Source organism: Pseudomonas sp. D(2018), assembly GCF_005502555.1.
Taxonomy (GTDB): domain Bacteria; phylum Pseudomonadota; class Gammaproteobacteria; order Pseudomonadales; family Pseudomonadaceae; genus Metapseudomonas; species Metapseudomonas resinovorans.
In genome coordinates, this window is the sequence record NZ_SCOK01000004.1 from 1 (window position 1) to 110,521 (window position 110,521).

112 protein-coding genes and 1 tRNA gene (1 of these 113 cut by a window edge) are annotated in these 110,521 nt (G+C 64.0%); 50 read left to right on the forward strand and 63 right to left on the reverse strand.

The features are described 5' to 3' along the window. The first annotated feature begins 713 nt into the window (after positions 1 to 713). From algD to FFS60_RS04400, 14 genes are all read left to right on the forward strand, one after another. Positions 714 to 2,024, forward strand: a complete 1,311-nt coding sequence (gene algD, locus FFS60_RS04335) for a GDP-mannose 6-dehydrogenase (protein WP_028628605.1) — start codon at positions 714 to 716, stop codon at positions 2,022 to 2,024. 57 nt (positions 2,025 to 2,081) lie between these two features. Continuing rightward, positions 2,082 to 3,563: a mannuronan synthase gene (alg8, locus tag FFS60_RS04340; protein ID WP_028628606.1), complete on the forward strand. Its 1,482-nt coding sequence runs from the start codon at positions 2,082 to 2,084 to the stop codon at positions 3,561 to 3,563. A 29-nt stretch (positions 3,564 to 3,592) separates the two neighbouring features. After that, a complete protein-coding gene (locus FFS60_RS04345; RefSeq protein ID WP_137821249.1) occupies positions 3,593 to 4,753 on the forward strand; it encodes an alginate biosynthesis protein Alg44 in 1,161 nt (386 codons plus the stop codon). A 13-nt stretch (positions 4,754 to 4,766) separates the two neighbouring features. Next, positions 4,767 to 6,140 carry an alginate biosynthesis TPR repeat lipoprotein AlgK gene (gene algK, locus FFS60_RS04350; protein ID WP_028628608.1) on the forward strand — a complete coding sequence of 458 codons (1,374 nt, stop codon included), beginning with the start codon at positions 4,767 to 4,769 and terminating at the stop codon, positions 6,138 to 6,140. A 15-nt stretch (positions 6,141 to 6,155) separates the two neighbouring features. Continuing rightward, positions 6,156 to 7,601, forward strand: a complete 1,446-nt coding sequence (locus FFS60_RS04355; RefSeq protein WP_028628609.1) for an alginate export family protein — start codon at positions 6,156 to 6,158, stop codon at positions 7,599 to 7,601. Between the two features lie 71 nt (positions 7,602 to 7,672). Beyond that, on the forward strand, positions 7,673 to 9,190 hold the full coding sequence (gene algG / locus FFS60_RS04360; protein ID WP_371926369.1) for a mannuronan 5-epimerase AlgG: 1,518 nt from the start codon (positions 7,673 to 7,675) through the stop codon (positions 9,188 to 9,190). Positions 9,191 to 9,201: 11 nt separating this feature from the next. Beyond that, a complete protein-coding gene (locus FFS60_RS04365; RefSeq protein ID WP_137821251.1) occupies positions 9,202 to 10,626 on the forward strand; it encodes an alginate biosynthesis protein AlgX in 1,425 nt (474 codons plus the stop codon). Between the two features lie 14 nt (positions 10,627 to 10,640). Beyond that, positions 10,641 to 11,735, forward strand: a complete 1,095-nt coding sequence (locus FFS60_RS04370) for a mannuronate-specific alginate lyase (RefSeq protein WP_137821252.1) — start codon at positions 10,641 to 10,643, stop codon at positions 11,733 to 11,735. Between the two features lie 157 nt (positions 11,736 to 11,892). Further along, positions 11,893 to 13,386, forward strand: coding sequence for an MBOAT family protein (locus FFS60_RS04375; RefSeq protein WP_137821253.1), 1,494 nt, complete (start codon positions 11,893 to 11,895; stop codon positions 13,384 to 13,386). 12 nt (positions 13,387 to 13,398) lie between these two features. Then, positions 13,399 to 14,547: an alginate O-acetyltransferase gene (locus FFS60_RS04380; protein WP_137821254.1), complete on the forward strand. Its 1,149-nt coding sequence runs from the start codon at positions 13,399 to 13,401 to the stop codon at positions 14,545 to 14,547. Between the two features lie 69 nt (positions 14,548 to 14,616). Beyond that, positions 14,617 to 15,261 (forward strand): alginate O-acetyltransferase AlgF, encoded by a 645-nt coding sequence (locus tag FFS60_RS04385; protein WP_137821255.1) that lies wholly within the window; start codon positions 14,617 to 14,619, stop codon positions 15,259 to 15,261. A gap of 219 nt (positions 15,262 to 15,480) precedes the next feature. Then, positions 15,481 to 16,923 carry a mannose-1-phosphate guanylyltransferase/mannose-6-phosphate isomerase gene (locus FFS60_RS04390; RefSeq protein ID WP_137821256.1) on the forward strand — a complete coding sequence of 481 codons (1,443 nt, stop codon included), beginning with the start codon at positions 15,481 to 15,483 and terminating at the stop codon, positions 16,921 to 16,923. A 108-nt stretch (positions 16,924 to 17,031) separates the two neighbouring features. Further along, positions 17,032 to 17,493 (forward strand): hypothetical protein, encoded by a 462-nt coding sequence (locus tag FFS60_RS04395; RefSeq protein ID WP_028628617.1) that lies wholly within the window; start codon positions 17,032 to 17,034, stop codon positions 17,491 to 17,493. A gap of 94 nt (positions 17,494 to 17,587) precedes the next feature. After that, positions 17,588 to 18,418 (forward strand): SDR family oxidoreductase, encoded by an 831-nt coding sequence (locus tag FFS60_RS04400; protein ID WP_028628618.1) that lies wholly within the window; start codon positions 17,588 to 17,590, stop codon positions 18,416 to 18,418. A 26-nt stretch (positions 18,419 to 18,444) separates the two neighbouring features. On the opposite strand, the gene FFS60_RS04405 is transcribed toward FFS60_RS04400, so the two are convergent. From FFS60_RS04405 to FFS60_RS04415, 3 genes are read right to left on the reverse strand one after another with little or no spacing between them, the layout of a single operon-like run. Next, on the reverse strand, positions 18,445 to 19,212 hold the full coding sequence (locus tag FFS60_RS04405) for a DUF2063 domain-containing protein (RefSeq protein ID WP_137821257.1): 768 nt from the start codon (positions 19,210 to 19,212) through the stop codon (positions 18,445 to 18,447). Next, complete coding sequence (locus FFS60_RS04410; RefSeq protein ID WP_028628620.1) at positions 19,203 to 20,048, reverse strand: DUF692 domain-containing protein; 846 nt, start codon at positions 20,046 to 20,048, stop codon at positions 19,203 to 19,205. The genes FFS60_RS04405 and FFS60_RS04410 overlap by 10 nt, the downstream gene beginning before the upstream one ends. Positions 20,049 to 20,095: 47 nt before the next feature. Continuing rightward, complete coding sequence (locus FFS60_RS04415) at positions 20,096 to 20,356, reverse strand: membrane protein (protein WP_028628621.1); 261 nt, start codon at positions 20,354 to 20,356, stop codon at positions 20,096 to 20,098. Positions 20,357 to 20,554: 198 nt separating this feature from the next. Between FFS60_RS04415 and FFS60_RS04420 the strand changes: the two genes are divergently transcribed. The 3 genes from FFS60_RS04420 to FFS60_RS04430 all read left to right on the forward strand — a co-directional run bounded on the left by FFS60_RS04420 (position 20,555) and on the right by FFS60_RS04430 (position 22,014). Then, the gene (locus FFS60_RS04420) at positions 20,555 to 20,923 is read left to right on the forward strand and encodes a hypothetical protein (protein ID WP_137821258.1); all 369 of its coding nucleotides are present in this window, start codon (positions 20,555 to 20,557) and stop codon (positions 20,921 to 20,923) included. A gap of 256 nt (positions 20,924 to 21,179) precedes the next feature. After that, positions 21,180 to 21,752: a GNAT family N-acetyltransferase gene (locus tag FFS60_RS04425; RefSeq protein ID WP_051246653.1), complete on the forward strand. Its 573-nt coding sequence runs from the start codon at positions 21,180 to 21,182 to the stop codon at positions 21,750 to 21,752. A gap of 46 nt (positions 21,753 to 21,798) precedes the next feature. Continuing rightward, complete coding sequence (locus FFS60_RS04430; RefSeq protein ID WP_371926364.1) at positions 21,799 to 22,014, forward strand: hypothetical protein; 216 nt, start codon at positions 21,799 to 21,801, stop codon at positions 22,012 to 22,014. Here FFS60_RS04430 and FFS60_RS04435 read toward each other — a convergent pair. Beyond that, positions 22,011 to 22,886, reverse strand: a complete 876-nt coding sequence (locus FFS60_RS04435) for a DMT family transporter (RefSeq protein ID WP_028628624.1) — start codon at positions 22,884 to 22,886, stop codon at positions 22,011 to 22,013. The two genes, FFS60_RS04430 and FFS60_RS04435, sit on opposite strands and share 4 nt — an antisense overlap. A 144-nt stretch (positions 22,887 to 23,030) precedes the next feature. On the opposite strand from FFS60_RS04435, the gene FFS60_RS04440 reads away from it, so the two are divergent. After that, positions 23,031 to 23,849, forward strand: coding sequence for an AraC family transcriptional regulator (locus FFS60_RS04440; protein ID WP_137821259.1), 819 nt, complete (start codon positions 23,031 to 23,033; stop codon positions 23,847 to 23,849). A 7-nt stretch (positions 23,850 to 23,856) separates the two neighbouring features. Here the strand turns inward: FFS60_RS04440 and FFS60_RS04445 are convergent, their stop codons facing one another. Together FFS60_RS04445 and FFS60_RS04450 are read right to left on the reverse strand one after the other, a co-directional pair. Continuing rightward, positions 23,857 to 24,174 carry a cupin domain-containing protein gene (locus tag FFS60_RS04445; protein ID WP_028628626.1) on the reverse strand — a complete coding sequence of 106 codons (318 nt, stop codon included), beginning with the start codon at positions 24,172 to 24,174 and terminating at the stop codon, positions 23,857 to 23,859. Then, positions 24,171 to 25,076 carry a DMT family transporter gene (locus FFS60_RS04450; RefSeq protein WP_028628627.1) on the reverse strand — a complete coding sequence of 302 codons (906 nt, stop codon included), beginning with the start codon at positions 25,074 to 25,076 and terminating at the stop codon, positions 24,171 to 24,173. The genes FFS60_RS04445 and FFS60_RS04450 overlap by 4 nt, the downstream gene beginning before the upstream one ends. A gap of 147 nt (positions 25,077 to 25,223) precedes the next feature. Here FFS60_RS04450 and FFS60_RS04455 point away from each other — a divergent pair, with 147 nt between their 5' ends. Next, the gene (locus FFS60_RS04455; protein WP_137821260.1) at positions 25,224 to 26,096 is read left to right on the forward strand and encodes a helix-turn-helix domain-containing protein; all 873 of its coding nucleotides are present in this window, start codon (positions 25,224 to 25,226) and stop codon (positions 26,094 to 26,096) included. Here the strand turns inward: FFS60_RS04455 and FFS60_RS04460 are convergent, their stop codons facing one another. From FFS60_RS04460 to purL, 3 genes are all read right to left on the reverse strand, one after another. Beyond that, positions 26,097 to 26,414, reverse strand: a complete 318-nt coding sequence (locus tag FFS60_RS04460; protein ID WP_028628629.1) for a YqfO family protein — start codon at positions 26,412 to 26,414, stop codon at positions 26,097 to 26,099. Positions 26,415 to 26,582: 168 nt separating this feature from the next. Next, positions 26,583 to 26,843 carry a CDGSH iron-sulfur domain-containing protein gene (locus tag FFS60_RS29380; RefSeq protein ID WP_081668060.1) on the reverse strand — a complete coding sequence of 87 codons (261 nt, stop codon included), beginning with the start codon at positions 26,841 to 26,843 and terminating at the stop codon, positions 26,583 to 26,585. Between the two features lie 106 nt (positions 26,844 to 26,949). Then, positions 26,950 to 30,846: a phosphoribosylformylglycinamidine synthase gene (gene purL / locus FFS60_RS04470; RefSeq protein WP_028628630.1), complete on the reverse strand. Its 3,897-nt coding sequence runs from the start codon at positions 30,844 to 30,846 to the stop codon at positions 26,950 to 26,952. Between the two features lie 166 nt (positions 30,847 to 31,012). Here purL and mltF point away from each other — a divergent pair, with 166 nt between their 5' ends. After that, positions 31,013 to 32,476 carry a membrane-bound lytic murein transglycosylase MltF gene (gene mltF / locus FFS60_RS04475; RefSeq protein WP_218570587.1) on the forward strand — a complete coding sequence of 488 codons (1,464 nt, stop codon included), beginning with the start codon at positions 31,013 to 31,015 and terminating at the stop codon, positions 32,474 to 32,476. A gap of 90 nt (positions 32,477 to 32,566) precedes the next feature. On the opposite strand, the gene tadA is transcribed toward mltF, so the two are convergent. Next, the gene (gene tadA, locus FFS60_RS04480; protein ID WP_028628632.1) at positions 32,567 to 33,070 is read right to left on the reverse strand and encodes a tRNA adenosine(34) deaminase TadA; all 504 of its coding nucleotides are present in this window, start codon (positions 33,068 to 33,070) and stop codon (positions 32,567 to 32,569) included. A 7-nt stretch (positions 33,071 to 33,077) separates the two neighbouring features. Next, a complete protein-coding gene (locus FFS60_RS04485; protein ID WP_137821262.1) occupies positions 33,078 to 34,442 on the reverse strand; it encodes a multicopper oxidase family protein in 1,365 nt (454 codons plus the stop codon). Between the two features lie 215 nt (positions 34,443 to 34,657). Here FFS60_RS04485 and FFS60_RS04490 point away from each other — a divergent pair, with 215 nt between their 5' ends. Beyond that, entirely contained in the window at positions 34,658 to 35,311 is a 654-nt protein-coding gene (locus tag FFS60_RS04490) for an intradiol ring-cleavage dioxygenase (protein ID WP_137821263.1), read from the forward strand. Positions 35,312 to 35,429: 118 nt separating this feature from the next. Here the strand turns inward: FFS60_RS04490 and guaA are convergent, their stop codons facing one another. The 3 genes from guaA to FFS60_RS04505 form a co-directional block, all read right to left on the reverse strand. Beyond that, entirely contained in the window at positions 35,430 to 37,007 is a 1,578-nt protein-coding gene (gene guaA, locus FFS60_RS04495; protein WP_137821264.1) for a glutamine-hydrolyzing GMP synthase, read from the reverse strand. 80 nt (positions 37,008 to 37,087) lie between these two features. Beyond that, positions 37,088 to 38,557 (reverse strand): IMP dehydrogenase, encoded by a 1,470-nt coding sequence (gene guaB, locus FFS60_RS04500; protein ID WP_028628636.1) that lies wholly within the window; start codon positions 38,555 to 38,557, stop codon positions 37,088 to 37,090. Between the two features lie 127 nt (positions 38,558 to 38,684). Next, the gene (locus FFS60_RS04505) at positions 38,685 to 39,236 is read right to left on the reverse strand and encodes a sugar ABC transporter ATPase (RefSeq protein WP_137821265.1); all 552 of its coding nucleotides are present in this window, start codon (positions 39,234 to 39,236) and stop codon (positions 38,685 to 38,687) included. Between the two features lie 99 nt (positions 39,237 to 39,335). Here FFS60_RS04505 and xseA point away from each other — a divergent pair, with 99 nt between their 5' ends. The 4 genes from xseA to leuA all read left to right on the forward strand — a co-directional run bounded on the left by xseA (position 39,336) and on the right by leuA (position 44,896). Further along, positions 39,336 to 40,715 carry an exodeoxyribonuclease VII large subunit gene (gene xseA / locus FFS60_RS04510; RefSeq protein WP_137821266.1) on the forward strand — a complete coding sequence of 460 codons (1,380 nt, stop codon included), beginning with the start codon at positions 39,336 to 39,338 and terminating at the stop codon, positions 40,713 to 40,715. Positions 40,716 to 40,717: 2 nt separating this feature from the next. Beyond that, a complete protein-coding gene (locus FFS60_RS04515; RefSeq protein WP_137821267.1) occupies positions 40,718 to 41,539 on the forward strand; it encodes a peptidoglycan DD-metalloendopeptidase family protein in 822 nt (273 codons plus the stop codon). A 107-nt stretch (positions 41,540 to 41,646) separates the two neighbouring features. Continuing rightward, on the forward strand, positions 41,647 to 42,870 hold the full coding sequence (locus tag FFS60_RS04520) for a mechanosensitive ion channel family protein (protein WP_137821268.1): 1,224 nt from the start codon (positions 41,647 to 41,649) through the stop codon (positions 42,868 to 42,870). A 355-nt stretch (positions 42,871 to 43,225) separates the two neighbouring features. Further along, on the forward strand, positions 43,226 to 44,896 hold the full coding sequence (leuA, locus tag FFS60_RS04525) for a 2-isopropylmalate synthase (RefSeq protein WP_137821269.1): 1,671 nt from the start codon (positions 43,226 to 43,228) through the stop codon (positions 44,894 to 44,896). A gap of 70 nt (positions 44,897 to 44,966) precedes the next feature. On the opposite strand, the gene FFS60_RS04530 is transcribed toward leuA, so the two are convergent. The 22 genes from FFS60_RS04530 to trmJ all read right to left on the reverse strand — a co-directional run bounded on the left by FFS60_RS04530 (position 44,967) and on the right by trmJ (position 64,097). Then, positions 44,967 to 45,332, reverse strand: a complete 366-nt coding sequence (locus FFS60_RS04530; protein ID WP_137821270.1) for a helix-turn-helix domain-containing protein — start codon at positions 45,330 to 45,332, stop codon at positions 44,967 to 44,969. Between the two features lie 14 nt (positions 45,333 to 45,346). Beyond that, entirely contained in the window at positions 45,347 to 46,141 is a 795-nt protein-coding gene (locus tag FFS60_RS04535) for an amidohydrolase (RefSeq protein WP_137821271.1), read from the reverse strand. Continuing rightward, positions 46,129 to 47,277: a pyridoxal phosphate-dependent aminotransferase gene (locus FFS60_RS04540; RefSeq protein ID WP_137821272.1), complete on the reverse strand. Its 1,149-nt coding sequence runs from the start codon at positions 47,275 to 47,277 to the stop codon at positions 46,129 to 46,131. Before FFS60_RS04540 ends, FFS60_RS04535 begins: the two co-directional genes overlap by 13 nt. A gap of 221 nt (positions 47,278 to 47,498) precedes the next feature. Further along, on the reverse strand, positions 47,499 to 48,977 hold the full coding sequence (gene der / locus FFS60_RS04545) for a ribosome biogenesis GTPase Der (protein WP_028628645.1): 1,479 nt from the start codon (positions 48,975 to 48,977) through the stop codon (positions 47,499 to 47,501). Between the two features lie 78 nt (positions 48,978 to 49,055). Further along, a complete protein-coding gene (gene bamB, locus FFS60_RS04550; RefSeq protein ID WP_028628646.1) occupies positions 49,056 to 50,198 on the reverse strand; it encodes an outer membrane protein assembly factor BamB in 1,143 nt (380 codons plus the stop codon). A 1-nt stretch (position 50,199) separates the two neighbouring features. Further along, positions 50,200 to 50,838 carry a YfgM family protein gene (locus FFS60_RS04555; RefSeq protein WP_028628647.1) on the reverse strand — a complete coding sequence of 213 codons (639 nt, stop codon included), beginning with the start codon at positions 50,836 to 50,838 and terminating at the stop codon, positions 50,200 to 50,202. Positions 50,839 to 50,869: 31 nt separating this feature from the next. Beyond that, positions 50,870 to 52,159: a histidine--tRNA ligase gene (gene hisS / locus FFS60_RS04560; protein ID WP_137821273.1), complete on the reverse strand. Its 1,290-nt coding sequence runs from the start codon at positions 52,157 to 52,159 to the stop codon at positions 50,870 to 50,872. A 14-nt stretch (positions 52,160 to 52,173) separates the two neighbouring features. Continuing rightward, positions 52,174 to 53,286, reverse strand: coding sequence for a flavodoxin-dependent (E)-4-hydroxy-3-methylbut-2-enyl-diphosphate synthase (ispG, locus tag FFS60_RS04565; RefSeq protein WP_028628649.1), 1,113 nt, complete (start codon positions 53,284 to 53,286; stop codon positions 52,174 to 52,176). A gap of 3 nt (positions 53,287 to 53,289) precedes the next feature. Then, positions 53,290 to 54,375 (reverse strand): RodZ family helix-turn-helix domain-containing protein, encoded by a 1,086-nt coding sequence (locus FFS60_RS04570; protein WP_028628650.1) that lies wholly within the window; start codon positions 54,373 to 54,375, stop codon positions 53,290 to 53,292. After that, on the reverse strand, positions 54,372 to 55,127 hold the full coding sequence (gene pilW, locus FFS60_RS04575; protein WP_028628651.1) for a type IV pilus biogenesis/stability protein PilW: 756 nt from the start codon (positions 55,125 to 55,127) through the stop codon (positions 54,372 to 54,374). Before pilW ends, FFS60_RS04570 begins: the two co-directional genes overlap by 4 nt. A 13-nt stretch (positions 55,128 to 55,140) precedes the next feature. Further along, the gene (gene rlmN / locus FFS60_RS04580; protein ID WP_028628652.1) at positions 55,141 to 56,289 is read right to left on the reverse strand and encodes a 23S rRNA (adenine(2503)-C(2))-methyltransferase RlmN; all 1,149 of its coding nucleotides are present in this window, start codon (positions 56,287 to 56,289) and stop codon (positions 55,141 to 55,143) included. A 24-nt stretch (positions 56,290 to 56,313) separates the two neighbouring features. Beyond that, complete coding sequence (gene ndk / locus FFS60_RS04585) at positions 56,314 to 56,745, reverse strand: nucleoside-diphosphate kinase (RefSeq protein ID WP_028628653.1); 432 nt, start codon at positions 56,743 to 56,745, stop codon at positions 56,314 to 56,316. A 103-nt stretch (positions 56,746 to 56,848) separates the two neighbouring features. Continuing rightward, positions 56,849 to 57,049 (reverse strand): Fe-S cluster assembly protein IscX, encoded by a 201-nt coding sequence (iscX, locus tag FFS60_RS04590; RefSeq protein WP_028628654.1) that lies wholly within the window; start codon positions 57,047 to 57,049, stop codon positions 56,849 to 56,851. A gap of 2 nt (positions 57,050 to 57,051) precedes the next feature. Further along, the gene (fdx, locus tag FFS60_RS04595) at positions 57,052 to 57,390 is read right to left on the reverse strand and encodes an ISC system 2Fe-2S type ferredoxin (protein WP_028628655.1); all 339 of its coding nucleotides are present in this window, start codon (positions 57,388 to 57,390) and stop codon (positions 57,052 to 57,054) included. Positions 57,391 to 57,397: 7 nt separating this feature from the next. Beyond that, entirely contained in the window at positions 57,398 to 59,257 is a 1,860-nt protein-coding gene (hscA, locus tag FFS60_RS04600; RefSeq protein WP_028628656.1) for a Fe-S protein assembly chaperone HscA, read from the reverse strand. A 47-nt stretch (positions 59,258 to 59,304) separates the two neighbouring features. Further along, entirely contained in the window at positions 59,305 to 59,826 is a 522-nt protein-coding gene (hscB, locus tag FFS60_RS04605) for a co-chaperone HscB (protein WP_028628657.1), read from the reverse strand. Positions 59,827 to 59,833: 7 nt separating this feature from the next. Further along, entirely contained in the window at positions 59,834 to 60,157 is a 324-nt protein-coding gene (gene iscA / locus FFS60_RS04610) for an iron-sulfur cluster assembly protein IscA (protein WP_028628658.1), read from the reverse strand. A 25-nt stretch (positions 60,158 to 60,182) separates the two neighbouring features. After that, a complete protein-coding gene (gene iscU, locus FFS60_RS04615) occupies positions 60,183 to 60,569 on the reverse strand; it encodes a Fe-S cluster assembly scaffold IscU (protein WP_028628659.1) in 387 nt (128 codons plus the stop codon). 30 nt (positions 60,570 to 60,599) lie between these two features. Continuing rightward, on the reverse strand, positions 60,600 to 61,814 hold the full coding sequence (locus tag FFS60_RS04620) for an IscS subfamily cysteine desulfurase (RefSeq protein ID WP_028628660.1): 1,215 nt from the start codon (positions 61,812 to 61,814) through the stop codon (positions 60,600 to 60,602). Positions 61,815 to 61,863: 49 nt separating this feature from the next. Continuing rightward, positions 61,864 to 62,361, reverse strand: a complete 498-nt coding sequence (iscR, locus tag FFS60_RS04625) for a Fe-S cluster assembly transcriptional regulator IscR (RefSeq protein ID WP_016491067.1) — start codon at positions 62,359 to 62,361, stop codon at positions 61,864 to 61,866. Between the two features lie 186 nt (positions 62,362 to 62,547). Beyond that, on the reverse strand, positions 62,548 to 63,324 hold the full coding sequence (cysE, locus tag FFS60_RS04630; RefSeq protein WP_028628661.1) for a serine O-acetyltransferase: 777 nt from the start codon (positions 63,322 to 63,324) through the stop codon (positions 62,548 to 62,550). Further along, a complete protein-coding gene (gene trmJ, locus FFS60_RS04635; protein WP_028628662.1) occupies positions 63,324 to 64,097 on the reverse strand; it encodes a tRNA (cytosine(32)/uridine(32)-2'-O)-methyltransferase TrmJ in 774 nt (257 codons plus the stop codon). Before trmJ ends, cysE begins: the two co-directional genes overlap by 1 nt. Before the next feature lie 153 nt (positions 64,098 to 64,250). Between trmJ and suhB the strand changes: the two genes are divergently transcribed. Then, positions 64,251 to 65,066, forward strand: coding sequence for an inositol-phosphate phosphatase (gene suhB / locus FFS60_RS04640; RefSeq protein WP_028628663.1), 816 nt, complete (start codon positions 64,251 to 64,253; stop codon positions 65,064 to 65,066). A gap of 62 nt (positions 65,067 to 65,128) precedes the next feature. Here suhB and FFS60_RS04645 read toward each other — a convergent pair whose 3' ends face one another. The 6 genes from FFS60_RS04645 to queA form a co-directional block, all read right to left on the reverse strand. Further along, positions 65,129 to 65,713 (reverse strand): glycine zipper 2TM domain-containing protein, encoded by a 585-nt coding sequence (locus FFS60_RS04645; protein WP_028628664.1) that lies wholly within the window; start codon positions 65,711 to 65,713, stop codon positions 65,129 to 65,131. 179 nt (positions 65,714 to 65,892) lie between these two features. Next, positions 65,893 to 66,807, reverse strand: coding sequence for a protein translocase subunit SecF (gene secF, locus FFS60_RS04650; RefSeq protein WP_137821274.1), 915 nt, complete (start codon positions 66,805 to 66,807; stop codon positions 65,893 to 65,895). A gap of 8 nt (positions 66,808 to 66,815) precedes the next feature. Beyond that, the gene (secD, locus tag FFS60_RS04655; RefSeq protein ID WP_137821275.1) at positions 66,816 to 68,678 is read right to left on the reverse strand and encodes a protein translocase subunit SecD; all 1,863 of its coding nucleotides are present in this window, start codon (positions 68,676 to 68,678) and stop codon (positions 66,816 to 66,818) included. Positions 68,679 to 68,741: 63 nt separating this feature from the next. Then, entirely contained in the window at positions 68,742 to 69,083 is a 342-nt protein-coding gene (yajC, locus tag FFS60_RS04660) for a preprotein translocase subunit YajC (protein WP_028628667.1), read from the reverse strand. A 57-nt stretch (positions 69,084 to 69,140) separates the two neighbouring features. Further along, on the reverse strand, positions 69,141 to 70,256 hold the full coding sequence (tgt, locus tag FFS60_RS04665) for a tRNA guanosine(34) transglycosylase Tgt (RefSeq protein ID WP_162144819.1): 1,116 nt from the start codon (positions 70,254 to 70,256) through the stop codon (positions 69,141 to 69,143). Between the two features lie 14 nt (positions 70,257 to 70,270). After that, entirely contained in the window at positions 70,271 to 71,320 is a 1,050-nt protein-coding gene (gene queA / locus FFS60_RS04670; protein ID WP_028628669.1) for a tRNA preQ1(34) S-adenosylmethionine ribosyltransferase-isomerase QueA, read from the reverse strand. 109 nt (positions 71,321 to 71,429) lie between these two features. Here queA and FFS60_RS04675 point away from each other — a divergent pair. From FFS60_RS04675 to FFS60_RS04685, 3 genes are all read left to right on the forward strand, one after another. Beyond that, positions 71,430 to 71,515 (forward strand) — tRNA-Leu (locus tag FFS60_RS04675). Between the two features lie 301 nt (positions 71,516 to 71,816). After that, a complete protein-coding gene (locus tag FFS60_RS04680) occupies positions 71,817 to 72,029 on the forward strand; it encodes a cold-shock protein (RefSeq protein ID WP_016491057.1) in 213 nt (70 codons plus the stop codon). Positions 72,030 to 72,134: 105 nt separating this feature from the next. Then, entirely contained in the window at positions 72,135 to 72,629 is a 495-nt protein-coding gene (locus FFS60_RS04685; protein ID WP_137821276.1) for an RDD family protein, read from the forward strand. A 58-nt stretch (positions 72,630 to 72,687) separates the two neighbouring features. Here the strand turns inward: FFS60_RS04685 and FFS60_RS04690 are convergent, their stop codons facing one another. The 3 genes from FFS60_RS04690 to FFS60_RS04700 all read right to left on the reverse strand — a co-directional run bounded on the left by FFS60_RS04690 (position 72,688) and on the right by FFS60_RS04700 (position 73,980). Next, positions 72,688 to 73,047 (reverse strand): PilZ domain-containing protein, encoded by a 360-nt coding sequence (locus FFS60_RS04690; protein WP_028628671.1) that lies wholly within the window; start codon positions 73,045 to 73,047, stop codon positions 72,688 to 72,690. A 60-nt stretch (positions 73,048 to 73,107) separates the two neighbouring features. After that, a complete protein-coding gene (locus tag FFS60_RS04695; protein WP_028628672.1) occupies positions 73,108 to 73,530 on the reverse strand; it encodes a DUF4124 domain-containing protein in 423 nt (140 codons plus the stop codon). A gap of 84 nt (positions 73,531 to 73,614) precedes the next feature. Next, complete coding sequence (locus tag FFS60_RS04700) at positions 73,615 to 73,980, reverse strand: tol-pal system YbgF family protein (RefSeq protein ID WP_028628673.1); 366 nt, start codon at positions 73,978 to 73,980, stop codon at positions 73,615 to 73,617. A gap of 167 nt (positions 73,981 to 74,147) precedes the next feature. Between FFS60_RS04700 and FFS60_RS04705 the strand changes: the two genes are divergently transcribed. Continuing rightward, entirely contained in the window at positions 74,148 to 74,951 is an 804-nt protein-coding gene (locus FFS60_RS04705) for a tetratricopeptide repeat protein (protein WP_028628674.1), read from the forward strand. A 110-nt stretch (positions 74,952 to 75,061) separates the two neighbouring features. Next, complete coding sequence (gene pyk / locus FFS60_RS04710) at positions 75,062 to 76,513, forward strand: pyruvate kinase (RefSeq protein ID WP_028628675.1); 1,452 nt, start codon at positions 75,062 to 75,064, stop codon at positions 76,511 to 76,513. A 152-nt stretch (positions 76,514 to 76,665) separates the two neighbouring features. Here pyk and FFS60_RS04715 read toward each other — a convergent pair whose 3' ends face one another. From FFS60_RS04715 to FFS60_RS04725, 3 genes are read right to left on the reverse strand one after another with little or no spacing between them, the layout of a single operon-like run. Next, the gene (locus FFS60_RS04715; protein WP_137821277.1) at positions 76,666 to 77,439 is read right to left on the reverse strand and encodes an enoyl-CoA hydratase; all 774 of its coding nucleotides are present in this window, start codon (positions 77,437 to 77,439) and stop codon (positions 76,666 to 76,668) included. Positions 77,440 to 77,468: 29 nt separating this feature from the next. Beyond that, a complete protein-coding gene (locus FFS60_RS04720; RefSeq protein WP_137821278.1) occupies positions 77,469 to 78,410 on the reverse strand; it encodes an iron-sulfur-binding ferredoxin reductase in 942 nt (313 codons plus the stop codon). Then, positions 78,403 to 79,530 (reverse strand): diguanylate cyclase, encoded by a 1,128-nt coding sequence (locus FFS60_RS04725; RefSeq protein ID WP_028628678.1) that lies wholly within the window; start codon positions 79,528 to 79,530, stop codon positions 78,403 to 78,405. The genes FFS60_RS04720 and FFS60_RS04725 overlap by 8 nt, the downstream gene beginning before the upstream one ends. A gap of 216 nt (positions 79,531 to 79,746) precedes the next feature. On the opposite strand from FFS60_RS04725, the gene FFS60_RS04730 reads away from it, so the two are divergent. Then, positions 79,747 to 81,270 (forward strand): fumarate hydratase, encoded by a 1,524-nt coding sequence (locus FFS60_RS04730; RefSeq protein ID WP_137821279.1) that lies wholly within the window; start codon positions 79,747 to 79,749, stop codon positions 81,268 to 81,270. 152 nt (positions 81,271 to 81,422) lie between these two features. Here the strand turns inward: FFS60_RS04730 and FFS60_RS04735 are convergent, their stop codons facing one another. Beyond that, positions 81,423 to 82,301: a carbon-nitrogen hydrolase family protein gene (locus FFS60_RS04735; RefSeq protein ID WP_028628680.1), complete on the reverse strand. Its 879-nt coding sequence runs from the start codon at positions 82,299 to 82,301 to the stop codon at positions 81,423 to 81,425. Further along, positions 82,298 to 82,888 (reverse strand): GNAT family N-acetyltransferase, encoded by a 591-nt coding sequence (locus FFS60_RS04740; RefSeq protein WP_028628681.1) that lies wholly within the window; start codon positions 82,886 to 82,888, stop codon positions 82,298 to 82,300. The genes FFS60_RS04735 and FFS60_RS04740 overlap by 4 nt, the downstream gene beginning before the upstream one ends. 113 nt (positions 82,889 to 83,001) lie before the next feature. Here FFS60_RS04740 and FFS60_RS04745 point away from each other — a divergent pair, with 113 nt between their 5' ends. Next, positions 83,002 to 83,400: a nuclear transport factor 2 family protein gene (locus FFS60_RS04745; RefSeq protein WP_137821280.1), complete on the forward strand. Its 399-nt coding sequence runs from the start codon at positions 83,002 to 83,004 to the stop codon at positions 83,398 to 83,400. A gap of 132 nt (positions 83,401 to 83,532) precedes the next feature. Here FFS60_RS04745 and FFS60_RS04750 read toward each other — a convergent pair whose 3' ends face one another. The 8 genes from FFS60_RS04750 to FFS60_RS04785 form a co-directional block, all read right to left on the reverse strand. Continuing rightward, positions 83,533 to 83,835: a ribbon-helix-helix domain-containing protein gene (locus FFS60_RS04750; RefSeq protein WP_137821281.1), complete on the reverse strand. Its 303-nt coding sequence runs from the start codon at positions 83,833 to 83,835 to the stop codon at positions 83,533 to 83,535. A gap of 124 nt (positions 83,836 to 83,959) precedes the next feature. Then, positions 83,960 to 84,541, reverse strand: coding sequence for a DJ-1/PfpI family protein (locus tag FFS60_RS04755; RefSeq protein WP_028628684.1), 582 nt, complete (start codon positions 84,539 to 84,541; stop codon positions 83,960 to 83,962). A 110-nt stretch (positions 84,542 to 84,651) separates the two neighbouring features. Continuing rightward, positions 84,652 to 85,263: a DUF2846 domain-containing protein gene (locus FFS60_RS04760; RefSeq protein WP_028628685.1), complete on the reverse strand. Its 612-nt coding sequence runs from the start codon at positions 85,261 to 85,263 to the stop codon at positions 84,652 to 84,654. Between the two features lie 90 nt (positions 85,264 to 85,353). Next, positions 85,354 to 86,511 carry a phosphatidylserine/phosphatidylglycerophosphate/cardiolipin synthase family protein gene (locus FFS60_RS04765; protein WP_137821282.1) on the reverse strand — a complete coding sequence of 386 codons (1,158 nt, stop codon included), beginning with the start codon at positions 86,509 to 86,511 and terminating at the stop codon, positions 85,354 to 85,356. Beyond that, a complete protein-coding gene (locus tag FFS60_RS04770) occupies positions 86,508 to 87,089 on the reverse strand; it encodes a YceI family protein (protein WP_028628687.1) in 582 nt (193 codons plus the stop codon). Before FFS60_RS04770 ends, FFS60_RS04765 begins: the two co-directional genes overlap by 4 nt. Positions 87,090 to 87,420: 331 nt before the next feature. Beyond that, positions 87,421 to 88,470, reverse strand: a complete 1,050-nt coding sequence (locus tag FFS60_RS04775; protein WP_028628688.1) for an alkene reductase — start codon at positions 88,468 to 88,470, stop codon at positions 87,421 to 87,423. Between the two features lie 15 nt (positions 88,471 to 88,485). Then, positions 88,486 to 89,649: an MFS transporter gene (locus FFS60_RS04780; protein WP_028628689.1), complete on the reverse strand. Its 1,164-nt coding sequence runs from the start codon at positions 89,647 to 89,649 to the stop codon at positions 88,486 to 88,488. A gap of 44 nt (positions 89,650 to 89,693) precedes the next feature. Further along, positions 89,694 to 90,005 (reverse strand): helix-turn-helix transcriptional regulator, encoded by a 312-nt coding sequence (locus tag FFS60_RS04785; protein WP_028628690.1) that lies wholly within the window; start codon positions 90,003 to 90,005, stop codon positions 89,694 to 89,696. Between the two features lie 123 nt (positions 90,006 to 90,128). Between FFS60_RS04785 and FFS60_RS04790 the strand changes: the two genes are divergently transcribed. Together FFS60_RS04790 and FFS60_RS04795 are read left to right on the forward strand one after the other, a co-directional pair. Further along, a complete protein-coding gene (locus FFS60_RS04790; protein WP_137821283.1) occupies positions 90,129 to 90,710 on the forward strand; it encodes an ACP phosphodiesterase in 582 nt (193 codons plus the stop codon). A gap of 68 nt (positions 90,711 to 90,778) precedes the next feature. After that, positions 90,779 to 91,660 (forward strand): universal stress protein, encoded by an 882-nt coding sequence (locus tag FFS60_RS04795; protein ID WP_137821284.1) that lies wholly within the window; start codon positions 90,779 to 90,781, stop codon positions 91,658 to 91,660. A 7-nt stretch (positions 91,661 to 91,667) separates the two neighbouring features. Here the strand turns inward: FFS60_RS04795 and FFS60_RS04800 are convergent, their stop codons facing one another. Both FFS60_RS04800 and olsB read right to left on the reverse strand, forming a co-directional pair. Then, on the reverse strand, positions 91,668 to 92,441 hold the full coding sequence (locus FFS60_RS04800; RefSeq protein ID WP_171016486.1) for a lysophospholipid acyltransferase family protein: 774 nt from the start codon (positions 92,439 to 92,441) through the stop codon (positions 91,668 to 91,670). Positions 92,442 to 92,449: 8 nt separating this feature from the next. Further along, positions 92,450 to 93,220 (reverse strand): L-ornithine N(alpha)-acyltransferase, encoded by a 771-nt coding sequence (olsB, locus tag FFS60_RS04805; RefSeq protein ID WP_028628694.1) that lies wholly within the window; start codon positions 93,218 to 93,220, stop codon positions 92,450 to 92,452. A 137-nt stretch (positions 93,221 to 93,357) separates the two neighbouring features. Here olsB and FFS60_RS04810 point away from each other — a divergent pair, with 137 nt between their 5' ends. The 9 genes from FFS60_RS04810 (at position 93,358) to FFS60_RS04850 (ending at position 103,365) form a co-directional block, all read left to right on the forward strand. Further along, positions 93,358 to 94,242 (forward strand): acyl-CoA dehydrogenase family protein, encoded by an 885-nt coding sequence (locus FFS60_RS04810; protein WP_137821285.1) that lies wholly within the window; start codon positions 93,358 to 93,360, stop codon positions 94,240 to 94,242. Between the two features lie 131 nt (positions 94,243 to 94,373). Further along, entirely contained in the window at positions 94,374 to 95,159 is a 786-nt protein-coding gene (locus tag FFS60_RS04815; protein WP_137821286.1) for an MBL fold metallo-hydrolase, read from the forward strand. A gap of 108 nt (positions 95,160 to 95,267) precedes the next feature. Continuing rightward, positions 95,268 to 96,380, forward strand: coding sequence for a serine hydrolase (locus tag FFS60_RS04820; protein WP_137821287.1), 1,113 nt, complete (start codon positions 95,268 to 95,270; stop codon positions 96,378 to 96,380). Continuing rightward, the gene (locus tag FFS60_RS04825) at positions 96,377 to 96,709 is read left to right on the forward strand and encodes an amidase (protein WP_137821288.1); all 333 of its coding nucleotides are present in this window, start codon (positions 96,377 to 96,379) and stop codon (positions 96,707 to 96,709) included. The genes FFS60_RS04820 and FFS60_RS04825 overlap by 4 nt, the downstream gene beginning before the upstream one ends. A gap of 254 nt (positions 96,710 to 96,963) precedes the next feature. Next, positions 96,964 to 98,175 (forward strand): M20 aminoacylase family protein, encoded by a 1,212-nt coding sequence (locus FFS60_RS04830; protein ID WP_137821289.1) that lies wholly within the window; start codon positions 96,964 to 96,966, stop codon positions 98,173 to 98,175. A 27-nt stretch (positions 98,176 to 98,202) separates the two neighbouring features. Then, positions 98,203 to 99,528, forward strand: coding sequence for a citrate-proton symporter (locus FFS60_RS04835; RefSeq protein ID WP_137821290.1), 1,326 nt, complete (start codon positions 98,203 to 98,205; stop codon positions 99,526 to 99,528). After that, complete coding sequence (locus FFS60_RS04840; protein WP_137821291.1) at positions 99,529 to 101,010, forward strand: amidase; 1,482 nt, start codon at positions 99,529 to 99,531, stop codon at positions 101,008 to 101,010. Between the two features lie 79 nt (positions 101,011 to 101,089). After that, complete coding sequence (locus FFS60_RS04845; protein ID WP_028628702.1) at positions 101,090 to 101,869, forward strand: IclR family transcriptional regulator; 780 nt, start codon at positions 101,090 to 101,092, stop codon at positions 101,867 to 101,869. Positions 101,870 to 102,057: 188 nt separating this feature from the next. Then, entirely contained in the window at positions 102,058 to 103,365 is a 1,308-nt protein-coding gene (locus tag FFS60_RS04850; protein WP_137821292.1) for an OprD family outer membrane porin, read from the forward strand. Between the two features lie 159 nt (positions 103,366 to 103,524). Here FFS60_RS04850 and FFS60_RS04855 read toward each other — a convergent pair whose 3' ends face one another. Beyond that, the gene (locus FFS60_RS04855; protein WP_028628704.1) at positions 103,525 to 104,376 is read right to left on the reverse strand and encodes an ATPase; all 852 of its coding nucleotides are present in this window, start codon (positions 104,374 to 104,376) and stop codon (positions 103,525 to 103,527) included. A gap of 305 nt (positions 104,377 to 104,681) precedes the next feature. Between FFS60_RS04855 and FFS60_RS04860 the strand changes: the two genes are divergently transcribed. After that, complete coding sequence (locus FFS60_RS04860) at positions 104,682 to 104,945, forward strand: hypothetical protein (RefSeq protein WP_028628705.1); 264 nt, start codon at positions 104,682 to 104,684, stop codon at positions 104,943 to 104,945. Here FFS60_RS04860 and FFS60_RS04865 read toward each other — a convergent pair. Then, complete coding sequence (locus tag FFS60_RS04865; RefSeq protein ID WP_028628706.1) at positions 104,942 to 105,931, reverse strand: NAD(P)-dependent oxidoreductase; 990 nt, start codon at positions 105,929 to 105,931, stop codon at positions 104,942 to 104,944. The genes FFS60_RS04860 and FFS60_RS04865 overlap by 4 nt on opposite strands. Positions 105,932 to 106,125: 194 nt before the next feature. On the opposite strand from FFS60_RS04865, the gene FFS60_RS04870 reads away from it, so the two are divergent. Further along, positions 106,126 to 107,166 carry a trans-acting enoyl reductase family protein gene (locus FFS60_RS04870; protein ID WP_137821338.1) on the forward strand — a complete coding sequence of 347 codons (1,041 nt, stop codon included), beginning with the start codon at positions 106,126 to 106,128 and terminating at the stop codon, positions 107,164 to 107,166. Positions 107,167 to 107,203: 37 nt separating this feature from the next. Here the strand turns inward: FFS60_RS04870 and FFS60_RS04875 are convergent, their stop codons facing one another. Continuing rightward, entirely contained in the window at positions 107,204 to 108,100 is an 897-nt protein-coding gene (locus tag FFS60_RS04875; RefSeq protein ID WP_137821293.1) for a LysR family transcriptional regulator ArgP, read from the reverse strand. A gap of 100 nt (positions 108,101 to 108,200) precedes the next feature. On the opposite strand from FFS60_RS04875, the gene FFS60_RS04880 reads away from it, so the two are divergent. From FFS60_RS04880 to FFS60_RS04895, 4 genes are all read left to right on the forward strand, one after another. Continuing rightward, entirely contained in the window at positions 108,201 to 108,608 is a 408-nt protein-coding gene (locus FFS60_RS04880) for an ACT domain-containing protein (RefSeq protein WP_028628709.1), read from the forward strand. 5 nt (positions 108,609 to 108,613) lie between these two features. Beyond that, a complete protein-coding gene (locus FFS60_RS04885; RefSeq protein ID WP_137821294.1) occupies positions 108,614 to 109,216 on the forward strand; it encodes a LysE/ArgO family amino acid transporter in 603 nt (200 codons plus the stop codon). A 205-nt stretch (positions 109,217 to 109,421) separates the two neighbouring features. After that, positions 109,422 to 110,003 (forward strand): superoxide dismutase [Fe], encoded by a 582-nt coding sequence (gene sodB / locus FFS60_RS04890; RefSeq protein WP_028628711.1) that lies wholly within the window; start codon positions 109,422 to 109,424, stop codon positions 110,001 to 110,003. A 287-nt stretch (positions 110,004 to 110,290) separates the two neighbouring features. Continuing rightward, positions 110,291 to 110,521 carry the beginning of a bifunctional diguanylate cyclase/phosphodiesterase gene (locus FFS60_RS04895; RefSeq protein ID WP_028628712.1) on the forward strand. Its footprint extends 1,836 nt past the window's final position, so the window shows 231 of its 2,067 coding nt (coding positions 1-231); its start codon is at positions 110,291 to 110,293; its stop codon lies beyond the right edge, outside the window.

The window sequence follows — 110,521 nt, forward strand, 5'->3', positions numbered from 1 at the left end:
GCCCCGCCCCGCCTGCCGCCTCCGCCGTTGGACTTCGCTGCGCTCTGCCCAACCTGCGAGCGCACGCCAATCAACTCCTGCGTGCCACGTAATTGCCACTGCAGTTTCCAATATCACTTCAAGATCATATGGCCGGCACACATACCATTTTAATACTGGCCAACATGCTGACTTATAGTGGCCAACTTGCAAAATGCAATCACTGAAATCCTGCAATTTGCACTATCTGGAACTTTTCCCAAGCAAGCCAACTCTGAGAATGCCACCGAGCAGACATAGGGCGTAGTCAAAAAACTGCAATAAGCAAATTCAGGGACGAACGGTAGGAACTATCCGAAAAGACGGACACTCATACCCCCGTGACTTAATTCTTCACACCATATTTCGGTGTGATCTCAAACTGCCTTGATAACTATCGGCGCACAGCCGAGGGGTAGTTTTTATCTGGTGAAAACCAAATAAGTTGATTAAGGAGAAGCGCAACAAACTCGACCTACTGGACAAAACCAACGAGCCAGAGCCCTTGCGGCAATCAGCTCAGGACTCTACCCGGGCAAGCGTAACGACATGCCCAGTTCAGGCGCCCTAACTTTGGCGTCCGGTATTAATCATGCCTGTGCACTGGAAAGTTGCAGTTGCGACATAACAGTGCAAACGGAAGTGACACTAACGTCACATATTAAACAGCGTGCTGAAAGGACGAGGTGAATACGATGCGAATCAGCATCTTCGGTTTGGGCTATGTTGGTGCAGTGTGCGCCGGCTGCCTCTCTGCTCGTGGTCATGAAGTTGTCGGCGTCGACGTTTCTCAGACCAAGATCGACCTGATCAACAATGGCAAATCGCCCATTGTCGAACCGGGTCTGGAAGAACTTCTTCAACAAGGCGTAAAAACCGGCCGCCTGCGCGGCACCACCGATGTTGCCGGTGCGGTGCGTGAAACCCAGGTGTCTTTCATCTGCGTCGGTACCCCGAGCAAGAAGAACGGTGACCTGTCCCTGGATTACATCGAAGGCGTTTGCCGCGAGATCGGCTTCGCCCTGCGCGACAAGGCCGAGCGCCACACCGTCGTGGTGCGCAGCACTGTGCTGCCGGGCACCGTGAAGAATGTGGTGATCCCGATCATCGAAGACTGCTCCGGCAAGAAGGCCGGCGTCGACTTCGGCGTGGCGGTGAACCCCGAGTTCCTCCGCGAAAGCACCGCGATCAAGGACTACGACTACCCGCCCATGACCGTCATCGGTGAGCTGGACAAGGCTGCTGGCGACGTACTCGAGACCCTGTACCGCGAACTCGACGCGCCGATCATCCGCAAGGACATCGAAGTGGCCGAGATGATCAAGTACACCTGCAACGTCTGGCACGCGGCCAAGGTCACCTTCGCCAACGAGATCGGCAATATCGCCAAGGCCGTTGGCGTCGATGGCCGCGAAGTGATGGACGTGGTCTGCCAGGACAACAAGCTCAACCTGTCCAAGTACTACATGCGCCCCGGCTTCGCCTTCGGCGGTTCCTGCCTGCCCAAGGACGTGCGTGCGCTGAACTACCGCGCCACCTCGCTGGACGTGGACTCCCCGCTGATCGGCTCGCTGATGCGCAGCAACGCCGGCCAGGTGCAGAAGGCGTTCGACATCATCTCCGGCCATGACAAGCGCAAGGTCGCCCTGCTCGGCCTGTCCTTCAAGGCGGGTACCGATGACCTGCGTGAAAGCCCGCTGGTGGAGCTGGCCGAGATGCTGATCGGCAAGGGTTTCGACCTCAGCATCTACGACCGCAACGTCGAGTACGCCCGCGTCCATGGCGCCAACAAGGACTACATCGAGTCGAAGATCCCCCACGTGTCGTCGCTGCTGGACAGCAACTTCGACTCGGTGGTCGACAAGGCCGACATCATCGTCCTGGGCAACCGTGACGAACTGTTCGCCCCGCTGGCCCAGAAGGCGCCGGCCGGCAAGCAGGTGATCGACCTGGTGGGCTTCATGCCAAAGGGCACCCAAGGCAACGCCGAGGGGATCTGCTGGTAAGCGCCCTGCCCCCTCCCACCCGGGAGGGGGCATCCGCAACGAGCCCGGGACGATTCTATGGACAAGATCAAGCATGGCCTGCTCGAAGCCTCGGGCTGGCTGTTCTACCTCATCGCGCTGATGCTGCTGGCACTGGCTTTGCCCAAGTCGGTGTTCGACCCCGACTCCAAGCACTTCCTGCTGCTGATCGGGGCTGTGGGCATTTGGCGCTACTCCATGGGCGCCCTGCACTTCGTGCGCGGCACGCTGTTCCTCTACGTCGTCTACCCCTGGTACAAGCGGCGCCTGGCCAAGCTCGGCAACGCGGCCGACCCGTCCCACGTATTCCTGCTGGTGACCAGCTTCCGCATCGAGGCCCTGACCACTGCAATGGTCTACCGCTCGGTGATCCAGGAAGCCATCGACTGCGGCTATCCGACCACCGTGGTCTGCTCCATCGTCGAACTCTCCGATGAACTGCTGGTGAAGAACCTCTGGGCCAAGCTGGCACCGCCTTCGCGGGTCAAGCTGGACTTCGTACGCATTCCCGGCACCGGCAAGCGCGACGGCCTGGCCTACGGCTTCCGCGCCATTTCCCGGCAGTTGCCGGACGAGAACGCGGTGGTGGCGGTGGTCGACGGCGACACGGTGCTGGCCGAAGGCGTGGTGAAGAAGACCGTGCCCTGGTTCAAGCTCTTCCCGAATGTCGGCGGCCTGACCACCAATGAGTTCTGCGAGGTGCGCGGCAGCTACATCATGAGCGAGTGGCATAAGCTGCGCTTCGCCCAGCGCCACCTCAACATGTGCTCGATGGCGCTCTCCAAGCGCGTGCTGACCATGACCGGCCGTATGTCGGTGTTCCGCGCCCAGGTAGTGACCGACCCGGACTTCATCGCCGACGTGGAAAGCGACCACCTCGACCACTGGCGCCTGGGGCGTTTCCAGTTCCTCACCGGTGACGACAAGTCCAGCTGGTACAGCCTGATGCGCCTGGGCTACGACACCTTCTATGTGCCGGACGCCGCGATCAACACGGTCGAGCACCCGCCGGAGAAGAGCTTCATCAAGGCCAGCCGCAAATTGATGTTCCGCTGGTACGGCAACAACCTGAGGCAGAACTCCCGCGCCCTGGCGCTCGGTCCGCGTCGCCTCGGCTGGTTCACCACCGTGGTACTGGCCGACCAGCGCGCGTCGATGTGGACCTGCCTGCTGGGCCTGGCCGTGGCCATCATCGCCAGCCTGAAGTACAGCATCGCCTACCTGCTGGTGTACCTGCTGTGGATCGGCCTCACCCGCTTCGTCCTGACCCTGTTGCTCAGCATCACCGGGCACCGGATCGGGCCGGCCTATCCGCTGATCCTCTATTACAACCAGATCGTCGGAGCGCTGGTGAAGATCTACGTCTTCTTCCGCCTCGACCAGCAGTCCTGGACCCGCCAGAACACCAAGCTCAACCGTGACCTCGCCAGCTTCTCGCGCTGGTTCAACACCTGGTCCTCACGCGCCATGACCTTCTCCGCAACCAGCGTATTCATCGCCACGCTGCTGGCGATCGTGTGAGCACAAGGAACCTGACAGGAATCGAAGCCATGAATACAGCCGTCAATCTCAATGTGGTGCATGAATCCGAAGCCCAGCGCCAGCATGCGCGGGTGAAGATCCCGGGCAAAGTCCGCTACATCGCCCGTGGCGAACGCTTCGAGGCGTCGCTGCTGGACGTTTCCGCCGGCGGCTTCGCCTTTACCGCTGGCCGAGCGGGCGCCAATGTCGGCGACCACCACAAAGGCCGCCTGATGTTCCAGATCGACGGCCTCAGCCTGGGCCTGGACGTGGAGTTCCAGGTACGCGCCGTGGACACCCGCAACGAGCGTATCGGCTGCGTCTTCCACAACCTGCAACCGCGCGACATCGCCACCCTGCGCTACCTGATCAGCTCGCACCTTTCCGGCGAACTGGTCAGCGCCGGCGACCTGCTCAACACCCTGCAGCGCGAGAACTTCACCAAGCCGCGCAAAGCCGGGGCCGGCGGCGGCATGGGCGCCCTGGGCCGCCTGAAGGCCGTCAGCTTCAGCCTCGGCATCTTCGTCATCGGCGTCGGCGCCTTTGCGTACATCACCAAGTCCCTCTACGGCCTCTACTTTGTCACCCATGCCGACTCGGCCATGGTCGCGGTGCCCTCCATGCAGGTCACCATGCCCCGCGAAGGTACCGTGCAGAGCCTGGTGGGCCCGGATGCCAGCGTCGAGAAAGGCGCCCCTATCGCGTCCTTCAGCGCCACCATGCTGGAAATGCTCAAGGGTCACCTGACAGACGCTCAACTGTCGCCGCGCAATGTCGAAGAACTCTTCGGCAAGCAGATGAAGGGCACGCTCACCAGCCCCTGCAACTGCAAGATCGCCCGCCAACTCGTCGCCGATGGCCAGTTCGCCAGCAAGGGCGACGTGATATTCGAACTGGTGCCGCAGGACACCCAGGCCACCGTGCAGGCGCGCTTCCCCTTCCGCAACATCGCCCAGGCCAAGCCAGGTGCTCGCGTCACCTTTCAGGTGGCCGGCGAAGACCAGGTGCGCCACGGCAAGATCCTCAGCAGCAACCTGCATGACGGCAGCATGTCCGCCGACATCCGCGCCACCGTCCAGCCCGACGAGCCGCTGCCCAGCAGCCTCGCCGGCCAGCCGGTGGAAGTCAGCATCGATCGCGGCCCGTCCCTTGACTGGCTGATCGACCGTGCCCTGGCGGCCGGCTTCTGAGGAGGGCACCGCCATGGCCCATCACACCCCCCCTGTCCTGCTGCTGGCTGCGGCTATCGCCCTGGCCGGCTGCGCCGGGCTGCCCGACGAACGCCTCGCCCGCGAAGCCCTGAAGCGCGGTGACAGCGCCACCGCCGAGCAGAACTTCCGCCAGTTGGCCGAGCTCGGTTATGCCGATGCCGCGGTCGGCCTGGCCGACCTGCAGGTGGCCAGCGGCGACCCCGAGCAACTCGCCAAGGCCGAGCAAACCTACCGCCAGGCCATGGACCAGTCACCGCGCGCCAAAGCCCGCCTGGGCAAGCTGCTGGCGCGCAAGACCGAGCTGAGCCAGGCGGAGCGCCGCGAAACGGCGCAACTGCTGGAGGAGTCCTTCGCTGCGGGTGAGGAGACCAGCCTGCTGCCGCTGGTGATGCTCTACCTGCAGTACCCGCAGGACTTCCCCTCCGTGAACGTGCCCGCACGCATCGCCCAATGGCGCGCCGAAGGACACACCCAGGCCGAGCTGGCGCAGATTCTCTTCTATCGCACCCAGGGCACCTACGATCAGCACCTGGGCGAGATCGAGCAGATCTGCACCCGCAGCCTGGCCCTGGCCGACGTCTGCTACGTCGAGCTGGCCACGGTCTACCAGAAGCAAGGCAAGGCTGACGCCCAGCAGAAACTGCTGGATGGCCTGATGTCCGGCTACCACGCCGGGCGCATCCCCGCCCAGCGCGTGGAGTCGGTGGCCCAGGTGCTCGCCGATGCCGAACTCGGCAAGCCCGACGAAGGCAAGGCCCAGGCCATGCTCGAGGAACTGGCCCCGGCCTACCCCGCCGCCTGGGTCAGCCTGGCCAAGTTGCTCTACGAGTATCCGGCGCTCGGTGATACCGAGCAGATGCTGGGTTACCTGGAAAAGGGCCGTGCCGCGTCCCTGCCCCGCGCCGAACTGCTGCTGGGTCGCCTCCACTACGAGGGCAAGCTGGTCCCCCTGGACCCGCGCAAGGCCGAGGAGCACCTGCTCAAGGCCGCACCCACCGAGCCCAGCGCCAACTACCTGCTGGGCCAGATCTACCTGCGCGGCTACCTGGGCGACATCGCCCCGGACAAGGCCCTGGAGCACCTGCTCAGCGCCGCCCGCAACGGCCAGATCAATGCCGACTTCGCCCTCGGCCAGATGTACACCCAAGGCAAGGGCATCCAACCCAACCTGGTCAACGCCTACGTCTTCAGCCAACTCGCCCTGCCCAAGAACACGCCGCAGGCCCTGGAGCTGGCGCAACGCGTGGAACAGCAACTGCCGCAGGCCGAGCGTGCCCGCGCCGAGCAACTGCTGCGCGAAGAGCGCCAGGTGCGCGGTGCAACGGCACCGGACGCCGCCCAGATGCAAGCCATGCAGACCCAATAAGGACACGTACTGACGATGAACACCAAACCCTGGATTCGCGCCGGCCTGGGCCTGTCCCTGCTGGCCGCGGGCATCGCCCACGCCGCCCAGCCCGAGGGCAGGAATTTCGGCCTGGACGTGAAGATCACCGCCCAGTCGGAAGACGACCGTGACCTCGGCACCCGCGACGGGGGCGATGTCAACGGCATCGGTCTCGACCTGCGTCCCTGGGTCTATGGCGAACGTGGCGACTGGAGCGCCTTCGCCATGGGCCAGGCGGTCACCGCCACCGATATCGTCGAAACGGACACCCTGGAGTCCGGCGACATCGAAGCCGACGCCGGCCAGCGCAACAATGGCCGCGAGCCGGACAAGAGCTACCTGGCGATGCGCGAGTTCTGGGTCGACTACGGCGGCCTCACCGCTTACCCGGGCGAGCACCTGCGCTTCGGCCGCCAGCGCGTGCGCAGCGAGGAAGGCACCTGGTGGGACACCAACATCGAAGCCTTGCGCTGGAGCTTCGACACCACCCTGCTGCGCGCCCATGCCGGCGTCGCCGAGCGCTTCAGCGAGTACCGCACCGACATCGACGAACTGGCCCCGGAAGACGAAGATCGCCAACACTTCTTCGGCGACATTTCCACCCAATGGCGCCCAGGCCACTGGGTCGGCGCCAAGCTGCACCACAGCCGCGACAACGGCGACTTGCCCAACGTGGGCGAAGAAGTCGATGAACTGGATAAACGCACCACCGGCGACCTGACCTGGCTGGGCCTGGAAGCCGATGGCGGCTTCTTCGATCGCCGCTCCACGCAACCCCTGAACTACTGGGCGCAGGCCACCTGGCTGACCGGCGATGTGGACGAACTGCAGCAGTCAGCCGTGGGCGACCAGACCCTCGCCGCCGGCTCACGCAATGTCGATGTGGACGCCTGGGCGATCGACCTCGGCCTGCGCTGGAACATCGATGACCAGTGGAAGGTCGGCGGTGCCTATGCCCGCGGCAGCGGTGGTGGCGATGACGACAGCTCCGAGCAATTCCGCCAGACCGGGCTGGAGAGCAACCGCTCCAACTTCACCGGTACCGAAGCCCGCATGCACCGCTTCGGCGAAGCCTTCCGTGGCGAATTGAGCAACCTGCAAGTGGCGACCGCCTTCACCTCCTGGCAGTTGGGCGAGGACTACGACGCGAGCGTCGTCTACCACCGTTTCTGGCGCGTGGACGACAACCAGGACGTCGGCCAGAGCGGAATCATCGCGCCGCTGGAAGACGGCGAGAAAGACATCGGCCAGGAGATGGACCTGGTGGTCACCAAGTACTTCAAACAGGGCCTGCTGCCCGCCTCCATGGCCGAACACCTGGACGAGCGCTCGGCCCTGGTGCGTTTGCGTGGCGGCGTGTTCAAGCCGGGCGATGCCTATGGCAGCGGCACCGACTCGCTGATGCACCGCGCCTTCGTCGATTTCATCTGGCGCTTCTGATGGACATCCGGCGCAACGGAGGAACAGCCATGAAACGTGGCATGGGAACCACATTGCTGGTGGGCGGCGTCATGCTCGGCGCCCTGCAGATGGCCGCGCCCTGGGTCCAGGGCGCGGAGCTGACCCAGGAACTGAAGCCGATCAAGAACTACACGGTGTCCACCGCGCCGGTGGAGCAGCTGCATCTGGAGACGCCGAAACTGCCGGATTTGTCCGGCTACACCCTGGCGGCGGTGGAAGCGAAGATCGATCGCAACACCCGCGGCCGCGTGGTGGTCAGGCGCATGCTCCAGCAAGACGCACTGAAGGACTTCATCGGCGGCGACGAGCGTCTGCGTGAATGGGTCAAGCGCCAGCAAGGCATGCCCCAGGCGATCTTCGTCGAGGGCGGTTACGTGACCCCGGCGGACCTGGCGAAAGCCCTGCCGGACAGCCAGTTCAGCGAGACCGAGCCGGGCGTCTACATCGCCCGCCTGCCCGTCGTGGTGGCCCAGGGTGCGAGCCTGCAGATCGGCAAGGAAACCAAGGACTTCCGCCTCTCGCAGGAACGCGGCGCCTTCCTGGTCAACGACGGCAAGCTGTTCATCACCGGCAGCCAGCTCACCGCCTGGCGTGAAAAGGACAAATCCCCCGCCTGGTTCCGCAAGCCCGAGGAGTTCCGCCCGTTCCTGGTGTCCTGGGGTGGCAGCGAGCTGTATATCGTCGGCAGCAAGGTCACCAGCCTGGGCTACGACAACTCCAAGTCCTACGGCGTCTCCATCACCCAGTACACCCCGGGCCAGGCCGCGCGCCTGAAGCGCCCGGCCCCCACCGGCTGGCTGCTGGACTCGGAGTTCGTCGACCACTGGTACGGCTTCTACTGCTTCGAAGCGGCGGATGTGGTCATCAAGGGCAACACCTACCGCGACAACATCGTCTACGGCATCGACCCGCACGACCGATCCCACGGTCTGATCATCGCGCACAACACCGTGCACGGGACCAGGAAGAAGCACGGCATCATCATTTCCCGTGAGGTGGACGACAGCTGGATCGTCCACAACAAGAGCTACGACAACAAGCTCTCGGGCATCGTGATCGACCGTAACTCGGTGAACAATCTCGTGGCCTGGAACGAGGTGTACCAGAACCACGCCGACGGCATCACGATCTACGAAAGCTCGAACAACCTGCTCTGGGGCAACAAGATCCTCAGCAACCAGCGCCACGGCATCCGCGTGCGCAACAGCGTGAACATCCGCCTGTACGAAAACCTCTCGGCAGCCAACGGCCTGACCGGCGTGTACGGCCACATCAAGGACCTCTCCGACACCGACCGGAACATCGAACTCGACCCCTTCGATACCAAGGTCTCGATGATCCTGGTGGGCGGCAAACTCGCCGGCAACGGTTCCAGCCCCCTCTCCATCGACTCGCCCCTGTCGGTCGAGCTGTACCGCGTGGAGCTGCTCGCCCCGAGCAAATCCACCGGCATCAGCTTCGCCGGCATCCTCGGCGAAAAGCAGGACGAAATCCTCGACCTGATGGTGCGCCGCAAGCAGGCGGTGCTGATCGACCCCGTCGAAAGCCAGGCCGAACTCCAGGATTGAGGTACGAGATCATGCAAAGACTTTCCCGCTACTGGTTCACCCCCTCCGCCCTGGCCGCCGCCCTGCTGGCCGCCGCCCAGGGTGCTCAAGCGGCACCCGAATACAGCGTGCAACGCACCGGTCCGCTCTGCGCCGTGGCGCAGAACCCGGCCACCTACAACACCAAGTACCTGAGCTTCTTCACCACCCTGGTGCAGGGTCAGGACGACTGGTTGTTCCGGACCCAGTACGACCTGCGTACCGACTTCGGCACCACGCCTTATGGCTGGAGCCAGTTCCGCCGCCTGCGCGATGCGCTGAAGGCCAAGGGCGTCGAGCTGATGGTGGTCTACCAGCCCACCCGTGGCCTGATCAATCGCGAGAAACTCACACCGGAAGAGAAGCGCCACTTCAACTACGACCTGGCGAAGAAGAACTATCTCGCCGCCGTGGAGCAGTTCCGCAAGGCCGGTATCTGGGCCACCGACCTCTCGCCACTGTTCGATGAGCAGGGCGTGGGCACCGACTACTACTTCAAGGCGGACCACCACTGGACGCCGGCCGGCGCCGAGCGAACCGCCAAGCTGGTGGCCGAAACCCTGAAGCAGATCCCCGGCTTCAACGACATCCCGAAGAAGGACTTCCAGAGCAAGGTGGTCGGCCTGCTGCCCAAGGCCGGCACCCTGCACAAGACCGCCGGCCAGCTCTGCGGCACCAGCTACGCCACCCAATACGTCGACCGCTTCGAGACCGAAGCGGCAGGCGACGGCGGCGACAGCCTGTTCGGCGATGAGTCCAATCCGCAGGTCACCCTGGTAGGCACCAGTAACAGCGGCCCGGCCTACAACTTTGCCGGCTTCCTGCAGCAGCACAGCGGCGCCGAAGTACTCAACATGGCGGTCAGCGGCGGCGGCTTCGACAGTGCCCTGCTGCAGTACATGAGCAGCAAGGAGTTCCACGAGAACCCGCCCAAGGTGCTGATCTGGGAGTTCGCCACCCACTACGACATGGCGCAGAAGAGTTTCTACCGACAGGCGGTGCCCCTGGTGAACAACGGCTGCGAGGGCCGTCCGGTGGCGCTTAAGAACAGGATGAAGCTGCGCCCGGGCGCCAACGAAGTGCTGGTCAACGGCAAGGGCTCGGCCCTGCTTGACCTGCGCGGGCGCGACTACCAGGTGGACCTGACCTTCAGCGACCCGTCGGTGCACGAGTCCAAGGCCACCATCTGGTACCTCAACGGCCGCCGCGAGAACTTCAAGCTGGAACAGAGCGACCGCGTCGACACCGGCGGCCGCTACGTCTTCGAGCTGCGCAACGACCCGGACTGGGCCGACCTGAACCTGCTCGCCCTGGAAATCCACAGCCCCGAACAGATGCCCCAGGACCTCAGCGTCGAGGTGAGCGTCTGCGCACGTCCCGGCAAGGGCGGGGACAACCTCACGGCCACGGCCGAATGAGGAAGGAGGAATCCATGAAACGACCCTGGCTGATCGCTCCCCTCTTCGCCGGCATCCTGCTCGCAGGGCAAAGCCACGCCGCCGACCTGGTGCCGCCCAAGGGCTACTACGCCCCTGTAGATATCGACGCCAAATCCGCTGGCAGCTGCAAGTCGCCACCCGCGCCCTACACCGCCAAACTGGAGTTCCGCAGCAAGTACGAGGGCTCCGACAAGGCCCGCGCCACGCTCAATCCGACGGCGGAGAAAGCCTTCCGCGAGAAGACCGCCGCCATCACCGAGATGGAGCGCGGCGTCAGCAAGATGGTCATGGAATACATGCGCAAGGGTCAGCGCACCCAGCTCGAATGCACCCTGCAGTGGCTGGGCAACTGGGCCCAGGCCAACGCCCTGCTGAGCACGGAGTACAACCACACCGGCAAGTCGATGCGCAAATGGGCGCTGGGCAGCATGGCCTCGGCTTACCTGCACCTGAAGTTCTCCGAATCGCAGCCGCTGGCGCCCTACCGCGCCCAGACCCAGGTGATCGAGTCCTGGTTCTCGCGCCTGGCCGATCAGGTGGTGCATGACTGGAGCGGCCTGCCACTGAAGAAGATCAACAACCACTCCTACTGGGCCGCCTGGTCGGTGATGGCCTCCGCCGTGGCGACCAACCGCCAGGATCTCTTCGACTGGTCGGTGGCGCAGTTCCGCGTGGCAGCCGGCCAAGTGGACCAGGACGGTTTCCTGCCCAACGAACTCAAGCGCAAGCAACGCGCGCTGGCCTATCACAACTACAGCCTGCCGCCGCTCGCCATGGTCGCCAGCTTCGCCCAGGCCAACGGCGTGGACCTGCGCGAAGAGAACGACGGTGCCCTGCGCCGCCTTGGCGAGAACGTCATCGCCGGCGTGAATGACCAGGAAGCCTTCATTGATAAAACCGGCGACGACCAGGACATGAGCGAGCTGAAAAAGCACGCCAAGTTCTCCTGGCTCGAACCCTGGTGCTCGCTCTACGCCTGCTCAGCCAAAACCCTCGCGTGGAAGGTCGAGATGGGCCCCTACAAGACCTTCCGCCTCGGCGGGGATGTGACCCAGGTGTTCCATCCGAAGAAGGAGGGTGGGAGTTAGCGACAACTCCCTCTCCCAAAGGGAGAGGGGAGAAGTGCAGCAAGCGCGAGTGTTCGGCTTGGCACGGATAACCCCCTCTCACCCTGGGAGAGGGGAGAAATGACGCCCCCGCCCAACGTGGCGGGACTGAAATCAAACGTTCACTGGAGAGACTCGGATGGTCTTTTCTTCCAACGTGTTCCTGTTCCTGTTCCTGCCGATTTTCCTCGGCTTGTACTACCTGGTCGGGACACGCTATCGAAACCTGCTGTTGCTGGTCGCCAGCTACATCTTCTACGCCTGGTGGCGCATCGACTTCCTGGCACTGTTCGCTGCGGTGACGGTGTTCAACTACTGGATCGGCCTGCGCATCGGCGCGGCCGGCGTGCGCACGAAAACAGCGCAGAAATGGCTGCTCCTCGGCGTGGCGGTGGACCTCTGCGTCCTCGGCTACTTCAAGTACGCCAACTTCGGCGTCGACAGCCTCAACGCCATCATCGCCTCCTTCGGCATGGAGCCCTTCGTGCTCACGCACATCCTGCTGCCGATCGGGATCTCCTTCTACGTCTTCGAGTCGATCAGCTACATCATCGACGTGTACCGCGGCGATACGCCGGCCACCCGCAACCTGGTGGACTTCGCGGCCTTCGTGGCGATCTTCCCGCACCTGATCGCCGGCCCGGTGCTGCGCTTCAAGGACCTGGTGGACCAGTTCAACCACCGTACCCACACGGTGGACAAGTTCGCCGAGGGCTGCACGCGCTTCATGCAGGGCTTCATCAAGAAGGTCTTCATCGCCGACAGCATCGCGCCCATCGCCGACCACTGCTTCGCCCTGTCCGACCCGACCACGGGGGACGCCTGGCTCGGCGCGCTGGCCTACACCGCGCAGTTGTACTTCGACTTCTCCGGCTACAGCGACATGGCCATTGGCCTGGGCCTGATGATGGGCTTCCGCTTCATGGAGAACTTCAACCAGCCCTACATCAGCCAGTCCATCACCGAGTTCTGGCGGCGCTGGCACATCAGCCTCTCCACCTGGCTGCGCGACTACCTGTACATCAGCCTGGGCGGCAACCGTGGAAGCACCTTCCAGACCTACCGCAACCTGTTCCTGACCATGCTGCTGGGTGGCCTGTGGCACGGCGCCAACTTCACCTACATCATCTGGGGCGCCTGGCACGGTGCCTGGCTGGCCATCGAGCGCGCCCTGGGCGTGAACGCCGCGCCACGGGCGATCAACCCGCTGAAGTGGGCCTTCACCTTCCTGCTGGTGGTGATCGGCTGGGTGATCTTCCGCGCCGAAAACCTGGACGTCGCCTGGCGCATGTACGCCGCTATGTTCAGCTTCGGTGACTGGCAGCTTTCCGAGCTCAACCGCGCCCAGCTCACCAGCCTGCAAATCGCCACCCTGGTGCTGGCCTATGGGGTGCTGGCCATCTGCGGTATCCGCCAGTTCTACGCCCAGCCGCTGGCCGGCGCGCCCAAGGCCCGTGCCCGCGAAGACGACGACGGCATCGCCATCAATGCCGACGATAGCGCCGCCCTGCCCCGCGCTCGCCTGCAGGTTGGCGCCCTGGCCTTCCATGCTGCCGTGCTCCTGCTGTTCGCCGCCTCGGTGCTGAAGCTCTCGGCGCAGAGTTTCTCGCCCTTCCTGTACTTCCAGTTCTGAGTGGAGCCGACCATGAACAGAACCCTGAACCTGCTCTACATCCTGTTGTTCTGCGGCCTGCTGTTGGCCCTCTGCCTGTGGTCCATGCGCGTGGTTTTCGGCTTTTCCGTAGCCAAGGAAACCAGCGTGCTGGACGGCAAGCTGGCCCTGGCCTTCGAGAAGCGCTACGACGAGGAATTCCCGGTCAAGCAGCTGGGCACCAACCTCTGGGCCCTGGCGGACTACAAGCTGTTCGGCGAAGGCCGCCAGGGCGTGGTCATTGGCCAGGACGGCTGGCTCTTCTCGGATGAAGAGTTCGACCCGGTCGCCGATGGCAGCCGCCACATGCGCGATAACCTGGCGCTGATCCAGGGCGTTCGCGACGAGCTGGCGCGACACAACGTGGAGCTGATGCTGGCCATCGTCCCGGCTAAGTCGCGCCTCTATCCCGAGTATGTCGGCGAAGCCACCCCCTCCGCCCTGCGTCAGGACCTCTACGAGCGCTTCCGCGGCGCAGCGCGCAAGGCCGGAATCATCGCCCCCGACCTGCTTGCCACCCTCGAAGACGCCAAGAATCAGGGCCAGGTCTTCCTGCGCACCGACACCCACTGGACGCCGCTGGGCGCCGAAGTGGTCGCCGGCCGCCTGGGACAAGCCGTTGGCCAGGCCATGACCCTGCGCGGCACGCCGCAGCAGTACGTGACCGAAGCCGAGGGCGTGGATACCTACAAGGGCGACCTGACGCGCTTCCTGCCGCTGGACCCGCTGTTCGAAAACCTGATGCCGGCGCCGGACCAGTTGCAGAAGCGCGCCACTCGCAACGACGACGCGGGCGACGCCGGCGCTGATGCCCTGTTCGCCGAAAGCGAAGTGCCCGTGGTGCTGGTGGGCACCAGCTACAGCGCCAACGACAAGTGGAACTTCGCCGGCGCCCTGCGCCAGGCCCTGCAGCGCGACCTGGTCAACCACGCCGAGGACGGCCATGGGCCGATCCTGCCAATGCTCAAGTACCTCAAGAGTGACGAGCTGAAGGATGCCCCGCCGCAGTTGGTGATCTGGGAGTTCCCGGAACGCTACCTGCCGATGCTGAGCGACCTGTCCGAATTCGACCCCGAATGGGTCGCCGGCCTGCGCAAGGGCACAGGCACCGATGAACGCCTGGCCTCGCGCTCGAGCAACTGAGAAATCCCCCGCAAGGGGAACGCAGGGCCGTCAGCGGCCCGATCAAGAGAGAAGATGGAGGTACACCTCATGAACCGACAGAACAACCGCAGCTGGACGTCTTATGCCTGCGCCCTGGTGCTGGGTCTCGGCGCGCTGCAGGCCCAGGCCGATGAAGGCGGCCTGTACGGCCCGCAGGCGCCCAAGGGGTCCGCCTTCGTCCGCGCTTACAACGCCGGCAGCAGCGAGCTCAGCGTCAACGTCGGCAATACCGCGCTGACCGACGTCCCGCCACTGGGCTCCAGCGACTTCAAGTTCCTCCCGGCCGGCAACTACAGCGCCCAGGTGGGCGGCAGCAGCCTCTCGGTGAAGCTGGAGGCCGACCGCTACTACACCCTGGTCAACCAGACTGGCCAGAACCCGCAACTGGTCGAAGAGCCCCCCTTCAGGAACAAGCAGAAAGCCCTGCTGCGCGTGCAGAACCTGTCCGACGCCAAGCTCACCCTGAAGACCGCCGACGGCAAGACCCCGGTGGTCGAGAACGTCGCCCCGCAAGGCCGCGGCGAGCGCGAGATCAACCCGGTGAAAGTCGGCCTCGCCCTGTTCGACGGCGACAAGAAAGTCAGCGACCTCAAGCCCGTCTCCCTGCAGCGCGGCGAGGTGGTCTGCCTCTACATCACCGGCAACGGCGGCAAGCTCTCTCCGGTCTGGGTCAAGCGCCCGGTGGAGTCCTGAGCCGCAACGAAGTGACAACCGGCGCGGGTTGAACCACGCCGGTACCTACCTGCCCCGCAGAGGGCGGGAAAGAAATGGCCAAGTCGATCCGAAGGGATCGCTCCGCGCAGGGTGGGCTTCAGCCCACCACCAGCCGACACGGTGGACACGCGGCCAGGCCAACGAAATGTGATCGATGGAAGCAGCGCCTCAACCCATGACAGTTCTAGGAGAAACACCATGATTCCCGTGATCCTCTCTGGCGGTAGCGGCTCTCGCCTCTGGCCTCTTTCGCGCAAGCAGTATCCCAAGCAGTTCCTCGCCCTCACCGGCGAACAGACCCTGTTCCAGCAAACCCTGCAGCGCCTGGACTTCGAAGGCATGCAACCGGCCGTGCTGGTGGCCAACCAGGATCACCGCTTCATCGTGCAGGAGCAGCTCGATGCCATCGGCCTGCAGCCGCAAGCCATGCTGCTGGAGCCCTTCGGCCGTAACACCGCGCCAGCCGTGGCCATCGCCGCCATGCAACTGGTCGCCGAGGGCCGCGACGAGCTGATGCTGGTGCTCCCGGCTGACCATGTGCTGCGCGACCCGCTTGCCTTCCAGAAGGCCCTGGCACTGGCCGCCAGCGCCGCCGACAAGGGCGAGATGGTGCTCTTCGGCGTACCCGCCGAGCGCCCGGAAACCGGCTACGGCTACATCCGCAGCAAGTCCGACAACGTGCTGCCGGAAGGCATCAGCCGCGTCGCCGAATTCGTCGAGAAACCGAACGAAGAACTGGCGCGCCAATACGTCGCGTCCGGCGACTACTTCTGGAACAGCGGCATGTTCCTGTTCCGCGCCAGCCGCTTCCTGGAGGAGCTCAAGCACCACGAGGTGGATATCTACGACACCTGCCTGCTGGCCCTGGAACGCAGCAAGCGTGACGGCATAGCGGTGAGCATCGACTCGGCCACCTTCGCCTGCTGCCCGGACAACTCCATCGACTACGCGGTGATGGAGAAGACCGCCCGCGCCTGCGTGGTGCCGCTCGATGCCGGCTGGAACGACGTGGGCAGCTGGAGCTCGATCTGGGACGTGCATGAGAAGGATGCCGACGGCAACGTCACCAAGGGCGATGTGGTGGTGCAGGACAGCCACAACTGCCTGGTGCATGGCAACGGCAAGCTGGTGTCGGTGATCGGCCTGGACGACGTGGTCGTGGTCGAGACCAAGGACGCCATGATGATCGCCCACAAGGACCGCGTGCAGGACGTGAAGAAACTGGTGAACAAGCTGGACGCCGACGGCCGCAGCGAAACCCAGAATCACTGCGCCGTATACCGCCCCTGGGGCTCGTACGATTCGGTGGACATGGGTGGCCGCTTCCAGGTCAAGCACATCACCGTCAAACCCGGCGCGCAGCTTTCGCTGCAGATGCACCACCACCGCGCCGAGCACTGGATCGTGGTATCCGGCACCGCCCAGGTGACCTGCGACGACAAGGTGTTCCTGCTCACCGAAAACCAGTCGACCTACATCCCGATCGCCTCGGTGCACCGCCTGGCCAATCCGGGCAAGATCCCGCTGGAGATCATCGAAGTGCAGTCGGGCAGCTACCTCGGCGAGGACGATATCGAGCGTCTGGATGACGTCTACGGCCGCGCCCCGCAGTCGGCCACCTTGCACGGCATCGCCCGCTGACCCCTGGGAGCCTGCTTGCTGGCGAAGGGGCAACCTTTCGCCAGCAAGCTGGCGCCTACATCGCCCCCGGACTCTTGTTAGCATGGTAGGCCTCAAGGAGGTCTTCCCATGCTGATTGGCATCGTTCTGATACTGACCTGGCTCATCCTGCTGCTGCGTTACCCGGCCAAGGCACTGCCGATCTCAATGGCCGCTGTGGCCGGCCTGGGCCTGGTGGCCGCCTGGGTGCTGTGGCAGGAGCGCGCGGAAGAGCGGCGCTTCGCCCGCCTGGAAATCCAGCTCCGCCTCGACGACCGCTGCCCAGCCGATCGGCCCCTGGCCATCTCCGTGCGCAATGGAGCCGATGCCGTACTGCGTGACTTTGCCTGGCAGCTGCAGGCCTTCCGCCCCGGTGACGCCATCAACCTCGCCCAGCCCAGCTACGACCATCCACGCTACCTCGGCCCCACCGAGCTGCAACCCGGCGCCCAATGGCAGGACTGCCTCGCCCTGCCGCCCATTCGCCAGGGTTATCGCGCCCAATCGCTGGAGTTTCGCGCCACCAATCTGCGTGGCACATTTGTCGACTGAGTAATGCTCCCCTCTCCCTCCGGGAGAGGGGCCGGGGGTGAGGGAGATCACGCCCGCCCCCGTTTCCCCAACATTCCGCGCACAAGGACTCGCCATGCCCACTCCCACCGCCCTGATCACCGGCTGCTCCAGCGGCATCGGCCGCGCCCTGGCCGACGCTTTCAAGGCGGCTGGCTACAGCGTCTGGGCCACCGCCCGCAAACCACGGGATCTTGCCGAACTGGAAGCCGCCGGCTTCATCGCCATTGAACTGGACGTGAATGATCAGGCTGCCGTGGCGGCCCTGGCCGAACGACTGCAACGGGAGGACGGCGGCCTCGATGTGCTGGTGAACAATGCCGGCTATGGCGCCATGGGGCCGCTGCTGGACGGTGGCGTCGAAGCCCTGCGCAAGCAGTTCGACACCAACGTCTTCGCCCTGGTGGATGTGACCCGCGCCTGTTTCCCGCTGCTGCGTAAGCGCCGCGGCCTGGTGGTGAACATCGGCAGCGTCTCCGGCGTTCTGATTACCCCCTTTGCCGGCGCTTACTGCGCTTCGAAGGCAGCGGTGCACGCCCTTTCCGATGCCCTGCGCCTGGAGCTGTCACCCTTCGGCATCGAACTGATGGAAGTGCAGCCCGGCGCCATCGCCTCCAGCTTCGGCGCCAACGCCACCCGCGAAGCCGAAGCCCTGATCGCCGAGGACTCCCCCTGGTGGCCGGTGCGCGAAGGCATTCGCGCCCGCGCCCGCGCGTCCCAGGACAACCCCACTTCAGCCACGGACTTCGCCCGTACCTTGCTCGCTGCCGTTCAACGCAAGCCGCGTCCGACGCTGGTGCGCATCGGCAACGGCAGCCGCGCCCTGCCGCTGCTGGCGCGCTGGGTGCCAAGAGGCGTGCTGGAGCGGGTGCTGAAGAAGCGCTTCGGACTGGGCGTCGAACTCTAGGAAAAGCCGGTCGGACGGCGCCAGACTCAGCCTGCGCGCCTGACCACCCCCTCACTTATCCACAATTTCAGCCAGCCAGCCGCCAGCATCGGATCGCCGAGTTCCGCGCACAGGCCGGCAAAGCTCCAGCCCTGCGCCACCATGCCCAGCAATGCATGGCCCTCTTCCTCGGCAAGGCTGCGGTATTGCCCCACCAGCCCCTGGCGCCAGACCAGGCACAGTTCGGGTCGCTCCAGCAGCTCGATGACAGGGAATTCGCGGCCATCCTTCACCGCCCGCCACAGGGCCAGGCTGTTATGCCGACAAGGCACCCGCTGCACACTGGGCACCAAAGCCAGTTGCAGCTCGGGCCAGTCTTCAGCAGGCAAATGCGCCATCTGCTCCAGGGTCAGCGGCTCATCCGCCGGGGCATCGAAGGCCAGGGTGAAGGCCCATTCCAGCCGCGCCAGCTCGGCCAGGGGCGCGGACTGATCCGGCACCAGCCAGGACTCGATGAAATCGGCGAGACTCGCCCCCAGCCAGCGCAGGCTGAAATGCCGCGACGGATGGGCACGCAGGTAAGCGTGGACCAGGGCTTCGAACTCACCGTCGCCGAGCCAGTGATGCAGTGTCGGGTAGTCGCCACGCAGGGCGTCTACCAGTCGTGCACGGTAGGCGTGGTGGTAGATCTTCAGCCCTTCCAGCGCCCCCAGTTCCGGGCCGCCTCGAATGGCGCCAAGCAGTTCGGGGTCGGCTGTGTCGCATTCATCCAGCAGGTAGGCCTCGAAGCGCTGCTGAAATTCGCTCAGGCGCATACCACCTCCTTTCCCAGGGTGACGTCAGCCAGTTCCCGCGCTTTTCCCAACTCGGCCAGCAGCTCGTCCAGGGGCGGCAGGTGGTCGTCACGCTCCAGCAGGGTGGCCACCGGCCCCAGGTGTTCAAGGGTGCGCTGGTAGAGCTGCCAGACCGGATCACAGATCGGTGCATCGTGGGTATCGATCAGGTAGTGGCCGTAGTCGCTATGACCGGCCAGGTGCAACTGGCGGATGGCGGTTTTCGGCAGTGCGCGGATGAAGTCCCAGGGTTCGAATCCCTGGTTACGCGCGCTGACGTACACGTTGTTCACATCCAACAGCAGTTCGCAGCCGCTGAGATCCACCAGGGCGGCGAGGAATTCCCATTCGCTCATCTCGCTGTCGGTACAGCGCAGGTAACTGGAAACGTTCTCCAGCACCAGCGGCCGGCCCAGCATGTCCTGCACCTGCCGGACCCGTTCGGCCACATGGGCCAGGCTCTCCTCGGTGAAGGGCAGCGGCAGCAAGTCATGGAGTTGGTGGGCGTTGCCACGGCTCCAGCAAAGATGATCAGAGACCCAGCGGGGCCCGATGCGCTGGGCAAGTGCCTTCAACTGCAGCAGATGATCGCGGTCCAGCGGGTGCGGGCCGCCAATGGACAGCGACACCCCGTGCATCACCAGCGGATAGCGCTCGGCAATGGCATCCAGGTAGTAGAGCGGCTTGCCACCGCCTACCAGGTAGTTCTCAGAGATCACCTCGAACCAGTCGACCGTCGGCTGTCGTTCGAGAACCTCCTGGTGGTACTGGCTGCGTAAGCCCAGGCCAAAACCCAGGCTGGATGGGTGTTCATGCATGGCAGTTCTCCCTGGATCGGGGTGGCCCGCAGGCCACCCCAGCCTCATCAGGGACCGACCTTGCCGCCGGCGGAATTGCACTCAGCCAGCGTGGTGCTCTTGAAGCCCTGGCCTTTACAGGCACCCTGTCCCTTGCACGAGTTGTTAGCGGTCTTGCAGTCGTTCTGACCTTTGCAGGCATTGATGCCGTAGCAGTGCACCATCGCTTCTTCGGCCATGACCTGGGTCGGCAGGCTGGCGAACAGACCGGCAGCGGCGAGGGCCAGGGCGACGCCAGCAGCGGTGGTGGTGGAAGTCTTGGTAGTCATTTTGTGCATCCTCGGGATGGTTGTCTTTGGCCGGCTTGCTGCGCCGGACATAGAGGTAGAGAACGCTCGTCCGCTGGCGTTACAGGTGGACGCGGAATTTTTTCTTGTAGCCCGGATGAAATCCGCGAAACTGCGCAGGTCGCCACTTCCGGATCGCATCCGGCTACAGTTTCCCCACCTCCGCAACGAGAAACGACCATGTCACTCCCCTTGCGCTACGCCGTCGGCGGCGTGGCCCTGGCCATCGTCCTGAACCTGTTGCTGCGCAGTTTCGCGAAGATCGGCGGGATCTTCGCCACCCTGCTGATCGCCACTGCAACGGCCACGCTGCTGGCCCTGGCCTTCCGCTTCATCCAGCAACGCGCACCGGCGCCGGGCGAACGCTGGCGCATCGTGCTCGGCTACGGCGGCATCCTCGGCGTGCTCTACCTCGGTCTGCTGGCCATGATGGCATTGCAGGATACGCCCAGCCCGATGGGCGTCCTGCTGTTCCTGGTCCATTACCTGTGCTATCCGGTGTTAGCCGCATTGCTGCTGTCGGAGCGGATATTCGCCCGGCTACGCTAGCGACCCGCCGTTGCAGCCACCGGTACGACCGGCTCGGGCTTGCGGAACACCAGTACGTTACCGGCCATCACCAGGGCCATACCGATATTGGCTACTGCGATGCTCACCGGGTGCCATGCCTACATGACCGTAGAAGGCACCATCGAGCCCCAGTTGTTCGAACTGGTCTCATTGCGAGTTCTTCATGCGGAACTCGACAGGGTTGAAGTCCTCGTCGGAGATCACGCACCCCGTATTCGAGGACGGAATGTTCACCATGCACCTACGCCCCCTTGAACTGCCCCGCGACGCCGAGGCCCTGAGCGCCTTCGATGCCGGCTATGACACCCACCTGCTCTACCGCGTGGAGCGGCAAGGACTCGGCTTCGTACTGGTGGAGGAACGCCACGCGGAGCCCTTCCGCAAGCGCTACGACGCCGAAGGGTTCGCCGAGGATGTGGAGGACGCCGACTTCGCCCTGGCCGCCGAGACCGATGACGGCAGCCTGGCAGGGTTCGCCTGCGTGCGGCTGGAAGGCTGGAACCGCAGCGCCGAACTCAGCGCGCTGTTCGTCGCACCGGCCCACAAGGGCCAGGGGCTGGGCCGGCGGCTGCTGGAGCAGGCCGTGGACTTCGCCCGTGCTAGCGGCGCGCGCTGCCTGTGGCTGGAGACCCAGAGCAGCAATCACCCGGCCATCGGCTTCTACCTGAAGTCCGGCTTCGCCTTCAGCGGGCTGAACACCGTGCTCTACGACCCGCGCGACACCCCGCCCGAGGAAGTCGCGCTGTTCTTCAGCCGCCCCCTGGAGCCCCAAAAAACGTTGGAACCGTCGCCCTCCCCGCCTCACTAAAAAGGGAGAACAAGGGGGATTCGATGGACGACCTCGACCTGCTGCAATGCCGGCCATGCTGGTCACCATGGCCGCCGTCTGGCTGATCGGCTCGCAGACACCAGCCCGGCGGCACATCGGCTTCTGGGTGTTTCTGGCCAGCAATGCCCTGTGGATCGCCTTGGGCCTGCACGCCCATGCCTGGGCGCTGATCATCCTGCAGCTGTGCCTGACGGCAATGAACCTGCGCGGGGCGAAGAAGGCCGACGAGGCCAGCGGCTAGCCCCGGCGCCACCCGACCGGCAGCGCCAGCACCAGGATCGCCAGGATCACCGCCGCCACGCCCAGCCCCTGGGACAGCCCCAGCGGCTCGCCCAGCAACACGGCAGCCAGCGCCACCGCCGTGAGCGGGGCCACTGCCGTGAAGGTGGCCGCCTCGCCGCCGCTGACCCGCGACGAGCCGGCGTACCAAAGCAGGAAGCCCGCCGCCGTCGGCACCCAGGCGTACCACGCCAGCGCGGCCAGCGACGCGGGCAAAGGCCAGGCCAGCGGTCCCTCGAACAGGGCCAGCGGCGCCGACACCAGCAACCCCAGGGCGACCATGGCGGTAGCCTGCTGCACCGCCCCCAGCGGCTGGCGCATCCGCTTGTTGAGCAGGATGAATGCGCTCTCGCACAGCACTGCCCCGAACACGCAGAGCATCCCGAACCCGCTGCTCGGCCCATTGGCCTTCCAGGCCACCGCCACCACCCCGAGGGTGGCCAGCGCTACGCTGGCCACCTGCCGCAGCCCCGGTCGCTCCCCCAGCACCAGCACCGAGAACAGCGCGGAAACCGCCGGCAGCGTGCCGATGATCACCCCGGCGTCTGCCGCCGGCAGGTGGGCCAGACCGATCACCAGCAGCACCGTGTAGCCCACGCTGCCGGCCGCAGCCTGGAGCACCAGCAAGGCCCGGTCTCCCGCCCCCAGGCGCGGCCATAACCCACCCTGGCGCCACAGCAGCCACAGCAGCACCGGCAGGGCCAGGGCGAAGCGCAGGGCGGTCGCCTGGAACGGCGGCACGCTGCCGGCCAGGACCTTGGACGCGATGACCGTGGTGCCCACCGTCATCATCGCCAGTGAAAGCAGCAGATAGCCTTGCGCACGTCTCGACACCCCGACCTCCCGAATACCGTCTCGCTGGATTGCGAGGGCCTATTCAGGGGCATCCGCCGCGCGGGTTCTTGAACGAAATTGATCTGTCGAGGCACCTGCCCTCCCTGGCTATACTGCGGCCTCGCACACGACCGGGAGGCGCACATGACCGGCAGCACGCTCACCGAAGCATTCGACATCCAACCCAGCCATCTGGCCGGCGTGCTGGCGGTGGAGGCCACCTCGCAGCGTGCCTTCGGCCGCCACACCCACGACGGATTCGGCATCGGCGTCATCCTCCACGGCGCCCAGGATTCGGCCAGCGGACGCGGCAATGTGCGCGCCGAACCGGGCTGCCTGATCTCGGTGAACCCCAACGAAGTGCACGACGGTCGCCCCGTGGCGGACGGCCCGCGCAGTTGGCGCATGCTCTATTTCGACAGCGCCCTGATCGCCCGCGTGGCGGGGCTGCTCGAGCAGAGCCCGGGCTGCGAACTGGCCCACCCGGTGCTGCCCTGCAGCGCCGCGCGGCAGTCCTTCCTCGCCTTGCACGCTGCCCTCACCGGGCCGGCCGAAGAACCCTGGTGGGACGTGGCCGAGCAGGAGCTGCTGCAGGTGCTGGGTGCGCTACTGGAGGACCGGCGCAGCTACCGCCCGCGCCTGCCCACGGGCGCCGTGGCCCGCGCCATCCAGCGCCTGGACGAAGCGCCGGAGGTGGCTGCCAGCCTCACCGAGCTGGCGCGGGAAGCCGGCGTCAGCCCTCATCACTTCCTGCGGGCCTTCAAGGCGGTCACCGCCCTGCCGCCTCACGCCTACCGCCTGCAACGCCAGTTGCAGAAGGCCCACCGCCAGTTGCTGGCGGGCGAGGCCCCGGTACAGGCCGCCCTGGCCTGTGGCTTCGCCGACCAGAGCCACCTCAACCGCCATTTCACCCGCGCCTACGGCTACACGCCGGGGCGACTGGCGCGGGCAGTGCGCGGCTGAGCCCGCGTCAGATGCTGCCCTCGCGCTCCACCACCAGGATGCGCGCCGCCCCACGCGGGTGGGCCACGTGCTCGCAGCCGGGGCCGGCATGGAACAGGTCACCGACGCCCAGCAGCACCGCATGCTCCTCGCCGCCTTCGCGGTAGCGCATCTCCACCTCGCCATCGAGCACCACGAAGACTTCGCTGCCGTCATTGACGTGCCAGATGTACGGCTGGTCGGTCCAGTGCAGGCGCACCGTGGTGCCGTCGAGGTTGGTGATGTCCAACGCACCCCAGGCACGCTCGGCGGTGAACTCGCGGCTGCGCACCACGCGCTGGCTCATGCGCGGCTCCCCAGGGGCGGAGCGGCCACCGAAGCCTTGGACTTGCGGAACACCAGCACGTTGCCGGCCATCACCAGGGCCAGGCCGAACAGGGCTGGAGGGGTCCACTGATAGCCTTCGACGAAGGCCGAGATGTTCAGCGCCACCACCGGGAACAGCACGGTGCAGTAGGCAGCGCGCTCGGGCCCCATGCGCCCCACGAGAGTCAGGTAGGCGGTGAAACCAATGACCGAGCCGGGAATCGCCAGGTAAAGCAGCGAGCCGACGTAGCGGGTGTTCCACTCCATGTCGAAGGGCGTGCCGCTGACCAGGCACCAGGCACTGAGCAAGAGGGCGCCATAGAGCATGCCCCAGGCGTTGGTGGTGAGCGGCTTGAGCCCGGACTTCTGCTGCAGGCTGGAGAGCATGTTGCCGGCGGAGAAGCACAGGGTGCCGAGCAGGGCCAGCCCAAGGCCGATCAGGGTCTCGCGGCTGGCGGTATGGTGCGAAAGCTCGGGCCAGAACAGCAGTCCCAGGCCCAGCAGGCCGAGGCCGCCACCGGCGAGTACGTTGGGGGCGATGCGTTGGCCGAAGAAGATTCGCGCATTGAGTGCGTTCCACAACGTTGCCGTGGAGAACACCACCGCGATCAGCCCGCTGGGTATCCACTGGCTGGCGGTGTAGAAGCACATGAAGTTGATGCAGAACAGGCACAGGCCCTGGGCCAGGCAGATCATCTGGGCGCGGCCGTCGAGCTTCTGCAGCCTGCGACTGAGCAACAGGACGGCGAAGAGCACGGCGGCTGCCAGGGCGAAGCGATAGGCGATGGAGGCGGGAATGGCGACGCTGCCCATCTGCAGTTTGATGGCGATCCAGGTGGTGCCCCAGATCAGGACAGTGAGCAGGTAAAGGGACAGGTTCATCTCGGCGACTCCGGTTTCGATGCGGCCAGTCTCCGCCCGCCCCCTTCGACCCGCTTGCACAAACTTGCGCTTATCTCGTCGGAGAGCTGCCCGCCCCCACGCCCGCGCGCTAGGATGAACCCCATTCGCACACCGACCGTTCTTCCCATGTCGCTACTCGAACAGAACCAGGTCTTCCAGTCCCTCAGCAGTTCGCCCCATGCTCGCCTCGAGCACAGTGCGGAGCTGGGCGATGGCCTGGGCGCAGCCTTGTGGAGCAACCATCACGACGCGAGGGACTACCAGGGGCCGAAGGTCCATACCCTGTCCTGTTACCTGGCCGGCGGCACCGGCACCTTCCGCCGCGAGCGCCCGGACACCAAAGGCGCGCCAGACAAGCTGTGCATCCTGCCCGCCGGCCATGAATCCTCCTGGGTGATCAATGGCGAAATCCGCCTGGCGCACCTCTACTTCAGTGCCGAGCATTTCGCCGAGACGGCGGTGACCCTGCTGGATCGCGAACCCCGAGAGCTGCAGTTGCGCGAGCGGACCTTTCTCGACGACCCGCAGCAGGCGCGAAACTTCCATCAGTTGATCAACCTGGACTGGAACGAGCCCGGCGAACGCCTGCGGGCCACCAGCCTGGCCCACGAAATGATCCACCACAGCCTGCTGACCCAGGCCGGGATGCGTGAGGGTTTACGCCTGAAGGGCGGGCTGGCGCCGACGCTGCGCAGACGCCTGGTGGACTGCATCGAGAACCGCCTGGCCGAACCCATCAGCCTGGGCGAGCTGGCGACCTTCTCGGCGCTGTCGGAGTATCACTTCGCGCGGATGTTCCGCGAGAGCTTCGGTATGCCGCCGCACCAGTACGTGCTGGCGCGCCGCCTGGAGCGGGCGCGCAAGCTGCTGCGGGATACCGAGCTGCCGCTGGGGGAAATCGCCCTGGCCTGCGGCTTCGCCAGCGCCAGCCACTTCAGCAATCGCTTCCGCGCCGCGATTGGCGGCACGCCAGGGGCGTTCAGGGCGGCGTTTCGCTGATCAGAACACCAGGTCGGACAGTCGCCAGACTTCGAAGGCCGGCGTCTCGTAGGGGTGTGCCTTCTTCAACGCTTTGACCGCATCGTGGATCTGCTCGTCGGCGACCACCATCTCCACCTTCCATTCGGCGACCTGTTCGACGATTCCGGCCTGCCCCAGGTAGGGATTGCTGCCCTCCAGGGGACGGAACTGGCCCTGGCCAAGTGCCTGCCAGCAGCAGCTGTCATAGGCGCCGATACGCCCACCGCCGGCTGCGAAAACGGCTTTTTTAACCGGTTCCAGATGGCTCTCTGGAACGTAGAAGCACAGCTTGTACATCAAGTTCTCCGCGTGGGTCCGACAACGGTTCATGCCCGGAAACATTGCCATAAATGATGGCACTTTGACCTCATTTTACCGAGGCACCGTTCACATACGCCACGTTGGACATATCGCGCGGAAAAGTGTTCTGCAGGAGATAGTGCGTCTGGCGATAAAGGTGACGCCCTACTCACCTTTCCAGAAGCGCCGCCAGCGTTTAGCCAAGCCGGATGTGGGCGGGCTGTGGCTGCCATCGCACCAGGGCAGGCGCGCGGACTGGCCGCAACGGCACAACAGCAGGCGCTGCTCGCGGGGTGCAATCAGGATGAGGCCATCGGGGCAGTCGGAGGGACAATCGGGTAGCTGTACCGAGTGGCCACAGCGGCAGAGGCGGCATCGATCGCCGGGTTGCAGCAAGCGGACTTCGGGAAGTATCGGGTCCGGCATGGGCTGGGCTCGGAAACGAAAAGGCGGGAGAAGATTGCCTTCTCCCGCCTTTCGCTGTCGATGTCCGAGTGGGCCAAAAAGCACCCACTCCGGCCTTCGGCCGCTGTTAATCCACCCAGACGCGGGCGTTGCGGAACATGCGCATCCAGCCGCCGTCTTCCTGCCACTCGTCCGGGCGCCAGGAGTTCTGCACGGCACGGAACACGCGCTCCGGGTGCGGCATCATGATGGTCACCCGACCGTCGCGGCTGGTAAGGCCAGTGATGCCACGCGGCGAGCCGTTGGGGTTGGCTGGGTAGGTTTCGGTGACCTTGCCGTGGGTGTCGACGAAGCGCAGGGATACGCAACCGGACAGGTCGGCTTCCAACAGGGCTTCTTCGCTCTCGAACTCGGCATGGCCTTCGCCGTGGGCGATAGCGATGGGCAAGCGCGAACCGGCCATGCCGCGCAGGAAGATCGAGGACGACTCCTGCACCTGAACCATGGCCACACGGGCTTCGAACTGCTCCGAGCGGTTGCGCACGAAGTGCGGCCAGAACTCGGTGCCGGGGATCAGCTCGTGCAGGTTGGACATCATCTGGCAACCGTTGCACACACCGAGGGCGAAGCTGTCCTTGCGCTCGAAGAAGGCCTGGAAGCCATCACGTGCGCGGCTGTTGAAGAGGATCGACTTGGCCCAGCCCTCGCCAGCGCCGAGCACGTCGCCGTAGGAGAAACCACCGCAGGCCACCAGGCCCTTGAAGTCTTCCAGGCTGACGCGGCCGGCCAGGATGTCGCTCATGTGCACGTCGATGGCAGCGAAGCCGGCGCGATCGAACGCGGCAGCCATTTCCACCTGGCCGTTGACGCCCTGCTCGCGGAGGATCGCCACTTGCGGACGTGCGCCCTTCTTGATGTAGGGCGCGGCGATGTCCTGGTTGACGTCGAAGCTGAGCTTAACGCTCAGGCCCGGGTTGTCTTCTTCCAGCAGCGCGTCGAATTCCTGGTCGGCGCAGTCGGCGTTATCGCGCAGACGCTGGATGTTGTAGCTGGTCTCCGACCACTGACGCTGAAGCATGCGGCGCTCGCCGCCGAACACGGCCTCGCCATTGAAGCTGATGGCAACGTTGGCGCCATTGACCGGCTGGCCAATCACCGCGACGCAGTCTCCGAGGCCGGCGGCGCTGAACTGGGCCAGCACTTCCGGCGTGGCGTCCTGGCGAACCTGGATGACCGCGCCCAGTTCTTCGTTGAACAGCACGGCGGCCACGCCCTCACGGTTGTCGGCCAGGGCGTCGAGGTAGAGGTCCAGGCCGCAGTGACCGGCAAAGGCCATTTCCAGCACGGTGGCCAGCAGGCCGCCGTCGGAGCGGTCGTGGTAGGCCAGCAGGTGGCCATCAGCGTTCAGGCCCTGGATCACGGCGAAGAAGGCTTTCAGGTCTTCGGCGTCGTCGACGTCCGGCACCTGCTGGCCGAGCTTGCTGTAGACCTGGGCGAGGATGGAGCCACCCATGCGGTCCTGGCCACGGCCGAGGTCAACCAGGATCAGGTCGGTCTCGCCCTTGTCCAGGCGCAGTTGCGGGGTCAGGGTCTTGCGCACATCGCTGACCGGGGCGAAGCCGGTGACGATCAGCGACAGCGGCGAGGTGACGGACTTGTCCGCACCTTCATCCTGCCAGCGGGTCTTCATGGACATGGAGTCCTTGCCCACCGGGATGGTGATGCCCAGCGCCGGGCACAGTTCCATGCCCACAGCCTTGACGGTGTCGTACAAGCGAGCGTCTTCACCCGGGTGACCAGCGGCGGCCATCCAGTTGGCGGAAAGCTTGATGTCGCCCAGCTTCTCGATCTTCGAGGCAGCCAGGTTGGTGACGGTCTCGCCGATGGCCATGCGGCCGGATGCGGGGGCGTTCAACAGGGCCAGCGGGGTGCGCTCGCCCATGGCCATGGCTTCGCCGGTGTAGACGTCGAAGCTGGTGGCGGTAACGGCGCAGTCGGCTACCGGAACCTGCCAGGGGCCGACCATCTGGTCGCGCGCCACCAGACCGGTGATGGTGCGGTCGCCAATGGTGATCAGGAAGTTCTTGCTGGCCACGGCCGGGTGACGCAGCACGCGGCTGACGGCTTCGTCGATGTCCAGTTCGGCAGCGGCGAAGTCATCGCCCAGCTCCGCTTCACGGCTGACCGAGCGGTGCATGCGCGGCGGCTTGCCGAGCAGGACCTCGAGCGGCATGTCCACCGGATTGTTGCCGAAGTGGCTATCGGCCACGGTCAGGTGAGGCTCCTCGATGGCCTCGCCGACCACGGCGAAGGGGCAACGCTCACGTTCGCAGATGGCCTTGAAGCGCTCGAAGTCCGCTGCGTCCACGGAGAGCACGTAACGCTCCTGGGACTCGTTGCACCAGATTTCCAGCGGGCTCATGCCCGGCTCGTCGTTCGGTACGGCGCGCAGTTCGAAGCGGCCGCCACGGCCACCGTCGTTGATCAGTTCCGGCAGGGCGTTGGAGATGCCGCCGGCACCCACGTCGTGGATGAACTTGATGGGGTTTTCCGAACCCAGCTGCCAGCAGCGGTCGATCACTTCCTGGCAACGACGCTCCATTTCCGGGTTGTCGCGCTGCACCGAGGCGAAGTCCAGGTCGGCGGAGCTGGAACCCGTAGCCATGGAGGAAGCGGCACCACCGCCAAGGCCGATGAGCATGGCCGGGCCGCCGAGGACGATCAGCTTGGCACCGACGGAGATTTCGCCTTTCTGCACGTGCTCGGCGCGGATATTGCCCATGCCGCCAGCGAGCATGATCGGCTTGTGGTAGCCGCGGACTTCTTCACCGTGAGGGGTGTCGATGGCCTGCTCGAAGGTACGGAAATAGCCGGTCAGGGCCGGACGGCCGAACTCGTTGTTGAACGCGGCGCCGCCCAGCGGGCCTTCGATCATGATGTCCAGCGGGGTGACGATGCGCTCGGGTTTGCCGTAGGGCTTCTCCCAAGGCTGCTCGAAACCGGGGATCTGCAGGTTGGAAACGGTGAACCCGGTCAGGCCGGCCTTCGGCTTGGCGCCGCGACCGGTGGCACCTTCGTCGCGGATCTCGCCGCCGGAGCCGGTGGAGGCGCCGGGGAAGGGCGCGATGGCCGTCGGGTGGTTGTGGGTTTCCACCTTCATCAGGATGTGCACGGGCTCCTGGGTCGCGCCGTACTGGCGGGTCGCCGGGTCCGGGAAGAAGCGGCCGGCGGTGGAGCCCACGATCACCGAAGCGTTGTCCTTGTACGCGGACAGCACGCCTTCACGGTGCATCTCGTAGGTGTTCTTGATCATGCCGAACAGGCTCTTCTCTTGCGCCTGGCCGTCGATGTCCCAGCTGGCATTGAAGATCTTGTGGCGGCAGTGCTCGGAGTTCGCCTGGGCGAACATCATCAGCTCGACGTCGTGGGGGTTGCGACCCAGATCGTTGAAGCTCTTCACCAGGTAGTCGATTTCGTCTTCGGCAAGCGCCAGGCCCAGTTCGACGTTGGCCTTCTCCAGCGCGGCGCGGCCGCCGCCAAGGATGTCGACCACGGTCAGCGGCTTGGGCTGGGCATGGCTGAACAGGCTGGCGGCCTCTTCCTGGCCGGCCAGCACCAGTTGGGTCATGCGGTCATGCAGGCTGCTGGCGATCAGTTGCGCGTCGGCGTCGCTGAACTCACCGGCCACGTAGTAGGCGATACCGCGCTCCAGGCGCTCGATCTTGGCCAGGCCGCAGTTGCGGGCAATGTCAGTGGCCTTGCTCGACCAGGGCGAGATGGTGCCGAAGCGCGGCACGACCAGGAACAGGCGGCCGCGAGGCTCCTGCACCGGAACGCTGGGGCCGTACTTGAGCAGGCGAGCCAGGACTTGCTCTTCCTCCCCGCTGAGTACGCCAATCACTTCGGCGAAGTGGGTGAACTCGGCGTAGAGTCCGCTGACGGCGGGGACCTTCTGGGTCAGTTGCTCGAGCAGTTTGCCGTGGCGAAAAGCGGAAAGGGCGGGAGCACCGCGCAGGATCAACATCTTCGGGACAGCCTCTGGGGAAGGGGTGTGCTTGGAGGCCGTGCATTCTAGCGCAAAGCGCCGCTTTCCGGCACCTCTGAAGGTGCCTCGCGTCGCCCGAGAGCTAGCAGAGAAGATGCCCTCTGTCGAGATATGGCGTCCGCCAGCCTTTGCGTATACTCCGTGGATGCTAAATCAACACGTGTTCGGCACACGTCGGGCTTTCTGGGCCCTGGCTACCGGATTCCTCCTGATGCTCGTCGGCTGCAAACAGCCCACCACCCTCGAGCGCGTTCAGGAGGAGGGTGTTCTACGCGTGATCACCCGCAACAGCCCGGCCACCTACTTCCAAGATCGCAATGGCGAAACCGGCTTCGAGTACGAGCTGGTCAAGCGCTTCGCCGACGACCTGGGCGTCGAACTCAAGATCGAGACCGCCGACAAGCTGGACGACGTCTTCTCCCGGCTGGGCCAGGCCAATGGTCCTGTGCTGGCAGCCGCCGGCCTGGTGGCCAGCGAGGCGCGCAAGAACGAAGTGCGCTTCTCCCATTCCTACCTGGACGTCACCCCCCAGGTCATCTACCGCAACGGCGAACGCCGCCCTACCCGCCCCGACGACCTGGTCGGCCGGCGCATCCTGGTGCTCAAGGGCAGCAGCCACGCCGAGCAGCTTGCCAAGCTGAAAGCCACCTTGCCCGGACTGAAATACGAGGAATCGGACGAGGTGGAAATGGTCGACCTGCTGCGCATGGTCGACGAAGGTCAGATCGACCTGACCCTGGTGGACTCCAACGAACTGGCGATGAACCAGGTCTATTTTCCCAATGTGCGCGTCGCCTTCGACCTGGGCGACACCACCAGCCTGGCCTGGGCCATGCCGCCGGGCGAGGACGACAGCCTCTACAACGAGGTCAACGCCTTCCTCGACAAGGCCCGCAAGGACGGCACCCTGCAGCGGTTAAAGGATCGCTACTACGGCCACGTCGACGTACTCGGCTATGTGGGTGCCTACACCTTCGCCAAGCACCTGCAGCAGCGCCTGCCCAAGTACGAGCAGCACTTCCGCCTGGCCTCGCAGAAGAATGATGTGGACTGGCGCCTGCTGGCCGCCATCGGCTACCAGGAATCCCTCTGGCAGCCCACCGCCACCTCCAAGACCGGCGTGCGCGGCCTGATGATGCTGACCGAGAACACCGCCAAGGCCATGGGCGTGTCCAACCGCCTGAGTGCCCAGCAGAGCATCCACGGCGGCGGCAAGTACTTCACCCTGATCAAGAACGGTCTCTCCGAGGACCTCAAGGAACCGGACCGTACCTGGTTCGCCCTGGCCGCCTACAACATCGGCATCGCCCACCTGGGTGACGCGCGCAAGCTGGCCGCGGCCGAGGGCCTGAACCCGAACAAGTGGCTCGACGTAAAGAAAATGCTGCCGCGCCTGTCGCAGAAGCAGTGGTACCGCAAGACTCGCTACGGCTATGCCCGCGGTGGCGAGACGGTGCACTTCGTACAGAACATCCGCCGCTACTACGACATCCTCACCTGGGTGACCCAGCCGCAGTTGGAAGGCAGCCAACTGGCTGAAAACGCCAGCCACCTGCCAGGCATCAACAAGACCCGCCCGCCGGAAAACCAGCAGGACGAGAAACTCTGAGCCCCCCCGCAGGTTGGTGCGGGCGGCGTTCCGCGAGAGCGAAGCGAACCCCAACGACACCCCGCAACGACTCGGCATGACTGGCTTCAGCTACACCTGGGAGCCGCCGTCCTTGCGTGCCGCTCGGCGCGCCTGGAAGAACGCCGAGAGCATCTCGCTGCATTCCTGCGCCAGCACGCCCCCCTCCACCAGTACCCGGTGGTTGAGGAATTCCTGATTGAAGAACTGGCCGCGGCTGGCCACTACGCCGGCCTTGGGCTCGGTGGCGCCGTAGACGACGCGGGTGATCCGCGAGTGGACGATGAGCCCCGCGCACATGCTGCACGGCTCCAGGGTGACGTAGAGGGTACTGCCGACCAGGCGGTAGTTCTCAAGACGGCTAGCAGCGTCACGTACTGCCACCATCTCGGCATGGGCACTGGGGTCATGGCCGGAAATCGGGCAGTTGAAGCCGCGCCCGACGATCTCGCCATCCTTGACCAGCACCGCCCCCACCGGCACCTCGCCCAGCGCCGCACCCTGCTGGGCCAGGGCAAGGGCCTCACGCATGAAGTGTTCGTCGCGGCTGCGGTCGATGATCTGGGGCTGGCGCATGGTCAGTTCAGACAACCTCGATGGCGGCCATCAGGCCGGTTTCCATATGGTCGATGACGTGGCAGTGGAACATCCACACCCCCGGGTTCTCCGCGACCAGCGCGATGCGCGCGGTCTCGTTCTTGCCCAGCAGGTAGGTGTCGGTGAAGTACGGAATGATGGTCTTGCGGTCCGAGTCCAGCACCTTGAAGGCCATGCCATGGAGATGGATGGGGTGCAGGTACTGAGCCATGTTGCGCAGCTCGAAGATGTAGTGGCCGTCTTTCTTCAGCTTGGCGATCGGGCGGTCGGCGCAGGTCTTGTCGTCGATGTCCCAGGCCTTGCCGTTGATTTGCCAGTAGTTGCTCGGCCTTCCGGCCGCGCTGGCCAGGGTGGCAGCCCACTCGAAGTTGAAACGCAGCACCTGGGCCTTTTCCAGGTCGGGCTCGGGTACCGGGTTGGCCGGTAGCGGTGCCGGCCAGTCGCCGGGCGCCTCGTTGCTGGCCACGCTCTTTAGCGTCGCCAGACGCAGCGGGCCATTGCGCAACGGCAGTTCGGTGCCTTCTGCCGGCACCTTGATGGCGAGTTCGATACGCATGCCAGGCCCAAGCCAGTATTCCTTGCCCAGGTCGCGGGGCTCCACGGGGTGACCATCCAGGGAATAGATACGCACCTCGGCCCCCGGCAGGTTGAGCCGGTAGGTAACGGTGTTGTCCAGGTTCAGCAAGCGAAGACGCACCACCTGGCCGGCTGGCAGCTCCACGGTTGGAAGCGGCTTGCCGTTGATGGTGGTCAGACGGCCACGAGTGCCTTCACGGGCGGCCTCGCGGGGGACGCTGAAGGCGGTGAAGGCGCCTTCCTGGTCGACATGCCAGGTCTTCAGGCTAAGCACCTTCTCGTGCTTGAAGCCACTGGGCTCACGCTCCTCGACGATCAGCGGACCAACCAGGCCGCGCCCCAATTGGTGCGCGCTGGACAGGTGCGGGTGATACCAGAAGCTGCCGGCGTCGTCGGTCTTGAAGCGGTAGTCGAAGTACTCGCCGGGCAGGACCGGCAACTGCGACACATAGGGGACGCCGTCCATCTCGAGCGGCAGGCGAATGCCATGCCAGTGGATGGTGGTGGGCTCATCGAGCTTGTTGATGAAGCGCACTCGCAGCCAGTCGCCCTGGCGCGAGCGCAGTTCGACGCCCGGCGCCTGGCCGCCGTAGGCCCAGACCGGAGTGGAATGACCGGCGACCAGCTCTAGATCGAGCGGTGCGGCGATCAGCTCATAGTCGTGGGTCTTGGCATCCAGCGTGCGGCCGAGCCAATAGCGGGCGCCGCCGGCACCGAGGCTGACCACACCGAGGCCAACCAGGCCACCGAGAATCTGTCTGCGGGTGAACGACATGGGGTCAGGCTCCTCAGGGGAAGAACGGGGCTGTCCCATCGGCTAATCGAACCGGCCTCTGTCGGGCCGGACTACGGGGCGCCAAAGATACACCCAGCAATCGAGAAAGATAAGGGAAAGCATCCGCATTGACCGCGACCGATGGGCGCGGCATGCGTTTCGTGCCAGGTCTAGGCTGAAAGAGATGTCCCGACTCTCTGCAGAGGATCGTCTCCGTGCATCCCACCCGCCGCCAACTGATGCAATTCGGTCTCGGCGGCCTGGTATTGCTGAGCTGGCCGCGATTCAGCCAGTCCGACAGCACCAGGGCCTGCCGTCTCAGCCCGGTACAGACCGCCGGGCCCTTCTATCTGGAAGATGCGCTGTTGCGCCAGGACGTCACGGACGGCAAACCAGGCACCGCCTTGCGGCTTCAGTTCGAGGTGCTGCAACTGGACGGGTGCCGCCCCTTGGGCGACGCCGCCCTGGAGATCTGGCATTGCGATGCACAAGGCGCCTATTCGGGCGTCGGGAGCGACTCGAGAAGCCGCTACTTGCGTGGTGTACAGATCACCGACGACGACGGCCGAGCGGAATTTCGCAGCATCCTCCCGGGTTATTACCCCGGCCGGACCAACCATGTGCACCTGAAGGTGCATCTTAGTGAGCGGGATATCCACACCGGCCAGCTGTACTTCCCCGAAGCGGTGATCCGCCCGGCGATGGCGAAACCGCCCTACTCCCACCCCGGCCAGGACTGGACACCGCTGGAGCAGGACTACGTCTTCCGCCGCCAGCAGGGCGAACAGTCAATTGCCGAACTGGTCGAGGACGACGACGGATTCATAGCGCGACTGACGCTGGTGGTCGATACCCACGCCAACGTGTGATCTTGTTGGGGCGAATAAATTCGCCCCAACAAAAAGGACAAGCGCCCCCTACAAAACGAAACCGGCCAGGCTTTGAGAGCCTGGCCGGTCGGTTGTCGCTAGCGCTTTCGCACTGGCATCATTCCCACTCGATGGTCGCTGGCGGCTTGCTCGACACGTCGTAGGTGACGCGGGAGATGCCTTCGATCTCGTTGATGATGCGATTGGAGACGGTCTCCAGCAGCTCGTAAGGCAGGTGCGCCCAGCGAGCGGTCATGAAGTCGATGGTTTCCACCGCGCGCAGGGCCACGACCCAGGCGTAACGGCGGCCGTCACCGACCACGCCCACGGATTTCACCGGCTGGAACACCACGAAGGCCTGGCTGGTCTTCTGGTACCAGTCCGCCTTGTGCAGCTCTTCGATGAAGATGTGGTCCGCGCGACGCAGCAAGTCGGCGTACTCCTTCTTCACTTCGCCGAGGATACGCACGCCCAGGCCCGGGCCGGGGAACGGGTGGCGGTAGACCATGCTGTAGGGCAGGCCCAGCTCCAGGCCGATCTTGCGCACTTCGTCCTTGAACAGTTCGCGCAGCGGCTCGACCAGTTCGAACTGCATGTCTTCCGGCAGGCCGCCGACGTTGTGGTGGGACTTGATCACGTGGGCCTTGCCGGTCTTGGCGCCGGCCGACTCGATCACGTCGGGGTAGATGGTGCCCTGGGCGAGGAACTTGATGCCCTGCAGACGGGTAGCTTCCTCATCGAACACTTCGATGAAGGTGCGGCCGATGATCTTGCGCTTCTCTTCCGGGTCGGCAACGCCGGCCAGGCGGGAGAGGAACTTCTCTTCGGCGTTGGCGCGGATCACGCGTACGCCCATGTTCTCGGCGAACATGGCCATCACGTGGTCGCCTTCGTGCAGGCGCAGCAGGCCGTTGTCGACGAAAACGCAGGTCAGCTGGTCGCCGATGGCACGGTGCAGCAGGGCCGCCACGACCGAGGAGTCCACGCCGCCGGACAGGCCCAGCAGCACCTTGGACGAGCCCACCTGGGCGCGCACGGTGGCGATGGCGTCTTCGACGATGTTGGACGGGGTCCAGAGGGCGGCACAGCCGCAGATGTCCAGCACGAAGCGGGAGAGGATACGACCGCCCTGCTTGGTGTGGGTCACCTCCGGGTGGAACTGCACGCCGTAGTAGGCGCGATGATCGTCAGCCATGGCGGCGATCGGGCAGCTCGGGGTGCTGGCCAGGATGTGGAAGCCGACCGGCATGTCGGTGACCTTGTCGCCGTGGCTCATCCACACGTCGAGGCCGAGAACGCCGTCGTCGTCGATATGGTCTTCGATGCCATCCAGCAGGCGGGCCTTGCCTACCACGTCGACGCGGGCATAACCGAACTCGCGCAGGTCGGAACCCTGCACCTTGCCGCCCAGTTGCTCGGCCATGGTCTGCATGCCGTAGCAGATGCCGAACAACGGCACATTGAGGTCGAACACGGCCTGCGGCGCACGCGGGCTATCGGCTTCATGCACCGACTCGGGGCCACCGGCGAGGATGATGCCGCGCGGGGCAAAGGCGCGGATCGCCTCATTGCTCATGTCGAAGGGGTGGATCTCGCAGTACACGCCAATCTCGCGCACGCGGCGGGCGATCAGCTGGGTGTACTGGGAGCCGAAGTCGAGGATCAGGATCCGGTGGGCGTGAATGTCTTGGGACATGGCCATCTCTCGTTACGGAATTCACAAACGACACGGGGCTGAATCAGACAGCCCCGTGACGCGTTAGATTTCAGTCAGCCTCAACCGACGCGGTAGTTCGGGGCTTCCTTGGTGATCTGCACATCATGGACGTGGGACTCGGCCATGCCGGCGCCGGTGATGCGCACGAACTGCGGCCTGGTGCGCATTTCCTCGACCGTGGAGCAACCGGTATAGCCCATGGAGGCACGCAGGCCGCCCATCAGCTGGTGAACGATGGCGGTCAGGGTTCCCTTGTAGGGGACGCGGCCTTCGATACCTTCCGGAACCAGCTTCTCGGCACCGGCCGAGGAGTCCTGGAAGTAACGATCGGAAGAGCCCTGCGACTGCGCCATGGCGCCCAGCGAGCCCATGCCACGGTAGGCCTTGTAGGAACGGCCCTGGAACAGCTCGACCTCGCCCGGTGCCTCTTCGGTACCGGCGAACATGGAGCCCATCATCACGCAGGACGCGCCAGCCACGATGGCCTTGGACAGGTCGCCGGAGAAGCGGATGCCACCGTCGGCGATCAGCGGGATGCCGGAGCCAGCCAGGGCGGCAGCCACGTTGGCGATGGCGGAGATCTGCGGTACGCCGACGCCAGCGACGATACGGGTGGTGCAGATGGAGCCCGGGCCGATACCGACCTTGACCGCGTCCGCGCCAGCCTCGGCCAGGGCCTTGGCAGCTTCGCCAGTGGCGATGTTGCCACCGATCACCTGGACGTGCGGGTAGGTGTCCTTGACCCAGCGTACGCGCTCGATCACACCTTTGGAGTGGCCGTGGGCGGTGTCCACCACCACCACGTCGACGCCAGCTGCGACCAGTGCGGCAACGCGTTCGCCGGTGTCAGCGCCGGTCCCCACTGCAGCGCCTACGCGCAGGCTGCCTTGCGCATCCTTGGACGCCAGCGGGTAGGTCTTGGCCTTCTCGATATCACGGAAGGTCACCAGGCCGCGCAGGTAGAAGTTCTCGTCGACCACCAGCATCTTCTCGATGCGGTTCTCGTAGAGCTTGACCTTCATCTCTTCAAGCGGGGTGCCTTCGCGGGCGGTGACCAGCTTGTCCTTCGGCGTCATGATCGCCGCCACGGTATCGCCGACGTTCGGCTTGAAGCGCAGGTCGCGGCCGGTCACGATGCCGACCAGCTCGCCCTCTTCCACTACCGGGAAGCCAGAGAAGCCATATTCACGGGCGATCTGCAGCAGTTCGATGATCTTGGTGGAGGGCGTGACGGTGACCGGGTCACGGACGATGGCCGTCTCGTGGCGCTTGACCTTGCGCACCTCGGCAGCCTGCTGCTCGATGGTCATGTTCTTGTGAATGATGCCGATGCCACCTTCCTGGGCCATGGCAATGGCCAGGCGGGCTTCGGTCACGGTATCCATCGCTGCGGAAACCAGCGGGATGTTCAGTTCGATGCCGCGGGTCAGGCGGGTCTTGAGGCTGACATCCTTGGGCAGAATCTCGGAATAACCCGGGATCAGGAGAACGTCGTCGAAGGTCAGGGCTTCTTGGCTGATGCGCAGCATGGCGGGGGCTCCCAGGCGGGAAAATTGGAAGCGCGCCATTATAACGAGGCTACGGCCTCTGCTCAACGCGGCCGATGGCCTGCAGTGCCATTCCCGCGAAAAAACATGCCAAGCCGATCAGCGGTCATCAGCCGTCCGTCCGCACCTGGCGCACTTTGAACCCCAGGCGCTCACCGAACGCATCGAGAAATGCCTGGGTAAAGGCGGTTTCGCCCCAACCATTGAAGATGAACCCCAGGTTGGAGAACCCGCAGGGCTGCAGGAAGAGAAAGCCGTTGATGTCGTCTTCGTGACCGCACTCCGGGCAACTGAAGTTGTCCGTGATCCCCGGCCACCAATCCTCCAGGCTCTCGAACAGCGGCTCGCCGACTTCCCGGCGGCATTCCGGGCAGCCCGCTTCTTTGAGGAAGTTACGGGTGGGCGTATAGATGCAGCGTTTATCCACCACCTCCAGGCCATTCACGGGTTGGCCGAACGGCAAGCGATCAGGATGTTCGACCACCTGCCGCGCGCTGGGGGCGATGGCATAGGCCATGCGATTGCCGCGCACGCCACAGGTGCTTGGCAGCGCCTCGACCACCCCGCGCTGGGCGAGCCAGCGCTGCATGCGTCCAGCCAGGGCCTGGTGCCCGGGCACGCTGGAAATCTGCGGCACGATGATCAGTTGGCTCGTCTCCATTTCAGGCTCCTATGGCAGAAGAAAGGGCACGCAGCTTAATCAGTGCCCTTCAACCGTCAACTATGGCGCAAGATGCCAAAGCCATTATCATTCCGGCCCATGATCAACGATCCCTTCCAACGGCTTGGCCTCGATCGCGAGGTACTGACCGTCAGCCAGCTCAACCAACGTGCCCGCCATCTATTGGAGGACGTGTTTCCGCAGGTTTGGGTGGAGGGTGAAATCTCCAACCTGGCCAAGCCTGCCTCCGGCCACCTGTACTTCACCCTCAAGGACAGCCAGGCGCAGGTTCGCTGCGCCCTGTTCCGGCAGAACGCCCTGCGCGTACGGCAGGCGCTGCGCGATGGCCTGGCGGTGCGGGTGCGTGGCAAGGTCTCGCTGTTCGAGGGTCGTGGCGATTACCAACTGATCGCCGATGCCGTCGAGCCGGCTGGCGATGGTGCCCTGCGCCTGGCATTCGAGGCCCTTAAGGAAAAACTCGCCGCCGAAGGGCTGTTCGCCGCGGAACGCAAACGCCCGCTTCCGGCACACCCGCAGCGTATCGGCATCGTCAGTTCACCCACCGGCGCGGTGATCCGCGACATCATCAGCGTCTTTCGCCGTCGTGCACCCCAGGTACAGCTGACCCTCATTCCCACCGCCGTGCAGGGCCGCGAAGCCTCCGCGCAGATCGTCCGCGCCCTGGGATTGGCGGATGCGCAAGGCTTCGATGCGTTGATCCTCGCCCGTGGTGGCGGCTCCCTGGAGGACCTCTGGTGCTTCAACGAAGAGGCAGTGGCCCGCGCCGTGGCCGCGTGCCAGACCCCCATCGTCAGTGCCGTCGGCCATGAAACGGATGTTTCCATCAGCGATTTCGTCGCCGATGTGCGCGCACCGACGCCCTCCGCCGCCGCCGAACTCCTGGCCCCAGATGCCAGAGACCTGCAGCAGCGCCTCGACAGCCTGCATCGCCGCCTGATCCTGCGTCTGCGGGACCAACTGACCCGCGAGCGCCTGCGCCTGGATGGGCTGTTCCGACGCCTGCGTCACCCCGGCGAGCGCCTGCGCCAGCAAGCGCAACGGCTGGATGACCTGGACATGCGCCTACGGCGCGCGTTCGAGCGCCAGCAGCAGGTACGACACGAACGCCTGGCACGCCTGGACACCCGCCTCGCCGCACAGCATCCCGGACGCACCCTGGCCCTGCTGCGGCAGAAGCTCGACAACCTTGCCGAACGCCTGCCCCGCGCCGCTCGCGACGCCCTCAAGGATCGTCGTCAGCGCCTTGACGCCCTGGCCCAGACACTGCACGTCGTCAGCCCCCTGGCCACCCTCGGGCGCGGCTACAGCATCCTGCTAGACGAACGTGGACAAGCCGTCCGCACCGCTAGCCAGACCCACCCCGGCCAGCGCCTGAAGGCCCGCCTCGGAGAAGGCGAACTGGACGTGCGCGTCGAAGACAACCACCTCACGCCCGTGAACCTCTCCCTGCTGGACTGACCATGCGCCTGCTTGCCGCCCTGCTCCTCTGCCTCGCCCTCCCCGTCCATGCCGAAGGTTTCATCAGCCGGCTGCTGAACAAGCCGGTTCCAGGCGGCGTAGCCGTCGTCCAGCTCGGCAACGGCCCCCAGGCGCCCACCGCGCGCTACCAGGGCAAACCGGTGCTGGTGGTCAAGGAAGACGGCCGCAACTGGATCGCCATCGTCGGCATCCCGCTGGGTACCAAGGTCGGGCAGCAACTGATCGAGGTCAGCGATGGGCGCCGGCTGGGCTTCAGCGTCGGCAGCCGCACCTATCGCGAGCAACACATCAAGCTGGCCAATACCCGCCAGGTGAACCCGCTGCCGGAAGACCTGAAACGCATCGACCGCGAACTGGCCGAGCAGACCACTGCCTACCGCCGCTTCAGCCCCGGGACACCGAGCAACCTGCTGTTCGACAAGCCGGTCAACGGCCCCCTCTCCAGCCCCTTCGGACTGCGCCGCTTCTTCAATGGCGAAGAACGCAACCCGCACTCCGGCCTGGACTTCGCGGTCGGTGCGGGCACGCCAATCAAGGCGCCCGCGGCCGGCAAGGTGGTTCTCATCGGCAACTACTTCTTCAACGGCAAGACAGTGTTCGTCGACCATGGCCAAGGCCTGATTAGCATGTTCTGTCACATGTCGAAGGTAGAGGTGAAACTCGGCCAGCAACTGCCCCGCGGCGGCGTGATCGGCCGCGTCGGCGCCACCGGCCGCGCGACCGGCCCGCACATGCACTGGAACGTCAGCCTCAACGATGTGCGAGTTGACCCGGCCATCTTCATCGGTGCCTACAAGCCCTGAGGACATTTGCGCATACACCCGGGGCTTGGGCTGCGCGGCTCTGATTTGCTAAGGTCCGGCGGCTTCGGGGCCCACCCCGCCAAACGGATATCTGAAGGGAGCAGCCCATGAGTAGCGAAGTCACCCACTGGCTGGAATGGTTGCGGCAGCATCAGGAATTGCACACCGTCGTCGCCACTTCCGCCCTTATCCTCCTGGCCTGGCTGTCGAACTGGATAGTCCGCCGCATCCTGCTGCGCGGCCTGTTCCACGTCACCGGCGCGCAGATTCAGGACCACGGCCTGATCAAGCGCCTGGCCAATGTGGTGCCCGCCCTGGTGCTGGCCGGCGGCGTAAGGGTGGTGCCGAACCTGCCAAACGCGTTGGTGGAGGTGATCACCAACGTCTGCGCCGCCTTCATCATCCTCACCGTCGCTCTGGCCCTGAGCGCCGCGCTGAACATCGTCAGCAGCCTCTATCAGCGCCGCAAGGATGCCCACCTGCGGCCCATCAAGGGCTATGTGCAAGTGCTGAAGATCGCGATCTTCGCCATCGCCACGATCCTGATGATCGCCAGCCTGATCGACCGCTCGCCGCTGATCCTGCTGTCGGGTCTCGGCGCCATGGCCGCAGTTCTGCTGCTGATTTTCCAGGACACTCTGCTGTCGCTGGTGGCCAGCGTACAGATCACCTCCAGCGACATCATTCGCGTCGGTGACTGGGTGGAGATGCCCCAGCTCAACGCCGACGGCGACGTGATCGACATCGCCCTGCATACGGTGAAGGTGCAGAACTGGGACAAGACCATCACCACCATTCCCACCAAGCGCTTCATCACTGACTCGTTCAAGAACTGGCGCGGCATGCAGGAATCCGGTGGCCGTCGGATCAAGCGCTGTCTCTATCTGGATCAGAACAGCGTGCACTTCCTCCGCGAGGACGACATCGCCCGATTGCACCGCTTCCGACTGCTGGACGGCTACCTGAAAGCCAAGGAAAGCGAGCTGCTCAGCTGGAACAGCCAACTGGATGAGGCTGCCCGCCTGCCGATCAACAGCCGCCAGTTGACCAACCTCGGCACCTTCCGCGCCTACGTGGAGCACTACTTGCGGGAGAACCTGGACATCCGCAAGGACATGACCCTGCTGGTGCGTCAGATGGCCCCTACCGCTGATGGCCTGCCGCTGGAGCTGTACTGTTTCACCAACACCACGGCCTGGGCCCGCTACGAGGCTATACAGTCCGACATCTTCGACCACCTGCTGGCGATACTTCCGGAGTTCGGCCTGCGAGTGTTCCAGCACCCCAGCGGTGCGGACATGCGAGCGCTGCGTCTAGCGCCGCAGGAATGACCTCAAGGCTGACCGCGAATTGCCCGGCAAGGGGCGATTCGCGGGCTGGCTGTCTCGCCCCCAAAAGAGCAACGCAATTACTTCTAGTAAATCGCAACAACTACGCAATAAATCTCCTCCTTGCAAATTCTTGCGCTCTTTTTCACCATTTTTCCCGCAATGCTTGCCATATTCACTCACGATGAATAGGGTTAGCCCTTATGAAAACCGCACACACCCTCATCCTTCTGCGTCAACACGCCTGCCTGCGACTGGTCAGCCCCCGACTGCGTGGCTGAATCTCACCTTCGTCGCACCCGCTGAATTCAATGCCTGGCCGACCACCACACGGCCCGCAGTAAAAAGGATTTGCCCCATGAGCATGCTGAAAGACCCATCCCGCAAGTACCGCGCCTTCCCCGCAATCAACCTGCCGGACCGTACCTGGCCGTCCAGGACCATCACTGAAGTACCGATCTGGTGCAGCTCCGATCTGCGCGACGGTAACCAGTCGCTGATCGAGCCAATGGATGCGCAGAAGAAGATGCGCTTCTTCAAGACCCTGGTGCAGGTGGGCCTGAAGGAAATCGAGGTGGCCTTCCCCTCCGCTTCGGATACCGACTTCAACTTCGTTCGCGAGCTGATCGAAGGCGGCCACATCCCCGACGACGTCACCATCCAGGTACTGACCCAAGCGCGCGAGGACCTGATCACCCGCACTTTCGAGTCCCTGCGTGGGGCGAAAAAAGCCATCGTCCACGTCTACAACGCCACCGCCCCCTCGTTCCGCCGCATCGTCTTCAACCAGGACAAGGCCGGCGTGATTGAAATCGCCACCAGCGCAGCCAGGCTGATCAAGACGCTGGCCGCCGAGCAGCCGGGAACCGACTGGACCTTCCAGTACTCGCCGGAAATCTTCAGCTCCACCGAGCTGGACTTCGCCGTCGAGGTCTGCGATGCGGTGATCGATGTCTGGCAGCCGACCCCCGAGAAGAAGATCATCCTCAACCTGCCGGCCACCGTTGAGTGCGCAACGCCGAACGTGTACGCGGACCAGATCGAATGGTTCGGCCGCCACGTCAGCCGCCGCGACTCGGTGATCATCAGCCTGCACACCCACAATGACCGTGGCACCGGCGTGGCCGCCACCGAACTGGGCCTGATGGCCGGCGCCGACCGAGTCGAAGGCTGCCTGTTCGGCAACGGCGAGCGCACCGGCAACGTCGACCTGGTGACCCTTGCACTGAACATGTACACCCAGGGCCTGCACCCGCAGCTGGACTTCTCCGACATCGATGCCGTGCGCAAAGTGGTCGAAGAGTGCAACCAGTTGCCGGTTCACCCGCGGCACCCCTACGTGGGCGACCTGGTCCACACGGCCTTCTCCGGCTCCCACCAGGACGCCATCCGCAAGGGCTTCACCCAACAGCAGGAAGACGCCCTCTGGGAAGTGCCCTACCTGCCAATCGACCCGGCCGACATTGGCCGCAGCTACGAAGCGGTGATTCGCGTGAACAGCCAGTCCGGCAAGGGTGGCATCACCTTCCTGCTGGAACAGGAGTACGGCATCAGCCTGCCGCGCCGCATGCAGATCGAATTCAGCCAGGTGGTGCAGAAGGAAACCGATCGCCTGGGACTGGAAATGACTGCCCAGCAGATCTACCAACTGCTGGACAGCGAGTACCTGCAGGCCAGCACGCCCTTCACCCTGAAAGGCCATCGCCTGCAGGAAGAGAACGGTACCAGTGCCGTGGATATCGAAGTCCAGGTCAAGGGCGAAACCCAGCACCTGCGCGGCATGGGCAAGGGCCCGCTGGAAGCCCTGGTGGCCAGCCTGCCGGTGAAGGTCGAGATCATGGACTACTCGGAGCACGCCATCGGTGCCGGCACAAACGCCAAGGCTGCGGCCTACATCGAACTGCGCGTCAACGGTGGCCGTGCCCTGCACGGTATCGGCATTGACGAAAACCTCACCACAGCCAGCTTCCGCGCGCTGTTCAGCGCCCTCAACCGCGCCCTGAGCCAGGCCGAGGCCGAAGCGGCCTGAGGCTGATACCGCAAAGCAAAACCCCGCCAGCAGGCGGGGTTTTGTTTTGCAGGCAACCTACCGGGAGTATTCAGCCCTGCTGCTGCCAGTGGCACTTGCCCCAGGCGCACATGGAATCCAGCACCGGCTTCAGGCTGCTGCCATGCTCGGTCAAGCGGTACTCAACCCGAGGCGGTACTTCGGCGTAGACCGTGCGCGAGACGATACCGTCGCGTTCCAGCTCACGCAGCTGCTGGGCCAGCATCTTCTCGGTGATACCCGGCACCAGCCGCTTGAGTTCGGAAAAGCGCCGTGCCTCCGGCATCAGGTGATAGACCAGCAGCGACTTCCACTTGCCACCGATCACTGCCAGGGTGACTTCCACCGGCGTGTTGTAGACCTTTTCTCCCGCCACAAGCAGGCTTCCCCCGGCAGGTAGTGGCTTGTGTTCGCTCATGATTGCCTCGGTACTCAGAGGTGCAGGTCGAATGCGTCTGCGTCGCGCATGGCCGGGAAGCGCTCGCGATACGCAGCCAGTTGTGCGGCGGACAGGTTGGCGAAGAACACGCCATCGGCATCGCCGGCATCCAGCAGGCTCTCACCCTGGAAATCCAACACCTGGCTGTCGCCACTGTAGCCGTGGCCCTTGCCATCGGTACCGACGCGATTCACCGCGGCGACGTAACAGAGGTTTTCGATGGCACGCGCAGGTAGCAGTCGGTTCCAATGATGGCGACGCGCGGCCGGCCAATTGGCCGTGTAGAGCAGCAAGTCGGTGTCGTGCGGATCGCGGCTCCACACCGGGAAACGCAGGTCGTAGCAGATCAACGGCCGCACGCGCCAGCCCTTGAGCTCGAACAACGCCTGGGTCTCGCCCGGCGTGTAGTGCTTGTGCTCACCGGCCATGCGGAACAAATGACGCTTGTCGTAATGCAGGACCTCACCGTCCGGACGCGCCCAGAGCAGGCGATTGCGGTGGCTGCCATCAGCGACCTGGATGATGACGCTACCGGTGATCACCGCATCCAGGCGCTTGGCCTGCTCCCTCAGCCAGGCGTGGGTCGGCCCTTGCTCGGGCTCGGCAAGCGCCGAGGAGTCCATGGAGAAACCGGTGGTGAACATCTCTGGCAGGACGATCAGGTCAGCGCCCTTCGCCTGTTCCAGCAAGGTTTCGAAATGCGCGTGGTTGGCTTCGCAGTCGTGCCAGGCCAGGGTGGTCTGCACCAGGGCCAGCTTGAGATCAGGCAAGGCGGTCAGATCGCGCATAGTTTTTCCGCCGCCTGACGCAGCGTCTCCTCACGTTTGGCGAAGCAGAACCGCACCAGTCGCAAATCCTTGGGCGCTTGCTGGTAAAACACCGAAACCGGAATGGCGGCCACGCCGTGTTCACGAGTAAGCCATTCGGACATGGCCACATCGTCCAGGTCGTCGCGGATGGCGCTGTAGTCCACCAACTGGAAGTAGGTACCGGCGGCACGGCTGAAACGCAAGCGCGAGCCGGCCAGCAGATCGCAGAACAGGTCGCGCTTGGCCTGGTAGAAGGTCGGCAGCTCGGCCAGGTGCTCCGGGTGCGCCGCCATGAAATCGGCAAGCGCCCATTGCAGCGGGGTCACACCGCAGAAGTTGACGTACTGGTGGACCTTGCGCAGCTCGGCGGACAGCACGGGCGGCGCCACCACATAGCCGGTCTTCCAGCCGGTGACGTGGTAGGTCTTGCCGAAGGAACTGACCACGAAGGCACGCGCGTACAACTCGTCATGGGCCAGCACGCTGACATGGCTGACACCATCGAACACCAGGTGCTCGTAGACTTCGTCCGACACCAGGTAGATGTCGCGATCACGAATCAGCTCGGCCAACTGGTCCAGTTCGGCGCGGGAAATCAGCGCACCGCTGGGGTTGTGCGGGCTGTTGAGGATGATCATGCGGGTGCGCGGGCTCAGTGCGTCGCGCATGCGTTGCCAGTCGATGGCAAACCCCGGCAGTGCCAGAGGTACGTGCACGCAGCGGCCACCAGCCAGTTCAACCGAGGGTTCGTAGCTGTCGTAGCAAGGGTCGAGGACGATCACCTCATCGCCAGCACGGACCACGGCCTGGATGGCACAGAAGATGGCTTCAGTGGCCCCCGGGGTGATGGTCACCTCGGTATCGGCGCTGACCGGGCGCCCGTAAAAGGCCGCAACCTTGGCCGCCACCTGCTCGCGCAGCGCCGGCAGACCGGTCATGGGTGCGTACTGGTTGTGCCCGGCCGCAATATGCCGGCCGACCGCATCGCACAGGGCAGTCGGCGCGGAGAAATCCGGGAAGCCCTGGGACAGATTGATGGCGCCGACTTCAGCGGCGAGTTGGGACATGCGGGTGAAGATGGTGGTGCCGACGTTGGGCAACTTGCTGGCGATCATTTCATCAGGCTGCTGGCGACTGGGAAGTGGGTCATAGCTTAAGGCCTGAGGGGGTTCGCGACCACAGGAATGCCCCTGCAGGAGCGAGCTATGCTCGCGAAACATTGTGCCGGCCCAGTTCGCGAGCAGAGCTCGCTCCTACGAAAGCCGAATTCCACCCAAAGTGCGACCCTGGAAAGAAAAAGAGCGCCCCAGGGCGCCCTCTTCCAGTCCAGCCGGTATCAGCGCTTCTTGTCGCGGCGCTTCTTGTCGGCCTTCTTGTGGTGCGACATGAGACGGCGTTTCTTGTTCACCTGACGCTCGGTCAAGGTGTTCTTCTTGCCCTCGAAGGGGTTCTCGCCGCCCTTGTACTCGATGCGGATCGGCGTACCGACCAGCTTGAGCACGCGCCGGTAGGTGTTTTCCAGGTAACGCGAGTAGGACTTGGGCACCGACTCGGTCTGGTTGCCGTGGATCACGATCAGCGGCGGGTTGGCTCCACCGAGGTGGGCGTAGCGCAGCTTGATGCGGCGGCCGTTGACCAGCGGCGGCTGGTGCTCCTGCACCGCGTCTTCGAGGATCTGGGTCAGACGGCTGGTGGGCCAGCGGGTGATGGCGGAACGGAAGGAATCCTGCACTGACTTGTACAGGTGGCCGACGCCGGTGCCATGCAGGGCGGAGATGAAGTGGATGTCGGCGAAATCGACGAAGAACAGCCGGCGCTCCAACTCAGTCTTCACATAGTCGCGCTCACCCGGTTCCATGCCATCCCACTTGTTCAGGGCAATGACCAGCGCACGGCCGGTCTCGAGCACGAAACCCAGCAAGTTGAGGTCGTGCTCGACTACCCCTTCACGGGCGTCCATCACGAAGATCACCACGTTGGCATCCTGGATGGCCTGCAGGGTTTTCACCACCGAGAACTTTTCCACTGCCTCGAAGATCTTGCCGCGACGACGCACGCCAGCGGTGTCGATCAGGGTGTACTTCTCTTCGTTACGCTCGAAGGGGATGTAGATGCTGTCACGGGTAGTACCGGCCTGGTCGTACACGATCACCCGCTCTTCACCGAGCATGCGGTTGACCAGGGTGGACTTGCCAACATTGGGGCGACCGATGATGGCGATCTTGATGCCATCCTTTTCACTCGGCCCGGGCACGCGCGTCGGCTCAGTGCCTTCGGCAACCACTTCGGCCTCGGCGGCCTCAGTTTCGTCGGCACCATCATCACGGGGGAACTCACCCAGAGCAGCCTGGAGCATCTGACTGATGCCACGGCCATGGGCGGCAGCGATCGGCAAGGCGTCGCCCAGGCCCAGGGGGCTGAACTCGGCGCGCGCGATGTCCGGGTCAACGGTGTCGACCTTATTGGCCACCAGGAAGCTGCGCTTGTTCCGCTTGCGCAGGTGCTCAGCGATCATCTGGTCGGAGGCCGTCATGCCAGCGCGGGAGTCGACCATGAAGAGCACTGCATCAGCCTCTTCGATCGCCTGCAGGGACTGCTCGGCCATTTTTGCGTCGATGCCTTCCTCATCGCCGGAGATACCCCCGGTGTCGATGACGATATAGGTGCGACCCTGCCACTTCGCCTCGCCGTACTGGCGATCACGGGTCAGACCCGCGTACTCCGCGACGATCGCGTCTCGGGTTTTGGTCAGGCGGTTGAACAGGGTGGACTTGCCGACGTTGGGCCTACCCACCAGGGCAATTACGGGAACCATGAGGCTCTCCACTCGTTATTTCAGAAAACACAAAGGCCGCTACCGTTTGACGGCAGCGGCCGGATATCAGACTTCAGCTTAGCGGATGGTCAGGCCAACCAGCTTGCCACCGTTGCCATAGGCGTACATCCACTCACCCACCACCAGCGGACGGGCACGCAGACCATCGCCGTCGATCTTCTCGCGGCCGACAAAGTGGCCGTCCACCTGGCTCAACAGGTGCAAGTAACCTTCGAAGTCACCGACAGCCACATAGCTGGAGAAGACCTCAGGAGCGGACAGCTGGCGGCGAGCCAGGGCGTCGTTGCTCCACAAGGCGGAGGCGGAGCGCTCGTCCACACCTTCCACGGTTCCGCTGGCCAGGCTTACGTAAACGTTACCGAAGCCCTGGGCGACGCCGGCGTAGCTGGACGCCTCGCGCTGCCAGAGTACGCGACCGCTTTCCAGGTCCAGGGCGGCAACGCGACCCTGGTAGGTGGCGACGTAAACGGTACCGCCGGACAGCAGCAGGCCGCCGTCGATGTCCACTACGCGATCCAGCTCGGAACGGCCCTGAGGCACGGCCACGCGCTGTTCCCAGACCGGAATGCCGCGCTTGATATCCAGGGCGAGCACCTTGCCGGTGGAAAGACCGGCGACGGCCAGATTGTTAGTCACGATGGGCGCGCCAGTACCCCGCAGGGTCAGCACGGCCGGAGTGTTCTCGTAGATCCAGAGCTGATTGCCGGTGGCCGCGTCGAAGCCGAACAGGCTGTCGTTCTGAGTCTGCACAACGACCACGTCACCGTTGTTGGCCGGCGGGGCCAGTACTTCGCCGTTTACACGGGCGCGCCACTTCTCTTCGCCGTTGGTGGCATCGAGGGCGACGATTTCCCCTTTCAGGGTACCCAGCATCACCAGGCCATAGCCGACGCCAACCGCGCCGGAGACCGGCAGTTCGAGGTCTTGCTTCCAGATCACGTCGCCATTGAAGCGATTGAGCGCCATGACCTCGCCGTTGACGTCCGAGGCATAGATGGTGTCGCCATCGACGGCGGGCACCAGCAGGTTGTAGGTCTCGCCCTGGCCGTCACCAATGGAGCGGCTCCAGCCCTTGTCCAGTTTCACTTCCTCAGTGATATCGGGCAGTTCGGCCGGCGGCAGTTCCTTCTTGCTATTGCTGCTGCAGCCCACGGCCAGTAGGGCCAGGGCCAGCACTGCGGCATTCTTCCAGCGCATCACGTCACGCGTCCCCTTTTGCCAGGTCGTCAAGCTTCATCTGCAGACCGCCTACGGCGGCATCTTCGGGCAGCGCAGCCTTGGCTTTCTGGTAGGCAGCATGCGCGTCGTCGGTACGACCCAGCTGAACCAGCAGATCGCCCTTGAGTTCTTCTCGGCTGGCGAGGAAGGCCTTATCGGCATCGCCATCCAGCAGTTTGAGGGCATCTTCAGCCTTGTCCTGCGCTGCCAGGACACGGGCCAGGCGCTGGCGGGCCAGCTCACTCAGGGTCGCATCGGCAGGTTTGTCCAGCACGGCCTTGAGCTCTGCGGCAGCATCATCCAACTTGCCGGACTCGACCGCGACCTTGGCCACGAACAGGCTGCCGTACTGTGCGTAATGGGTCCCACCGAAATCGCTCTTCAGCTTGCCAGCCAGCTCGGCGACCTTGGCCGAGTCCGGAGCGCCGCTGGGAGTCAGAGCGGTTTCCAGCAATTGCTGGTAAACGATCGAAGCGCCCTGTGCCTGATTGGCGTCGTACTTCTGCCAGGCCTGCCAACCGAAGACCACTGCCAGCGCAAGTGCGCCGCCAGTGAGCATGGGTTTGCCGTTGCGCTGCCACCAGTCCCTGAACTGCGCAATCTGTTCTTCTTCAGTCTGCATGCTTAACCCCGTACTCCTGATCTTTGGATGCTCAAGCCTGCTTCAGGCAGGCGGCGAGATGCTCGGCCAGAGCATCCCAGGCAATGCTTTGTTGTTCGCTGTCGTCGCGCAGCGGCTTGCAACCTACCACGCGCTTGGCCAATTCGTCGTCCCCCAGGATCAGCGCGTAGCGGGCCCCGCTCTTGTCGGCCTTCTTGAACTGGCTCTTGAAGCTGCCGGCCCCGGCATTGACCACCAGGCGCAGGTCCGGCAGGGCGTCACGCAGCTGCTCGGAAAGGCCTAGAGCTGCCAATTCGGCAGCTTCGCCAAAGGCACAGATATAGACATCGGCCGGGCTGTTCAGCTCGTCCGGTACCAGGCCAAGGGTCTCCAGGAGCAGCACCAGACGTTCGACACCCATGGCGTATCCCACGCCCGGAGTCGGCTTGCCGCCGAACTGGGTCACCAGACCGTCATAACGGCCGCCAGCACAAACGGTGCCCTGGGAACCGAGCTTGTCAGTCACCCACTCGAAAACGGTGCGGCTGTAGTAGTCCAGGCCACGCACCAGCTTCTGGTTGATCTCGTAGCGGATACCCACTGCATCAAGGCGCGCCTTGAGCCCCTCGAAGTGGGCGACGGACTCTTCGTCCAGGTAATCGTGCAGGGTCGGCGCATCCACCAGCAGCGCCTGGGTACCACCATTCTTGCTGTCGAGTATGCGCAGCGGGTTGGTGGTCAGGCGGCGCTGGCTGTCTTCGTCCAGCAGGTCATAGCGCTCTTGCAGGTAGGCCACCAAGGCGTCACGGTAGCGGGCGCGGGCCTCGCTGGAGCCCAGGCTGTTCAGCTGCAGGGTGACGGCGTCGGCAAGGCCGAGCTTCTTCCACAGGCGCCAGGTAAGCACGATCAACTCGGCGTCGATGTCCGGCCCCGGCAGGTTGAAAACTTCCACACCCATTTGGTGGAACTGACGGTAGCGACCCTTCTGCGGCTTCTCGTAGCGGAACATCGGGCCGGCGTACCAGAGCTTCTGCACCTGGCCACCGCCGGTAAGGCCATGCTCGAGCATGGCGCGCACGCAACCCGCAGTACCTTCGGGGCGAAGGGTCAGGGACTCTTCGTTGCGATCGAGGAAGGTGTACATCTCCTTGTCGACAACGTCCGTGCCTTCGCCGATACCGCGGGCGAACAGCTCGGTGAACTCGAGGATCGGCAGGCGGATTTCCTTGTATCCGTAACCATCCAACAGCGCTGCCAGGGTATTTTCCAGATAGCGCCAGGTAGGCGTCTGCTCCGGCAGGATGTCGTTCATGCCACGAATGGCTTGCAGGGTCTTGCTCACGAAGGTTCCTTATTTCAGCTGCGGGCGATGAGCGCCGCGTCAGCTTCGGCCTTTTCGGCCGCCTTTTCGCGAATGAGCCGTTCCAGCTCATCCACCAGGTTGTCGTTATTCAGCTTCTGCGCGGGCTTGCCATCGATGTAGATCAGGTTGTTTGGCGTGCCGCCGGTGAGGCCGATATGCGCCTCCTTGGCTTCGCCCGGGCCGTTGACCACACAACCGATCACGGCCACATCCAGCGGAACCAACAGGTCCTCGAGGCGGCCTTCCAGCTCGTTCATGGTCTTGACCACATCGAAGTTCTGACGCGAGCAACTCGGGCACGCGATGAAGTTGATGCCGCGGGAGCGCAGGTGCAGGGACTTGAGGATGTCGAAGCCGACCTTCACCTCTTCCACCGGGTCCGCCGCCAGGGAGATGCGGATGGTGTCGCCGATGCCGTCAGCCAACAGCATGCCCAGGCCAACCGCGGATTTGACGGTGCCGGAACGCAAGCCACCAGCTTCGGTAATGCCCAGGTGCAGGGGCTGCACGATCTGTTTGGCCAGCAAGCGATAGGCTTCGACGGCCATGAAAACGTCGGAGGCTTTCACGCTGACCTTGAAGTCCTGGAAGTCCAGCTTGTCGAGATGCTCGACGTGACGCAGAGCGGACTCCACCAGGGCCTGTGGGGTGGGCTCGCCGTACTTTTTCTGCAGGTCCTTCTCCAGCGAACCGGCGTTGACGCCGATGCGGATCGGAATGCCTTTGTCACGGGCAGCGTCGACCACGGCCCTGACTCGGTCTTCACGGCCGATGTTGCCGGGGTTGATGCGCAGGCAATCAACGCCCAGTTCGGCTACGCGAAGGGCGATCTTGTAGTCGAAGTGGATGTCCGCCACGAGCGGCACCTGAACCTGCTGCTTGATGCGGCCGAAGGCTTCGGCGGCGTCCATGTCCGGCACTGAGACGCGAACGATGTCGACACCGGCATCCACCAGGCGCTGGATCTGGCCCACGGTGGCTGCGACGTCGCAGGTATCGGTGTTGGTCATGCTCTGCACGGCGATAGGTGCATCACCACCCACCGGCACCGAGCCGACCCAGATTTTCCGCGATACGCGGCGTTTGATCGGGGATTCGCAATGCATGGCTTATTGCCCCAACTTCAGGCGTGCGGTCTCGCCGCGGACGTGAGGCGATACATCGACCGACTGGCCGTTGTAGCTGAGCTGAGCGCCACGGGCAAAACCCAGGCGAACTTCCAGCGGCGCCTTCCCGGCCAGTTCCAGGCTGTCGCCAGTACGCTTGAGGGCACTGACCAGCACCTTGCCGTCAGCGTCAGTGACCTGGGTCCAGCAGTTGGCGGTGAACTGGATGCGCACCACTCCCTGCCCCTGTTGGGCTACCACGGGTGCCGCGGGCTGGGCAGTGGGCGCCGGGGTTGCAGCGGGTGCTACCGGAGCGACAGGAGTAGTCGTTGGCGCGACAGCAGACGCACTGGGTTCGATGGCGGTCGGCGCGGGGGGTTGTGCAACCGGAACGCTCGGCGCTGCGACAACGACCGGAGCCTGAGGCGAAGCAGTGGTAGCCGGCGCGGTCTCGCCTACCGGAGCAGTCGGGGCAGTGCCTTCGGCGGCCGGTTGCTCGGGTTGGGCGGCCATTTCCGGCGAGACTTCGGCGGGGGTCGGTGCCTGACCATCCTGAGCTTCAGCTACAGCCTGATCTTCCGGCTCGTCGAGGGGGTGGATCTGGGTAGTGCCGTCGGCACTTTCCACTTCCACATGCTCCATGCTCACGCTGGACGCTTCCTCGTTGTTGCGGCTGGAATGCTCCTGCCACCAGAAGAAGCCGACCGCGCCGAGGGCGACCAGGATAATGAAGCTGACGATACGCAACACACTCTGGGACAGGCGCACCGGCTCTTCGATGCGGCCCAGGCTGTGCACGCTGCTGCCGTTGGCATCGGTGCCGGTGTAATGGTCGAACTCGGCAACGAGGGCGGCCTGGTCGATACCCAGCAGTTTGGCGTAGGCACGCACGTAGCCACGGGCAAACGTGTGCCCCGGCAGTTGTTCGAAGTCGCCCGCTTCTAGCTGGCGCAGGGACTGTTCGGTCAGGTTGAGGTTACGGGCGACCTCGCCCAAGCTCCAATCCTTGCCTTCACGGGCCTGACGCAGGGTCTCACCGGGGTTGGCGCGGGTCGCCGCTACTGCTTCGGGATGCGACGCTTTCATCATTGCTCCGACAGGTATTGCTGATATTCCGGCGTGCCGGGATAAAGGCGCTTGAGTTGCAGACCGAGGCTTGCAGCCTGGTCGCGATCTTCGAATATGGTCGCCAGGCGCGATCCGAGCAGCAGGCTGCTAGCCGTCTGCGGAGCGATCTGGGAGTAGCGCTGGTAGTAGTCGCGGGCCGGCACGTACTGTTTCTCGCTGAAGGACAGTTGGGCCATCTCCAGCAGCGCCATGGGCTGCTGGCGGTTCAGGCGCAGCGCCTTGTCGAAATGCTGCTTGGCCAGGGCCGGGTTGTTCATCTTCATGGCGGTCAGGCCCAGGTTCTCGAACACCCGAGAACGCTCGGGGTAGAGGTTGTCCTCGGTGGCCTGCTGGAATCGCTCGTAGGCGTCTTTGTAGCGCCCCTGCTCGAACAGGAACGTCCCGTAGTTGTTGAGGATGCGCGAATCGCTTCGCGATGACAGGGCCTTGCGGTAGTGCTGGTCAGCCAGCTCCGGCTCCATCTCGGTCTGGAACACGAGGGCGAGGGCCGCATTGGCATCGGCGTTGGACGGGTCCATTTCCAGGGCCTTCTTCAGCGGCACCTTGGCGCGCTCGGTGGCGCCTTGCTTGAGATAGCCGATGCCCAGGTCGATATAGGCATCGCGTGCTGCGTCACGGCCCTTGTCGGTCTTCATCGGATCGACCTGTCCGGTCGACACGCAGGCCGCGAGCAATGCGGAGGAAACGAGGAGCAGCGCAGCGCGCAGGGTCATGGGGTGTCCTTCTCTAGTTCCGGTTCACGGCGTTGCTGGACGCCTCCGCTTCGGCATTCAGCTGGCGCACGGCAATGTAGCGTTCGCTGCGACGGGTACGGTCCATGACCTGGCCGACCAGTTGGCCGCAGGCGGCATCGATATCGTCGCCGCGAGTGGTGCGGACGGTGACATTGTGCCCAGCCTTGTGCAACAGGTCCTGGAAGCGGCGAATCGCATTATTGCTGGGCCGCTCGTAGCCTGAGTGCGGGAAGGGGTTGAACGGAATCAGGTTGATCTTGCAAGGGAAGTCCTTGAGCAACTCGATCATCTGTACGGCATGTTCGGGCTGGTCGTTGACGTCCTTGAGCAGGGTGTACTCGATGGTCAGCACGCGCTTCTCGCCGAGGCGGGAGATGTAGCGACGGCAGGAATCGAGCACCACAGCCAGGGGATACTTCTTGTTGATCGGCACCAACTGGTTGCGCAGCGGGTCGTTCGGCGCGTGCAGCGACAGCGCGAGGGAAACGTCGATCACCTCGCCCAGCTTGTCGATCATCGGCGCCACGCCCGAGGTGGACAAGGTCACCTTGCGCTTGGAAATGCCATAACCGAGGTCGTCCATCATGATGTTCATGGCGGCGACCACGTTGTCGAAATTCAGCAGCGGTTCGCCCATGCCCATCATCACCACATTGGTGATGGCACGGTCGATCTTCGCGGGGATGGTCCCGAAGGACTTGTTGGCGATCCACACCTGGCCGATCACTTCGGCGGCGGTGAGGTCGCTGTTGAAACCTTGCTTGCCCGTGGAGCAGAAGCTGCAATCCAACGCGCAGCCGGCCTGGGACGAGACACACAGGGTGCCACGGCCGCCCTGCGGGATATAGACGGTTTCGACGCAGCTACCGGAGGCCACGCGGACCACCCACTTGCGGGTGCCATCGCTGGAGATGTCCTGGCTGACCACTTCCGGACCGCGAATCTCGGCAGAGGCCTTGAGCTTGTCGCGCAAGGCCTTGCCGATATTGCTCATGGCGTCGAAATCATCGACGCCAAAGTGGTGAATCCACTTCATCACCTGGCCGGCACGGAAGCGTTTCTCCCCGATGGACTCGAAGAAGCTTTCCAGTTGCGGCTGGGTCAGGCCCAGCAGGTTCACTTTACCGGTCGATTCAGTCATGGCTTCACCCTCTCCCAATCGCGATTAGCGAATGCGAGCGCACACCTCGGTGGCGGCGAAGAAGTAAGAGATTTCGCGAGCAGCAGAAGCCTCGGAATCCGAACCATGTACGGCGTTTTCGTCGATGGAAACGGCGTAGTCAGCGCGGATGGTACCGGCGTCAGCTTTCTTCGGATCGGTAGCGCCCATCAGTTCACGGTTCTTGGCAACGGCGTTCTCGCCTTCCAGGACCTGAACGACAACCGGACCGGAGGTCATGAAAGCAACCAGATCCTTGAAGAAGCCGCGCTCTTTGTGCTCGGCGTAGAAGCCACCGGCTTCGCGCTCGGACAGTTGCACCATCTTGGCGGCAACGACGCGCAGACCGGCTTTTTCGAAGCGGGTGATGATCTCACCGACCACGTTCTTGGCAACGGCGTCCGGCTTGATGATGGAGAGAGTACGTTCGACAGCCATGGAAAACTCCAGAAACAAGGATTAAAGCGAAAAATTAAACCCGCGAATTATACGCGGGTTAGGGGGAAATGCGTAGGGCCGGAACCCGGAGGTGGAGAGCCGGTCAGTCGGCTTCCTCGATCCAGGCAGCCTGGATGGCCTCGAGCACCTTCTCGCCGCCACGGTGCGGGTCGTCGGAAAACTCCGGCAGGGCCAGGACCCAGTTGTGCAAGTCGACGAAATTGACATAGCGCGGGTCGACATCCGGCTTGGCTTCAGCGAGCTGGATGGCGATTTCCAGCACGTCGGTCCACTTCAAGCTCATGCTCAATGCCCCTCGGAAACCTGGTTGATGGTGTATTTCGGGATCTCCACCACCAAGTCCGCTTCGGCGACGAGCGCCTGGCAGGACAGACGGGAATTTGGCTCCAGGCCCCAGGCCTTGTCCAGCATGTCGTCTTCCAGTTCGTCGGAAGCCTCCATGGAGTTGAAGCCCTCGCGCACCACTACGTGGCACGTGGTGCAAGCGCAGGACTTCTCGCAGGCGTGCTCGATATCGATGCCACTACGCAGCGCGGCATCCAGGATACTTTCACCCGGCTGCGCCTCGATCACGGCACCCTCTGGGCAATGCTCGGCGTGAGGCAGGAAGATGATCTGCGGCATTTCTGGGTCAATCCTCGATTTCATTGAGTCGGCGGCCGGCCAGCGCGGTCTTGACGGCGGCATCCATACGACGCGCGGCGAAGGCATCAGTCACCTGGGACAGGCGCTTGACCTGTGCTTCGATGGCGACGACATCAGTGCCGATCGCCAACTCGCGCAGGGTTTGCATGCTATCCAGGATCGCGGCCCGCTCGGCATCATCCAGCAGGCGCTCGCCATCGGCATCCAGGGCGGCCTGAACGGCCTCCAACAGGCGCTCGGCCTCGACCTGCTGCTCGCGCAGGGCTCGCGCATTCTTGTCCTCGCCAGCGTACTGGAAGGAGTCCTGCAACATGCGCGAGATCTCGCCATCGGTCAGGCCGTACGACGGCTTGACCTGGATGCTCGCCTCGACGCCCGAGGCAAGCTCGCGGGCGGTAACACCCAACAGGCCATCGGCATCCACCTGGAACGTCACGCGAATCTTCGCCGCCCCCGCCACCATGGGCGGAATGCCACGCAGCTCGAAGCGCGCCAGAGAACGGCAGTCCTTGATCAGCTCGCGCTCACCCTGGAGCACGTGAATCATCATGGCCGTCTGGCCATCCTTATAAGTAGTGAAGTCCTGGGCACGCGCCACCGGAATGGTGGTGTTGCGCGGGATCACTTTCTCCATCAGCCCACCCATGGTTTCCAGGCCGAGCGACAGGGGAATCACATCCAGCAGCAGCAGCTCTTCGCCGCGCTTGTTGCCCGCCAGGGTATCGGCCTGTACGGCAGCGCCGATAGCCACGACCTGATCAGGATCGATGTCAGTCAACGGCTGGCGACCAAACATCTCGGCCACAGCCTCACGCACTCGCGGCACGCGGGTAGAACCACCCACCATGACCACGGCCTCGACTTCGTCTTGCTCGATACCGGCGTCACGCACGGCGCGGCGGCAGGCTTTGAGACTGCGAGCCACCATGGGCTCGATCAGGGTGTCGAAGCACTCACGAGTCAAGATACCGCGCCAGTCGCCGTAGGCGAGCTCGACACTGTCCGAATCGGTCAGGGCCTCTTTGGCATCGCAGGCGGCCCGCAGCAGGCTGCGCTGGGCACCCGGATCAAGATCAGAGGAAAGGCCGGCCTGCTGGACCATCCAGCCGGCAATGGCATGATCGAAATCATCGCCGCCCAAGGCGCTGTCGCCACCGGTGGCCATGACCTCAAACACGCCGCGGGTCAGGCGCAGGATGGAAATATCGAAAGTGCCGCCACCCAGGTCATAGATGGCAATCACGCCTTCGGCCTGCTTATCCAGGCCATAGGCCACCGCAGCGGCAGTCGGCTCATTGAGTAGGCGCAGCACATTGAGACCCGCAAGGCGCGCGGCGTCCTTGGTGGCCTGGCGCTGGGCCTCGTCAAAGTAGGCGGGCACGGTGATCACGGCACCTACCAATTCGCCCCCGAGGGTCTGCTCGGCGCGCTGCCGCAGGGTTTTGAGAATGTCAGCCGAAACTTCCACCGGGCTCTTGGCACCCTGGACAGTCTCGATGAAAGGCATGTGCGATTCGCCACCAACGAAGCGGTACGGCAATTGTTCGCCGAGTTGCTTCACGTCTTCCAGGCCACGCCCCATGAAGCGCTTGACCGAAATGATGGTATTCAGCGGATCACTGGACGCAGCCTGCTTGGCACTGCGACCGACTTCGACGCGGTCTGCGTGATAGCGGACCGCGGATGGCAGGATGACCTGCCCGTCGGAATCCGGCAGGGGCTCGGCAACACCGCTGCGCACAGCAGCGACCAGCGAGTTGGTAGTACCCAGGTCGATTCCCACCGCCAGGCGGCGCTGGTGCGGCTGGGGGCTCAGTCCGGGTTCGGCGATCTGCAGTAGGGCCATGCTTGTCTATTTATCAGGCGTACCGGCAACCAAGACGGCATCGCGGGTTAATCGTCGAGGCGCTCTTCCAGTTGGCGCACTTCGTGGGTCAGCTTGTCGAGGAACTGCATGCGACGCACCAGGCGCTCGGCATCTTCGCGGCGAGCAGGGTCATCCCAACACTCAGCGAAATCACCATCCAACTCGGCCTGGGCAACCTTTAGCCGGCGCTTGAAGGCGCCAACGCCCTCCAAGTCAGCACTGTCGTGCAAGTCCTCCAGCTCTTCGCGCCACTGCATCTGCTGTAGCAGGAACTGTGGATCCTGCACCGTCACCTCAAGCGGAAGCTCTCGCCCTTTCAGCGCCAGCAGGTATAACGCCCGCCGCGGCGCACTCTTGAGCGTCTGGTAAGCATCGTTGAGCTGGGCTGCACGCTCCAGCGCCAAGCGCTGTTCGCGCTCGGAAGCATCAGCGAAACGATCAGGATGGACGGTACGAGCCAGCTCACGGTAACGCGCCGCAAGCTGGTCCAGATCCAGTCGATGACCCGGCTTCAGGTCGAACAGAGCGAAATGACAGGGAGTTCCCACACACGCCTCAGACGTTGAAGCTCTCGCCGCAGCCGCATTCGCCACGTACGTTCGGGTTATTGAACTTGAAGCCCTCGTTGAGCCCTTCGCGAACGAAGTCCAGCTCGGTCCCATCAAGGTAGGTCAGACTCTTGGGATCGATGATCACCTTGACGCCGTGACTCTCGAAGACCATGTCATCCGCAGTCAGCTCGTCGACGAACTCCAGCACATAGGCGAGACCGGAGCAGCCAGTCGTACGCACCCCCAGACGGATACCTTCACCCTTGCCGCGCCCCTCAATGGAACGCTGCACGTGACGGGCGGCAGACTCAGTCATGCTGATGGCCATTGCAACTCCTTACTCGTTCGAGCGCTTAGAGCAGACCCTTCTTCTGCTTGTAGTCGTGGACGGCCGCCTTGATAGCGTCCTCAGCCAACACCGAGCAGTGAATCTTCACTGGAGGAAGAGCCAGTTCTTCGGCGATGGTGGTGTTCTTGATGGCCGCTGCCTCGTCCAGGGTCTTGCCCTTCATCCACTCGGTAGCGAGGGAGCTGGAAGCGATGGCGGAACCGCAGCCGTAGGTCTTGAACTTGGCGTCTTCGATCACGCCTTGCTCGTTGACCTTGATCTGCAGACGCATCACGTCGCCGCAGGCCGGCGCGCCGACCATGCCAGTGCCCACATCGGGGTCCTGGGCGTCGAGCTTGCCGACGTTACGCGGGTTTTCGTAGTGATCGATGACCTTGTCGCTGTATGCCATGGTAACTATTCCTCACTCATCAGGGTGGCGTCAGTGCGCCTGCCATTCGACCTGGGACAGGTCGACGCCCTCTTTATACATATCCCACAGCGGGGACAGTTCACGGAGCTTGCTGACCGCTTCGCGCACCTTGGCAGCGGCATAGTCCACTTCCTCTGCGGTGGTGAAACGACCGAAAGTGAAGCGAATGGAGCTGTGCGCCAGCTCGTCATTGCGACCCAGGGCGCGCAGCACGTAGGACGGCTCCAGGGAAGCCGAGGTGCAAGCGGAGCCGGAGGAGACCGCAAGGTCCTTGAGCGCCATGATCAACGACTCGCCTTCGACGTAGTTGAAGCTGACGTTCATGTTGTGCGGCACGCGAGCAGTGGCACTACCGTTCAGGTAGAGCTCTTCCATGCCGTCGATCTGAGCCCAGAAACGATCTGCCAAAGCCTTGATGCGCACGCGCTCGGCGGCCATCTCCTGCTTGGCGATATGGAAGGCTTCACCCATGCCGACGATCTGGTGGGTTGCCAGGGTGCCAGAACGCATGCCGCGCTCATGGCCACCACCGTGCATCATGGCTTCCAGACGCACACGTGGCTTACGGCGTACGTAGAGCGCGCCGATGCCTTTCGGGCCATAGGTCTTGTGCGCGGAGAAAGACATCAGATCAACCTTGAGCTTCTCCAGGTCGATCTCCACCTTGCCGGTGGACTGGGCGGCATCGACATGGAAGAGGATGCCGCGGGCACGGGTCAGCTCGCCGATGGCAGCGATGTCGTTGATGGTGCCGATTTCATTGTTCACATGCATGACGGAGACGAGGATGGTGTCGTCACGCAGAGCTGCCTCGACCATGGCCGGGGTGATCAGGCCATCTTCGCCCGGCTCGAGATAAGTCACCTCAAAGCCTTCGCGCTCCAGCTGGCGGGTGGTGTCCAGCACCGCCTTGTGCTCGATCTTCGAGGTGATGATGTGCTTGCCCTTGCCGCTATAGAAGTGCGCCACGCCCTTGATGGCGAGGTTGTCGGACTCGGTAGCACCAGACGTCCAGACGATTTCTCGCGGATCAGCGTTGACCAGCTCTGCCACCTGACGACGGGCGTTCTCCACCGCCTCTTCTGCTTTCCAGCCGAACACGTGGGAACGCGACGCCGGGTTGCCGAAGTTGCCGTCCACCAGCAGGCAATCGCTCATCTTCTGAGCGACGCGCGGGTCCACTGGCGTAGTGGCGGAGTAGTCGAGGTAAATCGGCAATTTCATCGGGGCTCTCCTATCAGGTATCGGGGCCAATCACGGGCCGGCGCCCTGCTCAATCGATGGCGGACGCTTCAATCTTATCGAGGTGCGGCATCCTGCCATTGCTTCCACAGCGGCGTTGATCCTGCCGCTGAGCGACCTCTTGCACCTCGCGACGGTTGACCAGGTCGGCCAGACTGATGCCACTGAGGAACTCATGGATCTGCAGGCTCAGATCACACCAGAGGTGGTGGGTGAGGCAGGTATCACCGGAGTGGCAATCACCCAGACCCTGGCAACGGGTGGCATCCACCGACTCGTTGACCGCATCTATTACCTGGGCGACATGAATGCCGTGCATATCACGGGAAAGCTGGTAGCCACCACCGGGACCTCGCACACTGCTGACCAGGTTGCCGCGACGGAGCTTGGCGAAAAGCTGCTCGAGATAGGACAGGGAAATGCCCTGCCGCTCGGAAATATCCGCCAGGGACACCGGCCCGTGCTGCGCATGCAGCGCCAGGTCGAGCATGGCGGTGACGGCGTAACGGCCTTTGGTGGTCAGTCGCATGGTGAGTACCACGGGATCGCTGGAATGCAGCGAGTATGCAATTCCCGACTATTTAAGTCAACTATAAGCCTGATCAAATCAGTCGGGATTAAATCTTGCGGGGGCGTGGATAATATCAGAGGCACACCCCGTTAGCACCCTAATAATCCGACCTCGACTGCCGGAGCAAGGCCGAATGAATGCAACTCAACCGACCGACTTGCGCTGTTCATCCTTAACGCCGGCAAAGTCCTCGTCGCGCAGTTCCGGCAGTGCCTTGGCGCAGTAGTCGCTACCCAGCGCGGTCAGCGCCTTGCACATGCCATCCAGGCGCTCATCCACCGCCTGCACATGATCCAGCAACTGGCCGATAGCGCGCGCCACAGGGTCGGGCATGTCCTGACCGAGACCATAGGCATCGAAGCCGAAGCGCTCAGCAATCGCCTGGCGCTTGGCCTCTTGCTCCGGATCAGCCTTGACGATGATCCGACCGGGAATACCCACCGCAGTGGCGCCGGCCGGCACCGCCTTCGTCACAACGGCATTGGAGCCGATCTTGGCGCCGGCACCCACCGTGAATGGACCAAGCACCTTCGCACCCGCCCCCACCACCACGCCGTCTTCCAGCGTCGGGTGGCGCTTGCCCTGATTCCAACTGGTACCACCCAGCGTCACGCCCTGGTAGAGGGTGACATCGTTGCCAATCTCGGCAGTCTCACCAATGACGATTCCCATGCCATGGTCAATGAAGAAGCGACGACCAATCTTCGCCCCCGGATGGATCTCGATACCGGTCAGCCAGCGACTGAAGTTCGACACCAGGCGCGCCAGCCACTTCCACCCGGCGATCCACAAAGCATGGGCTGCGCGATGCAACCAGATGGCGTGTAAGCCTGGATAACAAGTGAGCACCTCGAAGGCATTGCGCGCAGCCGGATCACGGTGGAATACGCTTTGAATGTCTTCTCGAATGCCGTCGAACATCACTTGTCACTCCGCTTGCTTGCATCGCCCCGCGCGGCTTTCTGGGTTTCCGTCAGGATGCCGCGCAGGATGTTCATTTCCAGCTTGCTGATGCCACTGCGCCCATATAGCCGACGCAGCCTGGACATCAGGTGCCGGGGCTTCTCGGGATCGAGGAAGCCGATCTCCACCAGGGTGCTTTCCAGGTGTTCGTAGTAACGCTCAAGCTCATCGACGGTGACCGGCTGAGCATTGAGCATGGCTGTGGTTTCAACCTTCTCGACCTTGCTCGGCAGTCCTTCCTGCTCCAGCCAGGCCATGCGCACTTCATAGACCAGCACCTGCACGGCGGCGGCCAGATTCAGCGAAGAGAACTCCGGATTCGAGGGAATGTGCACATGGTACTGGCAGCGCTGCAGCTCCTCATTGGTAAGACCCGCATATTCGCGACCGAATACAAGGGCGACCTCACCGCCGACCTGCACCTGCTCAACGGACGTCTTGCCACACTCGCGCGGATCGAGCAACGGCCAGGGTATGCGGCGATCTCGGGCACTGGTGCCAACAACCAGGCTGCAGCCCACCAGCGCCTCTTCGAGGGTACCAACCACCTGGGCACCATCCAGAATGTCATCAGCACCGGATGCGCGAGCACGAGCCTCCGGGCTCGGAAAGTCCACAGGATCGACCAGCACCAGCTTCGTCAGGCCCATGTTCTTCATGGCGCGGGCGGCACCACCGATATTGCCGGGATGGCTGGTATTGACCAGCACCACGCGAATGTTCTGCAGCAACGCTCTAGCCTCTCAGCCGAACTTAAAAGGAGCAGAGAATCTTACCGGACACCCCGACGCAACGCCACGAATCACGCTGCCTCCCCTGCCTGCCCGCAGCTTTTTCTGCTACCATGTGCGGCTTTCTTCTTTAACGACCCAGGTGAACTCCCCATGCAGCCTATGCTGAATATCGCCCTGCGCGCCGCTCGCAGCGCCGGTGAACTGATTTTCCGCTCGATTGAGCGCCTGGACGTTATCTCCGTCAACGAGAAGGACGCCAAGGACTACGTCACCGAGGTCGATCGCGCTGCAGAACTGGCCATCGTGCATGCCCTGCGCAAGGCCTACCCGAACCACAGCATCCTCGGCGAGGAAGGTGGCCTGCTGGAAGGCAAGGGCGAGGGCGCCGACTACCTGTGGATCATCGACCCCCTGGATGGCACCACCAACTTCATCCGCGGCGTTCCGCACTTTGCCGTCAGCATCGCCTGCAAATACAAGGGCCGCCTGGAGCACGCCGTCGTCCTGGACCCGGTCCGCCAGGAAGAGTTCACCGCGAGCCGCGGTCGTGGCGCCGCCCTCAACGGCCGCCGCCTGCGCGTCAGCCCGCGCAAGAGCCTGGAAGGCGCCCTGCTCGGCACCGGCTTCCCCTTCCGCGATAGCCAGATCGACAATCTCGACAACTACCTGGGCATGTTCCGCAGCCTGGTGGGCCAGACCGCCGGCATCCGCCGCGCCGGCTCCGCCAGCCTGGACCTGGCCTATGTTGCGGCTGGTCGCTTCGACGCCTTCTGGGAGTTCGGCCTGTCCGAGTGGGACATGGCAGCGGGCGCCCTGCTGGTGCAGGAAGCCGGCGGCCTGGTGAGTGATTTCACCGGCGGCCACGACTTCCTCGAGAAGGGCCATGTGGTCGCAGGCAATACCAAATGCTTCAAGGCAGTGCTGACCGCCATCCAGCCACATCTGCCGCCTTCGCTGAAGCGCTGATCGCGCTTCACGCAACACAAAAAACCCGGCCTCAGCCGGGTTTTTTGTTGTCTGGAAGCGCCTTACTGCTGCACGCCGGCACCACCGCCCTGAGGCTGGACGTCGCCACCCACCTGCCCCAGGATCAACTGACCTTCCTTAGTGACCGGAATCTGCCGGCCCGGATCATGATCCATGCGCACCTGGCCGACCTTACCGTCCAATTGATACTTCACGTCATAGCCCACCAGCTTTTCGCTGGTGTCGGTGACGGTCTTGCAGCGGGTTTCGGTGGTGGTATAGGTGTCACCTTCCTGCATATGCTCCTGCACCTTGTTGCCAGCATAGCCACCACCCACCGCACCAGCGACGGTCGCGATCTTCTTGCCCGAGCCACCACCAACCTGGTTACCCAGCAGGCCACCTGCCACCGCACCAAGGACGGTACCGGCGATCTGGTGCTGATCCTTGACCGGGCGCTGGCGAGTCACTGCCACATCGTTGCAGACCTCACGCGGCGTCTTCACGGTTTCATTGATCGGCTGAACAGCGAGCACCTCGGCATACTCCGGACCGCTATTGCCCACCAAACTGTAAGTGGCCACAGCGCCGCCGGCAGTCACGCCAACCGCACCCAAAACAGTACCGATTAGCATCGACTTGTTCACATGAACCTCCTGACTCTTCCATAACGGGCTTGCATGCCCTGCTCACTGCCTTGGATAGAGGAAACCAAGTCGAGTTCCCGATCACGTAGGATTATTCCGATAAATGGGACGACAGTCTCATACACCAGAAATGACAAGGCCCGACAAGTGCCGGGCCTCAGACATAGCGCTTGCGCTCCTCAGGGACGATCGTCCACCTCGGCGGTGTTCGCCGGCGGAATCAAGTCTTCCGAGGACAGCCCCAGCCAGATCAACACTGGAGCACTGATGTAGATGGAGGAGTAGGTACCCACCACAACACCAACCAGCAGCGACAGCGCAAAACCATGCAGGCTATCGCCGCCGAAGATCAGCAGGGCGAACAGCGCCAGAGCGGTGGACATCGAAGTGGCGATTGTCCGCAGCAGCGTCTGAGTGCAGGACACGTCGATGTTCTCGATCAGGTCAGCCCGGCGCAACACGCGGAAGTTTTCGCGGATACGGTCGAAGATGATGATGGTGTCGTTGAGCGAGTAGCCGATCATCGCCAGGACCGCAGCCAGCACGGTGAGGTCAAAGGGTACCTGGAAGAATGCCAGGATCCCCAACGTGACGATCACGTCGTGAACCAACGAGGCCACCGCGCCCACACCAAACTTCCATTGGAAGCGGAAGGCCAGGTACAGCAGGATGCCGCCCAGTGCCAGAAGCATGGCCAGGCCACCCTGGTCACGCAGCTCTTCACCCACTTGGGGCCCGACGAACTCGACACGTTTTAGCTCGAACTTGCTCTCGGCATCCACCTTGCGCAGGGCGTCGGCAATCTTGTTACCGAGTTGCGGATCATCACCAGCCAGGCGCACCAGCACGTCCGTGGACGCGCCGAAACTCTGCACCACCGCATCCTCGAAGCCCGCCTCACCAAGCTCGCGCTTGATCAGCTCGAGATTCGCCGGTTGCTCATAGGACAACTCGATCAGCGTACCGCCGGTGAAGTCCAGGCCGAAGTTCAGGCCCTTGGCGAACAGGCTGCCAATACCGATCAGGCTAATGATCACAGTGATGGCGAACGCAACGTTGCGTATCGCCATGAAACGAATGGTTGACTTGATCATGACAGGCCTCAAATCCACAGTTTCTTGAAGTTGCGGCCACCGAAGATCAGGTTGACCAGGCCACGGGTGAACATGATGGCGGTGAACATCGAGGTGATGATCCCCAGCGACATGGTCACGGCAAAGCCCTTGATCGGACCGGTGCCGAGGGCGAACAGGATGCCGCCCACCAGCAGGGTGGTGAGGTTACTGTCGATGATCGCCGAGTAGGCGCGATCGAAGCCTTCATGGATCGCGCGCTGCACCGACAGTCCGTTCGCGAGTTCCTCACGAATCCGCGAATAGATCAGCACGTTAGCGTCCACCGCCATCCCCAGGGTCAGCACGATACCGGCAATACCCGGCAAGGTCAGGGTTGCACCGATCACCGACATCAGACCAACCAGCAGCACCAGGTTGAATGCCAGGGCGACGGTGGCCAGCAGCCCGAAGAAACGGTAGATAGCCATGATGAACAGCGATACGAAGACCATCGCCCACTCAGTGGACTCGATGCCTTTGACAATGTTCTCGGCACCCAGGCTCGGGCCAATGGTGCGTTCTTCCGCGAAGTACATTGGCGCAGCCAGACCACCCGCGCGCAGCAGCAGGGCCAGCTCGGACGACTCGCCCTGGCCGTCCAGGCCAGTGATACGGAACTGGCTACCCAGCGGCGACTGAATGGTCGCCAGACTGATGATCTTCTTCTCTTCCTTGAAGCTCTGTACCGCTACTTCCTTCTGGACGCCATCGACATCCTGGGTCACATAACGGGTAACCGGACGCTGTTCGATGAAGATTACCGCCATGCTGCGCCCCACGTTATTGCGGGTAGCACGACTCATCAAATCGCCGCCGTGACCGTCAAGACGGATGTTCACCTGAGGGCGACCGTTCTCGTCATAACTGGCCTGGGCGTCGGTAACCTGGTCCCCGGTGATAATCAAGCCCCGCTCCAGCGGTACCGGCGGACGACCCGGCTCACGGAACTCAAAGAGCTCGGTGGAGGCCTTGCTGGCGGTCGGCTCAGCAGCCAAACGGAACTCGAGGTTTGCAGTCTTGCCAAGGATACGCTTGGCTTCGGCGGTGTCTTGTACGCCCGGCAGCTCAACGACGATGCGGTTGGCACCCTGGCGCTGCACGATCGGCTCGGCCACACCCAGCTCGTTAACGCGGTTGCGGACGGTGGTCAGGTTCTGCTTGATCGAGTATTCACGAATCTCTGCCAGCTTGGCCTGGGTCAGGGTCAGCTGCAGGACCTGCTGACCACCACGCTCAGTGGTGGCCATATCGAAGTCGGTAAAGCTCTTGCGAATCAGCGACCGGGCCTTGTCCAAGGACTCCTGATCAGAGAAGCCAAGCTGGAAGCCATTTTCCTGGGCCGGCAGACTGCGGTAGCGGACACGCTCCTTGCGCAGCAGGGCACGGACTTCGCCTTCGTATATCTTCAGACGCGCAGTGACCGCTTTCTCCATGTCCACTTCCAACAGGAAGTGCACACCACCGGAGAGGTCCAACCCCAGCTTCATCGGCGCGGCGCCGAGCTTGCGCAGCCAGTCCGGCGTGGTCGGAGCCAGGTTCAGGGCGACTACGTAATCATCACCAAGAGCCTTGCGCACCACGTCCTTGGCGGGCAGTTGATCCCCCAGCTTGGTCAGGCGCAGCAGGCCACCAGTCGCGCTGACGCTGGCGGATTTGAGTTCGATACCGGATTGCTTGAGGGCCTCAGCAGCCTTGTCCAGATCCGATTGCTGGATCTTCAGCGCGGTACTGGTACCGCTGATCTGGATCGCTGGGTCGTCCGGATAGAGATTGGGCGCGGAATAAACCAGGCCGATCGCCAGCACCGCCAGGATCAGAAGATATTTCCACAGTGGGTACTTGTTGAGCATGACTCCGCCCGTTATGACGCGGGGCGCCAGTTGGCGCCCCGTCGGTGTTGATCCATTAACCCTTTAGATGGCTTTCAGGGTGCCCTTCGGCAGGGTCGCCGCAATAGCCGCCTTCTGGAACTTCAGCTCGACGCTGTCAGAGACTTCGATGACCACGAAGTCGTCAGTGACCTTCGTGACCTTGCCGGCGATGCCGCCGGAGGTGACCACTTCGTCACCCTTCTGCAGGCTGCCCAGGAGGTTCTTGTGCTCTTTGGCGCGTTTGGCCTGGGGACGCCAGATCATCAGGTAGAAGATGACCAGGAAGCCGATCAGGAAAACCCACTCGAAACCAGTACCGGCGGGACCTGCAGCGGCGGCCGGTGCAGCGGCGTCGGCATAGGCAGCGGGAATCAGAAAGCTCATTTAGCACTCCTGTTACGGAAATTTGGAAAGTAATCGTTCTGGAAATCTGCGGCTTTATCAGTCCAGGGGCGGAGTCGGTAGTCCGCGCTTGGCATAGAAGGCATCGACAAAGGCGGCCAATTTACCCTGTTGGATAGCCTCGCGCAAACCAGCCATCAGACGCTGGTAATGCCGCAAGTTGTGGATTGTATTCAACATGCTGCCGAGCATTTCGCCGCATTTGTCCAAATGGTGCAGATAGGCGCGGGAGAAGTGTTTGCAGGTGTAACAGTCGCAGGTCGGGTCCAGCGGGGACTCATCATGCTTGTGCACCGAGTTGCGAATTTTCAGCACGCCGGTGTCGATGAACAGGTGGCCATTGCGCGCGTTACGGGTCGGCATCACGCAATCGAACATATCCACCCCGCGACGCACGCCTTCCACCAGATCTTCCGGCTTGCCAACACCCATCAGGTAGCGCGGCTTGTCCGCTGGCATCTGGCCAGGCAGATAGTCCAGCACACGGATCATTTCTTCCTTTGGCTCGCCCACCGACAGTCCGCCGATTGCCAGGCCGTCGAAACCGATCTCGTCGAGCCCCTCAAGGGAGCGCATGCGTAGTTCCTCGTGCATGCCACCCTGGACGATGCCGAACAGCGCTGCGGTGCTCTCGCCGTGGGCCGCTTTGGAGCGTTTTGCCCAGCGCAACGACAACTCCATGGAGCGTTTTGCGGTGTCGAAGTCTGCCGGATACGGCGTGCACTCATCGAAGATCATTACGATGTCCGAGCCGAGGTCACGCTGCACCTGCATGGACTCTTCGGGCCCCATGAACACTTTGGCGCCATCCACCGGAGAGGCAAAGGTCACGCCCTCTTCCTTGATCTTGCGCATCGCACCCAGACTGAACACCTGGAAGCCGCCTGAGTCAGTGAGGATCGGCCCCTGCCATTGCATGAAATCGTGCAGGTCACCGTGCCGCTTGATGACCTCCATGCCCGGCCGCAGCCAGAGATGGAACGTGTTGCCCAGGATAATTTGCGCGCCGATTCCTTCGATATCGCGCGGCAACATCCCCTTCACGGTGCCGTAGGTTCCTACAGGCATGAAGGCAGGTGTCTCGACGACGCCCCGGGGGAAGGTCAGGCGGCCGCGACGGGCCTTGCCGTCGGTGGCCAGCAGCTCGAAGTTCATCCGGCAGGTGCGCGTCATGCTTGGTCCTCGGGTCCGCGCGGGGCGGGATTGCGGGTGATGAACATCGCATCACCGTAACTGAAGAATCGGTAGCCCTCTTCCACCGCGGCGGCATAGGCAGCCATGGTTTCCGGGTAGCCGGCGAAGGCCGAGACCAGCATCAGCAAGGTGGATTCGGGCAAATGGAAGTTGGTGACCAAGGCATCGACCACATGAAAAGAACGGCCCGGGTACAAAAAGATGTCGGTGTCGCCGCTGAAGGCCTTGAGCTGGCCATCCCGTGCGGCGCTCTCCAGGGAGCGCACGCTGGTAGTGCCGACGGCGATTACCCGACCACCACGGGCGCGGCAAGCCGCCACTGCGTCCACCACATCCTGACCGACCTCAAGCCACTCGTGGTGCATGTGATGGTCTTCGATGCGTTCCACCCGTACTGGCTGGAAAGTGCCCGCCCCGACATGCAGGGTGACGAATGCACTCTCCACGCCTTTGGCGGCAATGGCCTCCAGCAGGTCCTGATCGAAGTGCAACCCGGCAGTAGGCGCGGCAACGGCACCCGCATGTCGGGCATAAACAGTCTGATAGCGTTCGCGATCCGCGTCGTCGTCAGGCCGGTCTATATAAGGCGGCAGCGGCATATGGCCGACCCGCTCCAACAATGGCAGCACTTCTTCGGCGAACCGAAGTTCGAAAAGCGCATCGTGACGGGCGAGCATCTCGGCTTCACCGCCACCATCGATCAGCAGGGTCGAGCCGGGCTTGGGCGATTTGCTTGAACGCACATGGGCCAGCACACGGTGGCTATCCAGCACACGCTCGACGAGGATCTCCAGCTTGCCGCCGGAGGCCTTCTGGCCGAACAGTCGTGCGGGAATCACCCGGGTATTGTTGAACACCATCAGGTCGCCGGGACGCAGGTATTCCAGCAGGTCGGCAAAGCGGCGATGGCTAAGGGAGCCCGTGTCACCGTCCAGCACGAGAAGGCGGCTGGCTCGGCGTTCGGCCAGGGGATGACGGGCAATCAGAGCTTCGGGGAGCTCGAAATGAAAGTCGGCTACGCGCATGGTGGGGGGTCGTATCGCAGGGGCGCAAATAGTACAGGAAATGGCCGTTCCTGACCACGGAGACGGATTGACCGCCTCAGAGCGCATCCCTATACTGCGCGCCCATCGTGCCTCGGTGGCGGAATGGTAGACGCGGCGGATTCAAAATCCGTTTCTGGCGACAGAGTGAGAGTTCGAGTCTCTCCCGGGGCACCACGATATCTTCAAGCCTTCTCCAGGCTTTCCCCTCTATATCCCCTCTACTTCCCGCTTGTCCGAGGCCCAATCAACCGCCTGTAAAGATTGGACTTACGGGGATTGGCAATTCCTTAAAACTTACGTAGAGTTGGGCAACTGTGTTTGCATGGGTCGCTGTTGAATCGTGACCTGATGCGGTAGATCACCAGATCCGCTACATCCCGCTCGACTTCTCTTACCTCTTTGCAACCAGTTCCAGCCCTTCTGGCTCGTGAGTGAACAGCAGGCTGTCATCAACTTCAGTTTCAAGGAAAAAGATATGTCGAATCGTCAAACCGGCACCGTCAAATGGTTCAACGACGAGAAAGGTTTTGGTTTCATCACCCCGGAAAGCGGCCCGGATCTGTTCGTTCACTTCCGCGCTATCGAAGGCTCCGGCTTCCGTAGCCTGAAAGAAGGCCAGAAGGTTACCTTCGAAGCCGTTCAAGGCCAGAAAGGCATGCAGGCTGACAAGGTCCAGGTCGTTAACTGATCTGAGCTTTTCGCCGAAAAGCCCCTGATGGAAACATCAGGGGCTTTTTTGTGCCCGCTGATCGGCTGTTAGAATGGCGCGCCCTCAATACGCCAAGAGTTCGCAATGCCGAAACATCAGCTGCGCCCCCAGGGCGATTTCCCCACTGCCGGGCTGGCTCGCCGCTTCGCTGCGATCTTCTACGACTTCCTGCTCTGCGTAGCACTGATCCTGGTTGTAGGTTTTGCCTACCAATCAATACGCATCCTGATTCACGGGGAAGCCCAGATGAGGCAACTTGCCGAGGCGGGTGGGCTTTCTGGCGACCCCCTGCTTGCCACGCTTGTCGTCTTCAGCCTGTTCGGCTTCTTCGCCAAGTTCTGGACCCACACTGGCCAGACCCTCGGCATGCAGGTCTGGAGTATCCGCGTGCAGAACAAGGACGGCTCAGCCATCAGCCTGTGGCAGGCACTGCTACGCTTCGTGATCGCGATCGGTTCCTGGCTGACGCTGGGGTTGGGCTTCTTCTGGAGTCTGTGGGACAAGGAAAATCGGACCTGGCACGATATCTACTCAGAGACCCAGGTGGTACGCCTTCCCAAGGGCACACACAAGAAATGACGACTCCAAGAACAAAGCCAATCCCGAGTGCGGGCGGGAGACCTTCGTTCAGACGGATTCAGGCCGAGGCGGCCAAAGGGCGAAAGCTGAAATAGAAGCGCAGGGCATCGATGAGGTCGGCGTATTCCGACGGTGGGGCTACCAGAGAGAAACCGGAGTCGTAGTGTCCGGGCGTTACATCCTCATGGCACCACTGACAGTTGGCGTAGAAATCTATGAAATGCAGCTGCCCGTCCTTGCCAGGAATCTTCAATCGCATGTCGAAGCGCGCGCCCACCAACATCGGCAGCTGACTGATCAGCATCAGCCCGTCCATGGAGACGTTGCCCAGGTAGCCCATGGGCTTGTCGGTAATGCGATTGAACACCTTCAGGTAGTAAGGCAGCTGATGGCGTTCGATATGGCGCTTGGTAGGCATGATATCAAATCGCTATAGGTGGCATTTCAGTATGAACCCATTGCCGCCACGGACCAACCTTCAATAACAGTCGCTGGCCACGCTCTCTGCCAGTGTGCGACGGAAGGTTTCGATCTGTTCATCAGTGTAGTACTGACGCTCACCGCGCTCGTCGAGACGATAGAAGGGACCGCCGTTACTCAGCTGACCCTGCTGTTCGCGCAGCTGGCTGCACCTTTTCTCTTGTTGCTCCCGCGCCTCCGCGGCCCGGCCAGCCGCGACCGCCTGCTCCTGGCGGCGCGCGTCGTAGAACTTCGCTGTACGTGCCTCGCGCTCGCGAGTCAGTTGGTCGCGCTCCACCACCTGGGGCTTCACCGTAACCGGCTTGGCACCTTCTCGCGGCGTCTCACTGAAATGAACCTGCCCCTGGGCGTCGGTCCATCGGTAGATTTCCGCGCCAGCGGCGACCGGAACCAGTAACAGGCAGCACAGCAGGTAACGCATTCCAGGGTTCCCTCGAATAGAGGCTCAGCTTAGTCGCGGCCCGTCGCAGCTCAAGCCAGCAACGACCGACGGCCGGGTTTCAGGTCAGAGTGGTGCGGCGCTGGACGCGTTGCTGCCCAGCCGACCAAGTTGCTGCAAGGTATCCAGGCGCGCCTTTGCCCGGTAGGCGTACTCGCTGGTGGGATAGCGCGCGATGATGAACTGGTAGGTTTGCGCCGCATCGACGAACAGATTCTGGCGTTCCAGGCACTGGCCGCGCAGCAGGGAAATTTCCGGCTGCAGGTACTGGCGGGAGCGGCTCTTGCGCTCGGCCTTGGACAGTTCGAGCATCACGTCCTCGCAATTACCCCTCTCGTAAGAGCGGTAGGCGTTGTTCAGGTGGTGGTCGAGGGACCAGCGGGTGCAGCCAACCATGGCTGCCAGCAGGGTCAGGATTAACAGGGTTCGCATGGGTAGTTCCTCCGTCCACCGGGATATCGGCCGAAAGCGCCGCTTCTTCAGGCCGCCGGGCGATCACGAAGTACGAAGCATAACCTCCGATTGGACTTGCGGGCGCGCGCCACAGATGGCCAGCAGCCACTGCTAGACTGCGTGGGTCGTCCAAGGCCCCGGTCATCATGCATTCCAAGCACCCTGCCCTCCTCGCCCTCTGCGTGTTGCTGAGCGCCTGCTCGCCTACCACGCCGCTTTTCATCGCCCAGGTCACCACCAACGAAGTGGTGGAATACAAGACCATGAAGAGCAAGCGCATGGCCGCAGCCGTGGAGGAAGAAGGCGACCTGCTCACTTACAGCGCCATGGCCATTCGAGATGCCAAGAGCCCGGAGGCGGAAGAGCTCTACCTGATCGGCTATCGCGACGACAAGTTCAGCGACAACGTTCGCGCAATTGCCCTCTACCAGATCGGCCTGATCTACATGAACCGCTTCAACGAGCAACGTGATGACATCAAGGCGATGGCCTACCTGGAACGAGTCCTCAACGAATTCCCCAGCAGCCGCGCAGCCGAGCGCACCGAAGCACGCATTCTGGTGATCCGCCAACGAGCGAAGGAGCCGGTGCAGAAGACCTCGCGCGAACTCCTCGCCACCTGGCAACCGAGCGATAACCTCGACCTCTACAAAGCAGGACTGGATCCGGACATGACCCTGCTGTCACGCCGTGCCGTGCTCAAGGATCGTGTAGCCGAAGCCGAGGAGTTCTACCTGCTGGCCCTGTCCGACGCGCACGTGCAACCGGACATCAAGCAGAAAGCGCTGTACCAGTTAGGCCTGATGTACCTGGCGCCGGACAACCCGCACGCCAACCGTGACAAGGCCATCGGCTACTTCCGTCGGCTGCTGGTGCAGTTCCCTGACAGCGACCTGGCCAGCAAGGCCTCGCGCCATCTTGATCAGGCCCTCAACCAGGACCATCCCTGAAGCCGTCCGGCGGGCCACCTGAAACAATTCAGCGGGTAGTGAAAACGAACAATGACTACAGTTTTCCCGCGTAGTAGCCTCGGGCTCTGCTTGAAAAATGGAGTCTTCGCATGCCTTTCCGCCGTACCAAAATCGTCGCCACCCTCGGCCCGGCCAGCAACTCCCCGGAGGTCCTGGAGCAACTGATCATCGCCGGGTTGAACGTTGCCCGCCTGAACTTCTCCCATGGCAGCCCCGAGGAACACAAGGCACGCGCACGCCTGGTCCGCGAGCTGGCCGCCAAGCACGGCCGCTTCGTCGCCCTGCTCGGCGACCTGCAAGGCCCGAAGATCCGCATCGCCAAGTTCGCCAACAAACGCATCGAACTGAAAGAAGGTGACAACTTCCGCTTCTCCGTCACCCACCCGCGTGACGCCGGCAACCAGGACGTGGTGGGTATCGACTACCCGGACCTGATCAAGGATTGCGGCGTCGGCGACGAACTGCTGCTGGACGACGGCCGCGTGGTGATGCGCGTCGAATCCACCAGCGCCGACGAGCTGCAGTGCCGCGTACTCATCGGCGGCCCCCTGTCCGACCACAAGGGCATCAACCGCCGCGGCGGCGGCCTGACCGCTCCGGCCCTGACCGCCAAGGACAAGGCTGACATCAAGCTGGCCGCGGAAATGGAACTGGACTACCTGGCGGTGTCCTTCCCCCGTGACGCCGCCGACATGGAACTGGCCCGCCGCCTGCGCGACGAAGCCGGAAGCAAAGCCTGGCTGGTGGCCAAGATCGAACGCGCCGAAGCCGTCGCGGACGATGAAGCCCTGGACGGCCTGATCCGCGCCAGCGACGCCGTGATGGTGGCCCGTGGTGACCTCGGCGTGGAAATCGGCGATGCCGAACTGGTGGGCATCCAGAAGAAGATCATCCTGCACGCCCGCCGCTACAACAAAGCCGTGATCACTGCGACCCAGATGATGGAGTCGATGATCCACAGCCCGATGCCGACCCGCGCGGAAGTCTCGGACGTAGCCAACGCCGTGCTCGACTACACCGACGCCGTGATGCTGTCGGCCGAAAGCGCCGCTGGCGAGTACCCGCTCGAAGCCGTGCAGGCCATGGCGCGCATCTGCCAGGGCGCCGAGAAGCACCCGGACACCCGCCGCTCCAGCCACCGTATTGGCAAGACCTTCGAGCGCTGCGACGAAAGCATTGCCCTGGCGTCGATGTACGCCGCCAACCACTTCCCCGGTATCAAGGCCATCATCTGCCTGACCGAAAGTGGCTACACCCCGCTGATCATGTCGCGCATCCGTTCCTCGGTACCGATCTACGCGTACTCCCCGCACCGCGAAACCCAGGCCCGCGTGGCCCTGTTCCGTGGTGTGGAAACCATCCCCTTCGACGCCGCCGCACTGCCCCCGGAGAAGGTCAGCCAGATGGCCGTGGACGAACTGCTGCAACGCGGCGTGGTCACCAAGGGTGACTGGGTGATCCTGACCAAGGGTGACAGCTACACCACCCAGGGCGGCACCAACACCATGAAGATCCTCCACGTCGGCGACCTGCTGGTCTGACCCGATCTGGAACGAAAAAGCCGCCCTTCGGGGGCGGCTTTTTGCTTTCTTGTAGGGGTGAATTCACTCGCTGCTCAGGCCGCAAGACTCTGCTCTACAAGGCCGAAGGGGGGCAGCAGAGCTGCCCTTGGCGAATGAATTCGCCCCCACAATCACACGAACTTCGAAAAATCCGGCTTGCGACGCTGGGTAAAGGCCGACAGCGCTTCTACTGCTTCCGGCGAACGCAGGCGCTGGCTGAACAGCTCGCCCTCCTCGGCTATCACCCGGCGAAGCTCATCGCGGCCCGGGGCCTGCATCAAGCGTTTGCTCACGGCCAATGCCGAGGGTGCCAGGTCGAGGAACCGCAGCGCAGCCTCGCGAGCACGGGCCAGGGCCTCGGTACCGTTCGCCAGGGCGGCATTGGCAATGCCCCAGTTGGCAGCCTGTTCACCCGTGAAGCCCTCACCGAGCAGCAGCAACTCCGCAGCCTTCGCATGACCAAGCAGGCGCGGCAGGATCAGGCTGGAGCCGAACTCGGGGCACAGGCCAAGGTTGACGAAGGGCATCTTCAGCTTGGCGTCGCAACTCACATAGACCAGATCGCAGTGCAGCAGCAGGGTGGTGCCGATGCCCACCGCCGGACCGCTCACGGCCGCCACGACCGGCTTGGGAAAGTCGAAGAGCGCGCGCATGAACTGGAACACAGGGCTGTCCATCCCGGTCGGCGGCTCCTGGAGGAAGTCGACGATGTCATTGCCGCTGGTGAAGCACTCTTCGCTACCGGCGATCAGTACCGCGCGCACCTCGCGGTCTTCCCGCGCCTCGTCCAGCACCTCGGCCATGCGGCTATACATGGCGCGGGTCAGGGCGTTTTTCTTGTCTGGGCGGTTCATGCGCAGCGTCAGCAGGCCCTGCTCGCGCTCGACCAGAATATGCTCGCTCATGGGAAGTCCTCGATGTTCTAGTGCCCGCTTCAAGCTTCGCGGGTCAGGAAGGTATCGGCCAGCAATTGGTTACGGGGCAGGCCGGCCAGGTATAGCCGGCGCGCGAAATCCTCGACGCTGGCAGGATGGCCGCAGAGTAAGGCGATGGTCTGGCGCGAAACAAGGCGGAATTGCGCCAAAACCTCTGGCAGCTCGGCCGGCGTGATCAGCCGGACATCCACGCCCGGATGTGTCGCAGCCAGCGCCACCAGGGGCTCCGCCAGATAGTGGCCGCCGGCATCATGGGCGAGGTGAATGAGGCGGATCGGCCCCTGGTGATGCTGCCTCAGCGCCTCCCGCAGCAGGCCCCAGAGTGGCGCCAGTCCGGTACCCGAGGCAAGGAACAGCAGCGGCCGGACGTCCCAGGCCGGGTCGTAATGCAGTGCGCCGCCGTGAAGTTCGCCAAGACGCAGTTTGTCACCCAGCACCAATCGCCGAGCCCGGTCACTGAACAGGCCGGGCTTGCCGCAGTCCAGGTGAAACTCCAGGCCGTCATCGGCGCCAGGCAAGCTGGCCAGGTAATAAGGCCGGGCGACCCCTTCGTCGTTCCACAACAGGAGGTGCTGGCCGGCGCTGTAGCGCAACGGTCGCCTTGGCGCGAGTCGAAGGCGCAGGACATCGGGCGTCGGCCAATCAAGACCGACGACATCGGCCTCTAGGCCATCACGGGCAGGATCGAAGACCTCCACCACCAGATCCTGCACCACCAGGCACTGACAGGAGAGCCGCCAGCCCTCGGCGCGCTGAGAACGGTCCAGCGCTTCCGGCTTGGCATCCGCCGGCTCGCCGGACAGGCAACGAACCAGGCACGCGTGGCAGCTGCCAGCCCGGCAGCTATAGGGCACCTTGCAGCCCCCAGCGTTCAGCGCGTCCAGCAGATTGCTGGCGGGTGCAACGGTCCAGCGTTTTCCGGCAACTTCTAGTTCAGGCACCCTGGCCCTCCCAGGCGGCATCGCAACGGTTACGTCCGCCGCGCTTCGCCCGATAGAGTGCCTGATCCGCGCGCTGCAGCGCATCATCCAGATCGTCCCCGGCCGTCAGCAGCGTCATGCCGGCCGACAGGCTCAGCCGATCCACCTGCACCCCCACCGGCTCGGACTGCTCGAAGGCATGGCGCAGTCGCTCGCAGCAGGCGGTGAGGCGATCCGCATCGCAGTTGGGCAGCAGCAGAACGAATTCTTCGCCGCCGTAGCGCGCCAGCACATCGCCGTCGCGCAGGCAGGCCCGCGCTACCGCGGCGAAGGTCTGCAGTACCCGGTCGCCAGCGGCATGGCCGTGGACGTCGTTGATCCGTTTGAAATGGTCGAGGTCGATCAGCGCCAGGCCGTGATGGCGATTCGGCGCGAGGTTGTCCAGCTCGCGACCGGCCAGGCGAAGGAAATGGCGGCGATTGAACAGCCCGGTCAATTCATCGGTGGCCACCAGGTCTTCCAGCTGGCGCATCATGCCGCGCAGGGTGTCCTGGTGCGCCTGGAGGGCGAAGCGGCGTTGGCGCATCCGCTGGCGCAGCGCCTGGACATAGCTGGCGAACAGACTCAGCCAGACCATCAGCACGAAGAGTACGCAGACCTGCAGCAGTGCCAGCGACGGGTCTGGCAGCTGCATCCAGTAGGCTTCGAACAGGTTGAGGCCGGCGAACGCGAAGAATCCTACCGCCGCGCAGCGGGTGAATACCCTGGGTTTGAGCTGGAACACCCCGAACAGCATGATCAGGACGTAGACCGCCAGCAGAGTGCCTCGCGCGTCATCGACCATGGACATCAGCCAGGTCGTCCAGCCCAGTGCAAGCAGTACCTGGGGCTCGGTCAGGCTTGGGTCGGTGAAGCGGAGGTTGTGCCCGCTGATGAACAGCCAGAACAGTACGAACTGGGAAAGGGCGACGAGGCCGGAACCGATCAGGGCAGTGCTCGCCGACACCCGGAACAGGTCACCGATCATCGCGACCCAGCACAACAGCAGGACCATCGAGTAGGTGGCCACAGCCATGCCAAAGCGCTTCAGTAGCAGACTCTGTAGGGCTCTATGGCTGATCCGCTGGCTGGATGGGCTCATGGGCTCCTTCCCGTAATGGCACCATGCCTTCAATGTACGCCTGTGATCACAAAATGCCTAGTGCGTAGGAAGTGTCCGACAACCGACCAAGGTCGACTGCCGGCGACTGTGCCCGGCAGACGCCACGCGCTATACTGCCGCGCCTTTTTAGCCTGCAAGCGCGCCGGGTCGTGGTCCGGCGCTTCCCTGATGTTCCCTTCCAAGAGGAGCGCACCCATGACCGTGATCAAGCAAGATGATCTGATCCAGAGTGTCGCCGACGCCCTGCAGTTCATTTCCTACTACCACCCCGTGGATTTCATCCAGGCCATGCACGAGGCCTACCTGCGTGAAGAGTCGCCCGCCGCGCGCGACTCCATGGCGCAGATCCTGATCAACTCCCGCATGTGCGCCACTGGCCATCGCCCGATCTGCCAGGACACCGGTATCGTCACCGTGTTCGTCCGCGTCGGCATGGACGTGCGCTGGGACGGCGCCACCATGAGCGTGGACGACATGATCAACGAGGGCGTGCGTCGCGCCTACAACCTGCCCGAGAACGTCCTGCGCGCCTCCATCCTGGCTGACCCGGCCGGCGCCCGTAAGAACACCAAGGACAACACTCCGGCAGTCATCCACTACTCCATCGTCCCGGGTAACACCGTGGAAGTGGACGTCGCGGCCAAGGGCGGCGGCTCCGAGAACAAGTCGAAGATGGCCATGCTCAACCCGTCCGACTCCATCGTCGACTGGGTCCTGAAGACCGTCCCGACCATGGGCGCCGGCTGGTGCCCGCCGGGCATGCTCGGCATCGGCATCGGCGGTACCGCCGAGAAAGCCGCGGTAATGGCCAAGGAAGTGCTGATGGAGTCCATCGACATCCATGAGCTGAAAGCCCGCGGCCCGCACAACAAGATCGAAGAAATGCGCCTCGAGCTGTTCGAGAAGGTCAACCAGCTGGGCATCGGTGCCCAAGGCCTGGGCGGCCTGACCACCGTGCTCGACGTGAAGATCATGGACTACCCGACTCACGCCGCGTCGCTGCCGGTGTGCATGATCCCCAACTGCGCCGCCACCCGTCACGCCCACTTCGTGCTCGACGGATCCGGCCCGGCCGAACTGGAAGCGCCGCCGATGGACGCCTATCCGGAAATCGTCTGGGAAGCCGGCCCCTCGGCCCGCCGTGTCGACCTCGACACCCTGACCCCGGAAGAAGTGCAGAGCTGGAAGCCGGGCGAAACCGTCCTGCTCAACGGCAAGATGCTGACCGGCCGCGACGCTGCGCACAAGCGCATGGTCGATATGCTGAACAAGGGTGAAGAACTGCCGGTGGACCTGAAAGGCCGCTTCATCTACTACGTCGGCCCGGTCGATCCGGTAGGCGACGAAGTGGTTGGCCCGGCAGGCCCGACCACCGCCACTCGCATGGACAAGTTCACCCGCCAGATCCTCGAGAGCACTGGCCTGCTGGGCATGATCGGCAAGTCCGAGCGCGGCCCCATCGCCATTGACGCGATCAGGGACAACAAGGCCGTCTACCTGATGGCCGTTGGCGGCGCCGCCTACCTGGTGGCCCAGGCGATCAAGAAGTCCAAGGTCCTGGCCTTCGCCGAACTGGGTATGGAAGCCATCTACGAGTTCGAAGTGAAGGACATGCCGGTGACCGTCGCCGTCGACACCAAGGGCGAGTCGGTACACATCACCGGCCCGGCGATCTGGCAACAGAAGATCGCCGAGAACCTGGCGGTGGAAGTGAAGTAAGCCTTCATCGCTGCATGAAAAGCCCGGCCATGTGCCGGGCTTTTTCGTTCTTGCGGTTTTGCGTTGGAGCCGTATGTAGGATGGGGCGAGCGGAGCGAGACCTATAGAGTCTATTGGGACATGGCTGATGGGTATCGCAAGCTCCACCCATCCTACAGAAGCGTCGCCTGCTCGAACTGCTCAGGCCAATCCCGGCGCGTGAACACCTGCCCTTCCTGGCGCACCCGGCGCACCTCGTCCAGGTCCAGGTCGCAGACCAGCCACTGGCTGGTCGCGGGGCATAGCTCAGGGCTTTCGGCGATCACACCATTGCTCGGCATGCCGTAGTCCGGCGGTACATAAAGGCCGGCGCGGCCGATGTTTTCGTCCAGGGCCGGCGACCAGGGCGCCAGGCCGACGGTGGGCGCCTGCAGCACGGCGATCTGGTTTTCCAGGGCGCGGGCCTGGGCGCCGATGCGTACACGGTGGTAGCCGGCCTCGGTGTCGGTGCAACTGGGGGCGAGGATCAGGTCGACGCCGCCTTCGGCCAGGGTGCGGGCCAGCATCGGGAACTCGTTGTCGTAGCAGATCAGGATGCCCAGACGCCCCAGTGCCGTGTCAAACACCTTGAGCCCTTGCCCCGCTGCGATGCCCCACTGTTCGCGCTCGAAGCGGGTCATGATCAGTTTGTCCTGGAAGCCCAGTTCGCCCCCCGGACCGAACAGCCACGCGCGGTTGCGATACAACCCATCCGCATCGCGCACCGGCAGGCTGCCGGGCTGCAGGTAGACTCCGAGCTTGGCCGCGATGCCGGCGCACAGTGCGCGCCAGTCCTGCAGCAACGGCTGGACACCCGCGATAGAGGCCTGCAAGTCACCCCGCTCAGCCGGCGATAACTGACCGGCCAGCACCAGGCCTGCGTACTCAGGCAGCACCAGCAACTTTGCACCGGCCTCGGCAGCCTCTGCGCAGAGGCTCTCCAGGTGAGTGGCGTACGCACCCCAGCTTTCATGGAGCTCGATGGCGTACTGGCAGGCGGCGATCCTGATCATGGATTGAGCTCCTTGAGCCAGAAAGACATGGGCTTGGCCGACTCGGTTTCCTCGTCCAGGTCGCGCCAGTGATATGCGGTGCGCAGTTCCGGGTGATGGCGATAGCCACGCCGCGCCCAGAATTCATTCAGGGGCTGGTAGTCGGGCGGGCGGCGTGGATGATCGTGCGGGCGTTCCACCGCGCAGAAGGCGCAATGCTCGAACCGTCCTAGACGCCGTGCGTAACTTTCACGCTCGGCGAAGAAGAGCACGCCCAGGCCAGCACCGCGGTGCTCCGGGAGCAGCACCGACTCGCCGAAATAGAAAATGCGCTCCGGGTCCCAGCCCTGCTCGCGGAAGGGCCGCTGAAACTCATCTGTTTCATCCGACATCGGCAGGCCCGTCGAAGCACCCACGACCCGCTCGCCATCCAGGGCCAGGACGAACAGGCTTTCCGGTGACTCGGCATAGGTGGCCAGGTAGCGCGCCTCGTACTCGAGCGTGCCGTCGTAGAGATAGGGAAACTCGCGGAACACCGTCAGGCGAAGGCGTGCGAGGTCTTCGATATGGGGCGCGATGGCGGCGCCCTGGAGAATACGGATGTGCATGGGAGCGGTCGTTCTGGCGATGTGGATGACGCCCCTGGCTAAGCCGGGCCTGGGTCAAGAACCTATCATGCCGGGCACGGACCGAATGACCCCATTGCGACAGGAACCCAACCATGACCGCTACCGAACTGGTGCAAGCCTATTACAACGCCTTCAACGCCGGAGATATGCCGGCGTTCCTCGCCCTGCTCAGCGAGGATGTCGTGCATGACATCAACCAGGGCGAACGCCAGCAGGGCAAAGCCGCCTTCACCGCCTTCATGGAGAAGATGAACCGCTGCTACAAGGAGCGCCTGTCCGACATCGTGGTGATGCAGAGTGCTGACGGCAGCCGCGCAGCCGCCGAGTTCGTGGTGCACGGCCAGTACCTGTCCGACGATGAGGGCTTGCCGCCGGCCAAGGGCCAGACTTACGTGCTGCCAGCCGGCGCCTTCTTCCACATCCACTGCGGCAAGATCGCCCGCGTGACCAACTATTACAACCTGAACGACTGGGTCGAACAGGTCTGCTGAAAGCAGCCTGCTGCGCGTCGGCGATACGGCGTTATAAACAGCCTCGGAATGCTCATTTACAGTCGTAAACTCCGCTTCCTCGGCTGTTTATGCCTTGTCTCGCTCTAGCTCGCGAGGCTGTGAAGATATCCGTCAGGTGCTCACTCGCGCCTTTGGCAGCTCGACCACCGTGGCGCGGCGCTGAGCCAGGTAGCGGGTGCAGCTGACCCGCAGGAAAGACGCGAAGTTGACCACCTCGCCGCGGTACTCCATCACCTCGTCATAGAGCTTGGTGATGAGCTGGTTGGTGGTCATGCCGTCCACTTCGGCGATCTCCCGCAGGATGTCCCAGAACTGGTTCTCCAGGCGCAGGGTGGTCACCACGCCACGGATGCGCAGCGAGCGCGAGCGGGACTCGTAGAGGATGGGATCAGCCTTGACGTACAGCTCGCACATGGCGTGCCTCCAAGTCAGTGTTATGGCGCATCGGCGTAGGGTGGATCACGCTTCACCGATCAATCTTCGGAGTCCGGCATGACCTAAATGGTGGAAACGAACAGCGGTTTCCACCCTACGCGCCTTATAGCTCGATCTTCGTCCCGAGCAACTTGAGGAACCCCGCCAGCCAGGCGGGATGGGCCGGCCAGGCCGGGGCGGTCACCAGGTTGCCTTGGGTATGGGCGGCGTCCACCGGGATATCCACATACTGACCACCGGCCAGCCGGACTTCCGGGCCGCACGCCGGGTAGGCGCTGCACTCGCGGCCTTCCAGCACGCCGGCGGCTGCCAGCAGTTGCGCACCATGGCAAACGGCAGCGATGGGCTTGCCAGCCTTGTCGAAGGCCTTCACCAACTCCAGCACCGAGGCATTCAGGCGCAGGTATTCCGGCGCGCGGCCACCGGGAATCAGCAGGGCGTCGTAGTCTTCTGCCTTGACCTTGGCGAAGTCGAAATTGAGGGCGAAGTTGTGGCCAGGCTTCTCGCTGTAGGTCTGGTCGCCTTCGAAGTCATGGATGGCAGTCCGCACGGTCTGCCCGGCGATCTTGTCCGGACACACGGCATGCACCGTGTGGCCAACCATCAGCAGGGCCTGGAACGGCACCATGGTTTCGTAGTCTTCGGCGTAGTCGCCAACCAGCATCAGAATCTTCTTCGCGGCCATTTCGCATCCTCCTGGATTGGAAGCCCTGAGGCTTCAAAGGGTAGCCAATTATCCCCGGCGCCTTTCGGCGGCGGGTAATAGGCCCCTACTACAAGGACGGATGGCACAACTCAGATGCCAATCTTGTCCAGCGCCCGGCCAACTCCGCGCCAGAACCCCTCCTGCGGTCGGACCCGGTCACCGCTGGCGGCAATGCGTTCGCTCGGCTGCACCTGACGGGTCGTGGTGATTTCCTGGCTGCCCAGGGACGCCTCTACCAGTTGCAGGGGGCCATTGCCGGCGTTGGGCTGTTCGCTGTTCTTCGGCGGCGGATCCAGCTCGTCGTAGCGCAGGTAGTACGTTCGCCCGGCCGTGGCGTCCAGGGCAAAGGAGGTGATGAGGGTGAAATCCAGCGGGCCGTCTGCGAACAAGGTCCAGTAGCTGCCGAAGAGCGGTCGGCGCATCTCCAGCTTGTAGCTGGCGGCGTCGAACTCCAGCGCCAGGTAGCCGTTGCTTGGCAGACTGCCGATCAGCTCGTTGTTGAGGAAAATGCCTGGGGCCTCCAACTCCTGGTCCGCCCATTCGCTCTGCGGTCGGTAGAGGTAGACCAGCGCGTGCTCACCGTCACTGGGTGCAGCGGCCTGGAACGGCGGCCCTTCAGTGGCGCCGAAGAAGGCACCCGGCGTGGAACAGCCGCCCAGCACGGCAAAAAGCAGCAGGATCGGCAGGTATCGGCGGCCCATGCAGCCACTCCCTCTTGTAGTAGTGGAGCAAGCCTAGCCCGGCGTCGACCCGCGCACACCCGACGAAAGTGCGGCCCCGGCTTCGCGCTCCTAGCGGCGGCGGTCGAGCAGGTTCACCACCAGTCGATCCAGCCATCCCCAGAGACGCTGGCGCAAACGCTTGCTCAGCGGGCGCGCATGCCAGTCCTCCATGGTGATTTCGCGGCTATCGGAGAAATCCTGGCGCATGCAGGTAGCCACCGCCTCGGTAAAGCTCGGGTCCATCGCTTCGAGGTTGGCTTCCAGGTTGAAGCGCAGATTCCAGTGGTCGAAGTTGCAGGAGCCAACGCTGACCCAGTCATCCGCCAGCACCATCTTCAGGTGCAGGAAGCGCTGCTGGTACTCGAATATCCGCACCCCGGCACGCAGCAGGCGCGGGTAGTAACGCTGGCCCGCGAAGCGCACCGGTGGGTGATCGGTGTGCCGGCTGGTCAGCAGCAGACGCACTTCGACACCCCGTCGCGCGGCCTTGATCAGCGCACGACGAACCTTCCAGCTCGGCAGGAAATAAGGCGTGGCCAGCCACACGCGGTTGCGCGCCGTGCGAATGCTGCGTGCCAGCGACTGGACGATATCGCGATGCTGGCTGGCGTCGGCATAGGCCAGGCGTCCGAGGCCCTCGCCTACCGCCGGATAAGGCGGCAGATGGGCGAGCCCCGGCGCCTCCCCTGGTTTCCAGGGACGGCGGCCGAGGTTGGCCAGCCACTGGTAGTCGAAGATCAGTTGCCAGTGCGCCACCAGCGGCCCCTCAATGGCCACCATCACCTCGTGCCAACGGCTGGTCTCCTCGGCTGGGCTCCAGAACTCATCCGTGGAGCCGGTGCCGCCGACAAACGCCAGGCGATCGTCCACCACCAGAATCTTGCGGTGGTCGCGGTACAGGTTGCTGAAGCCGCGCCGCCAGCGGATAGGGTTGTAGAACTGCAGCAACACCCCGGCGTCGGTCAGCCGCTCACGCAGCGCCGCACCCAGACGCAGGCAGCCGAAGCCGTCGAACAGGCAACGCACGCGAACACCCCGCACGGCCGCGACACACAGGGCGTCGACCAGTGCTTCGCTGCATTGGCCGTCTTCCACCAGATAGAGCTCCAGCGCGACCTGGTACTCCGCGCGGGCGATGGCGGTGAGCATGGTCGGAAAGAACTGCGGGCCGTCAATCAACAGCTCGAAGCGGTTGCCGGACTTCCACGGGAAGATCTGTCCCATCAGCGCTCCGTGAAGATCAGCACGGCCCCTACCGGCACCGACAGGCTGATTCCCGGCAGACCGGCCAGTTTGCGCAGCTCATCCAGCGCCGTGGTCAGGCCGAAGTCCTCCACCTGCAGCACCAGCGGCGCCAGGGTCACTACCTGGAAGCGGTGATCGTCCAGGCGCGTGGCCAGGAGTTCGGCACGGTATTGCTGCTCCTTGTCGCGAATTTTCACCGTCAACGGCAGGCCCAGCTCCAGCTGGGCACCGGGGGCCAGGTCGGTGATGGGGCGCAGGTCGAGCTGCGCGACCACCTCGGCCTCGGGGTACTTGGCGATCTCGAAGAACTGCTCCCGCAAACGCAGGTCACGCAGCGGAACGCCGGTGCTCACCGACTCCAGCTCGACGCGCAGGCGCGCCTGGCCATCCGGGCCGATCTTGCCGTGCAGGGTGAGGAATCGGTGCACCTCGGAGATGCTGCCGGCCTTGGTGGAGATGAAGGATATCCGCGATGACTCGTTGTCCAGGTACCAGCTCGCGTGGGCGGGCAGCGCCAAGGCAGCGAGCAGGGCAACGAGGGGGCGTAGTGATGTGTGCATGCGGGCTTCCTTTGGCATGTCGCTTACGGCCCAGAGACTCAGGCCGGACTCCATTGGTCACACGAATCGCCGCCGGGTTCCACCTGAGGCGATCCCGACGGACGGGCAATGGATGCAAAGCTACCAGAGGAAACGGAACTTTGGGCTCAGCTGTAGGGGCGAATTCATTCGCTATGTCTGCGTTAGCTGTTGCGAGAGATTTACCATCGGGCCGAGAGCCTTGTAGGAGCTGGCTTGCCAGCGAAACAGGGCCATTCGCTGGCAAGCCAGCTCCTACGGGCAATGCATCTACTTGCAACACGTCATGCAAACAGAACCAATCCAAAGGCTGTTACAGGCGCGGGTAGTCGATGTAGCCCACCGGGCCCTTGGCATAGAAGAGTTCCGGACGCGGCTCGTTCAGCGGCGCATCCAGGCGCAGGCGCTCAGGCAGGTCGGGGTTGGCGATGAAGGGGATGCCGAAGGCCACGGCATCGGCCTTGCCGCTTTCCAGCCAGGCACTGGCGCTGTCCCGGGTGAAACGTTCGTTGGCAATGAATACGCCGCCGAAAGCTTCCTTCAGTTGCGGCGAGAGGCTGTCCTCACCTTCCTTCTCGCGGGCGCAGATGAAGGCAACGCCACGCTTGCCCAGTTCACGGGCGACATAGCTGAAGGTTGCGGCCAGGTCGGAGTCACCCATGTCATGGGAGTCGGCACGCGGTGCCAGGTGCACGCCGACGCGGCCGGCGCCCCACACCTTGATCGCCGCATCAGTGACTTCCAGCAGCAGGCGCGCGCGATTCTCGATGGCGCCGCCGTACTGGTCGGTGCGCTTGTTGGTGCCGTCCTGGAGGAACTGGTCCAGCAGGTAGCCGTTGGCTGCGTGGATTTCCACACCGTCGAAACCGGCGGCCTGGGCGTTCTCGGCACCCACGCGGTAGGCCTCGACGATGTCGGCGATCTCTTCGGTCTCCAGGGCGCGCGGCACCGGGTAGTCGCGCAGCGGACGCAGCAGGCTGACATGGCCCTTGGCAGCGATGGCGCTGGGCGCCACCGGGGCCTCGCCGCCCAGGAAGCTCGGGTCGGAGATACGACCCACGTGCCACAGCTGGAGGACGATCTTGCCGCCGTTGGCGTGTACCGCCTTGGTGATGTTGCTCCAGCCCTTCACCTGCTCGTCGGACCAGATGCCGGGGGTATCCGGATAGCCGACGCCCAGGGGCGTGACGGAGGTGGCTTCGCTGATGATCAGCCCCGCAGAGGCGCGCTGTGTGTAGTACTCGGCCATCAGGGCGTTGGGCACCCGGCCCTCGTCGGCGCGGCAGCGGGTCAGCGGCGCCATGATGATGCGGTTGGAAAGTTCCAGGTCGCCGATCTTGATCGGGTCGAAGAGCGTAGGCATGACGTTTACCTCGGGTCAGTCGAGAGCCGCTTGCAGCTCGGGATTACGGTTGCTGAAGGTGAGCAGGGTCGCTATCAGGGCGAGGATCGCCAGCACGGCAGCGGCCAGGGGGACAGTGGTGAGGCCGTAGCCCTGGCTGATGACCAGGCCGCCGACCCAGGCGCCGAGGGCATTGCCCACGTTGAAGGCGCCGATGTTCAGGGTGGAAACCAGATTCGGGGCAGCACTGCCGAAGTTCACGACGTTGACCTGCAGGGCCGGCACCGCGGCGAAGGCGGCCGTGGCCCAGAGGAACAGGGTGATTTCCGTGGGGATCAACGCAGCGCTGGTCCAGGTCAGGGCACTGGAAGCGACGGCCAGGGCGACGAACACGCCCATCAGGGTCTGGGCCAGCTTCCAGTCGGCCAAACGGCCACCGATCACATTGCCCAGGGTCAGGCCGAGGCCGATCAGTAGCAGGCTCCAGGTCACGCCACGGGGCGAAACGCCGGTCACCTCGCCAAGCAGCGGCGCAACGTAGGTGAAGATGCAGAAGACCGCGGCGGAGAACAGCACGGTGGTGGACAGCGCCAGCCACAGCCCGGCACCACGCAGGGCAGCGAATTCGGCACGGATGTCGGTGGCTTCCTCGTCATGCTGGCGCGGCAGCACTCGCCACAGGCCGATCAGCGCTACAACGCCGATCAAGGTCACGGCCCAGAAGGTGGAACGCCAGCCGGCGACTTGGCCGAGGGCAGTGCCCAGGGGTACGCCGAGCACGTTAGCGAGGGTCAGGCCGGTGAACATCAGGGCCACCGCAGAGGCCTTGCGATTGGCCGGCACCAGGCTCGCGGCCACCACCGAACCGATGCCGAAGAAGGCGCCATGGCAGAGTGCAGTGACGACTCGCGCCAGCATCAGCAGGTCGTAGTTGGCGGCGATGGCGCACAGCAGGTTGCCGACGATGAACACCCCCATCAGCACCAGGAGCGCGCCACGGCGCGGCAACCTGGCTGTCGCCATGGCCATGAAGGGTGCTCCGATGGCCACGCCCAGGGCATAGCCGGTGACCAGCCAGCCGGCGCCGGGGATGGTCACGCCAAGGTCGGCGGCCACCTCGGGCAGCAGGCCCATGATGACGAACTCAGTGGTGCCTATCGCAAAAGCGGACAAGGCGAGGACGAGAAGCGCAGTAGGCATGGGCCTGCTCCTGGAAGGTTTTCGGGTTTTGGCAGGTGCTGCAGTTACAGCTCGTCGCTCATCTGGCGAAGGAATTCAGCGATGACGGCTTCGTTGCGTTTGAAGAAATTCCATTGACCCAGCTTTCGGCTGGTCACCAGCCCGGCGCGCTGCAAGGTCGCCAGGTGAGCCGACACGGTGGACTGGGACAGTCCGCAGCGCTGGTCGAACTTGCCGGCGCAAACGCCGATCTCGAAGGGCTGGTGTTCCTGCTCGTCGAAATACTTCTCCGGCTCCTTGAGCCACTGGAGCATCTCGCGTCGCACGGGGTGAGCCAGTGCCTTGATGATTTCGTCGAGGTCGATGGAGGTGTTCATGGCCGCTGTCGTATATCGGAATGGAACGAACTTTATATCGATAAAAAACGATACGCAGATCGTTTGTGACGATAGTCATCATCGACCGTCATGATAGAACCGTCCTCGGGTTAAGCTCAGCTGATGAATTACCTCGCCCACCTCCACCTTGGCGGCTCGCAGCCTGCGCAACTGCTCGGCAGCCTCTACGGCGACTTCGTCAAAGGGCCGCTGGCCGGGCGCTGGCCGGCGGATATCGAAGCGGCTATCCGCTTGCACCGGCGCATCGACGCCTTCACCGACAGCCACCCGCTGATCACCCAGGCCAAGCTGCGTTTCCCCAGCGAGCGGCGGCGTTTCGCGGGCATCCTGCTGGACGTGTTCTTCGATCATTGCCTGGCTCGCGACTGGAATCTCTATGCCGCCGAGCCACTGGATGCCTTCACACGCCACGTGTACCAAGTGCTGGTTGCCGAACCGCAATTGCCTGGCCGCCTGGCCCTGATCGCGCCGCGCATGGCTGCCCAGGACTGGCTGGGTAGCTACCGCGAGTTCGAAACCCTGGAACTGGTCATCGCCGGCATGTCCCGGCGCATCTCGCGACCGGAAGCACTGGACGGCGCTATGGCCGAACTGGAAGCCCTGTACCGGCCCCTTAGCGATGACTTCCGTCAGTTCTACCCCCTGCTGCTGCAGTTCGCAGGTCCCCAGCCGATCATCGATTGACCTGTATCAAGGGAAAATTCCTACACCTGCAGTGGAATGGATTAAGCAACCATTTCAGGAGGTGCCCGATGAAAGCGCTGATGCTGGCGACCGACCTTTCCAACCGATCCGACCGCGCCCTGCGGCGTGCGGCCCGACTGGCCCGACAGTTCGAGTGCCCCTGGTTCATCCTCCATGTGGTCGACGAAGACCAACCGCAACTGCGCGTCGAACTGGAAGTGGAGCAGGTGCGCCGCTACCTCAATGATCAGCTGGACTTCTTCACCGAGCTGGGCGGTCGCGCCCCGGAAGTCTGGGTGGAAGTGGGCGACCCAGCCAAGCACATTGCCGACTGCACCCGCTGGGCCGACATCGACCTGCTGGTGGTCGGCAGCCACCGCAAGAATCCGCTGCGCGACATCTTCGTCGGCACCACCCTGGAGCGCCTGGTGCGCACCAGCCATGTGCCGATCCTGCTGGTGAACAGGGCCGCCGAGGACGACTACCTGATGCCGCTGCTGGCCCTGGATTGCTCCACGGCCTCCGCTCAGGCCGTGCGCGCCGCCCATGAGCTGGGTCTGCTACCCAAGGCAGGCGCCAAGGCGCTGTACGCCTTCGACCCGCTGGGAGGCGCCGTGATGCTGGCGGCTGGTGCTGGTGCCGGAGCGATTCCCGGCGACTACGCCGCCGAAGAACGACTACGGGCCACCGCCGCACTGGACAGGTTTCTGCTCGAGGAAGAACTGGGCTCCGTGATCGACCAGCGCCTGGTCGAAGAAGGCCAGCCAATGACGGCGCTGCGTCGTGTACTGGAGCGTGAGCCCATCGACCTGCTGGTGATGGGCACGCGTGGGCTGACAGGGATGAAACGCCTCCTGATCGGCAGCGTGGCCGACGCCGCCATGCGCGAGCTGGACTGCGACATCCTCACGGTGCCGCCGATTCGCTGGCCGGACAGGGACAAGGCCTGACCACCACTCAGGCGGCGAGGGCCTCGTCTTCGTCCTCACCGAAGAGCGCCCGTTGCACGGCGCTCTTCGCTTTTTGACTGATCACCGTGCGACTCAGGCCCTCACTGGGAATGGGCTCGAGCAACTGGATCTCCACCTCGGCGCGGTCGCTGCGCAGCAGGCGCACCAGGTGCGAAAGCAGATCGTCCTCGCCGATGAAAGGTGCGATCTCATCGCGCTGGCCGTCACGCAGATAGCGGATGGCAACCGGCTGCACCGGCACTTCCGTCTCCACCGCGCTGGTCAACAGGCGACTGTGGAACGTCTTCAGCAGGCTGCCATCGGTGGTGGTGCCTTCCGGGAAGATCAGCAGATGGCGTCCATCCCTGAGGTGACGGGCGAGCTGCTGGCCAACCAGGCCGCTATCCCCCGAACCCCGACGGATGAACAGGGTGCCGGCCTTGTGTGCCAGCCAGCCGGCCACCGGCCAGGAGCGAACCTCGGCCTTGGACAGGAAGGACAGCGGCGCCACGGCGCCAAGCAGCGGGATGTCGGTCCAGGAGACATGGTTGCTGACCCACAGCATCGGCTGCTCGGGCACGCGACCACTCACGCGAACACGAAATGGCAGTGCGCCAGACAGCCGGGCCAGGAACCAGCGGGTCAAGCGCTGCCGGGTGGCCATCATCTGCCCCCGCCCAAGGCGTTCCAGCACACCGACCCAGGCGGCCAGCGAAAGGCCGAGGCCGATCACCGCCAGCAGGCGGGCCACACGCGCGTAGAAACGTACGGACTTCAGCATGCCTGGCCTCAGACCGCGGCCTTGAAGTGACGGGCGTAGCGCGGGCAGAGCTCGTCGCGCTTGAGCAGGATGAACACGTCGGCGACCTGGAAATCCGGGTCCCAGCACGGCTCGCCGCAGACCTTCGCCCCCAGGCGCATGTACGCCTTGAGCAGCGGCGGCATCTCGGTGATCACGTTGCCCGGCAGCTCCAGAATGGGCAGCGGGTTCTTCGGCTCGGCGCGCAGGTATTCGGTGCACAGGTAACGCTCGCGCAGGCGCTGCATGATGGCCTGGGCCTGGATACCGCCGTCCTGCATCGGAATGCTGGCGCAGCCCATCAGGTAGCGGTAACCGCCCTGGTTCAGCACCTCGGCCAGTTCACCCCAGAGCACGGCGATGGTGGCACCGTTACGGTAAGCCGGGTCGACGCAGGTACGGCCGATTTCCAGCACCGGGCCCTGCAATTCGCCGAGCCCATGGAGGCTGAACTCCTCTTCGCTGTAGAAGCGGCCCAGGTCGCGGGCGGCCTGGTGGTCGAGCAGGCGGGTGGTGGCGACCAGCTCGCCGCTGTCCAGGTCGCGCACGCCGATGTGCTCGCAGTGCGGATCGTAGTCATCCATGTCGAGACCGAACTCGGCGCCTTGCAGCTTGGCGTCGAACTCGGCGCTGAACACACGAAAACGCAGGGCCTGTGCCTCACGCAGCGCAGCGATGCCTTCCAGGCGCTCGGCCTGCAGGCGGCGAGGGCTTTTCCCGTTGGGTGCGACACTGTCGCGGGTCATGGCGATCTGGGTCATGAATAAGCCTCCGTAGGCCGGCTCGATCCCGGTTGCAGCCGGACGATCTTGTTGTGCAAGCTCAGGCTAGGTAGACCCGGTGTCACCACCATGACGGTGGCGTGATGCTTGTATGACAGCCCCCAAGGAGTTCTCCAATGCCCTGGCAACGCCTGCTCGAAGCCTCTGCCCGCCTGCCGTCCGATCAACGCCTTGATGACTGGTACGGCACCCTGCTGGACCGTCTGGGCGAAGTCACGCCCTTCGAACTGGCGGTGCTCGGCGGCAAGCTGGCCCCCACCCCGGGGCTGGCCTTCCTCGCCGGTTACCAGGGCGCGTTGCGCCTGCTCTGGCCCTCGGCGCCGCTGAGTCTGGGCGCCTTGTGCGTCACCGAGAACCGCAGCGTGCGCCCGGCGGACATGCAGACCCGCCTGACCGGCCTCAGCCTCAGCGGCCGCAAGGATTTCGTCACCGCGGGCGACGCCGCCGACTGGCTGCTGGTAGCTGCCCGCGAAGAAGCCGAGGGCGAATCTCCGCGCCTGGCCCTGGCGGTGGTGCGCAACGGTGCTCCCGGTGTGCGCGTCGAACAACTCAAGCCGCTGCCGCTGATGCCTGACATCCCCCATGCACGCCTGCACCTGGAAGCCGCCCACTGCGAGCGTCTGGCGGGCGATGGCTGGGATGCCTACGTGAAACCCTTCCGCAGCATCGAGGATCTCCACGTCCTCGCTGCGCTGGTCGCCTGGCTCTATGGCATTGGCCGCGACAGTGCCTGGCCCCAAGCCCTGCAACTGCGTCTGCTGGGCTTGCTCACAGGCGCCGCGGAAGTCTCCCGACACTGCGCCACGGCCTCGGCTATGCACCTTTTTCTGGCGGCGCTCTTCGCCGAGTTCAAGGCACTCAAACCCGAGCTGGATGCCGCCTTCGCCAACGGCCCTGCGGACTGCGCCACGCTTTGGCAGCGCGACCAGGGCGTACTGGATATCGCCAGCGGGCCACGGGCCAAGCGGCTGGAGAAGGCCCTCGTCGCCCTGGGCATCTGAAGAACCGTGGGCGCGAACGCATTCGCGCCCACACCTCATTCGGCCTCTCACAATCGCGTCTTGATCCAGGTCAGGACTCGACCATCAGAAATGCCTTACATCTGCGCGTCGCTTTTCCTACCGAGGTTTACATGCGTCGCGACCCCATCGTGCTGTTCGACAACGGCTCCCATCAATGCCTGATGTTCGACGATCTGGTCAGCGGCGACGGCGTGCAGTCCAACCAGTTCCTGATCACCGACCACGAGCAATACCTGCTACTGGACCCGGGCGGCGACCTGACCTACACCCCGCTGTCGCTTGAACTGTCCAAGCACATGCCGGTGCAGGACCTGACCTACATCTTCGCCTCCCACCAGGACCCGGACATCATCGCCTCCCTGGACAAGTGGCTGCTGCACACCCGTGCGCGGGTAATCTGCTCCAAGCTCTGGGCACGCTTCCTGCCGCACCTGACCGCCAACTACCTGGCCATCAGCCACGGCATTTCCACCTACGACCGCATCATCGCCCTGCCCGACCGAGGCCAGTCCATCACTCTCGGTCGCTGCCACCTGAAAGCCGTGCCGGCGCACTTCCTCCACTCGGTGGGCAACTTCCAGCTCTACGACCCGGTCAGCCGCATCCTTTTCTCGGGCGACATGGGCGCCTCCTTGGTGGATGACGCCACGCCGGTGCGTGACTTCATCAACCACGTGCCGAACATGGAAGGCTTCCACCGCCGTTACATGGCCAGCAACAAGATCTGCCGGCTTTGGGCCGAGATGGTGCGTGGCATGGACGTGGAGATGATCGTGCCGCAGCATGGCCGGCCCTTTGTCGGCCGCGAGATGATCAGCGCCTTTCTCTACTGGATCGAGAACCTGGAGTGCGGCATCGACCTGATGGGGCCAGACGACTACCGATTGCCCCGCTGAACTGACCTATCGCGCCGGGTAGCCGCATTAGTCGGCGCGTTCGGCGCTTTTTGCCGTCATGAGCCCCATGCTAGGTTGCGCCTTTTCATAACCAGAAGAGGCCCTTCGATGCCCGTCCCCTTCGTAGGCCAGCTGGGCCTGGCGCTCGGCTTTTGCGCCAGTCTGGCCCAGGCCGAAACCTGGCCCGCCGCCGACTGGCAGCAAGGCCCCGCACCCAGCGGCGCCGCCGTGCAGGCCTTCGAGGCCTATGCCTTTCCCAATCGTGACGATCAGAGTCGCACAGGTGTGCGCAGCGATGCCGTGGTTGTCATCCGCGACGGCGAGCTCATCTATGAACACTATGCCGGCCCAACCCGCGCCGAGACCCCGCACCTCACCTGGTCGGTGAGCAAGAGCCTGCTGGCCTCGGTAATGGGTGTTGCCTACGGCGAAGGCCGCTTCAAACTCGACGACCCGGTGGCGCGCTACTTTCCGGACTTCGCCGGCCACTCCAATGTCCGCATCGACCACCTGCTGCACTGGGCCTCGGGCCTCGCCTGGCAGGAGGACTACGAGTACGCGCCGCTGAAATCCTCGGTGGTGGCCATGCTCTACACCCGCGGCCGCGACAACATGGCCGCCTTCACCGCCGATCACCCGCTGGATGCCGTACCCGGCAAGCGCTTCCGCTACTCCAGTGGCGACACCAACGTGCTCTCCGCCGCGCTGCGCGGCATGGTCGGCGAGCAGGCCTACGCGGAGTACCCCTGGACGGCGCTGTTCGAGCCCCTGGGCATTCGCTCGGCCGTCTGGGAAACCGATGCCGCGGGCACTTACGTCGGTTCCTCCTACAGCTACCTGACCGCCCGCGACCTGGCGCGCGTCGGCCTGCTGATGCAGCGCGGCGGCCGCTGGGGCGAGCGTCAATTGCTGCCGGTGGACTGGGTCGCCTTCAACCGCAAACCCTTCGCCGACTACCGGCCGGACCCGGCCAAGCCCGGAGAGGCCGTGCCCGGCGGCCACTGGTGGCTCAACGCCCAGCTCGAAGGCGCCGCCAAGCCCTGGCCGGATGCCCCGGAAGATACCTTTGCCGCCCTCGGCCACTGGGGCCAGGCGCTCTACGTGCTACCCAGCCAGAAACTGGTGATCGTGCGCTACGCCGATGACCGCGACGGCAGCTACCGCCACAACGACTTCCTCAAGCTGGCCCTGGCCGCATTCGCCTCGGAGGTGCAGCCGTGATCGCCCGTCGCCCCGTTCTCAGTTTGCTGGTGCTGGCACTGATTCTGCTGGCCGCGCTGGCCTGGCAGAACCGCGCACACCTGGCCGCCTTCCCCGACATCATCAGCGCCTACACCGCCAAGGAGTACTGTTCCTGCCGCTACGTGATGGGCAACCCGGCGGACTACTGCCAGGGCTACGTGAAGCAGTACGTGCCCACCAGCGGTTTCCTCGACGACGCCGAGCACAAACGCGTGACGGCCAGCGGCCTCGGTCGCAGCAACACTGCGGCGTGGGTCAGCCCGCATCAGGGTTGTCGGCTCATGTCCGAGGCAAACAGCACACGTTGAGCTATCGCCCTGACGTGGAGAGGCGAGCTCTCCCGGAGGTTGGGTAGCGGAACGAAACCCAAGGTTGCAGACCACAACCTTGGGTTTCGCTTCGCTCTGGTGGAACGCCGCCCGCCGCAACCTGCATCGGCAAACCCCGCCCCCCCGGTTCCACCCTGTGGAACCACCTTCGATTGTTCTCCTTTCGCTCACGCGGTTAGCTGGGGGCCAGCCGCGCAAGGCGGCAGTCGTCCCCAACGAGGAGAACAAGAACAATGACCCGTTACGCACATATCCAGGCCTGGCTCGATGACGTAGACGCCGACTTGAAAGCGCTGCGCCAGGACATCCACGCCCACCCCGAACTCGGCTTCGAAGAGCAGCGCACCGCTGCCCTGGTGGCCCACCTGCTGACCGAATGGGGCTACGAGGTGCATAGCGGCATCGGCCGCACCGGTGTGGTCGGCGTGCTGCGCAATGGCGCCTCCAACCGCACCCTCGGCCTGCGTGCCGACATGGACGCCCTGCCCATAGTCGAGAACACCGGCCTGACCTACAGCAGCTGCCACGCGGGTCGCATGCATGCCTGCGGCCACGACGGGCACACCGTCATGTTGCTGGGCGCGGCGCGCTACCTGGCCGCGACCCGCAACTTCCAGGGCACCCTCAACCTGATCTTCCAGCCGGCCGAAGAAGGCCAGGGTGGCGCCGAAGCCATGCTCGAAGACGGCCTGCTTGAGCGTTTCCCGTGCGAGGCGCTGTTCGGCATGCACAACATGCCGGGACTGGAAGCCGGCCACCTGTGCTTCCACGCAGGCCCGCTGATGGCCTCCCAGGACCTGCTGGAAGTGGTCATCGAAGGTGTCGGTGGCCACGGTTCCATGCCGCACCTATCCGTCGACCCGCTGGTAGCTGCCTCCAGCACCGTGATGGCGCTGCAGACCGTGGTCGGACGCAACGTCGATCCGCAGCAGGCGGCGGTGGTTACCGTCGGCGCGCTGCAGGCCGGCGAAGCGGCCAACGTGATTCCACAGCAGGCGCTGCTGCGCCTCAGCCTGCGCGCCCTCGACGCCCAGGTGCGCGAGCAGGTGCTGGAGCGCGTGAAAGGGATCATCTACCGCCAGGCCGAAAGCCTCGGCTGCCGCGCCAGCATCGAACACCGTCCGGCCTACCCGGTGCTGATCAACAGCCCAGCGGAAACCGCCTTCGCCCGGCACATAGGCATAGAACTCGCCGGCGCCGACCAGGTGTTCGAAGCCCCCACCGTGATGGGCAGCGAAGACTTCGCCTGGATGCTCCAGCGCTGCCCCGGCAGCTACCTCTTCATCGGCAACGGCACCGGTGCCGGACGGCCGATGGTTCACAACCCCGGATACGACTTCAACGACGAAATCCTGGTGCGCGGCGCCGCGTACTGGGCCGCGCTGACGGAAACCTGGTTCCAGGACTCCGCCGCGCCTTCCCAGGCTTCTGCCAATGCCGTCTAGCCCAACACCAGATTCCGGAGATTCCCCATGCACGCTACCCAAAGCGGAACCTCGCGCGCCCGCCAGGTGACCGCCGCCGTTATCGGCAACGCCCTCGAGTGGTACGACTTCATCGTCTACGGCTTCCTGTCCAGCATCATCGCCCGCCTGTTCTTCCCCTCCGACAGCGAGTACGCCTCGCTGCTGATGGCCCTGGCCACCTTCGGCGTCGGCTTCTTCATGCGCCCGGTCGGCGGTGTACTGCTGGGCATGTACGCGGATCGCAAGGGACGCAAGGCAGCCATGCAGCTGATCATCCTGCTGATGACCCTGTCCATCGCCCTGATCGCCTTTGCCCCGGACTACGCCGCGATCGGCATCGGTGCCCCCCTGCTGATCGTCATCGCACGCATGCTCCAGGGCTTCGCCACCGGTGGCGAGTACGCCAGCGCCACGGCCTTCCTGGTAGAAAGCGCGCCCGCCAACCGCCGGGGCCTCTATGGCGCCTGGCAACTCTTCGGCCAGTGCCTGGCGGTATTCGCCGGTGCCGGCATGGGCGCCCTGGTGACCCACACGCTCTCCCCCGAAGCGCTGGACAGCTGGGGTTGGCGGATTCCGTTCATCCTCGGTCTGCTGATCGGCCCGGTCGGGCTGTGGATGCGTCGCCACATGGAGGAAACCGAAGCCTTCATCGATGCCCAGGAAGAACACAAAGGCGATTCCTTCAGCCTGATGCGGGTGCTGAGCGAACATCGCCGCGCCGTTCTGGTGACCATGGGCACCACCATCAGTGGAACCGTGGCCTTCTACGTCGTCCTGGTGAACATGCCCACCTTCGCCCACAAGCAACTCGGCCTGCCCCTGGACCAGGTGTTCATGGTTCAGATGGCGGCAGTGGCGCTGATGACCCTGATCATCCCGATTGCCGGCGCCCTGTCGGACCGCATCGGCCGGCGCCCGGTCCTGTTCGCCGGCACCCTGTCCTTCTTCCTGCTCGTCTATCCGCTGTTCTCCTGGGTCGCCCAGGCACCGAGCATCGAGCGCCTGCTGGTCATGCAACTGCTGCTTTGCACGATGATCGGCGTGTCGTACGGGCCCGCCCCCACCAGCGTCGCCGAGCAATTCCCCACCCGAGTGCGCTCCACCGGGTTGGCGCTGGCCTACAACGTGGCGGTGATGCTGTTCGGCGGCTTCGCGCCGTTCATCGTCACCTGGCTGACCCAGGTGGGCGGCACGCCGGTGGCTCCTGCCTACTACGTGCTCTTCGCCTCCTTCGTCGGCCTCATCGCCACCTGCTATCTGCGCGAAGGCGCCCCCGCCGCCCTGGAGCGCCGCCAACGCCGCGACCTGCTCGCCACTGCCCGGAGCCTGTGAATGACTCGTTTCGAAACCAACCTCCCCCACGCCACGCTGCAGCAGGAAATCGTCGCGCTGGACGCCCTGCCATTGTCGGAGGCCATTCGCTCGCGACAGCTGTCCTGCCGCGAAGTCATGCAGGCCTACCTGGAGCAGATCGACCGTTTCAACCCCAGGGTCAATGCCCTGGTGGCCCTGCGGCCGGCCGAAGACCTACTGGCCGAGGCCGACGAACGTGACCGCCAATTGGCCCGTGGCCACTGGCTGGGCTGGATGCACGGCATGCCGCAGGCGGTGAAAGACCTCGCCGCCTGTGCCGGTTTACCCACCAGCATGGGCTCGCCGCTGTTCGCCGGACAGCTTGCCCAACACGACGCCATCGCCGTCGAGCGGGTACGAGCAGCTGGCGCGATCTTCATCGGCAAGAGCAACGTGCCGGAGTTCGGCCTCGGCTCGCAGAGCTACAACAGCGTCTTCGGCACGACCGGCAATGCCTACGACCCCAGTCTCTGCGCCGGCGGCAGCAGCGGTGGTGCGGCGGCGGCCCTGGCGCTGCGCTTGCTGCCGGTGGCCGACGGCAGCGACATGATGGGCTCGCTGCGCAATCCGGCGGCCTTCAACAACGTCTATGGCCTGCGTCCGTCGCAAGGTCGTGTGCCCTTCGGCCCCACACCTGAACTGTTCGCCCAGCAACTGGCCACCGAAGGTCCCATGGGCCGCAGCGTGGCCGATGTCGCGGCGTTGCTGCGCACCCAGGCCGGCCCCCATCGCGCCGCGCCGCTGGCCTTGTCGAGCACGGCGGACCTGATCGGCCCGCTGCAGCGCGACTTCGCAGGCGCACGCATCGGTTGGCTCGGCGACCTGGGCGGCCGTCTGCCCATGGAAGCCGGCCTGTTGGCCTTGTGCGAAAGCGCCCTGGCGGATTTCCGCGACCTCGGTTGCCACGTCGAAGACTGCCAGCCCGAGTTCGACCTGGAACGCCTGTGGAACTGCTGGCTGGTGCACCGCCAGTGGCTGGTGGCCGGCAGCCTGGCCAAGGCCCATGCCGACCCAGCCAAACGCGCCCTGCTCAAGCCCGAGGCGATCTGGGAAGTGGAAAGCGGCCTGGGCCTCAGCGCAGCGGACGTCTACCAGGCCTCCCTGGATCGTAGCGACTGGTACCGTGCGGTGGAAAAGCTCTTCGAGCGTTACGACTTCCTCCTGCTCCCCAGTGCGCAGGTGTTTCCTTTCGATGCAACACTGCACTGGCCCAAGGCCATCGCCGGCCGCGAGATGGACACCTACCACCGCTGGATGGAAGTGGTGATCGGCGCCACCCTGGCGGGCATTCCGGCCATGAGCGTACCGGTTGGTTTCAACCCTGCCGGCCTGCCCATGGGCCTGCAGATCATGGGCCCGGCCCAGGCCGACCTGGCGGTGCTGCAGCTGGCGCACGCCCATGAACAGCTCACCCAATGGGTGCGCAATTGCCCTCCGCCGTTGCTGAAAGAGGCTGATTAAGCCAATGGGCGGCATCTCCGGCGCCTTCGGGTCCCGATCTTGCAGCGTTTTCGGAACGCACATCCGGGAGGCGCGGCAGGTGGCGGAAACACAGGGTAAAGACGATGGCGGCACGGTCAGGTCGGTGGAGCGGGCGCTGGCGATAGTCGAGCTATTGGGCGAACACCAGGAACTGGGGTTGGAAGAATTGCACTACCTCACGGGACTGCCCAAGGCGACCGTCTCGCGCCTGCTGCATACCCTGCAGGAGCAAGGCTGGCTCTATCGGGGCCTGTGCGACCGTCGCTATCGCCTGTGCTCCCGACGTCTGTTCGGCGATCCCACCCAGCGGTTCAGCCGGCTCCTCGTCGAGCAGGCCGCGCCGCTGCTGCTGGACCTGAGCGAGAGCACCGGGCTGGTGGCCGACCTGTCGTACTTCGACGGCGACGAACTGCATGTGATGGAAAGCTCCATCCCAGAGGTGCTGCGCAAGCGATATCCGGGCAATCGCCTGGTCATCGGGCTGCGCGCCAGCCTGTTCCATTCGGCCATGGGCAGGGCTTGCCTTGGCGAGCTGGACAGCTCCGAGGTGCAGCGCCTGGCGCAACACCATCGGATCAGCGGTGACGATCTGCTGCGGGCCCACGAACAGACCCACAACCGGGGCTTTGGCGAGCGCACCGAAGGCTCATGGGAATACTCGATACGCCTGCCCTTCCTGATCCGCGCCGTGGCGCTGCCAATACTCAGCCAGGGCCGCCTGGTGGGAAGCATCGCCTTGCACTGGCCACGGGATACCGGCAGCGTCGAGAGCGTGCAACAGCGTCATCTCGGAAAACTGGCCAGTACCGTCAGCCAGTTGCAGCACAGTCTCGACTGAGACCTCACCCACCCGCCTCGATGGAAAGTTACCGCCAGCAACTCCGGCGGAAACTTTCCATTCGCTCTTGAAGTTGTGATTCCACAGCGCGGAACCCAATTGAATTGCCCTTTACTCGCGTGAATCGACAATAGACCACGACCCGGAAATCGGTCTTTTCGTCATAACACAAGAATAAAGGTGATGAGATGTGCAGAGTTCGCTGCGAGTATCTGGCAGGGATTGCCGGGCTCTTGCTGGCAGGAAGTGCAAGTGCCGATGGTTTTATCAATGACAGCATCACGTCGTTGCGCTACAGCCAGTTCTACTGGAAGGAAAACAATGGCGAAGGTGTCGGCCCCACGCGCGATGAATGGGTCCAGGGAGCGCAGTTCAGTTTCAACTCCGGCTGGTATGAGAATGTGCTGGGCGTGGACTACAGCTACGGCCTGGCAGACGACTTGCGCATCGGCGACGAGGCCAACAGCATCAGTAACCTGGAACCCGACGACTCGGTGCAATCGCCCCATGGCCTGGCCAAGCCCATCGAAGCCTACCTGCGTGGCCGCCTCAAAGGCGACGCCGGTGAGCTGGTGCTGGGCGGGGGCAAGAAGGTTCGCCGCTACGCCCAGTACTTCGACGACGCCACCCGCATCCTTCCCGCCGGCACCACAGGCCTCGATGCGGATTACCGCATAGGCGGCCTGAACCTGCGCTACAGCCATATCAAGCAGTTCAGTCCGCGCAACGAGAATGGCTGGGGCGACGACCTGAGCAACTTTCGCGGCGAGAAGATCGACCAACTGCAACTGTTCGCCCTTGCCTACCGGATGCCCTTCGGTAGCCATTTGCTGGCCGAGTACTCCGAGTCCGAGCGCTACCTGCGCGCCGCCTCAGTCAAGCTGGAGCACAATTTCGACCTGGGGGCCGGCCGCTTCATCGACCTCTACGCCACCCACGGCATGCAGCAGGACGCCGGCGATCTGTTCGACTATCAGGGCGTACCCGGACTCTATGAAGCGGAAACATCCCATGACGCGCGCTATATCGATCTCGGTGCCAAGTACAAGACGGCCAACTACTACGCTGGCATGACCTACAACAAAGTTCGCGGCGACGACTTTGACAGGTTGTTCTTCAGCAAGGATCACGGCGCCTGGAACAGTAGCGCCAAGTTGTTCTACTTCTTCGGCGTGGAAGATGAGGAAATGTTCAAACTGGTGGGCGGCACCAACTTCAGCTCACTTGGAATCCCACAACTCAGGCTGGATGTTCACTATGCCTTTTCCGATCACGCTGCCGGTTATGACGGATTCTCCAGACGAGAATTCCAGAGCCTGCTGCAATACAACTTCACGGGCACCTTGAAGGGCTTGAGCCTGGTCTGGCTGCACAACGAGTTTCACACCAAGGGCCAGCCGGATGGCATCGAACGCACCACGACCTCGCGCGGCCCGGCGGGGATCATTACCCACAATGCCGAGCGGTTTTACCTGAACTACATTTTCACCTTCTGAAATCGCCCGCCGCGTCCCACGGCTGTCGCCGGACGAAATCCGCTCCCCAGTTTCGTAGGGTGCGCTTCAGCCCACCAGCGAACACAACGGTGGGTCGATGCAACAATGAAAAAGCCCCCAGGCCGCTACAGCCTGGGGGCTTTCGTTGAATCAACCGCCTCAGCGCATGTTGATCTGCTGCTGCAGGTTCTGCACCTGGCTCTGCAGGGTGCTGATGTTCCGCGTCATCTGCGCACGGAAGGCATCGAACTCGGCGGTGCTGGCACCCTGGGACGGGGCTGGACGGTTATCCAACTCGCTGCGCAGCACGAGCAGGTCCTGCTCCAGGCTCTTGATCGCCTGGCTCGGATTGCCCTGTTTCTTCAGCGCCTCGACATCACTGCCCAAGCCCTTCAGGCGGCTATCGAACTGGGCGATCTCGCCCTGGGCGGCCTTCAGCTTGCTCTGTTCGGCGGCCAGGCCATCGACCTTGCTGCCCAACTGACTGCCTATCTGGGTCGCAGCGCCCTGGGCGGACTTGACGTCAGCGGCCAGCTGATCGACGCGCTTGCCCTGGCTACCCAGCTGGGCATTGGTGGATTGCTGCTGCTTGGACAACTCGACCACCTTGGCCTGCAGCTGCTTGATCTGCAGCTTCAGCGACTCGCTGCCGCTGGTGACGCTGGACTCAGTGGCCACCACTTTGCCGGAAATGTCCTGGATACGGCCGGCTGCCTCTTCACTGATGCGGGCAAAGCTTTCCTGGGTGGCAACCAGTTGCTGCTCCATCAGGCTGATCTGCTGGAAGCTCCACCAGCCCAGACCGCCGAGGGCTACTACCAGGGCGACCACCAGAGCCCAGAGCGGACCGGTGCTGGCGCCTTTGGCCTTGGGGGCAGCGGTGGCATAGCCAATGGTGTTGTTGCGATGCACCGGCTCGGCCGCCGGGTGATGGCCGAACTCGTCACGATCACGGGCGTCGGTAGTCAGGCTGGGAACATCATCCACTTCGTCGAGAGCGTCATTACGCATGGGGGGACCTTTGGAGAGAAACGCAGAACCGCGAATGACCGGAAGTATACCGGTTCGCACGGCGCTCTTCAGCGTCGCGCCACTGCGGTGCGAGTTGCACCGCACGGGAGCAGCGGCCCTCCATTGACCGCGCGCAGGCCCAGCAGTTCCGGGGTTTGCGGCTTGGTACGGGGCTTGCTAGCCAGTTGCCAGCCCCGGCACGGGGCGATGCCAGGAACGCACCAGACGGAGTCAACGGCTCCGGTAGGCTCCGCGCACTTCAGGATGAAGGGACGGAGCACGCTTCGACCAGGGGGGAAGAAGGAGTGGAACTGACCAAGGCTGTGCTGGATTGCATGCAGACCCTGCGGCGCCAGCTTCGTGAAGAACAGGCTGTGGATATTCGCCTCAGCCAGCCCGATGCCATCCTGTCCATGCTCAACGCCTGCGCCGACTCGCAGCGCGATACGACCCGCGAGCTGGGCGAGCACCTCAGCAGCCTGACCGGCGTGCGTCTGAAGCCGCCGGTCCTTAGCGAAGAGGAACTGATCCGCAAGTACACACAGTACGCCGGGCCACTGCGCGGCTAAGGTTGTTGTGCGCCCCACCAGGCGCAGAACTCATCCAGTGCCGTCCATATGCTCACTTGCGGGTCGTACTCCAGGTACTGCCGTGCGCGGCTGATATCCAGGGAGAAATCCTTGGCCATCACCGCCACGGCCAAACGGTAGAGGGAAGGCTCCGGGCGCCCGGGCAGCACCTTGCAGACCGATTCGTTGAGCAACGCGGCGCTGTAGGCCAGGCCATAGGGAACATGGCGAGTCACCTGGGGAACGCCCAGCTTGCGGAACACATAGTTGATCACGTCCCAGATCGGCACCGGCTGGCCATTGCTGATGTTGTAGACCTGTCCCAGCGCTGGTCCGGCAGCCAAAAGGCCACTGAACAGGGCGTCGTTGAGGTTCTGCATGCTGGTGAAATCGACCTTGTTCAGGCCATTGCCGATGATCTTCAGACGCCCCTTGCGCTGCATCGCGATCAGGCGCGGGAAGATGCTGGTATCCCCGGCACCGGTGACGAAGCGTGGCCGGAAAGCGATGACCTCAAGGCCGAACTCTTCGGCGGCGAAGATCTTCTGTTCAGCGAGGTACTTGGTGGCGCCGTAGTGATCGGAGAAGCGCTTGGGCACCTGCTCTTCGCGGATGCCCACATGGGAGCGGCCATCGAAGTAGACCGAGGGCGAAGACAGGTGCACCAGGCGCCGCACCTGCTGCTTCAAGCAGGCTTCCACCACGTTCTCGGTGACCTGGACGTTGGCCTGGTGGAAGTGTTCGTACTTGCCCCAGACCCCTACAGCACCAGCGCAATGCACCACGGCTTCCACATCGTGGCAGAGCCGCAGCACCAGTTCGGGGTCGGACAGATCGCCCTGGACGAACTCGGCACCGCGCTTGACCAGATGTTCCACGCCTTCCGGACGGCGGCCGTTCACCCGCACGTCGAGCCCCTGCTCCAGGGCGAAACGCGCAAAACGCCCTCCAATGAACCCACTCGCCCCCGTTACCAGAATCTTCATCAATGGCCCCTTGGTACACCTTGTGATGCCCGCGACTCTAGCAGCCCTGATGCCGGCCAGGTGTGGCGTCGCGAGCCAATAGAACGACTCTGAACGCTAACCCCGGCCATCGTTCCCGCCCGTGTCGGTGCCGTGGGCTACCTTTGTCTGCGACACCACCGTCGAGGAACTGCGTAGTGAGCACGAACACCTGGATGATCTATGGCGCCTACGGCTATACCGGGCAACTGGTGGCCGAGGAAGCCTTGCGGCAGGGGATGATGCCGATCCTCGCCGGCCGCGACCCAGCCCGCTTGGAAGCCCTGGGCAGTCGCCTTGGCCTGCCGACCCGCGTCTTCGACCTCAGCGATCCCGAACACGCTGCAGAACGCCTGGAAGGCGTCTCCGTGGTCGCCCATTGCGCCGGCCCCTTCTCCGCCACCAGCACGCCAATGATCCAGGCCTGCCTCGCCAGCGGCACCCACTACCTGGACATCACCGGCGAAATCACCGTGTTCGCCTTCGCTCATGCGCAGGATGCGACTGCGCACAAGGCTGGCATCGTGATCTGCCCCGGCGTGGGGTTCGACGTCATCCCCACCGACTGTGTCGCCGCCTGCCTCAAGGCCGTGCTGCCGGATGCCACTCACCTGGCCCTGGGCTTCGACAGCGACAGTGGACTGTCGCCCGGCACCGCCAAGACCAGCATCGAGGGTCTGGCCCTGGGCGGCCAGGTGCGCGAGAACGGCCGCCTGCGCCCGGTGCCCCTGGGCCATCGCCGCCGCGAGATCGACTTCGGGCGCGGAACGAAATCAGCCATGACCATCCCCTGGGGCGATGTGGCCACGGCCTTCTATTCCACCGGCATTCCCAATATCGAGGTTTATCTACCGGCGCCGGCTGCGCTGGCGCTGGGCATGCGCCTGAGCGATCCGCTGCGCGGTCTGCTGGCCGGCGATTGGATACAGCGCAGGTTGAAGGGACTGGTAACTCGCAACCTCAGGGGGCCGGACGAGGTCACCCGCGTACGCAGGCCGACCTGGGTCTGGGGCGAGGTCCGCAACGCCGCGGGAGAACGTCGTACCGCCCACTTGGAAACCGCCAACGGTTACCAGGTCACCGTACACGGCGTGCTGCACGCGGTGCGCCATATGCTGGATTACCAGGGCGAAGGCGGCTATTTCACGCCCTCACGGCTTTTCGGTGAGCGCTGTGTGGAACAGCTGCCGGGCTCGGGGCCGATTCGCATCAGCTGACGTTCAGTGACGGCGATGGGCATCGGGTGCGCTGGCCTCAGCGTGCCAAAGGCACCAGCCAGTGGCGGGCAGCTGCGGCCAGGTGGTCGGTGAGCAGACCGAGCAACTCACCGCCGTGACGCCAATGGTGCCAATAGAGCGGTACGTCGATGGGTCGGTCCGGGATCAGCTCCTGGAGTTCACCCCGCACCAACTGCGCGCCAACCTGCTGCTCAGGCACCAGCCCCCAGCCGAGACCGCCTTCGGTCAGGCGTACGAAGCCTTCCGACGAGGGGCACAGGTGATGGACGAAGCCACCCTCGACGCCAAGCGTCGCCAGGTAGCGATGCTGCAGGAGGTCATCCGGGCCGAAAACGATGGCCGGTGAGCGGGCGAGTGCTTGTGGCGTCACCCCTTTGGGAAAATGCCGTTCGATAAAGGCCGGACTGGCCAGGGCGCGATAGCGCATGGCACCGAGAAGCAGACTGCGGGCACCAGCCACCGGGCGTTCCGCCGCGCAGACACAGGCCGCCACTTCGCCGGCGCGCATGCGCTTCAAGCCCACTTCCTGGTCCTCCACCACCAACTCCATCAGCACCCGCTGCTCGGCACAGAAGTCCCCCACCGCGGCGGCCCACCAGGTGGCCAGGCTGTCCGCGTTGAGGGCAATGCGCAGCCGCTCCGGAATGCCGCCCTCTTCCAGGGCCGGCACCTGACGTTGCAAGTCACGCTCCAGCAGACGCACTTGCTGTACGTGGTTGAGCAGACGGGTGCCCACTTCGGTCGGCGCCGGTGGCGTGGCGCGCACCAGCACCGGCTGGCCGACCCGTGCTTCCAGCAGCTTGATCCGCTGCGATATCGCCGACTGCGACAGGCCAAGCAACTGGGCCGCGCGCTCGAAACCGCCCTGCTCTACCACGGCCGCCAGGGCGGATAGCAACTTGTAGTCGAACAAATCATTTTTCCTAATGGGAGATCAGCAAGATTCGTTTTCCTTATACAGCGTCGCGCCCCAGACTCGCCACATCCCATCCCGTCGTATCGAAGGAAGCACCATGGCCGGCGAAACCGCACTCTCCACCCTGATCCGCAACATGTCGCCGCAACTCAACCCCGGCCAGTACGTGTTCTGCACCCTTGAAGATGCCGCCCGCCTGCAAGGCAGCCTGCCGCTGGGCAGCTTCCGCGAACGCGAAGGACTCACCGTGATCCTGGAACGCAGCGAAGCCGATCGCCTCGGCCTGGCCTACGACTACAGCGCGGCGTGGATCACCCTGGAGGTTCATTCCGCGCTCAGTGCGGTGGGCCTGACCGCGGCCTTCGCCGGTGCCCTGGCCCAGGCCGGCATCAGCTGCAACGTGGTCGCAGGCTATTTCCACGATCACCTGTTCGTCGCCAGCGCCGACGCCGAACGCGCCCTCTCAACCCTGCGGGCCCTGGCGGCCAACGCCCAAGTGGAGTGAGCAACATGTGGCAGAGCTATCTGAACGGAATACTCGTGGCTGCCGGCCTGATCATTGCCATTGGCGCGCAGAACGCCTTTGTCCTCGCCCAGAGCCTGCGCCGCGAACACCACCTGCCCGTGGCCGCCCTCTGCGTGCTATGCGATGCGCTGCTGGTCAGCGCCGGCGTCTTCGGCCTGGCCACCTTGCTGGCGCAGAACCCCATGCTGCTGGCCGTCGCCCGCTGGGGTGGCGTGGCCTTCCTGCTCTGGTACGGCGTGCAAGCGCTGCGCCGCGCAGTGAAGCCCGGCATCCTCGACCAGTCCGCTGAAACCGGGCCGCGCTCGCGTCGTGCAGTGTTGCTGGCGGCCCTGGCGGTGACCCTGCTCAACCCACACGTCTACCTCGATACCGTGCTGCTGATCGGCTCCCTCGGCGCGCAGCAGACGGTCCCCGGCGCCTACGCCCTGGGCGCGGCAAGTGCGTCGCTGGTGTGGTTCTTCGCCCTCGCCCTTGGCGCCGCCTGGCTCGCCCCCTGGCTGGCGCGACCGACCACCTGGCGCCTGCTGGACCTGGCGGTGGCGCTGATGATGTTCGGCATGGCGGCACAACTGGTGAGCGGAATCTGAACAACACAGGGTAAGACGGGATGGGCCTGCCAGAGCCGCTGGCGAAGGTTTAACCACACACTTGCTGCGTGGTTAAGCCCTATGCCCGGTGCTATGATCCGGACTTCGCGGCAAAAAAGAGTACGAACTCACAGCCGCAATTTCGGCCGACCGTGAACGGCCCCGCGCCTGGCGCAAAAATCCCGACCTGATGAAGGAGATAGACATGGCTTTCGAATTGCCGCCGCTGCCTTACGAGAAGAATGCCCTCGAGCCGCACCTGTCCGCCGAGACCCTGGAGTTCCACCACGGCAAGCACCACAACGCCTATGTGGTGAACCTGAACAACCTGGTTCCGGGCACCGAGTTCGAAGGCAAGAGCCTGGAAGAAATCATCAAGACCTCGTCCGGCGGCATCTTCAACAACGCAGCCCAGATCTGGAACCACACCTTCTACTGGAACTGCCTGACCCCGAACGGCGGTGGCCAGCCCACCGGCGCCCTGGCTGATGCCATCAACGCCGCTTTCGGTTCCTTCGACAAGTTCAAGGAAGAGTTCACCAAGACCGCCATCGGCACCTTCGGCTCCGGCTGGGCCTGGCTGGTGAAGAAGGCTGACGGTTCCCTGGCCCTGGCCAGCACCATCGGCGCCGGCGTTCCGCTGACCAGCGGCGACACCCCGCTGCTGACCTGCGACGTCTGGGAACACGCCTACTACATCGATTACCGCAACCTGCGTCCGAAGTACGTAGAGGCCTTCTGGAACCTGGTCAACTGGGACTTCGTAGCCAAGAACTACGCTGCCTGAGACCCGCACCAGCGGTAAGAGAAACCCGGCCATTCGCCGGGTTTCTTCATATTTGGGCGTCGTTCGTCGTCTTGTTGCGGTACAAGGGAAAAATTGTCAGACAACCCCTCAAGCTCGGACTGGTTCGCACCGACATAAAGATGAGGGGGAGAGCAATGCGCCGGTCACTGGAGTGGATCGACGCAATGAATAGTGGCATTCACATACTGGCCCTTTGACGGCCAGAGCCTGTTTGCCAATACTCACACCCGTCTGACGCCTGGCGGCATCGAACAAGGAATCTCCATTTGAAGCTGGATCTCAAACACAGCTTGTCACTGAAGCTGTTGCGCGTGGTGCTGCTATCCGCACTGGTTGTGGGTGTGGTCTTGAGCTGCGCGCAGATCGTGTTCGATGTCTACAAGACGCGGCAGGCGGTCTCCAACGACGCCAACCGGATACTCGGCATGTTCCGCGATCCGTCGACCCAGGCCGTCTACAGCCTGGATCGCGAGATGGGCATGCAGGTGATCGAAGGC

What these genes read in the sequence shown, in the direction of transcription:
- algD (WP_028628605.1), top strand. Translation starts at nt 714, where the DNA reads ATGCGAATCAGCATCTTCGGTTTGGGCTATGTTGGTGCAGTGTGCGCC.
- alg8 (WP_028628606.1), top strand. Translation starts at nt 2,082, where the DNA reads ATGGACAAGATCAAGCATGGCCTGCTCGAAGCCTCGGGCTGGCTGTTC.
- FFS60_RS04345 (WP_137821249.1), top strand. Translation starts at nt 3,593, where the DNA reads ATGAATACAGCCGTCAATCTCAATGTGGTGCATGAATCCGAAGCCCAG.
- algK (WP_028628608.1), top strand. Translation starts at nt 4,767, where the DNA reads ATGGCCCATCACACCCCCCCTGTCCTGCTGCTGGCTGCGGCTATCGCC.
- FFS60_RS04355 (WP_028628609.1), top strand. Translation starts at nt 6,156, where the DNA reads ATGAACACCAAACCCTGGATTCGCGCCGGCCTGGGCCTGTCCCTGCTG.
- algG (WP_371926369.1), top strand. Translation starts at nt 7,673, where the DNA reads ATGCTCGGCGCCCTGCAGATGGCCGCGCCCTGGGTCCAGGGCGCGGAG.
- FFS60_RS04365 (WP_137821251.1), top strand. Translation starts at nt 9,202, where the DNA reads ATGCAAAGACTTTCCCGCTACTGGTTCACCCCCTCCGCCCTGGCCGCC.
- FFS60_RS04370 (WP_137821252.1), top strand. Translation starts at nt 10,641, where the DNA reads ATGAAACGACCCTGGCTGATCGCTCCCCTCTTCGCCGGCATCCTGCTC.
- FFS60_RS04375 (WP_137821253.1), top strand. Translation starts at nt 11,893, where the DNA reads ATGGTCTTTTCTTCCAACGTGTTCCTGTTCCTGTTCCTGCCGATTTTC.
- FFS60_RS04380 (WP_137821254.1), top strand. Translation starts at nt 13,399, where the DNA reads ATGAACAGAACCCTGAACCTGCTCTACATCCTGTTGTTCTGCGGCCTG.
- FFS60_RS04385 (WP_137821255.1), top strand. Translation starts at nt 14,617, where the DNA reads ATGAACCGACAGAACAACCGCAGCTGGACGTCTTATGCCTGCGCCCTG.
- FFS60_RS04390 (WP_137821256.1), top strand. Translation starts at nt 15,481, where the DNA reads ATGATTCCCGTGATCCTCTCTGGCGGTAGCGGCTCTCGCCTCTGGCCT.
- FFS60_RS04395 (WP_028628617.1), top strand. Translation starts at nt 17,032, where the DNA reads ATGCTGATTGGCATCGTTCTGATACTGACCTGGCTCATCCTGCTGCTG.
- FFS60_RS04400 (WP_028628618.1), top strand. Translation starts at nt 17,588, where the DNA reads ATGCCCACTCCCACCGCCCTGATCACCGGCTGCTCCAGCGGCATCGGC.
- FFS60_RS04405 (WP_137821257.1), bottom strand. Translation starts at nt 19,212, where the DNA reads ATGCGCCTGAGCGAATTTCAGCAGCGCTTCGAGGCCTACCTGCTGGAT.
- FFS60_RS04410 (WP_028628620.1), bottom strand. Translation starts at nt 20,048, where the DNA reads ATGCATGAACACCCATCCAGCCTGGGTTTTGGCCTGGGCTTACGCAGC.
- FFS60_RS04415 (WP_028628621.1), bottom strand. Translation starts at nt 20,356, where the DNA reads ATGACTACCAAGACTTCCACCACCACCGCTGCTGGCGTCGCCCTGGCC.
- FFS60_RS04420 (WP_137821258.1), top strand. Translation starts at nt 20,555, where the DNA reads ATGTCACTCCCCTTGCGCTACGCCGTCGGCGGCGTGGCCCTGGCCATC.
- FFS60_RS04425 (WP_051246653.1), top strand. Translation starts at nt 21,180, where the DNA reads ATGCACCTACGCCCCCTTGAACTGCCCCGCGACGCCGAGGCCCTGAGC.
- FFS60_RS04430 (WP_371926364.1), top strand. Translation starts at nt 21,799, where the DNA reads ATGCCGGCCATGCTGGTCACCATGGCCGCCGTCTGGCTGATCGGCTCG.
- FFS60_RS04440 (WP_137821259.1), top strand. Translation starts at nt 23,031, where the DNA reads ATGACCGGCAGCACGCTCACCGAAGCATTCGACATCCAACCCAGCCAT.
- FFS60_RS04445 (WP_028628626.1), bottom strand. Translation starts at nt 24,174, where the DNA reads ATGAGCCAGCGCGTGGTGCGCAGCCGCGAGTTCACCGCCGAGCGTGCC.
- FFS60_RS04450 (WP_028628627.1), bottom strand. Translation starts at nt 25,076, where the DNA reads ATGAACCTGTCCCTTTACCTGCTCACTGTCCTGATCTGGGGCACCACC.
- FFS60_RS04455 (WP_137821260.1), top strand. Translation starts at nt 25,224, where the DNA reads ATGTCGCTACTCGAACAGAACCAGGTCTTCCAGTCCCTCAGCAGTTCG.
- FFS60_RS04460 (WP_028628629.1), bottom strand. Translation starts at nt 26,414, where the DNA reads ATGTACAAGCTGTGCTTCTACGTTCCAGAGAGCCATCTGGAACCGGTT.
- FFS60_RS29380 (WP_081668060.1), bottom strand. Translation starts at nt 26,843, where the DNA reads ATGCCGGACCCGATACTTCCCGAAGTCCGCTTGCTGCAACCCGGCGAT.
- purL (WP_028628630.1), bottom strand. Translation starts at nt 30,846, where the DNA reads ATGTTGATCCTGCGCGGTGCTCCCGCCCTTTCCGCTTTTCGCCACGGC.
- mltF (WP_218570587.1), top strand. Translation starts at nt 31,013, where the DNA reads ATGCTAAATCAACACGTGTTCGGCACACGTCGGGCTTTCTGGGCCCTG.
- tadA (WP_028628632.1), bottom strand. Translation starts at nt 33,070, where the DNA reads ATGCGCCAGCCCCAGATCATCGACCGCAGCCGCGACGAACACTTCATG.
- FFS60_RS04485 (WP_137821262.1), bottom strand. Translation starts at nt 34,442, where the DNA reads ATGTCGTTCACCCGCAGACAGATTCTCGGTGGCCTGGTTGGCCTCGGT.
- guaA (WP_137821264.1), bottom strand. Translation starts at nt 37,007, where the DNA reads ATGTCCCAAGACATTCACGCCCACCGGATCCTGATCCTCGACTTCGGC.
- guaB (WP_028628636.1), bottom strand. Translation starts at nt 38,557, where the DNA reads ATGCTGCGCATCAGCCAAGAAGCCCTGACCTTCGACGACGTTCTCCTG.
- FFS60_RS04505 (WP_137821265.1), bottom strand. Translation starts at nt 39,236, where the DNA reads ATGGAGACGAGCCAACTGATCATCGTGCCGCAGATTTCCAGCGTGCCC.
- xseA (WP_137821266.1), top strand. Translation starts at nt 39,336, where the DNA reads ATGATCAACGATCCCTTCCAACGGCTTGGCCTCGATCGCGAGGTACTG.
- FFS60_RS04515 (WP_137821267.1), top strand. Translation starts at nt 40,718, where the DNA reads ATGCGCCTGCTTGCCGCCCTGCTCCTCTGCCTCGCCCTCCCCGTCCAT.
- FFS60_RS04520 (WP_137821268.1), top strand. Translation starts at nt 41,647, where the DNA reads ATGAGTAGCGAAGTCACCCACTGGCTGGAATGGTTGCGGCAGCATCAG.
- leuA (WP_137821269.1), top strand. Translation starts at nt 43,226, where the DNA reads ATGAGCATGCTGAAAGACCCATCCCGCAAGTACCGCGCCTTCCCCGCA.
- FFS60_RS04530 (WP_137821270.1), bottom strand. Translation starts at nt 45,332, where the DNA reads ATGAGCGAACACAAGCCACTACCTGCCGGGGGAAGCCTGCTTGTGGCG.
- FFS60_RS04535 (WP_137821271.1), bottom strand. Translation starts at nt 46,141, where the DNA reads ATGCGCGATCTGACCGCCTTGCCTGATCTCAAGCTGGCCCTGGTGCAG.
- FFS60_RS04540 (WP_137821272.1), bottom strand. Translation starts at nt 47,277, where the DNA reads ATGATCGCCAGCAAGTTGCCCAACGTCGGCACCACCATCTTCACCCGC.
- der (WP_028628645.1), bottom strand. Translation starts at nt 48,977, where the DNA reads ATGGTTCCCGTAATTGCCCTGGTGGGTAGGCCCAACGTCGGCAAGTCC.
- FFS60_RS04555 (WP_028628647.1), bottom strand. Translation starts at nt 50,838, where the DNA reads ATGCAGACTGAAGAAGAACAGATTGCGCAGTTCAGGGACTGGTGGCAG.
- ispG (WP_028628649.1), bottom strand. Translation starts at nt 53,286, where the DNA reads ATGCATTGCGAATCCCCGATCAAACGCCGCGTATCGCGGAAAATCTGG.
- FFS60_RS04570 (WP_028628650.1), bottom strand. Translation starts at nt 54,375, where the DNA reads ATGATGAAAGCGTCGCATCCCGAAGCAGTAGCGGCGACCCGCGCCAAC.
- pilW (WP_028628651.1), bottom strand. Translation starts at nt 55,127, where the DNA reads ATGACCCTGCGCGCTGCGCTGCTCCTCGTTTCCTCCGCATTGCTCGCG.
- rlmN (WP_028628652.1), bottom strand. Translation starts at nt 56,289, where the DNA reads ATGACTGAATCGACCGGTAAAGTGAACCTGCTGGGCCTGACCCAGCCG.
- ndk (WP_028628653.1), bottom strand. Translation starts at nt 56,745, where the DNA reads ATGGCTGTCGAACGTACTCTCTCCATCATCAAGCCGGACGCCGTTGCC.
- iscX (WP_028628654.1), bottom strand. Translation starts at nt 57,049, where the DNA reads ATGAGCTTGAAGTGGACCGACGTGCTGGAAATCGCCATCCAGCTCGCT.
- fdx (WP_028628655.1), bottom strand. Translation starts at nt 57,390, where the DNA reads ATGCCGCAGATCATCTTCCTGCCTCACGCCGAGCATTGCCCAGAGGGT.
- hscA (WP_028628656.1), bottom strand. Translation starts at nt 59,257, where the DNA reads ATGGCCCTACTGCAGATCGCCGAACCCGGACTGAGCCCCCAGCCGCAC.
- iscA (WP_028628658.1), bottom strand. Translation starts at nt 60,157, where the DNA reads ATGGCCATCAGCATGACTGAGTCTGCCGCCCGTCACGTGCAGCGTTCC.
- iscU (WP_028628659.1), bottom strand. Translation starts at nt 60,569, where the DNA reads ATGGCATACAGCGACAAGGTCATCGATCACTACGAAAACCCGCGTAAC.
- FFS60_RS04620 (WP_028628660.1), bottom strand. Translation starts at nt 61,814, where the DNA reads ATGAAATTGCCGATTTACCTCGACTACTCCGCCACTACGCCAGTGGAC.
- iscR (WP_016491067.1), bottom strand. Translation starts at nt 62,361, where the DNA reads ATGCGACTGACCACCAAAGGCCGTTACGCCGTCACCGCCATGCTCGAC.
- cysE (WP_028628661.1), bottom strand. Translation starts at nt 63,324, where the DNA reads ATGTTCGACGGCATTCGAGAAGACATTCAAAGCGTATTCCACCGTGAT.
- suhB (WP_028628663.1), top strand. Translation starts at nt 64,251, where the DNA reads ATGCAGCCTATGCTGAATATCGCCCTGCGCGCCGCTCGCAGCGCCGGT.
- secF (WP_137821274.1), bottom strand. Translation starts at nt 66,807, where the DNA reads ATGATCAAGTCAACCATTCGTTTCATGGCGATACGCAACGTTGCGTTC.
- secD (WP_137821275.1), bottom strand. Translation starts at nt 68,678, where the DNA reads ATGCTCAACAAGTACCCACTGTGGAAATATCTTCTGATCCTGGCGGTG.
- yajC (WP_028628667.1), bottom strand. Translation starts at nt 69,083, where the DNA reads ATGAGCTTTCTGATTCCCGCTGCCTATGCCGACGCCGCTGCACCGGCC.
- tgt (WP_162144819.1), bottom strand. Translation starts at nt 70,256, where the DNA reads ATGAACTTCGAGCTGCTGGCCACCGACGGCAAGGCCCGTCGCGGCCGC.
- queA (WP_028628669.1), bottom strand. Translation starts at nt 71,320, where the DNA reads ATGCGCGTAGCCGACTTTCATTTCGAGCTCCCCGAAGCTCTGATTGCC.
- FFS60_RS04680 (WP_016491057.1), top strand. Translation starts at nt 71,817, where the DNA reads ATGTCGAATCGTCAAACCGGCACCGTCAAATGGTTCAACGACGAGAAA.
- FFS60_RS04685 (WP_137821276.1), top strand. Translation starts at nt 72,135, where the DNA reads ATGCCGAAACATCAGCTGCGCCCCCAGGGCGATTTCCCCACTGCCGGG.
- FFS60_RS04690 (WP_028628671.1), bottom strand. Translation starts at nt 73,047, where the DNA reads ATGCCTACCAAGCGCCATATCGAACGCCATCAGCTGCCTTACTACCTG.
- FFS60_RS04695 (WP_028628672.1), bottom strand. Translation starts at nt 73,530, where the DNA reads ATGCGTTACCTGCTGTGCTGCCTGTTACTGGTTCCGGTCGCCGCTGGC.
- FFS60_RS04700 (WP_028628673.1), bottom strand. Translation starts at nt 73,980, where the DNA reads ATGCGAACCCTGTTAATCCTGACCCTGCTGGCAGCCATGGTTGGCTGC.
- FFS60_RS04705 (WP_028628674.1), top strand. Translation starts at nt 74,148, where the DNA reads ATGCATTCCAAGCACCCTGCCCTCCTCGCCCTCTGCGTGTTGCTGAGC.
- pyk (WP_028628675.1), top strand. Translation starts at nt 75,062, where the DNA reads ATGCCTTTCCGCCGTACCAAAATCGTCGCCACCCTCGGCCCGGCCAGC.
- FFS60_RS04715 (WP_137821277.1), bottom strand. Translation starts at nt 77,439, where the DNA reads ATGAGCGAGCATATTCTGGTCGAGCGCGAGCAGGGCCTGCTGACGCTG.
- FFS60_RS04725 (WP_028628678.1), bottom strand. Translation starts at nt 79,530, where the DNA reads ATGAGCCCATCCAGCCAGCGGATCAGCCATAGAGCCCTACAGAGTCTG.
- FFS60_RS04730 (WP_137821279.1), top strand. Translation starts at nt 79,747, where the DNA reads ATGACCGTGATCAAGCAAGATGATCTGATCCAGAGTGTCGCCGACGCC.
- FFS60_RS04735 (WP_028628680.1), bottom strand. Translation starts at nt 82,301, where the DNA reads ATGATCAGGATCGCCGCCTGCCAGTACGCCATCGAGCTCCATGAAAGC.
- FFS60_RS04740 (WP_028628681.1), bottom strand. Translation starts at nt 82,888, where the DNA reads ATGCACATCCGTATTCTCCAGGGCGCCGCCATCGCGCCCCATATCGAA.
- FFS60_RS04745 (WP_137821280.1), top strand. Translation starts at nt 83,002, where the DNA reads ATGACCGCTACCGAACTGGTGCAAGCCTATTACAACGCCTTCAACGCC.
- FFS60_RS04750 (WP_137821281.1), bottom strand. Translation starts at nt 83,835, where the DNA reads ATGTGCGAGCTGTACGTCAAGGCTGATCCCATCCTCTACGAGTCCCGC.
- FFS60_RS04755 (WP_028628684.1), bottom strand. Translation starts at nt 84,541, where the DNA reads ATGGCCGCGAAGAAGATTCTGATGCTGGTTGGCGACTACGCCGAAGAC.
- FFS60_RS04760 (WP_028628685.1), bottom strand. Translation starts at nt 85,263, where the DNA reads ATGGGCCGCCGATACCTGCCGATCCTGCTGCTTTTTGCCGTGCTGGGC.
- FFS60_RS04770 (WP_028628687.1), bottom strand. Translation starts at nt 87,089, where the DNA reads ATGCACACATCACTACGCCCCCTCGTTGCCCTGCTCGCTGCCTTGGCG.
- FFS60_RS04775 (WP_028628688.1), bottom strand. Translation starts at nt 88,470, where the DNA reads ATGCCTACGCTCTTCGACCCGATCAAGATCGGCGACCTGGAACTTTCC.
- FFS60_RS04780 (WP_028628689.1), bottom strand. Translation starts at nt 89,649, where the DNA reads ATGCCTACTGCGCTTCTCGTCCTCGCCTTGTCCGCTTTTGCGATAGGC.
- FFS60_RS04785 (WP_028628690.1), bottom strand. Translation starts at nt 90,005, where the DNA reads ATGAACACCTCCATCGACCTCGACGAAATCATCAAGGCACTGGCTCAC.
- FFS60_RS04790 (WP_137821283.1), top strand. Translation starts at nt 90,129, where the DNA reads ATGAATTACCTCGCCCACCTCCACCTTGGCGGCTCGCAGCCTGCGCAA.
- FFS60_RS04795 (WP_137821284.1), top strand. Translation starts at nt 90,779, where the DNA reads ATGAAAGCGCTGATGCTGGCGACCGACCTTTCCAACCGATCCGACCGC.
- FFS60_RS04800 (WP_171016486.1), bottom strand. Translation starts at nt 92,441, where the DNA reads ATGCTGAAGTCCGTACGTTTCTACGCGCGTGTGGCCCGCCTGCTGGCG.
- olsB (WP_028628694.1), bottom strand. Translation starts at nt 93,220, where the DNA reads ATGACCCAGATCGCCATGACCCGCGACAGTGTCGCACCCAACGGGAAA.
- FFS60_RS04810 (WP_137821285.1), top strand. Translation starts at nt 93,358, where the DNA reads ATGCCCTGGCAACGCCTGCTCGAAGCCTCTGCCCGCCTGCCGTCCGAT.
- FFS60_RS04815 (WP_137821286.1), top strand. Translation starts at nt 94,374, where the DNA reads ATGCGTCGCGACCCCATCGTGCTGTTCGACAACGGCTCCCATCAATGC.
- FFS60_RS04820 (WP_137821287.1), top strand. Translation starts at nt 95,268, where the DNA reads ATGCCCGTCCCCTTCGTAGGCCAGCTGGGCCTGGCGCTCGGCTTTTGC.
- FFS60_RS04830 (WP_137821289.1), top strand. Translation starts at nt 96,964, where the DNA reads ATGACCCGTTACGCACATATCCAGGCCTGGCTCGATGACGTAGACGCC.
- FFS60_RS04835 (WP_137821290.1), top strand. Translation starts at nt 98,203, where the DNA reads ATGCACGCTACCCAAAGCGGAACCTCGCGCGCCCGCCAGGTGACCGCC.
- FFS60_RS04840 (WP_137821291.1), top strand. Translation starts at nt 99,529, where the DNA reads ATGACTCGTTTCGAAACCAACCTCCCCCACGCCACGCTGCAGCAGGAA.
- FFS60_RS04850 (WP_137821292.1), top strand. Translation starts at nt 102,058, where the DNA reads ATGTGCAGAGTTCGCTGCGAGTATCTGGCAGGGATTGCCGGGCTCTTG.
- FFS60_RS04855 (WP_028628704.1), bottom strand. Translation starts at nt 104,376, where the DNA reads ATGCGTAATGACGCTCTCGACGAAGTGGATGATGTTCCCAGCCTGACT.
- FFS60_RS04865 (WP_028628706.1), bottom strand. Translation starts at nt 105,931, where the DNA reads ATGAAGATTCTGGTAACGGGGGCGAGTGGGTTCATTGGAGGGCGTTTT.
- FFS60_RS04870 (WP_137821338.1), top strand. Translation starts at nt 106,126, where the DNA reads ATGATCTATGGCGCCTACGGCTATACCGGGCAACTGGTGGCCGAGGAA.
- FFS60_RS04880 (WP_028628709.1), top strand. Translation starts at nt 108,201, where the DNA reads ATGGCCGGCGAAACCGCACTCTCCACCCTGATCCGCAACATGTCGCCG.
- FFS60_RS04885 (WP_137821294.1), top strand. Translation starts at nt 108,614, where the DNA reads ATGTGGCAGAGCTATCTGAACGGAATACTCGTGGCTGCCGGCCTGATC.
- sodB (WP_028628711.1), top strand. Translation starts at nt 109,422, where the DNA reads ATGGCTTTCGAATTGCCGCCGCTGCCTTACGAGAAGAATGCCCTCGAG.